General features: G+C 53.1%; 82 protein-coding genes and 1 tRNA gene. 33 read left to right on the top strand and 50 right to left on the bottom strand.

Annotated features, from left to right (window positions below; all coding sequences use genetic code 11):
• On the bottom strand, positions 1 to 1,817 hold a 1,817-nt coding region (locus KO497_RS00685), incomplete at its 3' end, for a winged helix-turn-helix domain-containing protein (protein ID WP_215942039.1).
• 2 nt (positions 1,818 to 1,819) lie between these two features.
• On the bottom strand, positions 1,820 to 2,941 hold the full coding sequence (locus KO497_RS00680; protein WP_215942038.1) for an AAA family ATPase: 1,122 nt from the start codon (positions 2,939 to 2,941) through the stop codon (positions 1,820 to 1,822).
• A gap of 747 nt (positions 2,942 to 3,688) precedes the next feature.
• Between KO497_RS00680 and yghU the strand changes: the two genes are divergently transcribed.
• On the top strand, positions 3,689 to 4,552 hold the full coding sequence (gene yghU / locus KO497_RS00675; RefSeq protein ID WP_215942037.1) for a glutathione-dependent disulfide-bond oxidoreductase: 864 nt from the start codon (positions 3,689 to 3,691) through the stop codon (positions 4,550 to 4,552).
• A 32-nt stretch (positions 4,553 to 4,584) separates the two neighbouring features.
• Complete coding sequence (locus KO497_RS00670) at positions 4,585 to 5,262, top strand: glutathione S-transferase family protein (RefSeq protein ID WP_215942036.1); 678 nt, start codon at positions 4,585 to 4,587, stop codon at positions 5,260 to 5,262.
• 208 nt (positions 5,263 to 5,470) lie between these two features.
• Here the strand turns inward: KO497_RS00670 and KO497_RS00665 are convergent, their stop codons facing one another.
• From KO497_RS00665 to KO497_RS00640, 6 genes are all read right to left on the bottom strand, one after another.
• Complete coding sequence (locus KO497_RS00665) at positions 5,471 to 7,138, bottom strand: electron transfer flavoprotein-ubiquinone oxidoreductase (RefSeq protein WP_252729446.1); 1,668 nt, start codon at positions 7,136 to 7,138, stop codon at positions 5,471 to 5,473.
• Between the two features lie 3 nt (positions 7,139 to 7,141).
• On the bottom strand, positions 7,142 to 8,026 hold the full coding sequence (gene purU, locus KO497_RS00660; protein WP_215942035.1) for a formyltetrahydrofolate deformylase: 885 nt from the start codon (positions 8,024 to 8,026) through the stop codon (positions 7,142 to 7,144).
• A gap of 15 nt (positions 8,027 to 8,041) precedes the next feature.
• Positions 8,042 to 8,959, bottom strand: coding sequence for a bifunctional methylenetetrahydrofolate dehydrogenase/methenyltetrahydrofolate cyclohydrolase FolD (gene folD, locus KO497_RS00655; protein ID WP_215942034.1), 918 nt, complete (start codon positions 8,957 to 8,959; stop codon positions 8,042 to 8,044).
• Complete coding sequence (locus tag KO497_RS00650) at positions 8,956 to 9,879, bottom strand: electron transfer flavoprotein subunit alpha/FixB family protein (RefSeq protein WP_215942033.1); 924 nt, start codon at positions 9,877 to 9,879, stop codon at positions 8,956 to 8,958. Before KO497_RS00650 ends, folD begins: the two co-directional genes overlap by 4 nt.
• The gene (locus tag KO497_RS00645; protein WP_215942032.1) at positions 9,879 to 10,637 is read right to left on the bottom strand and encodes an electron transfer flavoprotein subunit beta/FixA family protein; all 759 of its coding nucleotides are present in this window, start codon (positions 10,635 to 10,637) and stop codon (positions 9,879 to 9,881) included. The genes KO497_RS00650 and KO497_RS00645 overlap by 1 nt, the downstream gene beginning before the upstream one ends.
• 211 nt (positions 10,638 to 10,848) lie before the next feature.
• Complete coding sequence (locus tag KO497_RS00640) at positions 10,849 to 13,284, bottom strand: GcvT family protein (RefSeq protein ID WP_215942031.1); 2,436 nt, start codon at positions 13,282 to 13,284, stop codon at positions 10,849 to 10,851.
• Positions 13,285 to 13,616: 332 nt separating this feature from the next.
• On the opposite strand from KO497_RS00640, the gene KO497_RS00635 reads away from it, so the two are divergent.
• Positions 13,617 to 14,627: a LysR family transcriptional regulator gene (locus KO497_RS00635; protein WP_215942030.1), complete on the top strand. Its 1,011-nt coding sequence runs from the start codon at positions 13,617 to 13,619 to the stop codon at positions 14,625 to 14,627.
• 95 nt (positions 14,628 to 14,722) lie between these two features.
• Here KO497_RS00635 and KO497_RS00630 read toward each other — a convergent pair whose 3' ends face one another.
• From KO497_RS00630 to KO497_RS00615, 4 genes are all read right to left on the bottom strand, one after another.
• Positions 14,723 to 15,985: an ABC transporter permease gene (locus KO497_RS00630; protein WP_215942029.1), complete on the bottom strand. Its 1,263-nt coding sequence runs from the start codon at positions 15,983 to 15,985 to the stop codon at positions 14,723 to 14,725.
• 2 nt (positions 15,986 to 15,987) lie between these two features.
• Positions 15,988 to 16,788 (bottom strand): ABC transporter ATP-binding protein, encoded by an 801-nt coding sequence (locus KO497_RS00625; RefSeq protein ID WP_215942028.1) that lies wholly within the window; start codon positions 16,786 to 16,788, stop codon positions 15,988 to 15,990.
• An 80-nt stretch (positions 16,789 to 16,868) separates the two neighbouring features.
• Entirely contained in the window at positions 16,869 to 17,873 is a 1,005-nt protein-coding gene (locus KO497_RS00620; protein ID WP_215942027.1) for a taurine ABC transporter substrate-binding protein, read from the bottom strand.
• Positions 17,874 to 18,134: 261 nt separating this feature from the next.
• Complete coding sequence (locus KO497_RS00615; RefSeq protein ID WP_215942026.1) at positions 18,135 to 19,517, bottom strand: aminotransferase family protein; 1,383 nt, start codon at positions 19,515 to 19,517, stop codon at positions 18,135 to 18,137.
• 273 nt (positions 19,518 to 19,790) lie between these two features.
• On the opposite strand from KO497_RS00615, the gene KO497_RS00610 reads away from it, so the two are divergent.
• Positions 19,791 to 21,254: a PLP-dependent aminotransferase family protein gene (locus tag KO497_RS00610; RefSeq protein ID WP_215942025.1), complete on the top strand. Its 1,464-nt coding sequence runs from the start codon at positions 19,791 to 19,793 to the stop codon at positions 21,252 to 21,254.
• A 90-nt stretch (positions 21,255 to 21,344) separates the two neighbouring features.
• Complete coding sequence (locus KO497_RS00605) at positions 21,345 to 22,085, top strand: sulfite exporter TauE/SafE family protein (protein ID WP_215942024.1); 741 nt, start codon at positions 21,345 to 21,347, stop codon at positions 22,083 to 22,085.
• 142 nt (positions 22,086 to 22,227) lie between these two features.
• Here the strand turns inward: KO497_RS00605 and KO497_RS00600 are convergent, their stop codons facing one another.
• From KO497_RS00600 to ald, 5 genes are all read right to left on the bottom strand, one after another.
• On the bottom strand, positions 22,228 to 22,809 hold the full coding sequence (locus KO497_RS00600; protein ID WP_215942023.1) for a DUF1190 domain-containing protein: 582 nt from the start codon (positions 22,807 to 22,809) through the stop codon (positions 22,228 to 22,230).
• 17 nt (positions 22,810 to 22,826) lie between these two features.
• Entirely contained in the window at positions 22,827 to 24,053 is a 1,227-nt protein-coding gene (locus tag KO497_RS00595) for a glutathionylspermidine synthase family protein (RefSeq protein ID WP_215942022.1), read from the bottom strand.
• 116 nt (positions 24,054 to 24,169) lie between these two features.
• Entirely contained in the window at positions 24,170 to 25,000 is an 831-nt protein-coding gene (gene fghA / locus KO497_RS00590; protein WP_215942021.1) for an S-formylglutathione hydrolase, read from the bottom strand.
• A gap of 258 nt (positions 25,001 to 25,258) precedes the next feature.
• Positions 25,259 to 25,483 carry a DUF1127 domain-containing protein gene (locus tag KO497_RS00585; protein WP_215942020.1) on the bottom strand — a complete coding sequence of 75 codons (225 nt, stop codon included), beginning with the start codon at positions 25,481 to 25,483 and terminating at the stop codon, positions 25,259 to 25,261.
• Positions 25,484 to 25,828: 345 nt separating this feature from the next.
• Positions 25,829 to 26,947, bottom strand: coding sequence for an alanine dehydrogenase (gene ald, locus KO497_RS00580; protein ID WP_215942049.1), 1,119 nt, complete (start codon positions 26,945 to 26,947; stop codon positions 25,829 to 25,831).
• 271 nt (positions 26,948 to 27,218) lie between these two features.
• On the opposite strand from ald, the gene kdsA reads away from it, so the two are divergent.
• Positions 27,219 to 28,067, top strand: a complete 849-nt coding sequence (kdsA, locus tag KO497_RS00575; RefSeq protein WP_215942019.1) for a 3-deoxy-8-phosphooctulonate synthase — start codon at positions 27,219 to 27,221, stop codon at positions 28,065 to 28,067.
• A gap of 425 nt (positions 28,068 to 28,492) precedes the next feature.
• Positions 28,493 to 28,822: a TfoX/Sxy family DNA transformation protein gene (locus KO497_RS00570; RefSeq protein ID WP_215942048.1), complete on the top strand. Its 330-nt coding sequence runs from the start codon at positions 28,493 to 28,495 to the stop codon at positions 28,820 to 28,822.
• 141 nt (positions 28,823 to 28,963) lie between these two features.
• Here the strand turns inward: KO497_RS00570 and ndk are convergent, their stop codons facing one another.
• Entirely contained in the window at positions 28,964 to 29,386 is a 423-nt protein-coding gene (gene ndk / locus KO497_RS00565; protein ID WP_215942018.1) for a nucleoside-diphosphate kinase, read from the bottom strand.
• A gap of 128 nt (positions 29,387 to 29,514) precedes the next feature.
• Positions 29,515 to 30,681 carry a surface lipoprotein assembly modifier gene (locus tag KO497_RS00560; protein ID WP_215942017.1) on the bottom strand — a complete coding sequence of 389 codons (1,167 nt, stop codon included), beginning with the start codon at positions 30,679 to 30,681 and terminating at the stop codon, positions 29,515 to 29,517.
• Between the two features lie 459 nt (positions 30,682 to 31,140).
• On the opposite strand from KO497_RS00560, the gene KO497_RS00555 reads away from it, so the two are divergent.
• Genes KO497_RS00555 through KO497_RS00545 form a run of 3 tightly spaced genes read left to right on the top strand, consistent with a single transcriptional unit; the run spans position 31,141 to position 34,245 of the window.
• Positions 31,141 to 33,006 carry an ABC-F family ATP-binding cassette domain-containing protein gene (locus KO497_RS00555; protein ID WP_215942016.1) on the top strand — a complete coding sequence of 622 codons (1,866 nt, stop codon included), beginning with the start codon at positions 31,141 to 31,143 and terminating at the stop codon, positions 33,004 to 33,006.
• A 2-nt stretch (positions 33,007 to 33,008) separates the two neighbouring features.
• Positions 33,009 to 33,635 carry a MarC family protein gene (locus KO497_RS00550; protein WP_215942015.1) on the top strand — a complete coding sequence of 209 codons (627 nt, stop codon included), beginning with the start codon at positions 33,009 to 33,011 and terminating at the stop codon, positions 33,633 to 33,635.
• Positions 33,610 to 34,245, top strand: coding sequence for a retropepsin-like aspartic protease family protein (locus KO497_RS00545; protein WP_252729444.1), 636 nt, complete (start codon positions 33,610 to 33,612; stop codon positions 34,243 to 34,245). Before KO497_RS00550 ends, KO497_RS00545 begins: the two co-directional genes overlap by 26 nt.
• 4 nt (positions 34,246 to 34,249) lie before the next feature.
• On the opposite strand, the gene KO497_RS00540 is transcribed toward KO497_RS00545, so the two are convergent.
• A complete protein-coding gene (locus KO497_RS00540) occupies positions 34,250 to 34,717 on the bottom strand; it encodes a DNA polymerase III subunit chi (protein ID WP_215942014.1) in 468 nt (155 codons plus the stop codon).
• Positions 34,718 to 34,720: 3 nt separating this feature from the next.
• On the bottom strand, positions 34,721 to 36,193 hold the full coding sequence (locus tag KO497_RS00535) for a leucyl aminopeptidase (RefSeq protein ID WP_215942013.1): 1,473 nt from the start codon (positions 36,191 to 36,193) through the stop codon (positions 34,721 to 34,723).
• Between KO497_RS00535 and KO497_RS00530 the strand changes: the two genes are divergently transcribed.
• The 6 genes from KO497_RS00530 to rsmA all read left to right on the top strand — a co-directional run bounded on the left by KO497_RS00530 (position 36,192) and on the right by rsmA (position 44,037).
• Positions 36,192 to 37,565 carry an LptF/LptG family permease gene (locus KO497_RS00530; protein WP_215942012.1) on the top strand — a complete coding sequence of 458 codons (1,374 nt, stop codon included), beginning with the start codon at positions 36,192 to 36,194 and terminating at the stop codon, positions 37,563 to 37,565. The two genes, KO497_RS00535 and KO497_RS00530, sit on opposite strands and share 2 nt — an antisense overlap.
• Positions 37,562 to 38,659 (top strand): LPS export ABC transporter permease LptG, encoded by a 1,098-nt coding sequence (gene lptG, locus KO497_RS00525; protein WP_215942011.1) that lies wholly within the window; start codon positions 37,562 to 37,564, stop codon positions 38,657 to 38,659. Before KO497_RS00530 ends, lptG begins: the two co-directional genes overlap by 4 nt.
• The gene (locus KO497_RS00520; protein WP_215942010.1) at positions 38,656 to 40,869 is read left to right on the top strand and encodes an LPS-assembly protein LptD; all 2,214 of its coding nucleotides are present in this window, start codon (positions 38,656 to 38,658) and stop codon (positions 40,867 to 40,869) included. The genes lptG and KO497_RS00520 overlap by 4 nt, the downstream gene beginning before the upstream one ends.
• Before the next feature lie 95 nt (positions 40,870 to 40,964).
• Positions 40,965 to 42,212 carry a peptidylprolyl isomerase gene (locus KO497_RS00515; protein WP_215942009.1) on the top strand — a complete coding sequence of 416 codons (1,248 nt, stop codon included), beginning with the start codon at positions 40,965 to 40,967 and terminating at the stop codon, positions 42,210 to 42,212.
• Positions 42,209 to 43,198, top strand: a complete 990-nt coding sequence (pdxA, locus tag KO497_RS00510) for a 4-hydroxythreonine-4-phosphate dehydrogenase PdxA (protein ID WP_215942008.1) — start codon at positions 42,209 to 42,211, stop codon at positions 43,196 to 43,198. The genes KO497_RS00515 and pdxA overlap by 4 nt, the downstream gene beginning before the upstream one ends.
• Positions 43,195 to 44,037 (top strand): 16S rRNA (adenine(1518)-N(6)/adenine(1519)-N(6))-dimethyltransferase RsmA, encoded by an 843-nt coding sequence (rsmA, locus tag KO497_RS00505; RefSeq protein WP_215942007.1) that lies wholly within the window; start codon positions 43,195 to 43,197, stop codon positions 44,035 to 44,037. The genes pdxA and rsmA overlap by 4 nt, the downstream gene beginning before the upstream one ends.
• 270 nt (positions 44,038 to 44,307) lie before the next feature.
• On the opposite strand, the gene KO497_RS00500 is transcribed toward rsmA, so the two are convergent.
• The 7 genes from KO497_RS00500 to KO497_RS00470 all read right to left on the bottom strand — a co-directional run bounded on the left by KO497_RS00500 (position 44,308) and on the right by KO497_RS00470 (position 51,482).
• Positions 44,308 to 45,066: a DUF4167 domain-containing protein gene (locus tag KO497_RS00500; RefSeq protein ID WP_215942006.1), complete on the bottom strand. Its 759-nt coding sequence runs from the start codon at positions 45,064 to 45,066 to the stop codon at positions 44,308 to 44,310.
• Between the two features lie 288 nt (positions 45,067 to 45,354).
• Positions 45,355 to 46,200 (bottom strand): peptide chain release factor N(5)-glutamine methyltransferase, encoded by an 846-nt coding sequence (prmC, locus tag KO497_RS00495; protein WP_215942005.1) that lies wholly within the window; start codon positions 46,198 to 46,200, stop codon positions 45,355 to 45,357.
• A gap of 11 nt (positions 46,201 to 46,211) precedes the next feature.
• Positions 46,212 to 47,261, bottom strand: coding sequence for a peptide chain release factor 1 (prfA, locus tag KO497_RS00490; protein ID WP_215942004.1), 1,050 nt, complete (start codon positions 47,259 to 47,261; stop codon positions 46,212 to 46,214).
• Positions 47,262 to 47,333: 72 nt separating this feature from the next.
• Positions 47,334 to 47,762: a DUF1499 domain-containing protein gene (locus KO497_RS00485; protein WP_252729443.1), complete on the bottom strand. Its 429-nt coding sequence runs from the start codon at positions 47,760 to 47,762 to the stop codon at positions 47,334 to 47,336.
• 202 nt (positions 47,763 to 47,964) lie between these two features.
• The gene (locus KO497_RS00480) at positions 47,965 to 48,555 is read right to left on the bottom strand and encodes an outer membrane protein (RefSeq protein ID WP_215942003.1); all 591 of its coding nucleotides are present in this window, start codon (positions 48,553 to 48,555) and stop codon (positions 47,965 to 47,967) included.
• Positions 48,556 to 48,791: 236 nt separating this feature from the next.
• A complete protein-coding gene (locus tag KO497_RS00475; protein WP_215942002.1) occupies positions 48,792 to 50,615 on the bottom strand; it encodes an ABC-F family ATP-binding cassette domain-containing protein in 1,824 nt (607 codons plus the stop codon).
• A gap of 114 nt (positions 50,616 to 50,729) precedes the next feature.
• Positions 50,730 to 51,482, bottom strand: a complete 753-nt coding sequence (locus KO497_RS00470) for a GNAT family N-acetyltransferase (protein WP_215942001.1) — start codon at positions 51,480 to 51,482, stop codon at positions 50,730 to 50,732.
• A gap of 176 nt (positions 51,483 to 51,658) precedes the next feature.
• Here KO497_RS00470 and msrB point away from each other — a divergent pair, with 176 nt between their 5' ends.
• Positions 51,659 to 52,078 carry a peptide-methionine (R)-S-oxide reductase MsrB gene (msrB, locus tag KO497_RS00465; protein ID WP_215942000.1) on the top strand — a complete coding sequence of 140 codons (420 nt, stop codon included), beginning with the start codon at positions 51,659 to 51,661 and terminating at the stop codon, positions 52,076 to 52,078.
• 77 nt (positions 52,079 to 52,155) lie between these two features.
• On the opposite strand, the gene KO497_RS00460 is transcribed toward msrB, so the two are convergent.
• Positions 52,156 to 52,641 (bottom strand): outer membrane protein assembly factor BamE, encoded by a 486-nt coding sequence (locus KO497_RS00460; RefSeq protein ID WP_252729442.1) that lies wholly within the window; start codon positions 52,639 to 52,641, stop codon positions 52,156 to 52,158.
• A 79-nt stretch (positions 52,642 to 52,720) separates the two neighbouring features.
• On the opposite strand from KO497_RS00460, the gene KO497_RS00455 reads away from it, so the two are divergent.
• From KO497_RS00455 to KO497_RS00420, 8 genes are all read left to right on the top strand, one after another.
• Positions 52,721 to 53,305, top strand: coding sequence for a YceD family protein (locus KO497_RS00455; protein WP_215941999.1), 585 nt, complete (start codon positions 52,721 to 52,723; stop codon positions 53,303 to 53,305).
• Between the two features lie 189 nt (positions 53,306 to 53,494).
• Positions 53,495 to 53,701 carry a 50S ribosomal protein L32 gene (gene rpmF, locus KO497_RS00450; RefSeq protein ID WP_215941998.1) on the top strand — a complete coding sequence of 69 codons (207 nt, stop codon included), beginning with the start codon at positions 53,495 to 53,497 and terminating at the stop codon, positions 53,699 to 53,701.
• Positions 53,702 to 53,783: 82 nt separating this feature from the next.
• On the top strand, positions 53,784 to 54,848 hold the full coding sequence (gene plsX / locus KO497_RS00445; RefSeq protein ID WP_215942044.1) for a phosphate acyltransferase PlsX: 1,065 nt from the start codon (positions 53,784 to 53,786) through the stop codon (positions 54,846 to 54,848).
• 25 nt (positions 54,849 to 54,873) lie between these two features.
• Positions 54,874 to 55,848, top strand: a complete 975-nt coding sequence (locus KO497_RS00440) for a beta-ketoacyl-ACP synthase III (protein ID WP_215941997.1) — start codon at positions 54,874 to 54,876, stop codon at positions 55,846 to 55,848.
• Between the two features lie 115 nt (positions 55,849 to 55,963).
• Positions 55,964 to 56,266 (top strand): integration host factor subunit alpha, encoded by a 303-nt coding sequence (gene ihfA / locus KO497_RS00435; protein WP_215942043.1) that lies wholly within the window; start codon positions 55,964 to 55,966, stop codon positions 56,264 to 56,266.
• Between the two features lie 14 nt (positions 56,267 to 56,280).
• On the top strand, positions 56,281 to 57,585 hold the full coding sequence (locus KO497_RS19055) for a MerR family transcriptional regulator (protein WP_252729440.1): 1,305 nt from the start codon (positions 56,281 to 56,283) through the stop codon (positions 57,583 to 57,585).
• An 89-nt stretch (positions 57,586 to 57,674) separates the two neighbouring features.
• A tRNA-Pro gene (locus KO497_RS00425) sits at positions 57,675 to 57,751 on the top strand.
• A gap of 94 nt (positions 57,752 to 57,845) precedes the next feature.
• The gene (locus KO497_RS00420) at positions 57,846 to 58,925 is read left to right on the top strand and encodes a 2'-deoxycytidine 5'-triphosphate deaminase (RefSeq protein WP_215941996.1); all 1,080 of its coding nucleotides are present in this window, start codon (positions 57,846 to 57,848) and stop codon (positions 58,923 to 58,925) included.
• 67 nt (positions 58,926 to 58,992) lie between these two features.
• On the opposite strand, the gene KO497_RS00415 is transcribed toward KO497_RS00420, so the two are convergent.
• The 9 genes from KO497_RS00415 to KO497_RS00375 form a co-directional block, all read right to left on the bottom strand.
• Complete coding sequence (locus tag KO497_RS00415; protein ID WP_215941995.1) at positions 58,993 to 60,444, bottom strand: GGDEF domain-containing protein; 1,452 nt, start codon at positions 60,442 to 60,444, stop codon at positions 58,993 to 58,995.
• A gap of 196 nt (positions 60,445 to 60,640) precedes the next feature.
• Positions 60,641 to 60,868, bottom strand: coding sequence for a hypothetical protein (locus tag KO497_RS00410; protein ID WP_252729439.1), 228 nt, complete (start codon positions 60,866 to 60,868; stop codon positions 60,641 to 60,643).
• Positions 60,869 to 60,984: 116 nt separating this feature from the next.
• Entirely contained in the window at positions 60,985 to 61,662 is a 678-nt protein-coding gene (scpB, locus tag KO497_RS00405; RefSeq protein WP_215941994.1) for an SMC-Scp complex subunit ScpB, read from the bottom strand.
• Positions 61,659 to 62,453, bottom strand: a complete 795-nt coding sequence (locus KO497_RS00400; RefSeq protein WP_215941993.1) for a segregation and condensation protein A — start codon at positions 62,451 to 62,453, stop codon at positions 61,659 to 61,661. The genes scpB and KO497_RS00400 overlap by 4 nt, the downstream gene beginning before the upstream one ends.
• A gap of 33 nt (positions 62,454 to 62,486) precedes the next feature.
• On the bottom strand, positions 62,487 to 63,479 hold the full coding sequence (locus tag KO497_RS00395; RefSeq protein WP_215941992.1) for a glycoside hydrolase family 3 N-terminal domain-containing protein: 993 nt from the start codon (positions 63,477 to 63,479) through the stop codon (positions 62,487 to 62,489).
• Positions 63,480 to 63,488: 9 nt separating this feature from the next.
• Entirely contained in the window at positions 63,489 to 64,637 is a 1,149-nt protein-coding gene (locus KO497_RS00390; RefSeq protein WP_215941991.1) for an SPOR domain-containing protein, read from the bottom strand.
• A gap of 115 nt (positions 64,638 to 64,752) precedes the next feature.
• The gene (gene argS / locus KO497_RS00385; protein WP_215941990.1) at positions 64,753 to 66,471 is read right to left on the bottom strand and encodes an arginine--tRNA ligase; all 1,719 of its coding nucleotides are present in this window, start codon (positions 66,469 to 66,471) and stop codon (positions 64,753 to 64,755) included.
• Between the two features lie 131 nt (positions 66,472 to 66,602).
• A complete protein-coding gene (locus KO497_RS00380) occupies positions 66,603 to 68,528 on the bottom strand; it encodes a cation:proton antiporter (RefSeq protein ID WP_215941989.1) in 1,926 nt (641 codons plus the stop codon).
• Between the two features lie 69 nt (positions 68,529 to 68,597).
• Positions 68,598 to 69,776, bottom strand: a complete 1,179-nt coding sequence (locus tag KO497_RS00375) for a deoxyguanosinetriphosphate triphosphohydrolase (protein WP_215941988.1) — start codon at positions 69,774 to 69,776, stop codon at positions 68,598 to 68,600.
• Positions 69,777 to 69,901: 125 nt separating this feature from the next.
• Between KO497_RS00375 and KO497_RS00370 the strand changes: the two genes are divergently transcribed.
• On the top strand, positions 69,902 to 70,234 hold the full coding sequence (locus KO497_RS00370; protein ID WP_215941987.1) for a HesB/IscA family protein: 333 nt from the start codon (positions 69,902 to 69,904) through the stop codon (positions 70,232 to 70,234).
• Positions 70,235 to 70,343: 109 nt separating this feature from the next.
• Here the strand turns inward: KO497_RS00370 and KO497_RS19050 are convergent, their stop codons facing one another.
• Positions 70,344 to 70,607 carry a DUF6525 family protein gene (locus tag KO497_RS19050; RefSeq protein ID WP_289846641.1) on the bottom strand — a complete coding sequence of 88 codons (264 nt, stop codon included), beginning with the start codon at positions 70,605 to 70,607 and terminating at the stop codon, positions 70,344 to 70,346.
• A gap of 478 nt (positions 70,608 to 71,085) precedes the next feature.
• Between KO497_RS19050 and KO497_RS00365 the strand changes: the two genes are divergently transcribed.
• The 4 genes from KO497_RS00365 to xth all read left to right on the top strand — a co-directional run bounded on the left by KO497_RS00365 (position 71,086) and on the right by xth (position 74,920).
• Positions 71,086 to 71,427 carry a hypothetical protein gene (locus KO497_RS00365; protein ID WP_215941986.1) on the top strand — a complete coding sequence of 114 codons (342 nt, stop codon included), beginning with the start codon at positions 71,086 to 71,088 and terminating at the stop codon, positions 71,425 to 71,427.
• A 928-nt stretch (positions 71,428 to 72,355) separates the two neighbouring features.
• On the top strand, positions 72,356 to 72,697 hold the full coding sequence (locus tag KO497_RS00360) for a hypothetical protein (RefSeq protein ID WP_215941985.1): 342 nt from the start codon (positions 72,356 to 72,358) through the stop codon (positions 72,695 to 72,697).
• A gap of 114 nt (positions 72,698 to 72,811) precedes the next feature.
• Positions 72,812 to 74,011 carry an NAD(P)/FAD-dependent oxidoreductase gene (locus KO497_RS00355; RefSeq protein WP_215941984.1) on the top strand — a complete coding sequence of 400 codons (1,200 nt, stop codon included), beginning with the start codon at positions 72,812 to 72,814 and terminating at the stop codon, positions 74,009 to 74,011.
• 78 nt (positions 74,012 to 74,089) lie between these two features.
• A complete protein-coding gene (gene xth / locus KO497_RS00350) occupies positions 74,090 to 74,920 on the top strand; it encodes an exodeoxyribonuclease III (protein ID WP_215941983.1) in 831 nt (276 codons plus the stop codon).
• A 223-nt stretch (positions 74,921 to 75,143) separates the two neighbouring features.
• Here xth and der read toward each other — a convergent pair whose 3' ends face one another.
• The 3 genes from der to KO497_RS00335 form a co-directional block, all read right to left on the bottom strand.
• Positions 75,144 to 76,634: a ribosome biogenesis GTPase Der gene (der, locus tag KO497_RS00345; protein WP_215941982.1), complete on the bottom strand. Its 1,491-nt coding sequence runs from the start codon at positions 76,632 to 76,634 to the stop codon at positions 75,144 to 75,146.
• Positions 76,635 to 76,725: 91 nt separating this feature from the next.
• Entirely contained in the window at positions 76,726 to 78,150 is a 1,425-nt protein-coding gene (locus KO497_RS00340; protein ID WP_215941981.1) for a PQQ-binding-like beta-propeller repeat protein, read from the bottom strand.
• 31 nt (positions 78,151 to 78,181) lie between these two features.
• Positions 78,182 to 78,841, bottom strand: a complete 660-nt coding sequence (locus KO497_RS00335) for a hypothetical protein (RefSeq protein ID WP_215941980.1) — start codon at positions 78,839 to 78,841, stop codon at positions 78,182 to 78,184.
• Between the two features lie 622 nt (positions 78,842 to 79,463).
• On the opposite strand from KO497_RS00335, the gene KO497_RS00330 reads away from it, so the two are divergent.
• Together KO497_RS00330 and KO497_RS00325 are read left to right on the top strand one after the other, a co-directional pair.
• Entirely contained in the window at positions 79,464 to 80,582 is a 1,119-nt protein-coding gene (locus tag KO497_RS00330) for an efflux RND transporter periplasmic adaptor subunit (protein WP_215941979.1), read from the top strand.
• Entirely contained in the window at positions 80,579 to 84,262 is a 3,684-nt protein-coding gene (locus tag KO497_RS00325; protein ID WP_215941978.1) for an efflux RND transporter permease subunit, read from the top strand. Before KO497_RS00330 ends, KO497_RS00325 begins: the two co-directional genes overlap by 4 nt.
• A gap of 83 nt (positions 84,263 to 84,345) precedes the next feature.
• Here KO497_RS00325 and dusA read toward each other — a convergent pair whose 3' ends face one another.
• The 5 genes from dusA to araD1 form a co-directional block, all read right to left on the bottom strand.
• Positions 84,346 to 85,341, bottom strand: coding sequence for a tRNA dihydrouridine(20/20a) synthase DusA (gene dusA, locus KO497_RS00320; protein WP_215941977.1), 996 nt, complete (start codon positions 85,339 to 85,341; stop codon positions 84,346 to 84,348).
• A gap of 148 nt (positions 85,342 to 85,489) precedes the next feature.
• Positions 85,490 to 87,184: an adenine deaminase gene (gene ade, locus KO497_RS00315; RefSeq protein ID WP_215941976.1), complete on the bottom strand. Its 1,695-nt coding sequence runs from the start codon at positions 87,182 to 87,184 to the stop codon at positions 85,490 to 85,492.
• Between the two features lie 9 nt (positions 87,185 to 87,193).
• Positions 87,194 to 88,174: an NAD(P)-dependent oxidoreductase gene (locus tag KO497_RS00310; protein WP_215941975.1), complete on the bottom strand. Its 981-nt coding sequence runs from the start codon at positions 88,172 to 88,174 to the stop codon at positions 87,194 to 87,196.
• Positions 88,175 to 88,325: 151 nt separating this feature from the next.
• Complete coding sequence (gene araD / locus KO497_RS00305; RefSeq protein ID WP_215941974.1) at positions 88,326 to 90,071, bottom strand: L-arabinonate dehydratase; 1,746 nt, start codon at positions 90,069 to 90,071, stop codon at positions 88,326 to 88,328.
• An 8-nt stretch (positions 90,072 to 90,079) separates the two neighbouring features.
• Positions 90,080 to 91,072: an AraD1 family protein gene (araD1, locus tag KO497_RS00300; protein ID WP_215941973.1), complete on the bottom strand. Its 993-nt coding sequence runs from the start codon at positions 91,070 to 91,072 to the stop codon at positions 90,080 to 90,082.
• Between the two features lie 274 nt (positions 91,073 to 91,346).
• Between araD1 and KO497_RS00295 the strand changes: the two genes are divergently transcribed.
• Positions 91,347 to 92,336: a LysR family transcriptional regulator gene (locus tag KO497_RS00295; RefSeq protein WP_215941972.1), complete on the top strand. Its 990-nt coding sequence runs from the start codon at positions 91,347 to 91,349 to the stop codon at positions 92,334 to 92,336.
• A gap of 102 nt (positions 92,337 to 92,438) precedes the next feature.
• Here KO497_RS00295 and uxuA read toward each other — a convergent pair whose 3' ends face one another.
• The 3 genes from uxuA to kduD form a co-directional block, all read right to left on the bottom strand.
• Positions 92,439 to 93,632, bottom strand: coding sequence for a mannonate dehydratase (gene uxuA / locus KO497_RS00290; RefSeq protein ID WP_215941971.1), 1,194 nt, complete (start codon positions 93,630 to 93,632; stop codon positions 92,439 to 92,441).
• Positions 93,625 to 95,076, bottom strand: coding sequence for a mannitol dehydrogenase family protein (locus KO497_RS00285; RefSeq protein ID WP_215941970.1), 1,452 nt, complete (start codon positions 95,074 to 95,076; stop codon positions 93,625 to 93,627). The genes uxuA and KO497_RS00285 overlap by 8 nt, the downstream gene beginning before the upstream one ends.
• Positions 95,077 to 95,153: 77 nt before the next feature.
• A complete protein-coding gene (gene kduD, locus KO497_RS00280) occupies positions 95,154 to 95,897 on the bottom strand; it encodes a 2-dehydro-3-deoxy-D-gluconate 5-dehydrogenase KduD (RefSeq protein ID WP_215941969.1) in 744 nt (247 codons plus the stop codon).
• Between the last annotated feature and the right edge of the window lie 52 nt (positions 95,898 to 95,949).

Here is a 95,949-nt window from a genome sequence, read left to right as displayed (position 1 = left end):
CCGGTTTGGCCCAGCGTGCCCCCCTTGTTGAGCATGGCCAGCGCAACCGGTTCCTGCAGCGGGAGGGCGTCGCTGTCGCCGTAGCGGGCGATAAGCGCGTCGTAGACCTCGATCTCTGCAGCAGGATCGTCGGTCTGGCCCAGCGTGACCCCCTTGTTGAGCATGGCCCGCGCGACCTGTTCCTGCAGCGGGAGGGCGTCGCTGTCGCCGTAGCGGGCGATGAGAGCGTCGTAGACCTCGATCTCTGCAGCATGATCGCCGGTTTGGCCCAGCGTGCCCCCCTTGTTGAGCATGGCCCGCGCGACCTGTTTCTTTACTTGCGGGTCTGGGCTGTCGCTATAATGGGCGATCAACTCCTCGAATATCTTGAGTGCAGCTACATCCTCTCCGTCTCTACCTGCGGATACGCCCTTGTCGCCCAACTCCTTCGCCTTTTGGGATTCGGGCGAAGCCGGATAGTCTGCTACGATCATGTCGTCGTGGCGGGGCCCGGCCGACTTCAGGCCGAGACGCTCGCGCGCTGGTGCGATCTGCGTCGCCTGTTCGAACGCATGCACGTATTCTCGGGTCCAGAGATCGAAGCGGCCCGTTGCGCGTGCGGTCCGACCGATTTCTTCCAACTCGTCCTTGCAGTAGAAGCTCGACAGGAACGCGACGAGCCAGCGCATCCGCTGCCGGGTGCGGCGCGTTCCGTGCCGCATCAGGTACCAGATATTAAGGAACCGTTCGACGACCTGATGGCCCGCGTAGGAGCCCGAGGTTTCGATCCTTTCAACCAGACCATCCTTGCGCAGCCGGGTCAGCTGCGGCGACAGCGTCGTGGTCGGGATGCCGGTTATTTCGGACAGGTGTCCGGTGGTGACCGGGTCCCAATGCAGCGCGATGGCATCAATGATCGCGCGTTGCAAAGGGGTCTGATACTCTTCGACACGGGCCTTATAATAAGGCGTGACCTCGTCCAGCAGCCGCTCGAGATCGGCCATCGCGCTGTGGGAATCCTCGGTCTCGAGAAGGCGATATGTCAGGGCTAAGATCCGAGGGTTGCCACCGGCCAACCGGTGAAGAACGCGGAGCCGTGCGCGATCGGCGTGCATTACATGGAGGACGCGGCGCCCGACCTCGCCGCGCTGGTTTGCGAGAGCTCGCATGAAGGTCTCGGTTTCCTGCAACTCGAGGGGCTCAAGGTAATATGGTTGGAAGAACTCGTAGAAGGCTGCGTCGCGGTCCGCGGTTTCCTTCAGTGACTGGGTTGCGGCACCGATAAGGATTGGCCCGCCCCGCGCCTGCAAGCTGGCGCGCAGGGTCCAGCGGTCCTCGTCCTTGAGCGCATCCAGAATCAGGTCGAGGTTGTCGATCAGCAGAACTGCCCGTTTGCCAAGCGCATGCATCTCCGCCTCGAACTGCTCTGCGGCGCCGTCGTCGCTGTCCCAACTGCTTGAGAAGACCACGTCGTCAAGATGCTCCGCCAAGTCGTCGCGCCCTTGGCTTTCTGCCCATCCAGCGAGGGATTCCCCGCAGTTGCGCCAGAAATCCTGCAGTCGCAGCACGTTGTACTGCTCTTCGCGGAACATCAGCGGGGCAAAACGGTCCGACAATTCGTGATCGCGTTTGATCTCAATCGCCATGCGGCGTAGCAGGGAGGTCTTGCCCATCCCCCGCGTGCCGATCAGGATTTGATGCTGCCCGTCGTCCTCCGGTCCGACTGATTTCAAGCGGCGACACATCGTCTCGAGAGTGTCGCGGCGCGCCACGAAGCTGGCGACGAAATCGTCGTCATTAAGGATGGTCTGATTGTAGAGCGTCGACTGCGGGATCATGATCAATCCACCTCGTACTGCTGCCAGTAGCGACGGATCAGGCCGGACCGGAACCTGTAGCGCCCTTCGGTCAGGTCAGTCAGGCCATCGCTTTGCAGTATGTCAAGAATGTCCCGCACGGCTTTTGGTTTGGCGGGGGCCATGGCAGCTTGTAGCGTGTCCAGCGTCTCGCCATCCGCAGCGGCCGACACACGGCCCAGCACCCCGCGCGCGAGGTCACGATCGGTTTGGGGCAAGTTCTTGTCGATATGCTCGCGCCAGACGGCGAAATCGGATTTCCGGGTCGGTTCAAGTAGTTTTTCCATGGCGGCCCGCAGGTCCTCCTGCTTCGCGGTCAGCATGCCGCCATGTTCGGGGCCAGATGGGCGGACTTCATTGCCGACCAGCTTGAGGTAGTAGGGCGCTAGCCAACCCAGTTCTTCGAACAAAACCTTCAGGTCTTGGTCACTGGCATGGAACTGGTGGTTGAACCCCATCTGCGTGGCTGGATCACGGAGAAAGGACCCGGCTTCGGTTTCGTCGAACGGCTCGAGGATGAACGTGGTCAGATCCACGAACGCGCCGCCAAGGCCGAACCGTTCGGCCACAAAGTTCAGGCCGATCGACCCGGTGAAGAGCCAACGGACATTCGAGTATTCAGCCTGCAGGTTCCTCAGCTCGTAGAAGAAGTCCTTGGCGCCGTTCTCATTTTTCTCTGCGAAGCCGAGAACAAAATAGGCGATCTCGTCCACGAAGATCGCCGATTGTTTCCCTTCCTTCCCCAGTGTTTCCAAAAGCGCGTCCAAGAAGGCCACGGGATCGACTTGGCCGATCGCGTTGATAGGGTTGGTGCCCCACTCCCCTCCGATCAATGCATCGAGCCGGTTTTTGAAGGCTGCATGCAGACCTGACGTCGTAGGCAACTGACCTTGAATCTTTTGGCACAGGCGCCGCGCGAACTTGTCCGGAGCGGACATGCCTTGTACGTCCATCTCGACGATCAGCCAGTTCTCTTTCCGCATGTCTTCCGCAAGCCTGTTGATTGTCCAAGTTTTCCCGATGCGACGAGGGGCCGGCATGTGAATGTTGTGCCCAGCTTTGAGCTTGCGTTTCAGAATGTCGCGTTCATTCTCTCTGCCGTGCATGGATTTATCCCATCATGAATTAATTCTCATCTGAATAAATCCATCTGACTTCGAAGTCAACTTGCCTGGACCCCTGCCCGAGCATCTCCGTGATGACGGTTCTCTGCGCATCCCTGACGTTCCTCCAGGTCGCAGCGAGCGGACACTTCCCTCCCACCTTGCCTGCCTCAGTTGCATGATCCCCCAGAACCCGCTATCAAAGTGCTACATCATACTGCGGCATCACCCATGGTTAAGTTGCGGTCATATCTATGTTTTTCAATGACTTACGTAGGCGTTGAAAATGGCTCCGTTCCCTACCGCCGGAGCCAGAGTTCTCAAGGGGTTAACGACTTTTAAGCTAACCTCTTTTGGGTTTTCGGCTCACTTTGCCCACACATCAGCTTTTCTGCGCTTGGTTTTGGTGTTGGTATCTAGCACAACATTGCACATTTAAGCATATCGTGGCTCTCAAAAAATAGCTTCCCGTCTTATTTGCCCGCTGTTCACAGCCGTCTCGATATCACAAATCTGTGATTGGCAAGATGCATATTGAGTGATCGCTCAACAATTCATATAAGGAAAACCTGTCAGGCAAACGACCATAAATCTTTTCTGATTGATTTAAAGGAGGTCATGCCAAAGCCGATTAAATATGTACTATGGCTACAGGCAAAGGGCACCGGTACCAAAAACCGCATGATTTGCGCTTATCAAAGCCTTTTGCAAATGCTCATGCGCACGACCCAATTGAAAGGAAGACACATAATGGCTGACTATAGCCCCCCTAAGATCTGGACATGGGATGCCGAAAACGGCGGAGATTGGGCCAAGACCAACCGCCCCATTGCAGGCGCAACCTTTGACGCAGAGCTGCCCGTTGGCAAGCACCCGCTTCAGCTTTACTCAATGGGCACACCAAACGGCCAAAAGGTCACGATCATGCTGGAAGAGCTTCTGGCGCTGGGCAAAACGGGCGCGGAATATGACGCCCACCTGATCAGGATTGGTGAAGGCGATCAATTTTCCTCTGGTTTTGTGGCGCTAAATCCGAATTCGAAAATTCCGGCGCTATTGGATCTTGATACGGACACACGTGTGTTCGAAAGCGGTTCGATCTTGTTGTATCTGGCCGAAAAATTTGGAGCGTTTCTACCAGTTGATCAAAAATCGCGTACTGAGATAATGAACTGGGTGTTCTGGTTGCAGGGATCGGCACCCTATCTGGGGGGCGGGTTCGGTCATTTCTATGCCTATGCGCCAGAGAAGTTCGAATATCCAATCAACCGTTTCACGATGGAAACAAAGCGCCAGATGGACGTCTTGGACCGAGAGTTGGCGGAACACCGCTATCTTGGCGGTGAAGACTATACGATCGCGGATATGCTGACGTGGCCTTGGTATGGCAATCTGGTCTTGGGCGAAGCCTATGACGCAGGCGAATTCCTTGATGTGAAAAGTTACAAAAACCTGCTCCGCTGGGCCGAAGACATTCTTGCCCGTCCCGCCGTGCAACGCGGCCGCATCGTGAACCGCACCCGCGGCCCCTTAAACGAGCAACTTCACGAGCGCCATGATGCTTCAGACTTCGACACGAAAACTCAAGACAAAGTTGCTTCTGCGGATGAGTAACGCAGTTTTTTGTCGTAATAACAGGATATGATATGTTAAAATTTTACTATCACCCGACGCCAAACCCACTAAAGGTCGCGTTGTTCTTGGCTGAAACGGATTTGCCATATGAATTGGTGCCGGTCGACACGGCCAAAGGTGTACAACACACGCCGGAATTCCGCGCCATCAACCCCAATGGCAAAGTGCCTGCGATAGATGACAATGGCACGCTCGTCTTCGACAGTACGGCGATCCTGCTTTATCTATCTGACAAGACTGGCAAGCTGGGCGTCGCAGCTGAAGAGCGCGGAGCATTGCTATCGTGGTTGATGTTCATCGCCTCTGGTTTGGGACCGTTTTCGGGGCAAAGCGTTCATTTTCATCACAGCGCACCTGAAGATCTGCCATATGCCAAAAACCGCTACATGCGTGAAGCCGAACGCCATTATCAGGTGTTGAATGATCATCTGAAAGGCCGCGACTTCATCGTTGGTGACAGCTATTCCATTGCTGACGTGTCGGCATGGGGCTGGGCCATCCGTGGTGACCGTGTGTTGGGCGGCGAAGGTTTGAAGCAGTATCCCGAAGTCGCGCGCTGGTTCGAGGCGGTCAACGCCCGCCCGGCGGTTGAAAAGGCGCAACAGATCGGCAAAGACGAGACCTTTAAAACACCAGGTGATGAAGCTTCGCTGCGCGCATTGTTCCCAAGTAATTATGTAAACGTGTAATAGTCCCCCGCCCCAATGGGAAACTTTTGGGGCGGGCTGACGGACTTGGCGTTTACATTGTAATCTCTGTCCGTTTCAGATGAGTCTGCCGTGATTTGCGGTCAATGGTGTTGTGCGGTCAAAGCAGCACATTGCCAAATGATCGCCCGGCCGTTTTTCTAAACGGCCGAGGCCAACGGGCGACGTGCAAACCTTTTAGTTGAACAGATCACATATTGGGATAATTCGGCCCATCACCGCCTTGCGGGGTGGTCCATGTGATGTTCTGACTTGGGTCTTTGATGTCGCAGGTTTTGCAATGCACGCAGTTTTGGAAGTTGATCACAAATTCCGGCACGCCTGCTTTTTCAACGACTTCATAGACACCTGCAGGGCAATAACGTTGTGCAGGCTCGGCATATTTGGCCAAATTCACCGTTATGGGAACAGACGGATCAGCCAGTTTCAAATGGCAGGGCTGACTTTCTTCGTGGTTCGTTGCGGCAAAGCTAACGTTGGTCAGGCGATCAAAACTGAGAATGCCATCTGGTTTTGGATAGGTGATTTCGGCATAATCTTTCGCCTCTCCAATCGCTTGTGCGTCGTTTTCGCCGTGTTTTAACGTGCCAAAGACTGACAGGCCGAACAAAAAATTGGTCCACATGTCAAAGCCGCCAAGAACAGTCGAGGCCAAAGCCCCCCATTTCGCCCACAAAGGCTTAACGTTGCGCACCTTTTTCAAGTCATCGCCGATATCGCCATCGCGAACGGCGATTTCATAATCGCTCAGCTCGTCACCTTCACGGCCCTCGGAAATTGCCACGGCCGCCGCTTCGGCAGCCGCAATGCCAGACAGCATCGCATTGTGGTTGCCCTTGATGCGCGGCACGTTGACCATGCCCGCAGAACAGCCCAACAAGGCGCCGCCCGGAAAGGTCAGTTTGGGCAAGGATTGTAAACCGCCCTCAGAGATCGCACGTGCGCCGTAAGCCACGCGTTTGCCGCCTTCCAACAGATCCGCCACAACGGGGTGATGTTTGAAGCGCTGGAATTCCATATAGGGCGACAGATAGGGGTTCTTATAGTTGAGATGCACCACGAATCCGACGTAAACTTGATTGTTTTCAATGTGGTAAAGGAAAGATCCGCCACCGGCATTGCTACCCAGCGGCCAGCCCATCGTGTGCTGGACTGTGCCTTCTTTGTGCTTGGCTGGATCGATTTCCCAGATTTCTTTCATGCCAAGGCCGAACTTTTGTGGATCAAGTCCATCGGACAGATTGAACTTTTCCATCACGACTTTAGACAGGGACCCCCGCACGCCCTCGCCCAGCAAAACGTATTTGCCGCGCAATTCCATGCCCGCTTCATAATTGGCACCAATGCTGCCGTCTGCTTCGCGGCCAAATTCGCCAGCTACCACACCCGCAACGCGATCCCCCTCCATGACCAACTCAGATGCGGCCATGCCGGGGAAAATCTCGACACCAAGCTCTTCGGCTTGTTCTGCCAACCAGCGACAGAGATTGCCCATAGAGACAATGTAATTGCCGTGGTTGGACATCAATTTTGGCATCGGCCAATTGGGGATACGCACCGAGCGCTTATCGGTCAAAAACAAGAAATGATCTTCGGTTACAGCCGTCTTGATTGGCGCTGATTTTTCTTTCCAATCGGGGATCAAACGATCCAATCCGATTGGATCAAGAACCGCACCGGACAGAATATGAGCGCCAACTTCGGAGCCCTTTTCCAGCACCACGACCTCAAGGCTGGGATCGAGCTGTTTCAACCGGATCGCAGCGGAGAGACCTGATGGCCCCGCCCCCACGATCACGACGTCATAATCCATGCTTTCGCGCAGCGGAGCGTCTGTTTCATTGCTTGTTTGCGACATGATTTAACCCATTCTTTCAGACGAGTAGCTGCCCGGTGACGCAGATACGACCACAGTTTTATTGCCATTCAAGAACACGCGGTGGTTTGCGTGCGCATGGATGGCACGGGACAGAACTTGCGCTTCGACATCGCGACCAAGGGACACGTAGTCTTCGGCGCTTTGAGCATGGGTAATACGCACAACATCTTGTTCAATGATCGGACCTTCATCAAGATCAGCCGTCACATAGTGAGAGGTTGCACCAATCAATTTCACGCCACGTGCAAAGGCTTGCTTATAGGGGTTTGCGCCCTTGAAAGATGGCAAGAACGAGTGGTGGATATTGATGATGCGACCTGACATTTTGGTGCACATATCGTCAGACAGAATTTGCATATAGCGCGCCAAAACGATCAATTCCGCACCAGAGTCTTCGACCACTTTCATGATCGCAGCTTCGGCTTCTGGTTTGTTTTCTTTGGTCACTTTGATGCAATGGAATGGCAGGTCGTTGTTTACCACAACCTTTTGGTAATCCATGTGGTTTGAAATCACGGCAACGATTTCAATCGGCAGAGCGCCGATTTTCACGCGATACAAAATGTCGTTCAGACAATGGCCAAAACGGCTGACCATAATCGCGACTTTCATCTTGATACTTTCGTCATGGAAGGCAAATTGCATGTCAAAAGGCTTGGCCACTGCGGCGAATTCGGCCTCTAGATCACTTTGGGGCACGCCATTTTCAGAGGTAAAGCTGATACGCATGAAAAACTGGTTGGTGTCCAGATCATCATATTGAGAGCTGTCTGTGATGTTGCATCCGTGATCAGACAGAAAGGTCGCGATAGCAGCAACAATGCCGCGGCTGGCAGCACAGGTCACAGTGAGGCAATGGTTTGTCATAGTCATATGTCCTTTTCAAGCGCCCAAAAGCACAGGTTCAGGGAGGGAATTAAGGTGGCAACACGCACTGAGAGTGTTGACCAAGAGACAGGCGATGGTCATCGGGCCGACGCCACCAGGTACGGGTGTGATCGCGCCCGCGACCTCTTTGGCCGCATCGAAATCGACATCGCCCACAAGTTTGGTTTTGACCGTGCCATCGTCTTTCACGCCATTTTCCGGCGCAGGCACGCGGTTGATGCCCACATCAATCACAGTGGCACCAGGTTTGATCCAATCGGCTTTCACCAAACCTGGCACACCGGCGGCGACAACGATGATGTCAGACATGCGTGCAAGCTCTGGAATATTGGTCGAGGATTTATGCGTGACAATCACCGTACAATCCGCGTTCAACAGCAGGCGCCCCATGGGTTTGCCAACGATGTTGGAATGCCCGATAACAAGCGCGGTTTTGCCCCGAAGATCAGGATAAATCTGCGCCAACATCATCATGCAGCCACGCGGTGTACAAGGCACGATGGCATCCTGCCCCGTGCCGACCATGCCGACATTGGTGGTGTGAAACCCGTCCACGTCTTTATGCGGATCAATCGCGTTGATCACGAGCTTGCTGTCCAGATGCGCTGGCAGTGGCAATTGCACCAAAATCCCATGCACCTCAGGATCGGTGTTGAGCCGTTCAATTAGGCCCATCAGTTCTTTTTCCGATGTGTCGGCGGACAGGCGGAATTCAAAGGAATTCATACCTGCCTCGATGGTTTGTTTGCCTTTGGAACGCACATAGACCTCAGAGGCAGGATCGCTGCCAACAAGGACAACAGCCAAGCCAGGAATGATCCCATGCTCGGCTTTAAGCTGTGCAACGGCGTCTTTTACAGTCCCACGCACCGTTGATGCAAGGGCCTTGCCGTCGATGAGCTGCGCTGTCATTTGAGTTGCTCCGTCAAAGCGGGAACAGCGTCAAACAGGTCGGCGACCAAGCCGTAATCGGCCACTTGGAAAATAGGTGCTTCTGAATCGCTGTTGATTGCGACGATCACTTTGGAATCTTTCATGCCAGCCAAGTGTTGGATTGCACCAGAGATACCACAAGCGATGTATAGATCAGGGGCGACAACTTTACCCGTTTGACCGACCTGCATGTCATTGGCGGCAAAGCCACTGTCAACAGCAGCACGCGACGCACCAACGGCACCGCCAAGTGTGTCAGCCAGATCAGAAATGATCGCAAAGCTTTCTTCCGAGCCAACCCCACGGCCACCAGACACAACAACACCGGCAGATGTCAGTTCGGGGCGATCGCTGCTGACAACGCGGTCTTCGACCCAGCGAGAGCTGTCGACGGCCTCGGCTGCATCGATCACTTCGATTGCTGCCGTGCCGCCACCCACTGCCGCGTCAAAGCCAGCGGTACGAATAGTCATCACTTTAATCGCGTCAGTTGAGGTCACCGTTTGGATCGCATTGCCCGCATAGATAGGACGTTGGAACGTGTCCGCGCTGTCCACGGCAATCACATCGGTGATCACCATCACGTCGAGCAACGCGGCCAAACGCGGAAAGCTTGCTTTGGCTGATGTGGTCGCCGGTGCTGCGATATGGGTGTAGTTTGGCGCAAGGGATTGCAGCAATTTGGCGCATGCTTCTGGCATTTGGTGGCCATAGTCTGCACCTTCGACGTGCAGAACTTTGTCCACGCCAGCAAGTGCGGCAAGCGGAGCCGGATCAACGCCCTCGCCTGCGGCCAAAATGGTGACAGGTCCAAGCGAAGACACAGCCGTCAGTGCTTTGGATGTTGCATCGATAGAAATGTGCGAGCCGGAAATTTCGGCGACGAGAAGAACGGACATTATACCACTCCTGCTTCTTTGAGTTTGGCCTTGAGCTCTTCAACAGAACCGACGATTTCACCTGCCGCGCGTGCGGCGGGTTCGACTGTTTTCACGACCGTCAAACGGGGGGTGATATCCACGCCGTAATCTGCAGCTGTAGTCGCTGTGAGTGGCTTTTTCTTAGCCTTCATGATGTTCGGCAGTGACGCATAGCGCGGCTCGTTGAGACGCAAATCGCAGGTCACAATCGCTGGCATGTTCACATCAACAACCTGCAAACCACCATCAACTTCGCGCGTGACACGCGCCACGCCATCGGTGATGTCAAGCGCAGAGGCAGAGGTCGCCTGCCCCCAACCGAGCAAGGCACCAAGCATCTGACCGGTCGCGTTCATATCATTGTCAATCGCTTGCTTGCCCGCCAAAATCAAATCTGGCGCCTCGGCCTCAGCAACTTTTGCCAAAAGCTTGGCAACGGCCAAAGGTTCGATATCTGTATGCACATCGTCTGCCGCTTCGATCAAAATCGCGCGGTCAGCCCCCATCGCCAGCGCTGTGCGCAGCACGTCTTCGGATTTCTTCACGCCAATGGTGACAACAACAACTTCCGAAGCCACGCCTTTTTCTTTCAGACGAATGGCTTCTTCCACTGCGATTTCGTCAAACGGGTTGATCGACATCTTTACGTTGGCAAGCTCGACACTGCTTTCATCTGCCTTCACGCGGACTTTCACATTGTAGTCAATGACGCGTTTGACCGGCACTAAAATTTTCATCACATCGCTCCTTGGGAGATTAAGGGAGATTAAGTTCATTCAAAATGCGCCTGAGGCGCGAAATTATCGCATAGATAAACCCAAGCCAGCCGTGACGATTGCATGTCTGTCGCGGCTGGTTCGACCTGCGATGCACAAGGGGGGCGTGCACCGCAGATCAACGGGTTTCAGCCATCAAGGACCAGCGTAAAGCCGGTCGCTCGGCTGTTGTTTAGCCCCGCATCAAAGCGTAGGATGGATCATAGGGGGACATTTCAATCACCTCCGCGCCGACCATATCACCGAGTAAGTCGAGCTCCATCTTGGTGCCTACGGCTGCCAGCTCCGGTTTGACGAAAGCGTAGGCAAGGTTCATGCCCACACGGTGGCCATAGTCGCCCGATGTGATCGTGCCGACCACTTTTCCGTCAAGCATCAGTGAGGCGCCCGGAATTGCCGGTGCGTTGGTCGCATCAATTTTGAAACAGGCAAGCTTGGCTTTGATCCCAGCCGCTTGGCGTTTGACCAAAGCCTCTTTACCGATGAATTCGCCTTTTTCCATTTTGATAAAGCGATCCAAGGATGTCTCAAAGGGATCAAACTCGGTCAGCAAGTCTGCTTTCCAGTGCATGAAGCCTTTTTCCATCCGCATGGAGTCAACAGCGCGGGCCCCAAACAGACCAAGACCGTGCTCTTTACCCGCAGCGCGCAGGGCGAGGTACACCGCGTAAAGCGATGCGTTTGGCACATGGATTTCATAGGCCAGTTCACCAGAGAAGCTGACGCCAAGGACAGTCACAGGAGAAAACCCGATGAACGCTTCACGGACAGACAACCATTTGAAACCTTCTTTGGACCAGTCACCGCGGCTTGTGGCCTCAAGCACTTTGCGTGCTTTTGGTCCAGCCAAAACAAGAATGGTCTGGTCGTTGGTCAGGCTCTTGATCTGAACGTCTTCGTCGGCGTTCAGGTGCTTTTGCAACCAATCCATATCGTGGAATTCAGCTGCCGCAGCAGACCCGAACCAAGCGCGTTCTGGCCCGCGATCAGAGGCTGGAATATTCGCGATTGTCGCCTCGCCTTTGACCATACCGTGGTGGTTGAGCATGTACCCCAAGCCAACGCGGCCGTCTTTTTTGGTGACGTTGCCGCAGAACATGCGGTCCAAAAACGCGTGACGATCTGCGCCAGTGATTTCAAACCGGTTGAAACCGTTGACTTCGCACAGGCCGACGTTTTCTTGCACGTTTTTCACTTCAGCGGCAACGATGTCGAAGGTCTCGTCAAACAGGAAGTTCAAAGTCGGATGGAAATCAGGCGAAGGCTTGATGTAATCCATACGTTCCCAGCCGTTCACGACTGTAAATTCAGCACCTTCTGCGGCCAAAATTGGCGTCAAAGGTGTTGTTTTCGCGGGGCGACCAGCGGGGCGGTGCTCATGTGGGAAATGGAACCTGAATTCATTTTGGTAATCTTCGATCGCTTTCAGGGCGGTCAATTCAACGTTGGTGTGACCTGTGAAACGACGTGGATCGATGCACCATGTGTCAAATTCTGCTTCGCCGTGAACGATTTGTTGTGCAAGCATCAACCCGTGACCACCGCCTTCACCAAGACCTGCACGCAGACCAATGATACAAAAGGCGTTGCGTTTGCCAGGAATAGGTCCAACAAGCGGCGCGCCATCGATTGTATAGGTAATTGGACCGTTCACAATCGCACGGATTCCGGTTTCTTCCAAAGCTGGCATGCGTTCAAATGCACCGGCCAGAACATCCATAACACGGTCCAGATCGTCTGGGCAAAGCGCGTTGACAAAGTTCGGGTCGATGCCGTCCATGCCCCAAGTCTTACAATCTTGCTCATAGAACCCGACCAAAAGGCCGTTCTTTTCTTGGCGACAGTAGTAATCAGAGATGGGGCAACGCAACAGCGGCATACGCTTGTCTGATTCAACAATAGCAGGGATATCTTCGGTTAAGAAATACTGGTGCTCCATCGAGGCAACGGGGTGATGAACACCCATCATCGCGCCCACTTCGTTCACGCGGTAGCCACAGGCATTGACCACGATTTCACAATCGATATCGCCGTGTTCGGTGTGCACTGTCCATGTGTCGTCTTTGTGCTGGGTCAGGCCAGTCACAGGTGTGTTACGATAGACTTCGGCGCCAGCTTTGCGCGCACGACGTGCCAGCGCTTGGCAAAGCTGCGCTGGATCGATGTCGCCGTCAGACGCGTCCCAAAGGCCGCCGAGCAGGTTATCAGTGGAAATCAAGGGGTGGCGACGCGCACATTCTTCGGCGTCAAGCACTTCGAAATCAACGCCCATGCCGCGCGCCATTGAGGCGAAGTGGCGGTAGCCCTGCATTTGTTCTTCGGTATTGGCCAAGCGGATACCGCCGTCACCGTGGTGATAGCCGACAGGATAATCTGTATCCGCTGCCAATTCTTTGTACAGTTTGATAGAATGGCTTTTCAGGCCAACCATTGTCTGGTTGCCACCAAAGTTGGTGACTTGCGCTGCAGAGTGCCATGTGGTGCCAGATGTCAATTCATTACGTTCAACCAATACAACATCGGTCCAACCTTCTTGTGTGAGGTGGTACAGCGTGGAACAGCCTGCAATGCCCCCACCAATAACAACAACGCGCGTTTGAGTTTTCATATCGGTCTCACTTTTGGAATATGGATTTGCATCTTCTAAACCTGAGGCCATTGCTGCGGTCAATCGTTCAAGTTTAAGTTCACAAAAACAGAACGAACCACTTAAAAATACAGAACCGCCCTCACTACAAACAGTGCATAAAAATACATCATTCACCCCAATAAATTTGAATAATTATGGTAAAATAACGGTTTTTAAGCGCGGATAAGCCAATACACCCTTGCTGAAAATTTTAGCAAATTGAAAACTCAGCAGATACCTCAGGTTCATAAAAAACAACTTACAAGCTGTATTCAAATTGATTCCGAACTGGTCAGAGGCTATGATGCAGCATGATAGACACCCTCGCCACATCCGCCATATTCAATGACTTTCCCGACCGTCTGACCCTACGGGGTCTACGGGTTTTTATCGCGCTGGAAGACACCAAATCCGTCGCGGAAGCGGCAAAGGCCTTGGGGGTGAGCAAGTCCAACGTGTCGCAACAGATCACCACAATGGAACAAAACCTTGGCACGCTCTTGTTCGATCGTAAGCAAAAGCCAATTTCGTTGACCCCAGCCGGTCAAGTGCTCAGCCTGCATGCCCACCGCGTGGTGGCGATGCTTTTGGCGGCAGAAGCCTCACTTGGGGAATTCACCGTTGCAAGCCTGCCCGTCTTGAACTGTGCGATTATCGACGATCTTGACGCGTCCCTGACACCAGTGATGGCCACATCGCTGCAAACGCAATTGCCACGCAGTTTCATCAACACCTATTCTGGTCGCTCTGATCACGTGACAGCCCGCCTTGAATCGCGCGAAGCGGACATCGCTGTGACAGCCACCATCCCCACCAACACGCTCAAGTTCCAAGTGCAACAATTGTACCGCGAACAATTCGTCTTGGTGACGGCGCGGGGCACCTACCATCCCACGAATGAATGGCGCAGCGCTCTGCGTGCTATGCCATGGGTGCAATATTCCGAAGCTATGCCGATGGGGCAATTGGTTGCAACGCATCTGAAACGCTTAGGCTTTGATGCGCCACGACGGTTTTCTTTTGAAACAAGCCGTTCGGTGATCGCCACTGTCGCGCGCACTGGCGGCTGGACGTTGACCACACCCTTGAGCATTTTGGACGCCAGTCGATTTCGCGGGTTGGTGGATATCCATCCCCTGCCCTTTGCCAATATTTCCCGCCAGATTTATTTGGTCAATCGCATGAACGAATTGGGTGCTTTACCCGAAGTCTTAGCCAAACAGTTGCGCGATTTTCTGCAAAATGAACTGTTCCCAGAGTTTAGCAAGACAGCTGCGAATGTGTCACAAACGCTCGATGTGTTCAGCGAGACTGTGATCTAGCTGAGGCTCTCAAGCAAGGCCTATCCTTAGACTTAAAAAACCACCGTTCGCGTCATGCAAACGGTGGCTTTATCTTTAACCGGATCGAAAAGATCTTAGCTGCGGCCTTTCCATGGCACCAACCAGTTTTCGGCTTTGCGCATCAAAATATCGATGCCAAACCCGATTAGGCCGATCACAATAATCCCCATCAACACGATGTCGGTGGATTGGAATTTGGACGCGGTGACAATCATTTTGCCGATCCCTTTTTCGGCGGCCACCAGTTCAGCGGCCACAACTGTGCCCCAGCAAACGCCCATAGCAACCCGCGCACCGGTAAAGATTTCCGGCAGAGAGTTAGGCACCACAACATGACGCAGGATTTGCCATTTGTTGGCGCCCAAAGAATAAGCGGCCTGCACTTTGGTGATATTGACCCCGGATACGCCAGCACGGGCGGCGATGATCATCACCCAAAGCGCGGCAAGAAACAGCAGAACGATCTTACCTTGTTCGCCAATACCGAACCAAATGATCACAAGCGGGATCAAAGCAAGCGGTGGCACAGGACGCATAAACTCGACGATGGGATCGAACCAACCGCGCGCCCAACCTGACAAGCCCATGGCATAGCCAAGCGGAATACCCACAAGCGAGCCAAGCACAAAGCCAGCAATAACACGCCACAATGACCAGCCAACATGCGAAAACAAAGAAACATTCTGGTAGCCATCCGTTGCAATTTCAAAGAAACGTGCGGCCACGGATTCTGGTGCTGGAAGCCAAATTGGCTCCATCTGCCAGCCAGCATTCGGTGAAAAATTCAACGACCCTTTAGCGGTCATCGTGACAACACCGTTTGGCACTTTGACTGTATCACCAGGGGTGATCGCTTTGCCTTCGATGGCTGTAATCGTAGCATCATCGCCGTCATTGGCCTGCGCGCGGATCAAAACAGACCGCCATGCGGCCACTGTAGCTGCATCATTTTGTGCAAATCCTGTTGCCGCATCAACCTCAGGCGCGTCCACATCAGCGCCGGCTTGATGCACCAAAACATCGACAATGGCGTCAGCCGTGTCACCGCTTGGACTTGTGGATGTGTAGGTAAAGCTGGTGTCGCCCATAAAGGGACCAGGCATATGGATCGGAACCAATTTGGACCCTGTAAACGCCCCCCATACCAAGAATACGGCGATAACAGAGATAATTGACGCGACACGATCCGCAGTGACGGCACTTTCATCACCGAAAGTGACCGTTTTCAAAGACGTGTAATCCGTGGCTTTTCCCAAAGCAGCGCGGATCACTTTGGCTAAGAAAAATGCGCCTGCGAACAAGCCCGCATAAATTGCGAGTACGATAAAACCAGACATATCTAGTGGTCTCCCCCGCCCATAATTTCTTCTTCCATTTCCCAAATCATTTCGAGAATTTCCTTTTTGGTCTCGCCGAAGGCAGGGTCTTCTTTGACCACGCGCAGATCAGCGCCAACAGCCCGTTCTGCAAACGGAAGACGGTATTCTTTAAAGATGCGACCCGGCCGTGGCGCCATCACCAACAGGCGCTCGCCCAACAGCAGCGCTTCATCAACCGAGTGGGTGATCAAGATTATGGTTTTGCCGGTCTTCTTCCAAAGATCCAAAACCAAACCTTGCATTTTTTCGCGGGTCAAAGCGTCCAGCGCGCCAAGCGGTTCGTCCATCAAGATCACGTCGGGATCGTTGGCCAAACATCGTGCCAGTGCGACGCGTTGCTGCATACCACCTGACAGCTCATAAACAGCTTTGTCTTTGAAATCGCGCAAACCCACAGTATCCAGCAGGTTTTCAACAATCGTGTTGCGCTCTGTTTCGGGCATGTTTTTCATGCGCGGGCCGAATTCAACATTTTCGCGCACACTCATCCATTCGAACAATGCGCCTTGCTGAAACACCATGCCGCGTTCTGCACTTGGGCCCGTAACCGTTTCGCCATCCAATGTGACGACGCCGTCAGTTGCTGCAAGAAATCCCGCTAAGATATTCAAAAGGGTTGATTTTCCGCAACCCGATGGGCCCAGAACTGAAAGCAGCTCACCCTTTTCCAAATTTAGGGAAACGTTTTGTAATGCTTGTACATGAGAGCCATCCGGCAACTCGAAACGCATGGAAATGTCATTAATTTTTAGAGCGCCCACAAGGTTCTCCTTTTTCATACTCTTTTTCGGAACATATCAAAAAATGCGCAGGACGATTGCCCCGCGCATTGAGTATGTAATTACTGGATCGCGGCAAGCGGACCAGTGGATACTGTATCGTCGTAGCTCTCAAGCGCAGATGGAATAGAGCCAGCTTCAACAAAAACGTCCGCGACGCCTTTCATGTAAGCTTGAACAGTGCCACCAAACCACGCATCAGACAGCTGTTCTTCAACAGACGGAAAGTCGAAAGTTGAGATGGACGCCAAAGTTGCGTCTTCATCCATGCCGGATTCCGATGCGATTTTAGTCAACATATCTGCAGGTTGATCTGCATTCCACATTGCGTTCGCCTCAGCGGTTACGGCCAAGAATTTGGTCACAATATCTTCATTTTCAACAACAAAATCAGAGGGCGCTGCCGTCACATCAAACACCAGAATACCGATTTCTTCTTTTTCAGCACCCGTCAGCAAAACGTTGCCGTGATCTTTCATGCGTGACAAGCCACCGCCCCAACCACAGGCAAAATCAACAGAACCCTGTGCCAATGCAGCAGCACCATCTGTTGGCGCCATGTCGATCACTTCCAAAGACGCGACATCAACACCAAAGTGTTCCATTTGCTTCAAAAACGCGTAATGCGCCGCTGTGCCGAGTGGGACAGCAACCTTTTTTCCCGCCAGTTCGTCGGCACTGTCTTTGTCAATTTCAAGCGCAGCCGCAACAACGCAGTTATCGTTTTCTGAATAGCTCACGGCGACATCAAGCATCTGCAAAGCTTGACCAGATGACGTTGCCACAACGAAAGGTGGAACACCTTGGCTGATTGAAAACTGTACATCGCCAGAGGCCATAGCAGCCGACATGGCTGTGCCTGTGTCAAAGCTTACCCAGTTGACAGGCATGCCGAGTGCTTCAGCGTATTTGCCGTCAGCTTTGGCCGCAAGGAAAGGCATTGGCCACTCAAGAAAGTACCCAACAGTCAGTTCTTCCACAGCAAATGCAGGTGTTGCAACGCCGAGTGCCGTCAGGGCCAGTGCAGTTGAACCTGCAAGGGATTTAAGTGTTTTGGAAAAGATCATTGATAGCTCCATGTTGTTTTTCTTGGCACATAGTGATGCCTTAGATTGTGATCGGTTTTTCCGATTCTGGTAGTGTTTTTCTTTTATTTCATAAGGATACGCAGGTTCATTTGCCTCATCATCATGAATGCCTATTCTTTGCGCATCGACCAGAAATTCAAATTCACGACAAAACGTTACTTAGACAGAAATTCACAGCCTGCTCTAGAAATCTGGACGAAACCGAAGTGACGGCCCCAATTACGGAGCCGTCATTTTGACTCATGCCGACGTCGGAATTGCACTCAAAGCACTGTCGAGTGTCTGTGTGATTTGATCGATTTGATCTGCGTTAACGATTAAAGATGGGGCGAGGCAAAGCGTATTGTTAAAGCCTTCAATGGCGCGCGCTGTTTTACCGATCAAGACACTTTCCGCGTCACAGCCTGCGACCACTTTATCAACCAAAGCCTCTGCCAATGGTTCGCGTGTGTCACGATCCGCGACCAGTTCAAGACCACAAAACAGACCTTGGCCGCGCACATCGCCAACGATTGAGTGACGATCTTTGATCTCATGCAGCTTATCCATCAAATAAGCACCCATTTTTTTGCTGTTATCCAACAGGTTTTCGTCTTCGATAATGCGCATATTTTCCAGCGCTGCCGCCGGTCCTGCAGTACAGCCGCCAAAAGTTGAGATGTCGCGGAACATGTTCATTGGGTCTTTGGGATTGGTGCGGAATTTTTGGAACACCTCTTCTGTCGTGATCAAACACGAGATCGCAGCATAGCCGGATGCCACGCCCTTTGCGGTGGTGATGATATCAGGTTTGATACCGTAGTTTTGATAGCCAAACCATTCACCCGTACGCCCCATACCGCAGACAACTTCGTCAATATGGATCAAAATGTCGTATTTTTTACAGATGTCCTGCAAGCGCTCCCAGTAGCTTGCTGGCGGTGTGATGACGCCGCCGCCTGCTGTCATTGGCTCAAGGCAGATCGCGCCAATGGTGTCAGGACCTTCACGCAAAATGACCTCTTCAACAGCATCGGCTGCGCGTATACCATAATTTTCTACGTCCCATTGCGCGCGGTACTCAAGGCAATGCGGCACAGGAATGAAACCATCAGGGAATGGACCGTAGCTGTCAGTCCGTTGACCTTGACCGGTCGCCGCCATCGCTCCCATAGTGCTGCCGTGGTAATCGCGCTCGCGGTACAAGATTTTCCATTTCTTGCCGCCGTGATGCTGATGCGCAATTTGGCGGACCATTTTGAACGCTTTTTCATTGGCCTCGGACCCTGAGTTCAAAAAGAACACCCGGTCCAAACCCGGTGTTTTGGCTGTGATCCGTTCGGCAAATTGTGCGGCAGGTACTGTGCCCATGTTGCCGCCGAAGAAGTTCATTTTGAGAACTTGGTCACGGATCGCATCGGCCATGCTTTCGCGGCCATAGCCAACATTCACAGTCCACAGTCCGCCCGACACGCTGTCAAGAAACTCGCGACCGTTTTGGTCCCACAATTTCATACCGCGACCTTCAACAAAAATACGCGGATCCTTTTGGTCCAATGCGGCGTGTTGAAACAGGTGATGCCACACATGCGCACGATCCGAGTCTACAGTTGCGCGAATATCGTTGATTTTAGTCATTTCCATGAGACGGTTTTACCTAAGCGTTAAGGATGTATTCTTTTGCAAATCATCGCTGAAACCATCGCATCCGATAGAGCCAGACTAGATGTGCAGATAGGTCCAGATCAAAATCCCATCCCTAAATTGATTGTTTTTCAGGCGTCAGGCCGAAAGTTCATGGTATATTTTGGGCACCAGCTCTGTTTGACCCATTCACCACTTTAAACTGGACCTATAATTAGTCAAAAAAGAGGTGCCAGAACACCACGCGCAACTCATCGCAACAGAAAGTCACGGATGCAAAAACTACCTTTTTCTATTGATCGCAACAGCGCTGAACCGCTGCAACGTCAGCTGCGCCGCGCCTTTATCGATGCGATTCATGATGGGCAGATGGTTGTTGGGCAAAAAATACCATCCTCGCGCGCCTTGGCCGAACAGCTCGGTATCGCGCGCAACACGGCAACCGCTGTCTATGATGAACTGATCGCGCGTGGATATCTGGAAAGCCAAGCACGACGGGGATGCTTTGTGTCAGCACGGGGTGCCGAGCAAGACGAAAACACCGCCAAGCCATCAACTTTGGATTGGAATGCGCGTATGCGTGTGCATCCTTCAAGATTCAATCATATTCGCAAGCCACTGAATTGGAAAGATTATTCATATCCCTTCATTTACGGCCAAGTCGACCCTCGCCTGTTTCCGGTGAATGCATGGCGCGCAGCATCACGCGACACTTTAGGGCGCGCATCCATTGACTGGTGGGCTGCAGATCGCGCTGTTGATGATGACCCGATGCTGATCGAACAAATCCGCACGCGGATTTTACCCGATCGCGGCATCTATGCCCGCCCCGAAGAGATTTTAATCACGCTGGGCGCCCAAGAAGGCTTTTACTTATTGGCGCGCATGTTGTCCGGCCCCGGTGCGCGGGTCGGTTGCGAAGACCCTGGATATCCAGATTCCCGCTTTATTTATGAACTTTACGGTGGACAATCGGTGCCTTTGCCAATCGACGCCCAAGGGGCACGCATAGCGCCCGGTTTGGGGTTGGATGTGGCCCTGTTGACGCCTGGGGCGCAATGCCCGACCATGACTTTGATGACAGACGCGCGCCGTGACCAGATTTTAAATCTTGCGGCCCAAGAAGATTTTTTAATTGTCGAAGACGATTATGAAGGCGAAGTGTCTTTTGCCCGCGACACAGCTTTGAAAGCGCGCGACAAAGACGGGCGCGTTTTGTATCTTGGCACCTTGTCCAAAGTCTTGGCCCCCGGTGTGCGACTTGGCTTTATGGTGGCCCCACCCGAAGTCGTGCAAGAAGCACGCTGGCTGCGCCGCTTGATGCATCGCTCCGTGCCACTGAACAACCAGCGCGCAGCCGCTATATTTTTAGCCGAGGGGCATTATCTCGCTCTGGTGCGTAAACTGCGCAAAGTGCATGCCGAACGCTGGTATCGCGTCATGGAACACATCGATACGTTGATGCCTGGCTTTAAAGTGCCTGACCCCTGCCAAGGCGGGGCAAGTGTTTGGCTGGAATGTCCCGAAGGTGTCGATGGCCGTGATTTGATGCGCGAGGCAATGAAAGCTGGCGTGCTGTTTGAAAGCGGTGATCCCTTTGTGCGCTCTGAGGACGCGGGTCGTTTCTTGCGTCTTGGTTTATCGCTGATCGAAACCGACGCCATCGTGCCGGGGATGCGTGTTCTTGGTGAAGTCGCGGCACGTCTGGCACAGGCTGCCCCCACTGTGGCCCCATAAAAACCCAAGGTGTGGACCAATCGCCGTCTGGCAATGCTGTCTAGGGGCTGGATATCCCTATAGACATCTTGATTCGAGAAAGCCCAGATTATGATCCTTAGCACCACCATCCTTGTTCTTGTCGCGGTTCTGTTTTCCGCCTTCTTGCGCGGCCTCGCTGGGTTTGGATTTGCCTTGGCTGCCGTGCCAATCGTCTCTTTGGTCTTATCGCCGCTTGAGGCGGTGACACTATCGATTTTGCTGCAAGTCGTCGTCGGCGTGCGCGACAGCTTTACCCTATATGGAGAGGTTCACAGACCCTCGCTTTTGCGTCTATGCATCGGCGCTATTGTTGGCATCCCTATTGGCGTTTTGGCCCTAACGGCTTTGAGCGCCGATGCCGCGCGGATCATGATTGCAGTTGTTGTTTTGGCTGGCTTGATCATTTTGATGCGCTACAAACCCAGCACAGCAGAACCCAACGGTCCGCTAGCGGTTGTTGCCGGCGGTATCGCGGGGGCATTTACAGGGTTGGCGGCCATGCCTGGACCACCCGCGGTCGCGTATTTCTTGGGCACGAGCCTGCCCCCAAAACAAACGCGCGCATCCTTGTTGTTGTTCTTCTTTGTGGTGTGCATCTTGACGACACCGGGCCTGTATTTCAAAGGCGCATTGACACAATCCACGCTGATCATAACCGCCCTGTCGATCCCCTCGATGGCACTTGGCACTTGGCTTGGCACCGCCACATTTAAGCGCCTGAACAGCACGCAGTACCGTAATGTTGCCATTGGCGTTATGGCTATCGCGGCCATTCTTGCGGGCGCGCGCGGGATTGCGGCTTACATGTAATTATAGATAGAACGTGAGATACACCACCTCACTCAAAACATTAACATGTCGGAATAACCAATTGTTATAAAGCAAAAACCACTCCAAGATCAGGAGTGGTTTTTTTTTAATGAATGCAGTCATATCAAACAAATGCAGCGATTTAGCCGCCATAGCTGCGCGTGCTTGCGGATTTGCCGAATCCACCGCGCGAGGCAACGCTGGCCTTGGTCATCGGCGCCTTACCTGCGGTCGCTGCGGGCTTGGCAAACTGAGAACTGCTCAAACTCCCCTTGCCTTTGTTTCCTGAATAGCTCGCGTTGCCAGAAGCGTTGGTGTAACCGCCGCCTGCCTTTTTGTACAAAGGCTGCGAGCCTGCCATTCCAGCACGATTGCTTAGCATATTGCCGATCAAATAACCCGTCAGCAGTGGCATGAAAATACCGCTTGAACCGCCATTGCCGACCTGAGCCGCCTCTGTGCCACAAGCGCCTTCGCCGTGCTGGCTTTCGCAAACCTCGACACTGTCGTAGCGTGGTGCGGCTTCAACATGCAGTGCTTGGGCCTCAGCAAAGGCCACATCACAAGCCTCGGTAGAGGCCAAGCCGCCCTGCCCGACTTCGGCCTTACAGGTCGCAAGATCAGGATAGGCCTGCGCATCGATTTGTTCTTCTTGACAGCCAGCCAATGCAAAAGAGGCTGCACCGAGAATGCTCAAAGCGACGGTTTTAGAACGTTTTGACATAGAGATATCCTTTGAGATCAATCGCGAATAAAATGGGGTTTGAAACGGGACAGGTCTTGGGTGATGCGCGAGCGATCTTCGCGGACACTCATGCCGACACATTGGGTGCCAACGATCCAAGATCCGATGACAGGGTGATACCCATCGAACTCAGGCAAGGCGTGATAGGCCTGCACGATTTGCGGAAAAGCGCTGTAATCATCATTAGGGGCCGTATCAGTTGTGGCCCCATGCTCGATGATGGAAACCGATGCACCTTCGCGTGAAAAGATCGGTTTGCGCACGTGACCCGCCCGCAATACGTCAGACGCGCGATCAAAGGCATCCGCCACATGGGCTGCCACTGCGCCTGTGCCGTTTAGTCCGCCAATGACATCATCTTCGAAAAAGGCGGGCAATAGGTTTTTGTGGCCCTCAAACATACTCCACAACACAGGCAGCAGCCCCTTGTTGGACACGACAGACTTCCACGCAGGTTCGATCATCAAACAGTTGGCACCTTCGATATGCTGGGCATAGTCATCGCGCAGCATGTCTTCCCAAGGGTAGAGTTTGAACAGCGCACCGATGACGCGGGCTTCGTCGTCCAGAAACTGTCCTTCTTTGCTCAGACCCAGCTTTTCCAGATCAAAGTAATGCGCACCAAGCCCTGCCTCGCGGGCGGCCCAACCCAGCATTTCAACAGTGCCGTAGTCTTCGGGATTGCCGCTCATTGCGGTGAAATGCACATCCATCGCAGTGTCGAACAAGGCCTTAAATCGGGCGACTAAGGCCTCATGAATGCCGTTGAATTGATCATCGTCTTTGCCAAGCACGCCAAGCTTGATCTGGTCTTCCAGCCAAGTCCATTGATAAGAGGCGGATTCAAACAAAGAGGTCGGGGTATCGGCGTTGTATTCCAACAGCTTAGCGGGTCCGGTGCCATCATAGGCCAAATCAAACCGACCATAAAGCTCAGGATCACCGCGCCCCCAGCTGTCTCTCACCAAATCGAAATACGCGGCAGGAATCCCCAATTTTTCAAGCAATTCTTCGCTTTTGACAATTTCAGCCACTGCATCGCGACACATTGTGTGCAATTCGGTCGAGGGGTCTTCGATGTCATCCTCAATTTGTCGCAACGAGAATTCATAGGCTGTGGTCTCGTCCCAATAGGGCTCGCCATGCATATCTGCAAAGGTAAAACCCAATTCAGCCGCTTGGTCGCGCCAATTTGGCCGTTCGGGCAGTGTGACTTTGCGCATGAGATCCCCCCAGAATATTCGCTTGGGCTTCTACATAGAGGGGAATTGGCCTTTGCACCAGACCAGCTGCGCGGGATCAATGATTTGCCACCCGCGCGAGCCGTATCAACTCAGTCTCACGCCTGTAGGCGTTCTGCATGCCACGCCAAATGATCATCCATAAAGGTCGAGATAAAGAAATAAGAGTGATCGTAACCGTCTTGGAGGCGCAGCGTCAGTGCAATGTCAGTACCAACGCAAGCATCCTGCAAGGCATATGGGTTGCATCCCTCAAAGAAAGTATCCGCCACACCTTGATCGACCAAGATTTCAGGGACATGCGCGCCTGATTTGATGAGTCTAACAGTATCATAGGCGGCCCATTTGGTCTCATCTGATCCAAGATAGGCAGCAAGCGCGCCTTTGGACCAATCTGCTGTCGACGGATTGGTGATCGGCGCAAAGGCAGAACAGGATTTAAACCTATCAGGATTTTTCAACGCGACGGTCAGCGCGCCGTGCCCGCCCATGGAATGACCGGTGATCCCTTGGCGGGACATATCCGCAGGGAAATGTTCTGCGATCAAGGCGGGCAATTCTTTTGTGACATAAGAATACATCTGAAAGTGCGCAGCCCAGGGGGCTTCTGTCGCGTCAACATAAAAGCCTGCCCCTTGCCCCATTTGCCAACTCTCTGCATTGGCCACATCACCGCCGCGTGGCGAGGTATCGGGGCAGACAATGATCAAACCAAGTTCTGCTGCTTTACGGCGGTATTCGCCTTTGTCCATCACATTTGCATGCGAACAGGTCAGGCCGGACAGATACCAAAGAACGGGACATTTTTGTGACGCGGCTTGAGGCGGCACAAAAATCGAAAAGGTCATCTGCGTGCCTGTGGCGCTGGACTGGTGGGTATAAACGCCCTGCGTCCCGCCAAAGGAAAGATGGGTTGAAACGGTTTCCATGCTGAATCTCCAAATAAAAATATCACGCGTGATATAGGATTTAAAGAAATCTACCTGAGGACGTAGGGCGCGCAAAGGCCTCTAGGGGCCAAGATCTATGATTTTGCTGCGCGCTGGCGCATTTCATATTGATCAAAAATGCAAAGGACTGTGCCTATCATACCCCATTATCGAACATCATCGCAGAAAAGACAGGCAAAACCCCCGCAGCCTTATGGCAACGGGGGTCAAGTCATGCAGTGCGTTTTACTTAGATGTTCAGGCGTTCGTGCCGCGTGCTGCTTCGCGCGCAACCTTTGGAATGTCGGAGCGTTTGATGCCGATGTCTGCCAGTTCACGATTGCTCATGTTGGACAGTTCAGACATGTAACGGCTTTCAGCCACGGAAAGGGCGAACTGCTTGAAGATGTTTGAAATGACGGTTGTGAAGCGCTCTGTCAAAGAGGATTGAGCGATCTGTGCGTTTGAAGTTGCGTATGCCATTTTAATGTTCCTATCTTTCGGTTCGGATGTCGTTTGTGTGAAGGCGCTATGTTTGGCCTAAATTTCTATGTCTCTTGTTGGGCGTTTGCCCGTTTGCTTGAGTTGAATATGGAGCAAATGCTGCGATGCAACAATCCACAATGCGAGAACCCCGCCATGCGCCAAATGCATACATAAGTCCTTAACCTATGTGCGAAAAACATGCCTCCTCTTCGCTCGCTGCAATGCAGAAAAACTCGATGTGCCTGCCGTGGTGCCCCCACCCCTGTGCAAAGGTATAAAGACCCGAAACCCAAAAAAGGCCCCGCAAATGCAGGGCCTTTAAAACAAAAATAATGCGAAAGATTACAGCGCCAAAACCGCCTCTTGAGCGGGCAGATAGTCAAGCCCTTGAGCTTGCGCCACTGGTTCACAGGTCACTTTCCCATGCGCCACGTTGAGGCCGTCCAGCAAATGTGGATCGGCCAACAAAGCTTCTTTCACGCCCATATCCGCCAGTTTCAAAAGATGCGGCAAGGTCGCGTTGTTCAGCGCATATGTAGAGGTGCGCGCCACAGCGCCCGGCATATTGGCCACACAATAGTGCACAATGCCTTCCTCGACATAGATAGGATCGGCATGTGTCGTCGCCTTCGAGGTCTCGAAACACCCCCCTTGATCGATAGCGACATCCACCAAAACAGCACCCTGTTGCATCGTTTTCAACATCTCACGGGTGACAAGTTTAGGGGCAGCGGCGCCGGGGATCAGCACAGCGCCAATCACCAGATCCGCAGTCGCAATAGCAGTCGCCAAAGCGGATTTGTTGGAATACAGCGTTTTGACCGCACCACCGAATTGCGCATCGATGCTTTCCAGCGCCTCATTTGAGCGATCCAGAATGGCGACATCCGCCCCCATACCGACAGCCATCGCGGCAGCATTGCGTCCGACAACGCCGCCGCCAATGACGATCACTTTTGCAGGGGCCACACCTGGGACGCCGCCGAGCAAAACACCGCGCCCCCCTTGGGCCTTCTCAAGCGTATGCGCGCCAGCCTGTGCCGCCATACGGCCAGCGACTTGGCTCATCGGCTTAAGCAAAGGCAGACCGCCAAAGGGCGAGGTCACCGTTTCATAAGCGATACAGGTCGCCCCAGAGGCCATCAAATCGACCGTTTGCGGTGCGTCTGGCGCGAGGTGTAGATAAGTGTATAGCGTTTGACCTTTGCGCAGGCGCGCGCGTTCAACCGCTTGGGGTTCTTTTACTTTGACGATGATATCCGCCGTGGCGAACACATCTTCGACCGCAGCCAAAGTGGCACCGGCTGCAGTGTAATCTGCATCTTCAGCGCCTATACCAAGACCTGCGCCATGCTCGACCACAACCTCGTGGCCATGTGCCACAAGCTCTGCCGCGCTTTCAGGCGTCAAGCCGACGCGGTATTCGTGATTTTTGATTTCTTTAGGACAACCGATGCGCATGTTCATTCCCTCCATGTTCGCTTGGGCTCAAGCTTAGCATCGCGATTTTGGGATGTTCTTCGTCATTATGCTCTGAATGGTGCAGACGTGAAATCTATATTCGAATCCTCACCTCAAAATGAAAATAAATCCCGATTTTGAAACACGAGTGGGATATTACCCCATACGACAGCTGAATTGAGGCGAATCTCATGGCGCCGTTTTGCCCCTTCAGCTTGCGCCCTGCCCGCGCTTTATGGTCTATGGACGCAAAGCAATTCGGAGCATTGATATGACCACCATCCAAGCCGTCACCATCGGGGACAAAAGCCTTAAAGGCGCTGTCACGCTTGCCAACGATCTGCCATTTGGCTTGATCTGCGGCCCTTGCCAGCTGGAAAGTTTGGATCACGCACGTATGCTGGCGGAAAAAATCGCGGCCGCTTGCGACGCCACGGGCACGCCGTTCATTTTCAAAGGCTCCTACGACAAGGCCAACCGATCGTCTTTGTCCGGCGAACGCGGGCTTGGATCAGAAGCAGGCCTGACGATCCTATCGAAAATTCGTGACGAGTTTGGCTGTCCTGTTCTCACAGATGTTCACGAGACACATCATTGTGCGATGGCAGCGGAGTTTGTCGATATTCTGCAAATTCCAGCGTTTTTGTGCCGCCAAACCGATTTGCTTTTGGCTGCGGGCGAAACCGGCAAGACCATCAATATCAAAAAGGGTCAATTCTTGGCGCCTTGGGATATGGCAAATGTCGCGGAAAAAGTGGCCTCAACCGGCAATCGTAACATTATGCTGTGTGATCGCGGCACGTCCTTTGGCTATAACACGCTTGTCAGCGATTTTCGTGGTCTGCCGAAAATGGCGGAAACTGGCTACCCCGTTGTGTTCGACGCGACACATTCCGTGCAACAACCGGGCGGCAACGGCAATTCGTCGGGCGGTGATCGCACTATGGTGCCGCCTTTGGCCCGCGCAGCTGTCGCTGTTGGCACTGCGTGCTTGTTCATTGAAGCCCATGAAGATCCCGATAATGCGCCGTCGGATGGTCCAAACATGGTGCGGATCGAAGATCTGCAACCGCTTTTGGCGACATTGCGCGCGCTCGATCAGGTTGTGAAACCCCAATAAGGCGCGTTCTTATCCTCTGAACGCCTTTAAATTGGGTCTAATTGCCCCTTGCACGCCCCATTTACGCCCAAGCACCGGCAGATTGCTTGGGCAAACTCCTTTTACACACTCAAAAGGAGTTCATTAAGATGGCACATACAATACCTTCACCAATGCCACCATCGCAGCCGACAACAGCGCAAAGTCCAGCACCATCATCCCCTCAAACACCTGCCCCTGTACAGTTCACAGATTGGGCATCCTTTTAACACTGAGATTTGGAACAGAGGGCAAGACGCAAAGGCACCCCTTAACCATAGGGATGCGCCGCTTGCGATTGTGGCGAGACAACCCTTTTACAAGGCTTGCTCATTATGCGCTAAGGCGGCACTCTGGCAAACACCCCATTGCTGCCTTTATACGAGACACTCATGACCACGCCCGCTATCGACGACCCCGTTTCCTCTATTCGCAACCTTGGTCCCGCCACTGATGCGGTCTATGCCCGTGCAGGGATCACAACGGCGACACAACTGCGCGAGCTTGGCCCCGATGCGGCTTACGCAATGTTGCTCAAATCCGGTGCACGCCCGCATTTTATCAGCTTTTATGCCATGGTGATGGGGCTGCAAGGACGGCCTTGGAATGACTGCAAAGGCAAGGAAAAAGACGCATTACGCGAACGCTTTGATGCGATTAAAGATGGTGTGACGCCTGACCCCTTGTCAGGAATTGAGAAGATTTTGAATGAGATCGGAGTGATTGAACGGCACTAGATCGTTGGTCTTGAAAGACATTCTATTGAACGCGATCTTTTGACCGCAATCGGCACACGTCATATAACGAAAAAGGCCACTCATATGAGCGGCCTTTTCTAATCTACATGGACCTCATTCAGATCCGAGAGGCAGAGCCTCTTATCCAACCAATTCAAGACCGGAGAAGAAGTAAGCGATTTCTTCTGCAGCAGTTTCTGGAGCGTCTGAACCGTGAACAGAGTTTTCGCCGATTGACAAAGCGAATTCTTTGCGGATTGTACCCTCTTCAGCGTCTGCTGGGTTTGTTGCGCCCATAACTTCGCGGTTTTTCGCGATGGCGTCTTCGCCTTCGAGAACTTGAACAACGATAGGCTCGGAGATCATGAATTCACACAATTCGCCAAAGAAAGGACGCTCGGAGTGTACGCCGTAGAATTGCTGCGCTTGCGCAAGTGTCAATTGGATGCGCTTGGATGCGACAACGCGCAGGCCAGCTTCTTCGAATTTCGCAACGATCGCACCTGTCAGGTTACGTTTTGTGGCGTCTGGTTTGATGATAGAGAAAGTGCGTTGGATAGCCATGGGAATGCCTCATAATGCAAAGTTAAAGTGCCGTGAGGCGTATCCACGCCCCGTTCTCGCGCCGCATATCACGGGACATAAAGTTTGGGAAGAGAGTACTCAAGCTATTGAGTCAAACAATGCGGGTTTCAAAAAGATTTTTCAAAAACAAGGCTACAATCCATCGCACGATAGTCAAATAAGGCGATGTTTGACTGATGAAAGACCTGTGAACAGGTCATACGAGGGCGTGCGCCCTTGATCTGGAACCTCTCAGGTCGGAAAGAGCCCCCGAGTGTCACCTTGCGATCCTTGCGCGCCATAGTCGTCGCGGGATAAATTCCATCATAGCTGCTGACCGAATAGGCTGCAAAAACGCCCGCATTACCGATCCCTTTAAAAGATCGGTTGATCTGGGCTGACACTTGATGCTGCACATATGAGTTATGGTCTAAGCCAGCTTTAAATCCTGAAAAACTATAGCCCAAGGCGGCATTGATTTTGTCGGTGACAGGGAAGGTATAAGACAGATCGCCCTTGGCAAATTGGCCGCCCAAATCGGCATTGGATAAATCCGTCCGATCTTGCATATCCAGACCAACAGTGACCTGCTTGCCATCCCCCAAATGCCATTTATGCGTGTATTTCAGACCAAAATCACGACGATAAAGCTCTGTGTCCCCATCAAATCGCAAGTAGGAATAAGCCTCCACAGCGCTTTCACTGCCGATGTAGAATTGCTCTCGTTTGACGCCGAACCTCAGCCGCGTGGACTGGAGGTCGTGATCTTCATACAGGCTTTGCTGCAGCTGCGCGCTCAGGCCAATCCGAGACCCGTCATCGGTGACAAATGCGTAGCTGAGGGTCCCCCCGAGAGACAGACCAATCCCACTCACGGCGGTCCCCCCACCGGTTGGGAGAAACGTCCCGAAAACAGTTTCAAAACGATCATTATAAGTATAGCGGTAGACATTGCTGGATGGCAAAACCGCAAAGTCGGCATTGAACGCCCAAGGGGATTTCTCTTCGACCGCTTTGAGCGCCTTTAATAAAACGCGCCTGTCGTTTTCTGTCTTGGTCGATCTAAGCAAGGTGCGAATATGAAATTTCGCGGCATCGTATTTTTCAGACTGAAAAAGCCAGCCGGACAACGCCCATCGGGCCTGCCTATTGTCAGGGTTCTCTTTAAGCGCATTTAAAACGGCAGGCAGGTTTATGGCCTTAGGCGACGTCTCTGCCTGTGCAGATGGCGCTTGCATGATGCCAAACGTCATGACAAAGCCAACGACTTTGCAGAAATCCAAAATCGATTTCATTTTGAAACACCTATCAAGACAACAAAAACCCGCTGACATCGTATCGTAGATCATGAGGGATCACAAAGACCTCCTCTAATTTTTGCACTTTAAATCAAATTATTGAGCTACAATTAGGTTATTCGGCAACAACAATGCCCCCTGATACAACCGATCAGAAAACAACCTCAGCCCTGCTTGTAAGAAAAACAATAAAATGAGCCATTGGCCTGCGCCCCGTATAAATTTAATTTATGAAACCAAATCACTTTAGAGTCGAATGGCCGCAGAAACAAAGCGCACACTTTGGTCTAATGAAACAGCAAATAGGTTCGGACTGCATTTCCAGACCGCACAAACTGCTTCAAATCGACAATTATCGGACTGAAACGACCTTTTGCATCACCTATTTTGCATCGTGTCTCCTTCCCCCTTAAATCCGCAATTGACCTTATGCCTTTCTCGTGGCACCTGCTCCCCATGCTTAAAATCCAAGACATCACATATTCGGTCGAAGGGCGCACCCTGTTTGAAGGCGCCACTGTCACCATCCCAACGGGCCACAAGGTTGGCATCGTCGGTCGCAACGGTGCGGGCAAGTCCACGCTGTTTAAATTGTTGCGCGGCGAGATGCCTTTAGACAACGGATCGATCGAGCTGCCCACGCGCGCCCGCATCGGTGGTGTTGCCCAAGAGGTGCCCGGCAATGAGGTGTCGCTTTTGGATACGGTTTTGGCCGAAGACAAAGAACGCGCGTCCTTGATGATCGAATCCGAGACAGCCACGGACCCCATGCGCATCGCTGAAATCCAGACCCGTCTGGCCGATATTGACGCGTGGAGCGCCGAAGGGCGTGCGGCGTCGTTGTTGCGCGGACTTGGGTTTACCGAAGATGAAATCTACATGCCCTGTTCTGCCTTTTCTGGCGGTTGGCGGATGCGTGTGGCTTTGGCGGGTGTTCTGTTCTCTCAGCCTGACTTTTTGCTGCTCGACGAGCCGACCAACTACCTTGATCTTGAGGGCGCTTTGTGGCTTGAAACCTATTTGGGCAAATACCCGCATACGGTTTTGCTGATCTCGCACGACCGTGCCCTGCTCAACCGTGCTGTGGACTCGATTGTCCATTTGGAAAGCAAAAAATTGACGCTTTACACGGGCGGCTATGACGATTTTGCCAAGACCCGCGCCGCCAAACGCGCGGTCATTGCGGCTGCGGCCAAAAAGCAAGATGCAGCGCGTGAGCACCTGCAAAGTTTTGTGGACAGGTTTAAGGCGAAGGCCTCGAAAGCGAAACAAGCCCAGTCTCGTGTGAAACAGCTTGAAAAGATGGAAAAAATCACCGCCCCCGAAGATGCGGCACGCGTGGTTTTCACCTTCCCAGAGCCCGAAGAATTGTCGCCCCCCATTATCAATATGGAAGGCGCCTCCGTTGGTTATGACGGCAAACAGATTTTGGGCAAACTTGATTTGCGCATCGACCAAGACGACCGTATCGCTTTGCTGGGCCGCAATGGTGAGGGCAAATCGACCCTGTCGAAATTGTTGTCAAATGCCTTGGAACCCATGGGCGGAAAGCTCAAGCGTCACAACAAGTTGCGCATCGGGTTCTTTGCGCAGCACCAAGTCGAAGAGCTGAATTTTGAAGAGACCCCGTTGCAGCATTTGGCCCCCGCCATGCCCGGTGTCTTTGGTCCAAAATTGCGCGCAAAACTGGCTGGCTTTGGCCTTGGCGCGGATCAAGCTGACACCAAAGTGGGGCGTCTGTCGGGCGGTCAAAAGGCGCGTTTGTCTTTGCTGCTCGCCACATTGGATGCGCCGCATCTGTTGATCCTCGATGAACCAACCAACCACTTGGACATTGAAAGCCGCGAAGCACTTGTGGAGGCATTGACTGCCTATACGGGTGCTGTGATTTTGGTCACGCACGACATGCACTTGCTCAGCCTTGTGGCGGACCGTTTGTGGTTGGTCAAAGATGGGCGCGTGACGCCTTATGACGACGATTTGGACACCTACCGCAAGCTTTTGCTGCAAGGGGATGACAAAAACAAAGTCGGGCGCAAGCCAAAGGCCAAACCCAAGCCTGCGGCCCCAGCCAAACGCGTGTTCACCCGTGATGAAATTCTTGCGCTGCGCTCTGAGGCACGCAAATGTGAACAACGCATGGCCAAAATCAATGAGATGGCGAAAAAGCTTGAAATCAAGCTGGCTGATCCGGCACTGTATGACGACAAACCCTCTGCTGTCTTATGGCAAAAGAAATACAACGAAGTTTGCGACGCCAAAGACCGCGCCGAAGAGTTGTGGATGGCCGCATTGGAAAAACTTGAAAAAGCCGAAAGCTAACCATGGACCTGAACTTCCTGCTGACAGCCTTTGTGACACTTTTTGTGATTATTGATCCGATTGGATTGATGCCTATTTTTGTGTCGCTGACCGCAGGGTCGAACAGGCAAGCGCGCCGCACGATTGCAGTGCGTGCGATTTTAGTCGGGTTCGGTATTTTGATTTTGTTTGGTTTTTTCGGCGAAGCTGTCTTGGGCTTTGCAGGCATTTCCATGCCAGCCTTTCGCATGGCTGGCGGTATTTTATTGTTCCTGACAGCGCTGGATATGCTGTTTGAACGCCGCACCAAACGCCGAGAAGATCAAGCCAGCCAACCCGATATTTCCGAAGATGACCCATCTGTATTCCCACTTGCCACGCCATTGATCGCGGGCCCTGGTGCCATTGCGTCGATGATTTTGTTGACAGGGCAGACAGAGACGACATTGGCTTTTGCTTCCGTTTTTGTTGTGCTTGCAGTGGTTTTACTGATCGCATTTGCACTGTTTATCATGGGCGGCTTGTTAGAACGCGCTTTGGGGCCGACGGGTGTCAATGTGATCACTCGTATTCTTGGTATGTTGCTTGCGGCCCTGTCCGTGCAATTTATTTTAGACGGTTTGCATGAAGTGGGCGCATTGCCCTACTGACATCTGCCATCAACGCCCCTATCTATGGGGGATGGACAGTTTTGACACAGCACGTTTTTTCTATCTCGCGATCCTGCTTTGCACAGTGACCGTCTATACACTTGTGGCCTACAGACGGGCATTGGGGCAAATGTTGCGCCACATGATTTTATGGGCGCTGATTTTCATTGGCGTGTTGGCTGGCTATGGCTTGTGGCAAGACATCGCGCCGCGCCTTGCGCCTGTGCAGATCACCCATGGCAATGGCGTTATTGAAATTCCAAAAGATAGCAGTGGGCAATTTGTGTTGGTCGCAGAAGTGAACGGAACGCCTATCGAATTTCTGGTCGATACCGGCGCATCTAATGTTGTGCTGTCCCACGCGGATGCTGAAAAAGCGGGGGTCAAGATTGATGATCTGACCTATACGGGCATCGCAAATACAGCAAATGGGGCGGTGAAAACTTCGGTTGTGTCAATAGACACGCTGAATGTTGGCGGCGTACAAGACAGTGATGTGCGAGCTTATGTAACCGATGGGGATTTGTTTGGATCTTTGCTGGGTATGGATTATTTACACCGGTTCGAAAAGATTGAAATATCACGTCAGAAACTCACTCTAACACGTTGAGAAATCAATCATTTTCGACCTTAGGGTGCTGTGCTTTCATTTGCCATTTCCCGCTTTCCTCTGACCAATATTGCGCCTGAGTGCCTGCGGCTGTCAGGCTTTTCCATTGACCGCGAGCATGTTCCAACGCAGCACCGTCATAACCATCAAATAAGATACATACACGGTCTGCTTCAGCGATATCTTCGGGCGAAATCTCGGCACCGCCGACGCAGATGATGCAGCGCGCATCATTGCCGCCAGCAGAGGTCGTGAGCAAGATCGGCTGTGCTGCGTCATGCGCACCGCCCGCCAAACCGTGCGGAAGAAACCCCTCGCGCAACCACAAGGCTGCATCAAGGGATTTCAACTGTGCCTCAGAGCGACCTCGCACCTCGACACGCCAGCCTGCTCCCAGAGATTTTTCAGCCAAACTGGCCAAAGTCACGGGCAAAGGATTGCGTGTGAGATGATAGAAAAAGGCCGCGCCCATGATTTAAGCCTCGCCTGCGGCTGCCAGATCATCGATCAGGCGGTTGAGCGCCAAAACACCCCAGCCAGTCGCGCCTTTCGGGGCCAAATCGGTGGGGGCCTTAACCGAGGCCACACCAGCAATATCGAGGTGAATCCAAGGCGTGCCCTCTTTGACAAAACGCTGCAGATATTGTGCAGCCGTTATTGACCCGCCTGCCCGCGTGCCAACGTTTTTCATATCAGCGATGTGAGATTTCAATTGATCATCATAGGCTTGGCCCAAAGGCATCCGCCACGCGCCCTCGGATTCCGTTGCGGCGGACTTGAGAAAAGCATTGCAAAACGCATCATTGTTCGAAAACACACCAGCGTTTTCATGGCCAAGACCAACGATGATAGCCCCTGTCAGAGTCGCCAGATCGATCATGCCACTGGGCGCAAACCGTTCTTGAGTGTACCACATAACATCACATAGAACCATGCGCCCTTCGGCGTCGGTGTTGATGATCTCGACAGTATCGCCTTTCATGGACTTGATCACATCGCCGGGACGTGTCGCATTGCCGTCAGGCATATTTTCAACGATACCGACCAGACCAACCACATTGGCCGGCGCTTTGCGCAGGGCCAGCGATTTCATCACGCCAGAGACAACGCCAGCGCCGCCCATATCCATGGTCATGTCTTCCATGCCACCCGCGGGTTTGATCGAAATACCACCCGTGTCAAAGACAACGCCTTTGCCGACCAAGGCCAAAGGAGATTCGTCTTGTCCGCCTTTCCATTGCATCACCACAACCTTGGACGGGCTGCGCGAGCCTTGCCCGACAGCCAGCAAAGTGCGCATGCCGAGGGCTTCCAAATCGGCTTCCTCTAGCACTTCGACGTCAACACCAAGTGCTTCCAAGTCTTTGAGACGATTGGCGAATTCTGTTGTCGTCAAGACATTCGCAGGCTCAGACACAAGATCGCGGGTGAAAAACACACCTTCTGCCAAAGCCGTCACGGCCTCTGCGTCGATCTCTTCGGGTTTGGTCACAGCGAAGGTCACTGTTGGCACATCGACCGCGGGTCCTTCTGATTTATGGTCGGTAAAAGCATAGGCTTTGAGCAAAGCCCCAAGCGCCACATCAGAGGCGCGTTTGACGGAACCAGATAAAACCAAAACATCCTTTTTATTCAACGCGCCGCCGATCGCGGCCCCTGCCTTGCGCGCCAATTGCGTGTGCGCCGTACGCTGCAACTTCACGATCAAAACGGATTCGGCCTTAAGCCCAACAGGAAAGGCAAGCTCTTGTGCGCTGCCCTCACTGAGTGCGCCAAAGGCTTCGCTTTCAATAAAGCGTTTCACCGCGCCTTTGGTCAGTTTGTTCAAACGCTGCGCCGGCGCGTTCAGCTTGCCATCGTTTGACACGATCACAGCGACACGACCGTCAAAGGTCGCGATTGCATCGAGATCAAGCTGTGTGACCAGTAATGTTGCGGGGGTTGTCATGGGCGTGCTCCTGTTTGGATCATTGGATCAATATCTTTTGTCTGGTCACATGCGGATCAAACGGTTCCTTTTTTCAATAGGTAGCGATCCTTTGCAGGCATTGCCAGAGGGGCAAGTGCGGCTTTGTGCGCGGTGCTTTGCTTGTGTGTGGGATTTAAGCGCGCATTATGGGTTTCGGACCACGCGTTGTGCAGATAAACTCATAACACTTAAAGACGCCTTGGGGAAAATTTTGGGTAGATTCGACAAATACTTGCTCCACCAACTCTTGATGTTGTTTGGACTGTTTTCCTTGATCCTTGTCTTGGTGTTTTGGGTCAACAAAGCTGTCATACTTCTCGATCGCCTTATGGGTGACGGGCAATCCATCACGACCTTTTTAAAAATCACCACCCTTGGTTTGCCTGCACTCATCTCAGATGTTTTGCCCATCACCGCGTTCATTGCCGCAGTTTTCGCGATCAATCGCATGAGTTCGGAATCTGAATTGGTTGTTGTCCAAGCAACCGGTTACAGTCCTTGGCGATTGGCGCGCCCTGTTTTGATATTTGGAATTCTTGTCACCTTGATGGTCGCAAGTCTCACGCATGCCCTTACGCCATTGGCACAGCGCGAATTGTCGCTGCGCTCCGCAGAAATTTCGCGCGACATCACCGCAAAACTTTTGACCGAAGGGTCTTTTGTACACCCCATCGAGGGGGTCACATTCTATGTCAGGGAAATTCCACCCTCGGGTGAATTGTTCGACATCTACCTGTCGGATAGCCGCACGGACGGTGTGCGCAGAAACTTTTTGGCGCGGCGCGCTTTGATCGTCAAAGAAGATGATGGGCCTGTTCTATTGATGTTTGATGGCGAATCTCATGAATATAACAGCATCAATAAAAGGCTATCCGTCACCACGTTCAAAAGCTTTGCTTACGGAATGGGCGATTTTTTGAACACCACGTCCACGGCGCAACGCCCTTTGCGCGCCATTTCAACTTATGAAATGATGACATCCACAAGCGCAGTCCTATTAGAGACGGGTGCCGAGCATATTGAGATGCGCAAAACAATCCATGACCGGAACGCAAAAGCTCTACTGTCTATTGTCGCCCCACTCATAGGTTTTGCCGGTCTGATTGCCGGCGGATTTTCACGTTTCGGGTTGTGGCGGCAGATTTTTCTGTCTTTTGCCTTGTTAATTTTTGTCAAATCGATCGACAGCGCAGGGATTTCTGCCACGCGCCGCGATCCGAATGACTGGCCGCAGCTTTATATGGCTTTCGGGGTGGGCTTGCTCATCACAGGCGCCTTGCTCTGGTATGCTGCCAATCCAAATATGTGGCGCAAAAAATCACCCAAAGCCAACGCGGAGACAACGCAATGATTTTGCATCTGTATTTCGCACGCAAAACGTTGATGGCCTTGGCCACCGTTGCAGGCATTTTATGCACGATCACATTGATGATCGAAATGATTGAGCAGATCAGAATTTTCGGGTCGGCTGAATTGTCGCTTGGCACTTTGTTCTATCTATCGGTGCTGCGCATTCCGTATACGCTGTACAAAATTTTTCCGATTGTCATGGTCATCTCGACCTTGGTGCTGTTCTTAGGGCTGGCCCGTTCGTCGGAATTGGTTGTCACGCGCGCGGCAGGGCGTTCGGCGATGCGCGCCTTAAAGGCGCCACTGCTTGTGGCCTTTCTGGTCGGCGTTTTGGTGGTCGCGATTTTAAACCCGTTGGTGTCGGCAACCTCACGAGAGTTTGACCGCCTCAAAAGCGAATATCTTGAAGAAAATAGCCAAATCTTTTCTGTCTCTGACGAAGGATTATGGCTGCGACAGGGTAATGATAATGGTCAAATCGTTGTGCGCGCCAGTCAATCGAACTTGGATGGATCGACATTATTTGACGTCACTTTTTTGGGTTTTTCCAATGATGGTGCGCCAGAGTTTCGGTTAGAAGCGGCCAGCGCACGTCTAGAGCCCGGCGTTTGGAAAATTAAAAACGCAAAACGCTGGCCTTTAAACGTAGGCGGCAATCCAGAGGCGCTGTCCGAAACTTTGGATGAGTTTGATTTGCCCACGACTTTAACGCTTGATGAGATTCACGATACATTCAGCACCCCATCCGCAGTGCCTATTTGGGAAATTCCCAGTTTTATTGACCGTTTGGAAAAGGCCGGTTTTTCGGCGCGCTCTTATAAAATGTGGTTTCAATCTGAATTGGCCTTGCCACTCACTTTGGTGGCGATGATGCTTATTGGCGCGGGTTTCACAATGCGACACACGCGTTTTGGCAATACCGCAAGCCTTGTGGTGACAGCACTTCTTTTGGCGTTCGCGTTTTTCTTCCTGCGCAATTTCGCATCTATCTTAGGCGAGAACGGCGAAATTCCGATTGTGCTAGCGGCTTGGGCCCCGCCTATCGCCGTGATTTTGGCCGCTTTGGCGCTTTTACTACATTTGGAGGATGGGTGACCGTGACCTTTGCCAACTGCCCCAAAACGACAAAAACGCTGCGCCATGCCGTCACATGCGGGTTGTCAGCACTGGCCCTGACCAGCTTTGGCTTTGTTGCCATGTCCAATTCAGCTTTGGCCCAAACTGCAACATCCACACGCCCAGTGGCGCAGAATGTCACAACGCAAAACGCAGCACTTTTGGCTGACGCTGTGAATTTCACCGGCACGCAATTGATTGCCACAGGCAATGTCGAAGTCCTCTACAGTGATATGCGGCTCTCTGCTGGGCGCATTACTTATGATCGTGCCACAGGCGCCTTGTCCATTGAGGGCCCTATATACCTGTCGCAAAATGGCGGTGACACGGTTGTATTGGCCTCTGCAGCCGACCTCAGTTCCGATTTGCGCAACGGTATTTTGACCTCGGCACGGTTGGTCATAGATCAACAGTTCCAATTGGCCGCCGCCAGCATGGAGCGCATCGACGGGCGCTACACACGCTTGGCGCGCACGGTGAGTTCCACTTGTAAAATTTGCGAAGGCTCCTCGGTGCCGTTGTGGCAAATTCGTGCATCAGAAGTGATCCACGACAGCGAAGCACGACAGATATATTTCACCGACGCCCAACTTCGCTTGTGGGATGTTCCAGTATTTTTTCTGCCCAGATTACGTTTGCCTGATCCCACTTTGGAACGAGCAACAGGGTTCTTGGTCCCTGTTCTGAATGACAGTTCTACCCTCGGCACGGGCCTTCAGATCCCCTATTTTATCACCTTGGGTGAACACCGAGACCTGACTGTTTCGCCCTTTATAGCGACCGAGGCGCGCTCATTGAATTTGCGTTACAGGCAGGCTTACCAAAATGGCGCGCTCGAAATCAACGGCGCTTTGAGCACGGATGAGACCGACAACGGGCTGCGCGGATATCTGTTTGCAGATGGCTTATGGGACGTTGGCAATGACTTACAATTTGGCATCGATTTACGCGCCACATCAGATATCTCATACTTGTTGGACTATGACATATACGATGGGGACAGACTGACATCACGTATTTGGCTTGAACGGTATGGATCAGACACGGCCTTCGACGCGCAATTGATTCACATTCGCACCCTGCGCGAGTCCGAAGTTGCTATCGAAGACACCCTGCCGTTTTTAATCGGCGATGCGTCTTACAAACATTTCTTTTCGCCTAAAAAATTGGGGGGAACAGCTTGGGTAGAACTATCATCAAGCGCGTTTTACCGAGAATCTGACACTGATGTAGATGGAATGGATGTCTTACGCACGAGTGCCGAAATCGGCTGGGAAAACAGTGCCATTTGGGGGCCCGGTATTCGCGTCGACGGACAAGTATCAGGTGTTGTCGATGCCTATTCCATTTGGCAAAACTCCGAATATGAATCACAAGTCGGACGCGTAACGCCCGCAGCTCTCTTGCGGTTAAGCTATCCCTTGGAACGGACCACCAGCACCGGCGCACATCAAATGATTGAGCCGATTGTGCAACTGTCTTGGTCGCAAAGCTATGGCGGTGATGTCCCAAACTCAGACAGTGTTCTGTCCGAATTTGATTCTGGAAACTTGCTGGCCTTGTCTCAATTTTCTGGCAGCGATCGGCGCGGCATTGGCGCGCGCGGTGCTGTCGGGGTCAAATTTTCGCATCAAGGTAAAGACTTGTCCTACGGTGCCACAGTCGGACGCGTCATCGCCCGCGAAAATGACTCAGACTACACAGTGGTGTCAGGACTATCTGGCATAACGTCCGATCTGTTGATCGATGCCTATGCTCAACTGGACAATAAACTTTACCTGAGCAGCCGTGCCCTTTTGGACAATGATCTGTCCGTCAACAAATGGGAAACACGACTGGATCTTTTGCGCAAACGCTATTCTTTGGGTCTTGTTCATTCATTTGTCCAAGCAGATGCAGATGAAGATCGCGACACGGATTTGTCCGAAGTGGGCTTGGACAGCACAATCAAGCTGAATGACAATTGGACAGCAACCGCAGATTTTCGATATGATTTTGAGGCTGAACAAACCTCCTCATCGGGCATAGCGTTTGAATATCTCAATGAATGTGCTCGTGTGAAATTAGGCGTATCGCGCAGCTATACAGACTCAGATTCTACAGATCCCACGATCAGTTACTCATTTTCCGTAGGTTTTGGCGCCTTTGGAAATCAAAGTACATCCTCACAAGGAACCTGCGGATTTTAGCGTATGACATACGCACATCAATTGGCCGCTTGGCCCGCAGACACAAACCGCTTATGAAAGACCAAATGACCCAATTACAAGACGCGAGGGCGGGTATGAAACCGAAGAGCATTCGATCCAAGATCACAGGAATCGTTCACGTGGCATGTCTTTGTACTATGCCATTTGGTAGCAGTGTCATGCCCGCCGTTGCGCAAAACCTGTTCGCGCCAGTGGCACAGGTCAATGACTCCGTCGTGACAGCTTACGAGTTGCAACAACGGGTCCAGTTGATGAGTGTTCTCGGTGGCAGCGTGACAGAAAAGGTGGCGCTTGATGCATTGATCGACGAGCGATTGAAAGTCGATGCTGCCAAACGCGCCAATATTAATCCTGATGACAAAGCTATCGCACAAGCCATCACCGACTTTGCATCCCGTGGCAGCTTTGCACCAGAGCAGTTTTTGACTTTGTTGAACAAAAATGGCGTATCTTCTCAGACATTTCGTGATTTTGTAACGTCAGGTGTTGCGTGGCGCGACTACGCACGCGCGCGCTTTGTTTCCCGCGTCAATGTAAGCGAAGCAGACATCGATCGCGCGTTGCGCAACAATGGCCCGTCAGGTGGGCTGCTTGTGTCTATGTCTGAAATTTTTCTACCTGCACGCGATGACAACGAACGTGCAGCTTCCGAACGCTTGGCAAAACAAATCGCGGCCAACCCATCAATTGCGGCTTTTGCAGCCGCCGCACGCGAATATTCTGTTGCGCCGAGCGGTAAAGAGAAATCTGGCCGCATGACCCCCATGCCGCTTGGCAATTTGCCTGGGCCGCTGCGCGCAGCAGCGACCACTTTGAAACCCGGAGAAGTCACTGCCCCCCTGTCAACGGGCAATGCCATCGGTATTTTCCAACTGCGCGGGCTGTCCGAAATAGACGCCCCCACCCCACGCGTCGCAAGCATTGAATACGCAGCCTATTACATTGCAGGCGGGCGTTCCGAGGCGGGCCTAGAAGCCGCGGCAAAACTGCGCGCGCGCGTTGACACCTGCGACGACCTTTATGGTGTTGCAAAATCATTGCCGGAAAGCGTCTTAGACGTCGACAGTTTGCCAATGAATGAAATTCCCAGCGATGTGGCCAAAGAACTCGCGCAACTCGATCCGGGTGAAAGCTCGATCGCGCTGACACGGTCCAACGGCGAAACCTTGGTGTTTTTGATGCTCTGCGAACGCACCTTTGAGACATCAGAGAATGCGGATCGAGAAACGGTCAAAGCTGGCCTGCAAAGTGCACGCATTGCTGCCATGGCGGAAAGCCATTTGGCCGAGCTGCGTGCAGATGCCACCATCGTTCGCAAATGACCCAAGTGCCCCCCATTGCCCTCACCTGTGGTGAACCCGCAGGTGTTGGCCCCGAAGTTGCGATCAAAGCCGCGCATTTGATGCAAGGGCGCGTGCCCTTCTTTTGGATCGGCGATCCTCGGCATCTGCCTGCGGGCACGCCTTTCGCAGAAATTGCGCAGCCGCAAGACACGTTTAACATTCCCAAGGGCATTTTGCCGGTTCTTTGCCATGCCTTTGCTGCGCCAGCCGTGCCCGGAGAGGCCAATTTCTCCAACGCCCAAGGGGTGATCGATGTGATTGCGCGCGCTGCACAACTGGTGCAATCGGGTCAAGCCAGCGCGATGTGCACAGCCCCTATTCACAAAAAAATTCTAAAAGACGGGGCTGGTTTTCCTTATCCCGGTCACACCGAATATCTGGCGGCCCTTGGCAACACAGATCATGTCGTCATGATGTTGGCTTGCCCAGAATTACGTGTCGTGCCTGCGACCATCCATATCGCGCTTAAAGACGTGCCGACGCAGTTCACCCCCAAAGTTCTAGAAGACACCATCCGCATTACCGCTCATGATTTGGCGCGGCATTGGGGGATCACAGCCCCCCGTATCGCCATCGCTGGGCTAAACCCTCACGCTGGCGAAGGTGGCGCGATGGGGCATGAGGAACGCGATTGGATGACAGCGCTGATCACGCGGATGCGTGGCGATGGCTTTGATCTGAAAGGCCCTATGCCCCCTGACACCATGTTCCACGCTCGCGCCCGTGCGGGTTATGATGTGGCGATCTGCGCCTATCATGACCAAGCGCTTATCCCGATCAAGACCATCGATTTCGACGGCGGCGTGAACGTCACACTCGGCCTGCCTTTCATTCGGACCTCGCCCGATCACGGCACGGCGATGGACATCGCAGGCCAAGGCATCGCCAATCCCACATCTCTCATTGCCGCGCTGGATATGGCGTGGGACATGGCTGCGCGCAGCGCTCAAGGACCCAAATCATGAAAAGTTTCGATGGGCTTCCGCCCCTGCGCGATGTGTTGCAAGCCCATAATTTGGTACCCAAAAAGTCTTTGGGGCAAAACTTTTTGCTCGATCTCAATCTCACATCCAAGATCGCGCGCCAAGCCGGCGATCTGACCAAATGTGATGTGCTTGAAGTTGGCCCCGGCCCTGGTGGTTTGACCCGCGGGTTGCTGGCCGAAGGCGCACGTAAAGTTTTGGCCGTTGAAAAAGACAGCCGTGCCATGGGGCCTTTGGCCGAAATTTCTGCCGCCTATCCGGGGCGTTTAGAAGTGATCAATGCCGACGCCTTAGAAATCAATCCGCTTGAGCAACTCACCGCGCCCGTGCGCATTGTGTCGAACCTGCCCTATAATGTGGGCACTGAATTGTTGGTGCGCTGGTTGACGCCGCCCGCATGGCCGCCCTACTGGGCGTCATTGACATTGATGTTTCAACGCGAAGTCGCCAACCGCATTGTTGCAAAACCAGGCAATAAAACCTACGGGCGTCTAGCAATCTTAAGTCAATGGCGCACCAATCCGCGCTTGGTTATGGAACTGCCACCAGAGGCCTTTACCCCACCCCCCAAAATTCATTCTGCGGTGGTGCATTTTGAAGCGTTGGAAAAACCGCGTTTTGAAGCGGATGCCAAAGTGCTTGAGCGTATTGTCGCCGCAGGATTTAATCAGCGTCGCAAAATGCTGCGCGCCTCTTTGAAAGGCGTCAAACCTGAGATCGAGGACCACTTGAACGCTGCCGGCATCAAGCCCACCGATCGAGCCGAACAGGTGCCGCTGGAAGGCTGGTGCGCTTTGGCACGCGAAATCGCCAAATCTTAAGGCAATTCACCACGAGTTCGATCCAGTGCCAATTGTCATCGGCGCTGCGATTTTCGGTGCGTCGATTGAAAAATTAAATCCGAATAAGGCCAACCCGAGGTCGTGCCCTAATTCACCACGTAAAGTCTGCATCCCTCAGCGATGGTGCCGATGGCTGTCATCTGTAAAGAAAAACAATAACCGTGAAGCAATCTGCCCTCAGTTCAAACATCGCATAAAAAAGCCCGCCAAATATGGCGGGCTTTTATAACTTAGACAAAGACCGGTCGCTTATTCAGCGGCTTCTCCAGTGGGCTTTGGCGCTTCTTCAGCTTTATCTTTGGCCTGTTTTTCAACCTTAGGCTCGGCAGCGGCATCCGCTTTTGGCGCACGTGGGGCGCGCGGTTTACGTGGTGCGCGTGCGCGTTTCGGCTTTGGAGCTTCTTCAGGTGTTGCCACAAGACCAGTGTCTGTGTCGTCTGCTGGAGCCTCGACAACAGCGACCGTTGCTGGTGCCGAAATATCAGGCTGATCGCCTTCACCAGGAATAGCAGCAGCGCGAGGGGTCTCTGTCGCGTTCGTGTCATTGTTATCGTTGCGTGGACGGCGCGCAGGGCGTTCGGAACGCTCAGGGCGATCCCCCTGTTCGGCACGTTCATTTTGATCAGAGCGTTCACTGCGGTCGGTACGTTCACCGTTGCGTTCTGCACGCGCTGCGCGTTCAAGGCGTTCGGCCTCTTGGCGGTCACGACGCTCTTGTTGTTCACGTTCTTGTTGCTCGCGCTGCGCCTCAATCTCTTTTTGAGCGGCCCCAAGCAAACGGGTGTAATGCTCTGCGTGCTGCTGAAAGTTTTCAGCGGCAACGCGGTCATTGCTCAACTGTGCATCGCGCGCCAGTTGATTGTATTTTTCGATGATCTGTTGCGGGGTGCCGCGCACTTTTCCCTCTGGCCCCGAACTGTCATAAGTCCGGTTGACGATATTGGTCGCAGAGCGGTTGTTGTTGCGATTGTTCGGCTTTGACCGCGAACGATTTTTCGAAGATCTCATATGTTTTGACTTTCGCGCCTATTTGCGCCGGATCTTTGGCCCGGCTTGCCTAAAATTTGGCCTATAAACTGGCCCGTAACGCTGCTTAAGCTGCATTGGGTCCAAAGGATCCAAGATGAGCACCGGCAGAGTTTTGGGTGACTGCGAGTGGGAACCAATCCCATCCTGCGCATGTGTGAGTAAACATGATTGGTATTTTTTTACAAGTCGTTTTGTGTGAAATGGCCCTATTTAAAGGACAATGGGGCCAATAAACCCCAAAGTAGCGGTGAAATCCTAATGTTTTCCTTATTGTGTCGAATTTGATTGAGGGGCCACAGCACAAACAACGCGATCACGACCATCAAGATCAGGCACGATCCGCACCGCTTTAAACCCTTGCACCAAAAGCATATCGGCGACAGCGGCTCCTTGGGTCGGGCCAATTTCAAGCAATATCCGCCCACGCGGCCGCAAATGCGCCAGAGCGCCTGCGGTGATAATGCGATAAGCTTGTAAGCCGTCCGCCTCGTCGGTCAGGGCCATACGGGGCTCAAACGACAGTTCAGGTGACAGATCAGGCATTTCATCCAGCGCGATATAAGGCGGGTTAGAGACAATCAGATCGAACAGGCCGGTGATAGGTTCAAACCAGTCGGATTGGGTGAAGCTCACGCGATTGCTTAGCCCCAATTGGTCGGCATTGTCTTGCGCGACAGCAAGCGCCTTTTCGGATAGATCGCTGCCCTGCCCTTTGGCCAAGGGCTGCTCTGCCAACAAACTCAGCACAATAGCGCCAGAGCCAACCCCCATGTCTAATACAGACGAAAACGGCTGCGATAAGGCCTCGGCAATCAAAATTTCAGTCTCAGGTCGCGGATCAAGTACATCGGGCGTGACTGTGAAATCACGGCCATAGAAACTGCGGCGTCCCAAAATGTGACTGACAGGTTCACGTGCAATGCGACGTGTGATGCAGGCGTCAAATGCCGTCTTAGCATCAATGTTCAACATATCAGGCGCAACCAAAGTGATCCGGCTGGCGTCGATCTGCAAAACATGCGCCATCAGGACACGCGCATCGCGCGCAGCCCCATCGATACCCGCCTCAGTCATACGCCGCGCAGCCAAAACAAGCGCCTGTTGCACTGCCACCTGCACGAGGCCTATTGACCCATCTCAGCCAAAAGCGTGGCTTGATGATCGGAAATCAAGGCATCAATGATTTCGTCCAAATCGCCGCCCATAACCGCATCCAATTTATAAAGCGTCAGATTGATCCGATGGTCAGACAAACGGCCTTGCGGGAAATTATAGGTGCGAATGCGTTCCGAACGATCACCGGAACCAACCTGAGATTTGCGATCCGCTGAGCGTTCGTCATGAATTTTTTGCCGCTCCATGTCATACAAACGGGCTTTGAGTACATTCATCGCGATCTCGCGGTTGCGGTGCTGGGATTTCTCAGCCGATACAACAATGATGCCCGTGGGCAAGTGGGTGATCCGCACAGCGGAATCTGTGGTGTTCACGTGCTGACCGCCTGCCCCTGAGGCCCGCATGGTATCGATGCGAATGTCATTCGGTTGAATGTCGATATCAACATCTTTGGCTTCGGGCAAAACCGCGACAGTGGCCGCAGAAGTGTGCACACGTCCGCCACTTTCGGTTTCAGGCACACGTTGCACACGGTGCACGCCAGATTCGAATTTCATCCGCGCAAAAACACCATCGCCAACCACGTTGGCGGTGACAGATTTAACACCGCCCAGCTCACCCTCAGACAGCTCGATGATGTCGAATTTCCATTTCATATTTTCCGCATAGCGTTGATACATGCGCAACAGGTCACCTGCGAAAAGCCCCGCTTCATCGCCACCGGTGCCGGGGCGAATTTCCAAGATGGCCGAGCCATTGTCGGCGGCATCTTTGGGCAAAAGCGCGATTTGCAACGCCTCTTCGATGACAGGCAATTGCGCCTTCAGATCGGGCAATTCCAATTCCGCGAGCTCTTTCATGTCAGGGTCATCCAACATGGCTGTCGCATCTTCAATATCTTGCGCGACCTGAATATAGGCGCGGACTTGATCCACAACGGGGCGCAGCTCGGCATATTCGCGGCCCAAAGCCACGATATCGCCTTCTCCGGTCGACATGGATGCTTCGATAAACTCAAAGCGCTGGGTGATTTGATGTAGGCGTTCTTCTGGTATCATGGGAAAGGTGTTGCCCGCTCACGGCCACAGGGTCAAGGGGCCAAGGCCATCAGTCGATAAAATACGTGCAGATCACTGCGTGTTTTCAACCGCAGCGCGCCACGCAGCCACTCGTTTTCCATTGACACCCAGATCACTTTTGCCAAAGCGCAGCCTTGCAAAAATTGCGACATCAACACCTTCTGAGGTCTCTCGCACAGCAATCGTCGTGACATCAGGGAACCCCCACAGTGCTGTGCGTGTGACAAACGACATACGCCCCTCAGAGGGTGAGCCAGCCAAAACAACCGTGCGCGGTGTCGCCAAAGCCACAGCTTTATACGCCTCCAAAGTCGCGATCACGCCCATTTGAGATGAAAAACGCTGCAACACGCCGCCTGCCTTTGGAGGATCAATTTCAAATGGATCGACATGCCACCGATCCGCAACCATAGGCGACAATCGCACAAAGGCCAAAGCAACGAGAAAAGCGATAATAAGAGAATAGATTACAATTTTCATTTCGAAGTCCTCACAGCGCCAAGGGGCGCAGATTGACGCGCGATGATGATCGCCACGCAAAATCGTTTCACCACACATGAAGTTCTGCATTTGATTTGGCGAGACTTAAAATGTCGATCAACGTAAAAATGCAAAACCCCCGATCCAAAAAGGATCGAGGGCCATGTGTGTTGCAGGGTAAGATATTTATCCCAAAACTGCTTTAGAAGCGGTAAGCAACTTTGGCACCCACGGTTGTCGCTGACAAATCAGAACCACTGTCGTCAAATTCGTTGAAGTCGTTTTGCAAAACTTCAAAACCAGCAACAACTGCGTCAGACAAAGCGTAATCCGCACCCAGACCGTAGCTTACGCCTGTGTCGGAATAATCTGTTCCGCCGATGGTCGCGTTGGCATAGTTTGCGCCGACGATGCCGTAGACAACAACTTTGCCAAGGTCATAACCCGCACGCAATTTCAAACGTGTCATGTCATCGATTGCAGCTGTACCGTTGTCCAAATCTGTTTTTGCGTATTCAAGTTCGCCGCCCAAAACCCAGTTACCGAGGTCATAGTTGTAGCCGCCGAACAGGCCGTATGTTGCGTCGTCAGCGTCATCGGCAACATCGTCGCCCCAACCATAGCCAGCGGACAGACCGCCGTAAAAGCCAGTCCAATCCGCGCTAGCGACTTGTTGAACGGGAACGACAGCGACGGGCGCTTCTACAGGCGCAGCGTCATAGCTGCCTGCGAGCGCAGGGGTTGCCAAAGCGAGGGTGGATGCGGATGCCAATGCAAATGCGAAACGGTTCATAGTTATCTCCTGTATGCCTCTTAAGTGAGGCCTTAGTGTCGGCACAAAGCGTCTTGCTCTGTGCGTCTATGCCGGAGAGATAGACTTTATTTTTCAATTGACTAGAGGCGGATCGTTCACAGTCACGTGAGAATAATTTGATCTGACGATCTCTGCACAGTGACTGCATAGTGGCTGCACATTCGAGCGGTTTTAGAGCAATTTATCGGCCATTTTTAGCGCATCGCAAGCGGTTTTTAGCCTGCGTTGCGCTCTTCCAAATCGATCCATTCTGCTTCAGCCGCCTCAAGGGCCGTTTGGCGTTCTGCCAGCATTTCGGTGGCCTTGGCGAATTTGGCCGGATGTTCAGAGAACAACTTAGGATCAGCCATCAGAACGCCCAGTTTAGCGATTTCCGCTTCGATGCGTTCGATCTCAGCGGGCAAAGCTTCCAAACGGTGTTTTTCGGTGAACGACAGCTTGGATTTGGGCGCAGGAGCTGGCTCGGCAGCTTTCGCGGATCCCTTTTGCTTGGACTTCATATTGACCGTTGTGGCCGTTTGTTGCGCTGTGGCTTTGCGCTGGCGTTGGTAATCTGACCAGCCACCAGGATAAACAGTCGCCCGCCCGTCACCTTCCATGGCGATGGTTTGCGTGGCGACACGGTCGATGAAATCACGATCGTGCGAGACCAACAAAACAGTGCCAGAAAACTCTGTCAAAAGTTCTTGCAGCAAATCCAGTGTTTCGATGTCCAAATCATTGGTCGGCTCATCAAGCACCAATAGGTTGGACGGCTTCGCCATAATTTTCGCCAAAAGCAACCGCGCTTTTTCGCCGCCAGACAGGGCTGATACGGGCGCGCGGGCTTGGGAATCGGAAAACAGGAATTCTTTGAGGTAGCCGACGACATGTTTTGGATGCCCCCGCACCATGATCTGATCGGCACGACCAGAGACGGTGAGATTTTTCTCAGACAGCAAGGCTTCCCACAGGGTCAGGTCCTCGCGGATATTGCTGCGGGTTTGGTCGAAAATCGCCACATCCAGCTTGGTGCCCAGTTTGATCTCGCCGGAATCGGCTTCAATTTCACCTGTGAGCATCTTCAACAAAGTGGTTTTGCCCACACCGTTCGGCCCGACAAAGGCGATACGATCCCCGCGACCAATTTTGATATCAAAATTGCTGAGGATCTGCTTGTCGCCAAAGGCTTTGGACACGCCAATGGCCTCGACCACGCGCTTGCCCGACACTTCGGACACTTCTAAATCCATAGCAGCGGTGCCTTGGCGATTAATCTGCGATGATTTTTCAGCCCGCAAATCTTGCAAAGCGCGCACGCGACCTTGGTTACGTGTGCGCCGCGCTGAGATGCCTTCAACAGCCCAACGGGCCTCGGCTTTGATCTTGCGGTTCAACTTGTGGCGCTGTTCGTCTTCTTCTTCCCACAACTTATCACGCCATGCTTCAAAGGCCTCAAAGCCCTCTTCTTGGCGGCGCACTTGACCACGATCGACCCAAAGTGTGGCCTTGGTCAAACGGTTCAAAAACGCCCTATCGTGCGAAATGATCACGTAAGCCGTGCGGGTGGTTTTCAATTCTTCTTCAAGCCAAGCGATGGCTTGCACGTCCAAGTGGTTGGTCGGCTCGTCCAGCAACATCAATTCAGGTGCTTCTGCCAGCAATTTAGCCAAAGCTGCGCGACGACGTTCCCCGCCAGATGCGGTGGCGATCAAGCCTTCTGGATTGAATTTCAACCCTTCGGCGACCATGTCAACCTTGTAGCTTTCCATCGGATCAAGCTGGGATGCGGCGAATTCACCCAAAGTGGTGAAGCCTTCCATCTTAGGCTCTTGCTCCATGTAGCCCACCGTGGTGCCAGGACCAAGGACACGGGTGCCGCGGTCGGCCTCCATCAGTCCGGCCATGACTTTCATCAAGGTGGATTTCCCCGATCCATTGCGCCCCACTAAAGCGACACGGTCGCCTTGTTGAACCACAAGATCAAGATTGTCGAATACCGGATCGCCGCCGAATGTCAGGGAAATACCGGAAAGTTGAAGTAAGGGTGCTCTAGCCATGGCAATCCGCTACTGCGCTTGCTGACAAAGGTCAACTGGGATTGCGCGGCGAACCCGTTTTAGCCTGCCACTTTAAACAACGGCATCTGTTCGCCGTAGCGAAAACACTCGGTATCACCCAGCAACAGCGCGCAGCAGCTTTTTGCGCGCAGGCGGAATAGCACTGATTTCCACGCCAGTGAACACATGCATGGTGCCAAGCTCGCGGTCCACGACAGCATGATCAGACACCCAGCCGCCCATCATCAGATAGGTTTTTAACAGTGGCGGCATCGCCAAGGCGGCACGTTTCGCATTGGGTTTGCGGCGTAGACGTGCGGCAAATTTAAACACATTGGGCGCTTTCACATGGGGTAACAAGCCTTTTGGCCCCAAATGACGGTGTTTGAGCATCGCCAAAGCGTCAGCATGCACAGCCCAATCGGTGCCATGAAAAGACGAACAGCCAAACAGCATATCCACGGCATTATCATCGACATAAGTGGTCATAGCCCCCCAAGCGACGCGCAAAATATCGGCATCGCGCCATTCAGGATGCACGCAAAAACGCCCCATCTCGACCATACGGCCTTTGTAGGTGGCAAGCCTGTCCAAGCCATAATACTGCGCGGAATAGCTTTTGCCGATATCGCCACCGTCTTTGAGGTCCAAGAACCGGAAACAGCAGACAAGCTGGCCAGATTTGCGGTCTTCAATCAAAACATGGTGGCACAACGCGTCAAAATCATCCGCGTCCAATCCATCTTCGCGCAGCTGCGCGCCCGCCTCGGACACGAAAGCCATGTACCGCAAGCGCTGGGCGGCTGCGATGTCTTCGCGGTCATTGGCGATGCGAACAGTGTACCGTGATTTGCGCAAATTCAACATGGGTCGGCCTTTTTGTATGATCCGCAAGTCGCGGCATGATTTAACTATGGGTGTCTTAAGAGTAGCCTACAAGGTATGACAAAAGTTTGACGCCGCGTGAGATCTCTATGCGCTGGTTGTTTCGGCAAAAAATACTACATTTCACACAACGCACATACTTAATTTTAGGAGGCCTCATGCCCGACACACCAAAGGTCAACAAATCTGACGCCGAATGGAAACAGGTTTTGGACCCCGACGCCTATCGTGTCACCCGCGAACAGGGCACAGAGCGCCCCTACTCGCACCCCGGATTTCCAAAAGAACCTGGCACATTTCATTGTGTATGTTGTGGCGCTGAACTTTTCACCCAAGACACCAAATATGAAAGCCACTGCGGCTGGCCTGCCTTTTATGCGGCAAAAGACGACGCGCCTGTGGGCGAAACGCATGACACCAGCCACGGGATGATCCGCACAGAGGTGCATTGCGACGATTGCGGTGCGCATTTGGGTCATGTGTTTCCAGATGGCCCAAAACCTACGGGACGGCGCTACTGTATCAATGGCGTGGCGTTGCTCTTTGAACCCAGTGGCAACGCAAGCCAAGATGATTGAACGGCAACATCACTGCTAAAACGAAAAAACGGCGGCCTATTCGGGCCGCCGCTTTTATATCAAAACGCTGAAACCTATTATTGAATCAGTTGATCTGCGGTCACACGACCCAAATTGCTGAACAGCTGACTCAAGAACGTTGTGCCCTGCACATTCGAGGTCGTCACGCGACGCGACAAAGCAATCACGCGTCCATTTTCCAAGCCAAAACGTTCCACATTTGTCACAACGCCGCGGTCATTGAACGAGATGGCCAAAACTTGGCGATCGATTTCTTTTGGCTCAAACGCGCCGAGATGCTGAAACTCGGAGCGCACGTAGTACCACCCCGAATCCTCCAATAAGCCCTCGGCTTGCGGCGTACCAACCACTTCGCGCACGGTCTCTTTTGTGTCGCGTCCCACAACGATTTCGGCCAATGTATCATCAGATGGTATATAGCCATGGTGGCGAAATTGCGCGACACAGGCACTCAATGCGCAAACCCCCACCAGCATCAAAGCGCCCCTTGCCATGCGGCCAATCCATGATGTCGTCCGGTCGATCTTGGTCATTTTGAGCATAAGCCCCTCTTGCGTTGTGCCGTCTTGCCTTTTAATCGGCTTATACGACCACCGCGCGACGATCAAGGAGAACGCATCCATGTCTAAAGATGGTACGAAAATCAGCCTAAACACTTGGGGCGCGTCTATTCGCCTCTCCGATCTGTCCAACACACGTGAGCACAGCTTCACCTTGGTGCCAGACGCGGCGCAATTAAAGGCCTTGCGCGAAGACCTTGGTCTGCTTGGTCTTAAAAAACTGCGATTTGAAGGCAGTTTCATCCCTGCGTCCAAACGCGATTGGCACCTCAAAGCCAAACTCGGTGCGACCGCATCGCAGGCCTGCGTTGCCACACTCGAACCTGTGACCACGCGCATCGATGTTTTTGTAGAGCGGCTTTATACCGCCGACTTTAATGATCCTGCCTTGGCCACGGCAGAAAACGAATCTGAGATCGAAGTGCCCGAAGATGACACCGTCGAGCCGATTCCCGCATCGCTCACATTGCGAGATGTCGCCTCTGAAGCTTTGGCCTTGGCTTTGCCTGATTACCCTCGCGCACCGGATGCAGAGCTGTCAGAGACCCAATTTACACAAGAAGGCAGTGATGCAATGACAGATGAGGACACAAAACCTTTCGCTTCATTGAAAAGCCTACGTGACAAGCTGGAAAAAGGCGACTAAGACGGGCCATCAATTCGCTGCAAACAAAGGCCTTGCAACATACGCATTTCTCAGTATGTTCCCGGCCTCAATTGCATGTTGGGGTTCGACCTTTTTGCGTCACGCAAAATGATGCCGAATTGCCGATAAATTCAGGGGCGACGCCCCACAGTTCGGGGCGCTTGCCCCCATAAATTCGAGGTTGTGCCAATGGCAGTCCCAAAGAGTAAGATTACACGTTCACGCGGCGGCCAACGTCGTTCACACGATGCATTGGTTGCTGGCAACCCTGCAGAATGCCCAAACTGTGGCGAGCTGAAACGCCCACACCACGTTTGTGGCGCATGTGGTCACTACGCTGATCGTGAAGTTGTCGCGCAAGCAGACGACATCGATTACGATGAAGACGCAGCATAAGCGCGACCAATAGAGTATCAGCATGAGTGCACAGAACCCCACCGAGGCCCCTTCGGCAACGCCCGAAGATGCGGATAAGGTCATGGGGCGTCTGGGCGCTCTAGCTGGCACTCAGGTCACTTTATCTATCGACGCCATGGGCGGAGATCGTGGACCGGCAGCCATTGTTGCCGGTATTTCGCGTTCTGCATCTAAAAATGACAGCGTGAACTTCATCATTCATGGTGACGCGGCGGTGCTGAGAAAGCTCGTCAAAAAACACAAACGCTTGGAGGGTCGCGTCGAAATACGTGACGCGCAAGGTGTTGTTTCTATGGATGAAAAACCATCGCAAGCCATGCGCCGCGCCGATACATCTATGCGTTCGGCCATTGATGCCGTCAAAAATGGCGAAGCACAGGCTATCGTCTCTTGTGGCAACACAGGCGCATTGATGGCGACATCAATGATCCGTCTGCGCAAGATCGAGGGCGTCAACCGACCTGCGATTGCCTGTCTTTGGCCGTCACGCAACCCACAAGGGTTCAACGTGATGCTGGATGTCGGCGCAGACATCCGCGCTGATGCGCGCGATCTGTTACAATACGCGATGATGGGCGCCTCTTATGCACGCAACGGTCTTGGGTTGGAAAACCCACGGATCGGCCTGCTGAACGTCGGCACAGAAGACCACAAAGGCCGCGCAGAAATTAAAGACGCGCAAGAGTTGATCTTGAAAGCGGCAGGCATTGGCGGGTTCCAATACGAGGGCTTCGTTGAAGGTGGCGATATTCCGGGCGACCGCGTTGACGTCATTGTCACCGATGGATTCACTGGCAATATCGCTTTGAAAACCGGCGAAGGCACCGCGAAACTTGTCGGCGATTTCCTCAAAGAAGCGTTCAAGGCAACGCCCTTGTCGCGTATTGCCGCCCTGCTCGCTTTGACCTCTCTACGTCGTCTGCAAAAACGAATCGACCCGCGTCGTGTGAACGGTGGCGTTTTCTTAGGACTGCGCGGAACTGTCGTGAAATCTCATGGATCTGCAGATGCCACGGGCGTCTCAGCCGCGATTAAACTGGCTTATGAATTGGCAGCCTCTGGCTTTTCTGACCGTTTGGCAGCGCGGGTTGCATCCGCCGCAGCCGCAGCGCAAACTGACCAATAACAAATAACAAATGTGAGCAGACGCTATGACCGTTCGGGCAGTTATCAAAGGTGTAGGCCATTATCTTCCCGAGCGTGTGGTGCCAAATTCTGAATTTGAGGCAACCCTAGACACCTCAGATGAATGGATTCGCACCCGATCAGGCATCGAGCGTCGTCACTTTGCCGCCGAGGGCGAAACCACGTCACAATTGGGCGCCCATGCGGCCCGCGCAGCCCTCAAAGATGCAGGTTTAGGGGCGGATGACATCGATACGATCATCGTCGCCACTTCGACCCCGGACCTCACCTTTCCGTCTGTGGGCACTATGATCCAAAAAGAGTTGGGCATGACCAAAGGCTTTGCCTTTGATGTGCAGGCTGTTTGCGCTGGGTTCGTCTACGCCCTGTCCAACGCCAACGCGCAAATCGTATCAGGTCAAGCCAAACGCATTTTAGTGATCGGGGCGGAAACCTTTAGCCGCATCATGGATTGGACAGATCGGTCCACCTGCGTCTTGTTCGGCGATGGTGCTGGCGCGCTGGTGCTTGAGGCGCAAGAGGGCACTGGCACCTCCGAGGATCGTGGCATTCTCTCTGTCGATTTGAATTCTGACGGCAATTATCGCGACATGCTTTACGTCGATGGCGGCGTGTCCACCACGGGCGAGTCAGGTAAATTGCGGATGCAAGGCAATGCTTTATTCCGCCAAGCGGTCTCGAAACTCGCCTCTACCGCTGAAACGGCGATGGATAAAGCCGGTATCACAGCCGCCGACATCGATTGGGTTGTGCCGCACCAAGCCAATATTCGCATCATCGAAGGCACCGCCAAAAAGCTGGGCCTGTCCATGGATAAAATCGTTGTCACAGTCCAAGACCATGGCAATACCTCTGCGGCGTCCATTCCTTTGGCTATGTCAGTCGGAAAAGCGCGCGGTCAAATCAAGCAAGGTGACATCTGCGTCGCAGAAGCCATCGGTGGCGGACTTGCTTGGGGCGCTGTCGTTCTACGCTGGTGAGAACCGCCCATCACGCAATGCGCTATTTTGCACCTGAACGGTGCTGCCCAAGTCATTGATATTGACGGATGCTTTGCGACCTGCCACTGTTATTTCAAATCAACCTTGGGGGACAATTATGAGCAAGACTTTGACACGTATGGACCTAAGCGAATCCGTTTTTCGCGAAGTGGGCCTCAGCCGCAATGAATCTGCACAGCTTGTTGAAAGCGTATTGCAGCATATGTCAGACGCCCTCGTAAAAGGCGAAACAGTCAAAATTTCATCCTTTGGCACCTTTTCGGTCCGGTCCAAATCTGCCCGCGTTGGCCGCAATCCAAAAACCGGTGATGAAGCGCCCATTCCAGCGCGTCGCGTGATGACCTTTCGCCCATCCCATCTCATGAAAGACCGTGTCGCAGACGGCAACAAAAGCTAAGGCACTGTTGTTAAATGAATAAATCGCCCGACGCTTTTCGTACGATCAGCGAAGTTGCCGATTGGCTCGGTACACCCGCGCATGTTTTGCGTTTTTGGGAAAGCCGCTTTTCACAAGTCAAACCCGTCAAGCGCGCAGGTGGACGTCGGTATTACCGCCCATCTGACATGGTTCTTCTCGGTGGCATTAAAAAGCTTCTTCATGACGATGGTATGACCATTCGCGGCGTTCAAAAGCTGCTGCGCGAACATGGTGTGCGTTATGTTGCGTCGATGTCTCCTCAAATCGATGGTGTTGATCCTGTTACGCCGCTGAGCGAATCTGTAGGCCCTGTGCCCGCAGCTCCAATGGCCGAAAACGTGCCAACCGGCGCATTTGATCAGGTGCCAGAGACGCCAGAAGAAAGAATTATTCCTTTTTCCAGACCGAATGTTCCTGCGCAGTCGGCCCCCAATGCGTCCTCTCCTGCCGCACCGGTTGAAGCCCCTGTTGAAGCTGCACCGAAGGAAACAGAACGCCCCGCGCTTGACGATGAGACCGCGCAAGATGTGCCCACTGCTGCCCCTGCACAGGTCACCTTTGATTTCGGATTTGACGCAGAGCCTGATGCGGTTGAAACGCCAACTCCGGCCCCGCTTGTCGACGACGCAGCCTTCGAAACGGCATTGCAAGAGGCCTTGTCAAACCCTGACACAGCCCCAGACACGAATGATGGTGAAGACGGTGCTGATGAAAAAGCTGCCAACCCAGTCGTCCAATCTGAGGTGGATGAGGATAACCTAGAACCTGCGCAAGATCACAGCGCACAGGTCGAAAGCCCGTTCGAAGATGACGAGATTGTGCCCGAACCGATGATCGATTCGGCCCCTGAGGGAGAGGCCCTGCCCGCACAACCGCCGGAATTACCCAATGATTATGCAAATACGGCCCGTGATGCCGATGAAAATGATCTGTCATCAGACACTTTTGCCGATGCCCCAGCGGCCACTGATCTTGAGATAAATCCCGCAGAAACGATTGTTCAAAATTTCGAAGATGTCGCGCCTATTGAACCTGCTGAGCCTACCAGCAGTGACGCGGTGATCACGGATACAGACACGTCCTTGAGTGATACAGATGCGCCGCAAGACCACATCCAATCTGTTGCGATGGAAATGGTTCCTGACGATTTAGAGGATGACGCCTTGGGACTTGACGTGGCGGATGGCGTACTTGGGCGTCTCAACAAAGACGCACTGAGACAGGCCGATACAAAGCATGTTCAAGCTATTTTTGACCGCGCGATGGCGCTCAAAATCAAACTTTCGCAAGCCGGATAGACCTTTGCGGAAAAATTCAACAAGCGCGGCATGTAAATAATCATTTCACGCTTGCCCCGCCTGACAAAATCCTTAGAAAGGCGACAGTTCGGGCTATAGCGCAGCCTGGTAGCGCGTCCGTCTGGGGGACGGAAGGTCGCAGGTTCGAGTCCTGCTAGCCCGACCATTTAACCCCGCCAAAATGCCCGCTTGCGTCTATCGCTGCGGGCATTTTTGCGTTAAAGCACGATGACATTAAAGACGGCACAGATTGGGGATAAATGATGGGCGTACTCGCGGATCAAGCAATTCAGAACATGATCGAAAACGGGGCGATCTCTGCCGCGCCCACTATCATTGCGGAACAGATTCAACCTGCCTCGTTGGACCTGCGTCTTGGCAATCGCGCTTGGCGCGTGCGGGCCTCGTTTTTGGCCGGCGCGGGCAATTCTGTTGCTGATCGCCTGACCGAATTCGAGATGCATCAAATCGACTTGACCAATGGTGCCGTGCTGGAAAAAGGCTGTGTCTACGTTGTGCCTTTGATGGAAAGCTTAGATCTGCCTGAGACCGTGCAAGCCGTTGCAAACGCGAAAAGTTCCACAGGACGCCTTGATTTGTTAACCCGCCTAATCACTGACGAGGGTGTCGAATTTGATCGCATTGCACTGGGTTACACAGGGCCGCTTTTTGCTGAGATTTGCCCTAGATCTTTCTCAGTTCTTGTACGCCCTGGAATGCGCCTCAATCAAATTCGCTTTCGTGAAGGCCAAGCGGTTCTGAGTGATCCGGAGTTGCACGATCTTCACATGAAAAGTCCACTCGTAGACGGCGAAGCGATGATCGATCAAGGTCTCGGATTTTCCGTCGATCTGCGCCCTCTTGAGGGCGATCTCGTTGGTTACCGCGCCAAACCTCACACAGGCGTGATCGATCTTGATAACATCGGGTATTATGATCCTGCTGACTATTGGGAACCGATCCACACCAAAGACGGGCGGATCATTTTGGATCCCGGCGCGTTTTATATTTTGGTTAGCCGTGAAGCAGTTCATATCCCACCCGAAATGGCGGCTGAAATGGCGCCTTATTTGGCGATGGTTGGCGAGTTCCGCGTGCATTACGCAGGCTTTTTTGATCCCGGTTTTGGTCATGCCAATGCAGGTGGTGCCGGATCACGCGGCGTTTTGGAAGTGCGTTGCCATGAGGCGCCCTTTGTTTTGGAACATGGGCAAATCGTTGGTCGCTTGGTCTATGAGCGGATGAATGAGATTCCACAGCGGTTGTATGGTGCGGATTTGGCGTCGAATTACCAAGGACAAGGCTTGAAACTGTCCAAACACTTCAAATCACCGGCTTAACTCATTGCCTTTAAGCCGACCCAAACAAGTGGCTTGGTCTATGAATGTTATGATCTTGACATATAATTCAATGAACAGAGTGATTTAACAACAAACCTCTGGGCATATTTTTTGAGACACGGTGCGGCGTATCTTCGTACATAACCACACGATTTCGGCCACAAGATTTAGCCGCATAAAGCGCATGGTCGGCATCTTTCAAAGCAATTTCCAACGTTTTGCCTGCTTTTTCATTCATAGCCGTCACGCCGATTGACAATGTCACAGACTCAGGCTGCCCATTGTTCGACCATGTGACGGTACTTGCTACAGCGACGCGTAACACTTGGGCCACCTCCATCGCTTTTTCATGGGTCAAGTCAGGCAAAAGGATCAAAAATTCTTCGCCCCCCCAACGCGCAACCACATCAAGGCCACGCACGCGTTCGCGCAACACCCGCGCGATGTTGCGCAGCACCTTATCCCCTTCACAATGCCCCGCGACGTCATTGATACGCTTAAACATATCGACATCGGCCATAATGACACCAATGTGATCCGCCTTAGGCACGCGCCCCGTATCGTCAGTGGAGGTCCCCAAAAACTGCATCTCACGTACAGCGCGCCGGTTCCACAGACCGGTAAGCGGATCGATATTCGCCTTTCGCGTCAACTCACGCTCCAATGCGCGCCGGTCGCGGTCAACGCGCTCAAACAAAGGCCCCGTGATCAGCATTGTCACCAAGAACAGCCAAATCACACCGCCAACAACAGCTTCAGCTGCGCCATCGAAATCAGAGCGAATAGCCAAAATACCAATAAGCCAGGCCCCGCAGATAACGATTAGCAATTGCAACCGCGCCATACGTCCCCAAGATGACGTGGTTAAAAAATGTTTCAGCAATGGCGAACGCACGAACAACAAAAGCTCTGACGCGCCGAGCGTCAACAGCAACAAAGTCGTCACCAAGGACATTTGCCCATACAGACCTTGGTGCTGATATGAAAATCCCAAGGCAGACACGCTTGGAAAGACCAGACCTGACAAAATCATCACGATAGAGAGTGATGGCAAGCGGTGCCGCATAAAGGCACCCGTGCTCAGCAAAAACAGGCTGACTGCCGTATTCAACCCCATCGGAATATGTTGATCTGAGGTCAATCCAAACAGGGCTTCGACTCCTGATGAAAACAGCAAGCTGTGCCAAAAGATCGCCTCGTAAATGCGCAAGACTGCAAGACTGGCGATCAGCGCGAAAGCTATGTCACGCATATGCGTCGGCTTGCGAAAACCCCGACGCCCCATCACAGCAAGAGCCAGCAATACCAGACACATAGCGGTCAATCCATGCGTCTCGTTCACGTTTAAAACAGACGGCAGAAAGTGCACATCTGCGTTGAGAAAGAAAACCAAACCGATGGTTCCCGTAGTGCCTAAAGTTACCAAGATTTTTTGGAGTTTCAGCGCCACAAGCGCAGGCCCAAAACCGACAGATCCAACCTGATCAAATCCGAGGACGAGTTTTCTCATGCGGCTCATTAAAAGTCGCCTTTTACACATAACATTTTGACCACAGCTCCCCATCAGGACAAAACTCATAAAGCAATATGAGATCAGTGCAGTCAAAAGGTTAACAAAGTGTAAATGCGTGGGATACTAGAATCCCTGATCGCCAAACAGGCAAAAGATTGCTTATTTTCGCAGTTTGCGATTCCAAACCTTAGGTATGAAGACCTTAAAGGCGTCGACCAATCTTGGCAGCTTGGCGCGCGCGCTTGGCCATCAGCTTGGCCGCTTGTTGCTGCTCTAGATCGGCAGGCGTGTTGTTGTTCGCTTGTGGTGTGTCCTGCTGCTCTGCGCCACGTCCCTTTGTCACCGCGCTGATACCTGCACCAATGCCTTTATTGACAAGACGGCGCATCACTTGACTGATCACCATATTCAAAATGCGTTCGATATTCATCTGCCACTCCGTTTGTTTCACACCACTATGCCAAAAATAGCGTTTATGGTCTGTTTTAAAGGTCTCTACACGGGCAATACGCCATAAAGATGGCATTGAAACTACAGGCCCTGATTTTAACTTTCATCTTCAAACAAATCATCTTGCTCGTCGATGTCTTCCTCAGACATGCCCCCTATATCAGGCATTGGCCGACTTTCCAAAAGCCCTGCGGCGCGCAGCTCTTTGAGTCCTGGTAGATCACGCGCACTCTCAAGACCAAAGTGGTCCAGAAAATTGGGCGTCACGATATAAGTCACAGGGCGTCCCGGCGTCATACGTCTGCGTCCGAACCTGATCCATTCCATCTCGATCAGCTGATCAATTGTCCCACGCGACACGGACACGCCACGAATTTCTTCGATTTCAGCACGCGTGCAAGGTTGATGATAGGCAATGATCGCCAAAGTTTCAACGGCGGCTCGCGACAGTTTGCGCGTTTCAACAGTTTCCTTTTGCATCAAAAACCCAAGGTCAGGAGCCGTGCGAATGGCCCAAGCCTCATTCACGCGCACCACGCGCACGCCGCGCCCCTCATAGCGACGTTGCAACTGTTCGACAGCAACTTTTGGATCACATCCATGCGGCATACGCGCGGTCAAATCGGCAATGCTGACAGGATCAGCAGAGCCAAACAACACCGCTTCGACCATGCGCTCTTGTTCTGCCAAAGGCGGTGCCTCAAACAGGCTTTCGCGCGAAGCTTGGTCCTGTGCTGCGTTTTCGGATACACCTGTTGTAATGTCTTGGCTCATCTGTTGTTCACGCTTCTAATTTGAATAGGGGCGAAAGTGTCGCCTTGGCGGATTTCGATCTTGCCCGCCTTTGCCAGTTCCAACGACGCGGCAAAGGTGGCAGCGGTGGCGGAGCGGCGTTTTTTAGGATCGAGTTCCCAGCCTTCGGGTAAATAAGACGACAGATCAGTCCAGTCGCCCGCAAATGAAATCAGCCCCCGCATCCGCTCAAGCGCTTGTTCCATCGATAAAATAGACTCGCGATCCAAGACGAACGGGCGAAATTCGTCTTTGGTGCGAATGCGCGCATAGCCTTGCATCAAATCCAAAAGCGATGCCGTATAAGTGACATTGCGCACGCGATCCATGGTTTCAGGGATGCCCCGCGCAAAGAAATCACGGTTCTTTTGGTCGCGCGCCATCAATTTTGCCGCAGATTCGCGCATGGCTGATAGCCGCGCCAATTGAAATGCCAGATGTGCGGCAAGCTCTTCGCCTGACGGACCTTCATCTGCGGGATCAGGCGGCAATAACAAGCGCGATTTTAAAAAGGCCAACCATGCGGCCATCACCAAATAATCAGCCGCCAATTCGATCCGCAGCTCTTTGGCTTTTTCTACGAAAGCCAAATATTGATGCGCGAGCTGCAAAATCGATATGGTGCGCAGATCGACCTTTTGCGTACGCGACAGGGTCAGTAGCAAATCCAGCGGGCCCTCAAAACCGTCCACGTCGACAATCAAGGCCTCGGCCGCAAGCCGTTCCTCGACACTCAGCACTTCGCTCAGTTCAAATTGGTCGTCTTGGGACATGGGCGCAAACAGGCTCCAGTTAATCGAGAACGCTTATAAAGACTGAAATTCAGCTTCCAGCGCCTTAATGTCAATGGCCTGTGTCCTTGAGCTTGGCGCTGGAGGGCGCGCGGTGGCGGCATAATCTGCGCGGCGTTGCGCAATATCAGACATATTCCCTAGCGCTGCGACGCTTTGCATCTCAATCAGATCACCGTTGCAATGCAGCACGATATCACATCCGGCCTCAATCGCTTTGTGGCCCCGTTCAAACACATTGCCTTTCAATGCTTGCATAGACAGATCATCCGTCATGAGCAAACCGCCAAAGCCGATCTCGTTGCGGATCACATCGATACAAGCGCGGCTTTGCGTGGCCGGACGTTCCGGATCAATCGCCTCCATAACGATATGCGCAGACATCCCCATGGACAGATCATTCAAGGCTTTAAAGGGCGCGAAATCGATCTCAAGTTCCGTCTTAGAGGCAGATACACGCGGCAGGTTTTTGTGACTGTCCGCTGTTCCGCGCCCATGCCCAGGAATGTGTTTCATCAACGCGGCCACACCACCTGCGGCCATTCCGTCCACCATCGCGCGCCCCAAGTCGGCCACGGTAACAGGATCTGTGCCATAACAACGATTGCGTAAAAACGGATGCGTTAGATCACTGGCCACATCCAAGGTTGGCGCGCAGTTCACATCAATACCTACACTCAAAAGATCATCGGCAATCAAACGCCCGCGCAACCACATGGCGCGTTTAGGATCAGGTTTCGACAGACTATCATCAAGCGGCGGTTCAAATTCACGCCAAATCGGGCCACGCATGCGTTGAACACGCCCGCCTTCTTGATCGATCAAGATCGGCGCGTGCCAGCCCACTGCCTCGCGCAAATCATATGTTAAACGCCTAAGTTGTTCTTTTGTATCGACATTGCGCGAAAATAAAATGAATCCCCAAGGGTTTGCATCGCGAAAAAACTGCGCCTCAAGCGGTGAAAGCGTCAAGCCCTCACAGCCAAAGATATAAGCACCCTGCCCCATCAGTGACCGTTAGCGTTGGCGCGCGGGCACGCAGGCCGCATTGCTTGCGGTCAAAGCCGCGCAGAACCGATTGCTGTCTGCCGCGTCAGCAAAGCCAAGCGCACGCAGACGATAAAATGTGCGGCCACCGGATTCGGCTTCCTCAATAATGCGGGTTTTATCCTTCATCAAAGCGTCAAATTTCGACACCAGACGATCCCATTCTGCCCGCGCAATGTCTTCGTTTTGAAACGCACCGAATTGAACCAAAGGCGTACCAACAGCCACTTGCGACGTGGGCATTTCGTTTTCGGAACTGAGGGCTGCCAATATATCACCCGCAACATCGTTCAAATTCGCATCAGATATCGCAGCACTCGCAGTTACATCCGTCGCTGCCACTGCGGCCAAACGGACGGGGCGCGCTTTTGGCACAGGCGAGCGCGTTAACGCGCCCGTCTCTAGGGGCAATTCGACGCCTGCATCTGCCGCCACAGGTTCAACATTGGACAGTTCAAGCGGATCAGGCACGACCACTTCAGCCGATAAAGGAGCAAGAACCGGTAACGGCTCAGCCGGTTGGGTGTAGGCGTTGTCCGGTTGATAATTGGACACGATTGTCACTGTTTCACCCATGGGGCGGTCTTCATCTGTCAAAGCCATCGGACGCGGGGCCAGCGTCAAAGTATCCGCAGGGGCGCCAGCGGACCCATCAGCGGTTACAGAATTGACTGACAAGCCTTGGTGCATTGCCAATTGACCACCAGGATTTTCAGGCACCAAACGCGCGCTGCCAGACATGTCACGGATCACAGGCACACCTGAGACATCTCGGGCCATCAAGTTATAGCCCCAAATGCCCAATCCAAAGATAAGCGCCAAAGACACGATCGCCCCGCCCCATTGCGCGGCGCCAAGTTTTGGGCGCAGAGGCGTGCCATCTGTGGCATACCCACGCCCAGAGGCGTCATAGGTGTACGCAGGTTCTGGCGCTGGAAAAGGCTGTTCATAGCCGTAAGACGCGTGTTCTTGGGCGTGAACATGAGGCTGAGGGTCATTTATGTGACCATTGCCGTATTGATCATATGAGGGGTACTGGCCCGTTTGCGAGCCAGTTGAATAAGCGTCCGCCAGCGGAGCATAGCCCTGCTGCGTGCGCGCTGAATAGGTCTGCGCCATGTCTTTGCCTCTACCGCTTCCCGTTTTTTAACAACGGGTTATCGTCTGCTCTTGGAGAATTTCGGAAGCTAACGTCCCAATTCATTCTCCCAATATCCGGCACAGGTGCTTGTTTTTAACGCATCTCTTGTGCCGGCGTTACGCCTAGAATACCCAATCCTGCAGAAATAACAACGGCAACGGCCCGTGGCAGGGCAATTTTTGCCGATGATGCATTTAGGTCATCTTGCAAAAAGCGCAACTCTGGCTTGTCATTGCCCTTATTCCACAGCGCATGGAAATCTGATGCCAATTCGTACAAGTAAAACGCAATACGGTGCGGTTCGTGTGATTTTGCTGCGATTTCGACCTGACGCGGCCAATCGGCCAATTTGCGTGCCAATGTGACTTCAGCAGGATCATCAAACTGTGGCGTATCCGTCAAAACCACGCCAGCAGCCTCGGCTTTGCGCAATACAGAACAGACCCGCGCATGCGCGTATTGCACATAGAACACAGGGTTGTCTTTGGATTGTTCCAGAACCTTGTCAAAATCGAAATCAAGTGAAGCGTCGTTTTTGCGTGTCAACATGATGAAACGGGTCACATCTTTGCCAGCCTGTTCAACCACATCATTCAAGGTCACGAAAGTCCCTGCCCGTTTGGACATTTTGAATTCAGCGCCGTTTTTGAACAGTTTCACCAGTTGCACCAGCTTGATATCGCAGGCCACTTTGCCGTCAGACAAAGCCGACACAGCCGCTTTCATCCGTTTGACATAGCCACCGTGATCGGCACCGAAGATATCGATGATCTCGTCATAGCCGCGCTGCACCTTGTCATAATGATAGGCGATATCAGGCGCGAAATAGGTCCAAGCGCCGTCAGACTTTTGAATAGCGCGATCCACGTCATCGCCGTGATCTGTGGATTTAAACAGCGTTTGCTCGCGGGGTTCCCAATCGTCTGGCATCTGGCCTTTTGGCGGTTCAAGCGTGCCGCGATAGATCAAACCTTTGTCTTTCAACTCAGCGATAGCACTCTCGATAAGACCTGTATCATACAGCGCCTTTTCCGAGAAAAAGTTGTCCATTTTAACGCCAAGCAGCGCCAAATCTGCACGGATCATGTCCATCATCGCATCGGTTGAAAATACACGGAAATCGGCAAGCCACTCGGACTCAGGTTTGCCCAACAGGCTGTCACCGTATTTTTCCTTTAAGTCCTTCCCAACAGGCACCAAGTAATCGCCAGGGTACAGACCTTCGGCGATCTCAGGCGACAACCCATTGGCCTCGCGGTAGCGCTCATATACAGAGCGCGCCAAGGTATCCACCTGCCCGCCACCATCATTGATGTAATACTCGCGGGTCACGTCGTAGCCAGCATAATCCAAAAGACTTGCCAAAGCGTCCCCGAACACTGCACCGCGCGTGTGCCCCACGTGCATAGGTCCCGTCGGGTTGGCGGACACATATTCAACATTGACCTTTTTGCCCGCGCCAAGCGCGCTTTTGCCGAATGCCGTATCGGTCAAAATGGATGTCACCAAACCACCCCAGATGCCTTTGCTCAGGCGCAAATTGATAAACCCCGGCCCCGCCACATCCACACTTTCAATGCGCGGGTCCGCAGACAATTTATCCGCCAAAGCCTGCGCGATGGCACGCGGGTTGGACTTGGCTGGTTTGGCCAAAACCATCGCCGCATTGGTCGCCATATCACCGTGCAGCGCATCGCGTGGCGGTTCAACAGCGACATTGTCAAAGGACAGACCCTCGGGCAATACGCCCCCGGTGGTCAATTCAGTGAGGCTATTGATAACAAGGGCGCGGATATCGGCGAATAGATTCATGGTCTCTGTCTCTTCTGGTGAGTTGGCACGGGTTTATCATTCCCCGCGCTCAGGTCAACGCCCCAAAGCGGTTCAAACCTGCGCGATACGCCCTATATAAAGTCGATCCCTTGAAAGATGAGTTGTGACGCTCAAACCGTCTCAGGCGGAATCAAACCGATCACACGAATGGGGGCTGACAGACGAGCGCGGGCGGCAGCCAGTTTGGCGTCACTCATGCGGCGCATCAACTGTGCTTTGGCGGTTTCGCGCAAATCCTCTGGCAAAGCGTCGATCTTGGCCTTTGCTCTATTGGGGAACAACAATTCCACCTCATCAGGCGACAGACGTTTAACGCAGCCATCTTCCGACAGAAGCCCCAAAAGCTTGGCCTCTGGATTCATGGCTTTCCAATCGTCAAAGCCGAACTCTTTCGTCAAACCGGTGATGCGAAGCGTCCAGCCATCTGTCATAAGATCTTCGAAATCACGAAAGTTTCGCCCGTTGCCGAAGGGCCTGCCGCCAAGCTGCGTTGGCAAAGCGTGTTTGGCCTTGTCACTTTTATGTGGCGCGATTTGCCACATGTGTTCGCGGCCCAATTCAGCCCCCAAGTCCGTGGCCACCAGCGTGTTATAAGCATCATTTTCACTGGCCGCGATCACGGTTTGATAGGACAGCATTTCCACCGAATGTTCCGCCGCCTCCGACAAAACATCGCCATAAAACACCGGTACGCCATGCGCGCGGGGCCGAATAAGACGGGCATGATTGGTATCAGCGACAATCACCGGCACACCTTCTTTTTGCAATGCTTCGCCCAAAGCCGTCGTAAACCGCGACCCTCCGACCAACATGACCCCCGGCGTGCCTGTTGCTGCCAGCCCCAAGAGCCGCGCGAATGGCGCAAGCGTGAACCCATGCAGCACAACCGTGACCATGACCAAAGCAAAGGCCAAGGGGCCGATGAGGGCTCCGTCAGCAATGCCAGCCGCGGCAAGCCGCTCACCGAACAGACCTGCGACGGCGACCAAAACAACACCACGCGGACCGGTGAAGGCGATCAAAATCCGCTCGTTACGGGGCAGCTTGGTGCCGATCAACGATAGGAACACCGTCAACGGGCGCGCCACCAAGACGATCAGACCAACAAAAACGCCCGCGCGCCACGTCAATTGCCCCAAAGAGGCGAAATCAAGCGAGGCGGCCAGCAAGATGAAAACACCGGAAACCAACAGGATTGTCGCGTGTTCCTTGAAACGACGCAATTCAACAAAAGATGGCAGGTCGGCATTGGCGATCACCAAGCCCATCACCGTCACGGCCAAAAGCCCACTTTCATGCAGCAACATATCGGGCACGGCAAAGCAGACCAAAAGCGTCGCAAATAGCACCGGAACCTTCATGTACTCAGGCACTTGTCCACGCTTAAACATCCGCGCAAGACCAAGTCCAGTGATCAGCCCCACGATCAAAGCCACGATAAACCCAATCGCCAACTGCCCCAAAGCATCACTCAGGCTTTCCGCCTCGTGGAACACCAAGACGAATTCAAAAGCCAGTACGGCGGCCAATGCACCGATGGGATCGTTGACGATGGCTTCCCATTGCAACAGGCTTGCGGGGCGCTTGTCTAACTTGGCTTGGCGCAGCAGTGGCGCGATCACAGTTGGCCCTGTGACCACCATAATACCGCCAAACACCGCTGAGGTTTCCCAACCAAGCCCTGCCCCGAAATGCAGCGCCAATGCTGACAACAGCCAACCCAAAGGCGCGCCGATACAGACCAAACGTTTGACCCCTTGGCGCGCATCCCCCAGCTTGTGCAGTTCAAGCGTCAGCCCGCCTTCAAACAAGATCACGGCCACAGCCAAGGATATCAATGGCTGCACTATAGGTCCGATATCGCGGGCCGGATCGAACAGGCCAAACACAGGCCCGATCAGCAGACCAACAGCCAACATCACAACGATAGCAGGCAGTTTCAGCCGCCAAGCCAGCCATTGCGCGCCAACGCCGGCCGCTCCGACAAGGGCAAAAGCTTGAACCGTCGTCAATCCAGCAAGATGTTCCGTGGCCATGAAATGGCGCTCCTTTTAGCCGTCCATATTCAGGACAACATCGCATGTGCCTGTCGCCGATAAAAGCAACTACGCAGCGTCAAACAGACGTTCGTATTCTTGGATGGCAAAGCGATCCGTCATACCAGCCACGTAATCCAAAACGATACGCGCCAAATCCGTATCACTTTTCGCAACAGCCACCTCTTGACGCCATTCTTTAGGCAAAAGTTCCGGCTTTTCCATAAACAGTGGAAACAAAGCGTTGACCATCGCCGTCACGCGCTTGCGCTCAACAATCACAGAAGGTGCGCGGTACATGCGTTTGAATAAGAACGATTTAATCGCTTTCAAGTTTTGAAAGAACGGCTTGGAAAAGCGTATAATCGTTCGGTCCATATCGCGGATATCTTGCGCCGTTTCCGGCAAGGCACTGCTTAGCCGGTTGTTGGCGATGGTGATTACATCCTCAACCATATAGCCGAAAATCCGCCGCAAAGCCTCATGATCGCGCCTGTTACGATCAAGATCAGGATAGAGCCGATCCACCTCTTCATAAGCTGGCCCCGTCAAAGGCAGCTCCATCAAATCCTCAGCCGTGAACAGGCCCGCGCGCAGACCGTCATGTAAATCATGGTGATTATACGCGACATCATCAGCGATGGCTGCGACCTGCGCCTCGGCTGAGGCAAAAGTGTGCAGCTCCAGATCAAATTGGTCGTTCACGTCTTTCAGCGCATAGGGAACAGGTGCGTCGCTTGGGTGTTTTTTCGGATCAGCGTTGGGGCCTATGATAGGCCCGTTGTGCTTGGCGATACCTTCCAAACTCTCCCATGTCAGGTTCAGCCCATCAAAATCGGCGTAGTGCTTTTCCAACTTGGTGACGATCCGTAAAGCCTGCGCGTTGTGATCAAACCCGCCGTAAGGCGCCATCAGTTCAACCAAAGCGTCTTCGCCTGTATGGCCAAAGGGCGAATGACCCAAATCATGCGCCAGTGCGATGGCTTCGGCCAGCCCTTCATTTAACCCCAAAGCCCCCGCGATAGTGCGGGCCACTTGAGCGACCTCAATCGAATGGGTCAAACGGGTGCGGTAGTAATCGCCTTCATGCTCAACAAAAACTTGTGTCTTATGTTTTAAGCGACGAAAAGCCGATGAATGAATGATACGGTCGCGATCTCGTTGAAAAGGCGAGCGAAATGTCGAAAGCGTTTCGGTATAAAGCCGTCCGCGGGTTTCCATCGGTTGGCTTGCATAGGATTTGAGCATGGACTGTCCTTGTCGTGCGTCGTTAGCCACCTTATATTGAAAAATGTACACCGCGACAAACACCGAAACCCCTTCCCTTAAAGGTTTCATTGAAATTGTCGCCAATTAAGAGCGCCGCACAGACCATGACCCTTACTTTGCCTCCCCAAGTTACCCCACGCGCCTTTGCACGGCTTGCCGAAATCAACGCCGAGCTTGGCGATGTGAAAGCATTGCGGGTGGCTGTTGATGGGGGCGGTTGTTCAGGGTTTCAGTATGACATCACGCTTGATGATCCTGCCGAGGATGATGTTGTGCTTAAAAGTGACGGATCATCTGTGGTGATCGACCCTGTGTCATTGCCATTTTTGGAAAACGCTGTAATCGACTTTACCGAAGAATTGATTGGCGCGCGGTTTGTGATTGAAAACCCAAACGCCACCTCGTCTTGCGGGTGCGGCACGTCCTTTTCTATGTAATCACTCATTTTGATGTCAAGCGAATGACCTGCGACGCCCTCCTGATCTGAAGATAGCCCAGATACAATAGACGCTGCGATGTATCATATACGCTTCACGCCTCGTCTATTCAGGGGTGAAATTTATCACGTTTAAGAAGTTGGCGCTCGACACGTGATAGGTGCCGCTTAGTTTCTTCAATATCGCCATTGTAAGTCTGTAAAGACTTTTTCCAAGACCGTAGCACCGAACGTGGCGACCACGGTAACGCTGCATGCATCAGCCAAGATCGCAACTCCGTCGGCAGTTGATCATAAGCCGCCATAGGATCCCCTTTTCGCACACGCCGCTTTAAACTGCTTTGGGCATTTCGCTTTCGCCGAGAACGTTTCATCACGCGCCCCATGGCGCGCAGTACCTATGGCGAAGCCTGTGATATGCTATAATCGACTTGATGTCTATTGCTGTTAAGAACGGCATTTAGGGTCTCCATCTTCTTTATCATAATGGCCAAGTTAATACCGCCACCAATATGATACGTAATAACATCACAACTTAAATTCAAGCAAGCACATCATATGCGCCTTATACATTTCGTAGTGAACCGATACGTCATGACCCCTTGGCCAATTGCGCACGAACACAATTCACAAACATCAAACGTTGCACTCATCGATTTCCGTCTGTGCTTTTTCGCGCGAAGTCTGTGCATTGAAACACTCACGAAATTGTCAAATTTCGCTCTTTTTCTTGTGAACAATCAAGGCCTTACAATTTCAACCAGAGGGACTATTTCCAATGGCAAGGCAGCAATGAAGCCACACGGGCATGCTGCCAGACACACATATCAATTCGTCTTGAAAGGACACATCATGTTTAACACTTCCGTAAAAACACTCGCAGCCGCAGCCGTTCTGATCGCAGCAGGCTCTTCCGCTTTCGCATCTGACCACATCTTTGCGGATCGCTCACAAGATCTGAAATCATACGTTGAACTCGATCTCGTACGTGCCTCAACAGACGGCGTTGTTGATATTTACGAATTGACAGCAAACGGCCAAGGCAAATTGCTCGGCACACAAGCCGTCCACGCTGGTGCAAACCAAAATGTACGCGTGAGCTTTGACACAATCACCAACCAAGACGTTATCGCGGTTCTGACAACAAACGGCTCAGTTGCTGCCACTCAAGACATCGACGTTTCTGTAAACTAAGAACCGCTCCAAATCTCCTCCTCCTCTAAAAGGCGGCCCTCACGGGTCGCCTTTTTACGTTTACAAGACCCTGCTTATAAGACCTGACAGAGCGCCTTAGTTGATTGTGCCGCCTGGCGGCGGATCAATCCCGCAAATCACTATCCCCTGGGAGGTGCTTTGCACGCGCTTCCCCTCAATCATACAAAAGTCCGAACGCTTCACACAGAACCGAAGTGATTTTTGGTTGCCTTGGTACTGGTGCGCTCAGCACAAAACCATCACAATTAATTGGCCTAAAATCACGCCCCCCCCTTTTGAGCAATCACAGTTTCAGCCCGCATTTGTTTCTGCAAATCTGATGACACCACCACGATCTCATAGCAAAACCCGTTTGGGGGTATCAGAAATAATATGCAGAACCGCATCAAGACGTGTCGCAAGATTCGGTTAAAATCTTGAGATCCTTTTTTTGGATTTTTCACGCCTTTTTCTCAGCTTTTTTCGCTCTCTTTTACTCTCTTTTTCGTGAGCATTTCGGCTTTGTTACGCCCCTTATTACAGTCGTATTACATTTCTGTTTCATGTGACCTCAATGCTGATTTCCGGCACTGCCATTTCGCAATGTCACGGCCACATCCATGCATTTGCTTTTTTAACTTTGTCCAGAAAACATCCCCAGACACGTATGCCTAACCTATGGAAAACACCTCATAATTTGGCAATGCGGCCACATAGAACACTGTGTCACCTATCCGTCTGCGCGCAAATGCAGGGTTTTGTCAGCAGAAAAGCACTCACTAAGCCGTGAGTTACCGCTCTTTTTTTCGTGAATTATCAACCCCTTACAATCCTTTGAAATTGGAATAGATCGTTTGGCAAGGCAGCAATGAAGCCACACAGGCACGCTGCCAGACACACATATCAATACGTCTTGAAAGGACACATCATGTTTAACACTTCCGTAAAAACACTCGCAGCCGCAGCCGTTCTGATCGCAGCAGGCTCTTCCGCTTTCGCATCTGACCACATCTTTGCAGATCGCTCACAAGATCTGAAATCATACGTTGAACTGGATCTCGTACGTGCCTCAACAGACGGCGTTGTTGATATTTACGAATTGACAGCAGACGGCCAAGGCAAATTGCTCGGCTCACAAGCCGTCCACGCTGGTGCAAACCAAAATGTACGCGTGAGCTTTGACACAATCACCAACCAAGACGTTATCGCGGTTCTGACAACAAACGGCTCAGTTGCTGCCACTCAAGACGTCGACGTTTCTGTAAATTAATACCAAACCAAATCTCCTCCTTCTCTAAAAGGCGGCCCTCACGGGTCGCCTTTTTACGTTTTGCGAAGGCATGAAACACTTGCCTCATCAGGCGATTTGATATTTTACGCCTCCATGAACACAATAACCCATTCCCATTACGACACGATCATTTTAGGTGCAGGGGCCGCAGGCCTGATGTGTGCTGGATTTGCGGCGGCCAAAGGCGGGCGTGTTTTGGTTGTGGATCATGCCAAACGCGCTGGTGACAAAATTCGCATTTCTGGCGGCGGGCGTTGCAATTTCACCAATATGTTTGCTGGTCCTGAAAACTTCATCTGCCAAAATAAGCATTTCGCCAAATCGGCTTTGGCGCGTTATACGCAATGGGATTTCATCGAACTGGTCGCCAAATATGGCATCGCCTATCACGAGAAAACACTGGGGCAGCTGTTTTGCGACGATAAGGCCACCCAAATCATCGATATGTTGCTGTCTGAGGCCAAGGACGCTGAGGTTGCTTTAAGCACATCAATTGATGCGATGGCGCATGATGGTACTGAATTTCGTGCAACCCTGTCGGGGCGCAACGTGACAGCAACCAATATCGTTGTGGCCACGGGCGGAAAATCAATCCCGAAAATGGGCGCGACGGGGATAGGTTATCAGATCGCCACGCAATTTGGCGTGCCGCTGACAAATACACGCCCCGGATTGGTGCCCCTGACCTTTGGCCCGCAAGAGCTGGAGTGGATCGTGCCGCTTGCTGGCACGGCGCTAGATGGCCGCCTGGAGGCCAATGGCACCTCGTTTGAGGAAGCGCTTTTGTTCACCCATCGCGGCATTTCTGGCCCTGCTGTGTTGCAAGTGTCGAATTATTGGGTTGAAGGCGATACGGTGCATGCCAACCTGATGCCAAACAGATCGATCTTTGACGCACTACGCCAAGAGCGCGCTGACAATGGTCGCCGCCAAATGAGCACGGCTTTGGCAACGCTTTTCCCCAAAAAACTGGCCACAACTTTGGCTGAAAACCTGAAACTATCGGGCAATTTGGCGGATCAATCCGACAAGGCATTGCAGGATCTCAGTGAGACCTTGCATGCCCTGCCCCTGAAACCCACGGGGTCCGAAGGCTACCGCACCGCCGAAGTGACCCTTGGCGGGGTTGATACAGATGCGCTGAGTTCGAAAACCATGGAAAGCAAACAGCTCAAGGGTCTGTATTTCATCGGCGAAGTTGTCGATGTGACCGGTTGGCTTGGGGGTTATAATTTTCAATGGGCTTGGTCATCTGCCGCCGCCGCAGGGCGCGCTATTGCAGATCGAGCCTGATCAGCGCTTTCCCTTGCGGGTTTGCGCGTTTAAACTTGGTTGCGTAAAGACCAACACCACAAACATAACGGATGCGTCATGAAAATTGCCAGCTTTAACATCAACGGTATCAAAGCCCGCATAGACGCGCTCACAGATTGGCTTAAAGAATCTGATCCCGATGTGGTGATCTTGCAAGAAATCAAATCCGTGGACGAAAATTTCCCCCGCGCGCATTTCGAAGACATGGGCTATATCGTTGAAACCCATGGCCAAAAATCATTCAACGGCGTGGCGTTTTTGTCAAAAATCCCGTTGGAAGATGTCACCCGTGGCCTGCCAAATGGCGCGGGCATGGGGCGTGACGGCGCGGATGATATCGAGGCGCGCTATATCGAGGCGACGGTGATTGGCAAAACGACATCCCTGCGCATCTGCGGGTTGTACCTGCCCAATGGCAACCCAGTTGACTTGAACAGCGACGGCACACCCGTTGAGGGATCAAAATATGATTTCAAGCTCAAATGGATGCAGCGCCTGCAGGATCGCGCGCGAGATCTGTTGCAGCTCGAAGAACCATTTTTACTGGCTGGTGATTTTAATCTGATCCCGCAGGCCGAAGACGCCAAACGTCCTGATGCGTGGCGCAAGGACGCGTTGTTCCGCCCTGAAAGCCGCGAAAAGTTCCGCATGTTGATGGACCTTGGGTTTACGGACGCTTTGCGGGTGAAAAACAGCGCAGATGAAACCTATACGTTTTGGGATTACCAAGCGGGTGCTTTCGATCGCAATGATGGCATTCGAATCGATCACTTTTTGCTTTCGCCACAAGCGGCAGATCGGCTGCAAGACTGCCAAATCGATGCCTATGCACGGGCCAAATCCAAGCCATCAGACCATGTGCCCATTTGGATAGAAATCGATCTCTAAAAAAAAATTATAGAAAATATAAAAAACGCACCCGAGACCTGTAGCACGCTCACATTTAGATCGCACAAACGTGATCAAATAGGCTGCATCCGGATCGGACAAAAGACATGAGCCCAGCATGGGGTTATCCCCATAACTCTGTCTTCATCTGCCGCAAACGAAAAACGCCTGCAGAGTAACCTGCAGACGTTTTTATCAACCAAACACGATCAAAGCGTGTTGATTACCATTTTTTCCCATCGTCGGCGCGACCTTTACCAAGGTGTTTGCGCAGGCGTGATGGTACTGATTTGGTGTTATTTTTATACGGATTGGCGTCACCTTGATCACGGAACCACAAACGAATGGGGGTGCCGGGCATATCAAAGTCGACCCGCAAGCCATTGATAAGATATCGTTTATAGCTCTCGTTTAGTTTGTCAGCATGCGAACACATCACCACGAACCCCGGTGGACGGGTTTTGGCTTGGGTCATATAGCGCAGCTTGATCCGACGTCCACCCGGTGCGGGGGGCGGATGTGCCTCACACATGGCTTTAAGCCAACTGTTCAAGCGGGCCGTAGGAACGCGGCGGTTCCAAATTTCATGCGCCTTCAAAATCGCTTCTTGCAACTTATCAAGGTTCTTGCCTGATTTCGCAGAAACAGTGACCAGTTGCGCGCCTTTGAGTTGCGGCAGTAAACGCGCGAATTCTTCACGCAAGAATTTGGCTTTGTTGGATTTATCGGTTTCTTCGTCCCATTTGTTCACAGCGATTACAACGGCACGGCCTTCGCGTTCGGCCAAATCGGCGATGCGCAAATCTTGTTGTTCAAACGGAATAGACACATCCAGCAAAACAACTACAACTTCCGCGAATTTAACCGCCCGCAAACCATCAGAGACAGACAGCTTTTCCAGCTTTTCTTGTACCTTGGCTTTTTTGCGCATCCCAGCGGTATCGAACACACGCACAGGTGTGTCGTTCCAATTCATGGTGACAGAAATACTATCGCGGGTGATGCCCGCCTCGGGACCGGTAAGCAAACGCTCTTCGCCCAAGAGCTTGTTAATCAAGGTGGATTTACCAGCATTCGGGCGACCAACAACGGCAATCTGAAGCGGTTTCTCGAAGGTGAACTCACGTGAAGACCCTAAAGTGTCGCCCTCTTCATCGAAATCTTCATCGGTCAAAATCACGTCAACATCAGGTGTGTCGCGCTTGGCACGTTCTTCGAATTCCTCAGAGATCGGCAACAACATATCGTAGAGGTCAGACATGCCCTCGCCGTGTTCCGCAGACAGGCGCACAGGTTCGCCAAGCCCCAAAGAATAGGCTTCCAAGAACCCTGCCTCGCCCGCATGACCTTCGGCTTTGTTCACGCCCAAAATCACCCGCGCAGATTTGCGACGCAAAATGTCAGCGAACACTTCGTCGGCCGGTAAGATGCCTGTACGGCCATCCACAAGGAACAGGCAGACATCGGCCATACCCACAGCGCGTTCGGTCAGCGCACGCATCCGGCCTTGCAGGCTTTCATCTGTGGCCTCTTCCAAACCAGCGGTGTCGATGACGGTAAAGGGCATGCCTTGCAGCTTGGCCTCGCCTTCGCGCAGGTCACGGGTCACGCCGGGTTGGTCATCAACCAATGCCAGACGGCGTCCAACCAAACGATTGAACAGGGTCGATTTGCCCACATTCGGACGGCCGACAATTGCTAGTGTAAAACTCATGGGTGATCCCGCTTTTCATCTCAAGTCGCCCCGATACACCCAAAGGGCCTTTGGGGTAAAGGGGCAAAGCTCAGGTCGTCGTGATGGGGGCTTAGTTCAAAGCCGCCATTGTGCCGTTTTCAAGCAAGACATACATCACGCCGCCCACGACAATCGGATCGCTGGCAGCGCCGGCAGGCAGGCTCACTTGTGTAACCAAAGCGCCAGATTCAGGGGCAAACCCGCGCAGCATCCCATCAGAGGAGGCCACCCAAAGTTTACCGCCCGCAGCAACAGGTCCGTAATGTGCATACACATCTTTACGTTTTTTCACCTTATCCGTGGTGAACAAGGGCAATTGCTGCCCCCAGATGCGATTGCCATTTGAGGCAGACAAACGCACCAATTCAGCACGATCCGAGATAATGAACACTGAGCCGCCGACAACTGAGGCAGCACTATAGGCCCCTTCGCGGGCCGTCCAGCGGCGTTCGCCCGTCTCCATATTAAAGGCCGCAAAGCGCCCGGCCTGATTGCCCATGTAAACTGTGCTGCCAACGATCACAGGATCAGAGGTGATATCAGAAACATTAGCATAGACTAGCCCAGCACGTTGCCCCGCGAGCGAGGCAGACCAAAGACGCGTGCCGCCTTTGCGAAACAGCCCGTAGACATCGCCCGCAGCAAAAGGCACAACAGCCAAGCGATCATTCACCGCAGGCGCAGGTGCGCCGACCCGTGAGGCAATCGTTTCAGGGCCGCTGATTTGCCATTTGACCAAGCCTGTCGTCAGATCGATGGCCCAGACTTGCGAATCGCCGCCCACCACATAGACCAGACCTCGATGCACTGTCAGGCCAGACCCGCCAGCCGCATCGATGCGTTGGGTCCAAGCGCGTGCGCCTGTGGCCAAATCAAACGCAATGATGTCACCATAAGCGGTCGCTGCCAACAATGTTGATCCAGAGATGGCCAAAGACCCGCCAGAGGCATCGCCCTGCCGTTCACTGGCCGGAGTAATATCTTGGGTCCAGACAGCAGCCCCAGTCGAGGCTGATACAACGGTCACATGAGACCCCGCATCAAAGGCCGCGACATATCCGTTGGCCGCCACAGGGGCCGAGGTCATGCGCAATTTGCGTGTGTTGCCTTGGCCGATGGGCGTGGCCCATGCCACGGTCGGGGTGGTCGCAGTAAATGCGTTATGACCAGAGGCATGGCTGGCTGATCCACCCGTTTGCGTCCAACTGGCCCGCGTCACCTGCGCGCCAAGTGAGATCGCAACAGAGCTGTTCGCCACCTTAACATCGTTTGCACTCGAAATGGCCAAACCATCACGCAGATCGAGACGCTCTCCGGGCAAGATCACCTCTTTGTCACCACAAGCCGACAGGCCGACGGCCAAAAGAAAAAGCCCTGTTTTACCAAACTGCGCGATCATGTTGATGATCCCCTCGTCAAATGTCGTTTTCTTACGCTCATATTCTAGAGAGCGCCCGTGCCCACGCTGTAGGCCCGTGTTAATTGGCCCTGACATCGTGCATGGCCGCAAAATCATTTATCTAGGCTTATTGTGCGATTGGATCGGCCCCAAGTGCAACTATCATCTGAAGGCTTCGGCGACGAAGCGCCTCTGTGGCGTCAACATCTTGCGCAATCGCGCGCAATCCCGCGACAGCGGCCTCTATATCGCCCAATTCGACCTGCGCTGTTGCGATTTGCTCTTCGGCCAACAAACGATACGGCGCGCCAGGTGATGCGATGCCCGCCAATTGCGCGATACGGTCCTCAGGCGGAATGTCTGCTGCGCCGATCATTGCCGTTTTCAATATCGCCAAATCGCGGAAGATAGCATCGAGTGTGGCGTCAACCGTATAGGGCGCCAAGGCTGCGATCGCACCAGAGACGTCCCCTGCAGCGTGCAATTCGCCACTTCGTACCATGTCGGCAATAATGCGCGCAGATCCTGTAACGCCAGCCGATGCCAATGCATCTGCCCGCGCCGATGCGTCATCGCCACCTGCGGTCAACGCCGCCGTAATCGCGTCGCCGTTGGCTTGGGCCACAGCCGCCGCCTTGGCTTTGGACCATTCATTATAGGCAGCACCGCCCACAATCGCCACAACGACAACAATCCCGATCCAGCCATATTTGCGTAAAGCCGCGTAAAGCTTGTCGCGCTGGACCTCTTCGGTCACTTCGTCGATGAAACTGTCAGTATTACTCACATTGGCCCCCGGGTCGGTTCAAACTTTGGTCTGTACACCTCAGATGAGGTCGCACATATTTATCGTGTTGGCCCTCTCTTACCCCGAACCACGAACCCTTGCCAAGAGGATGTGAAACATTGCACGGATGATGCGCGCCATTGAGCAAGAAACACAGACAGGACAATACAAATAGCTTAGCCTCTATTAAGGCCTTTCAGTCACCCCTGCGCCCCTTTCATCCCGATACAAAATGGACCAAAATTTCCTCACCCAATGCTATTTTAAAAACTTTTTTAACAAATGCGTTTGATTTCATCCAGAAATGGTCGAAATCGCGCCAAAGCCATCTAAACAACGCTGAAAAATACGGATAATCAAAAGGTTCAACGACACATATGCCTGTTTTGCACAGATAAGTGATGAAATGTGACCTCGCATCTTGCGAAACACATTGCTCTTCCCCATCTTGACGACAATGTTAATCTCTTTAAGACCGACACAAGATTTGGAGCCTGACGATTGAACAGACCCAAAACAGTTACTCAATCTGCAGGCTTTCGCGCGCTATTTCCGCCGATCAAGCCTAATATCTAAATCCGGCTCGAAGCCGCCTAAGACCAACGGACACAGAAATTACCCCATGCGTATTATGTCAATCCTCATCGCCCTGCTCGTTTGTGTGGCTCTGTACTTCTTTATTTTTGAACGCGACCGTCTTACCGCTGGGGCTGGTGCGCCTGTCGTCGAGGAAGCCGCCGAAACCGAAACGGACACCTTTGCTCCACCCGGTTTGAAGGAAGAAACACTCACAAAAGCCGTACATGTTGTCGCCACACATTCTGTTGCGCGTGAGTTGGACAGCGCGGTTATTTTGCGCGGCGAAACACAGGCGGCGCGCCAAGTGACCGTCGCGGCGCAAACCGCCGGTCAAGTGATTTCAGAACCTTTGCGAAAAGGCGCTTATGTTAAACAGGGGCAGATGCTGTGCGAACTTGATCCTGGGACGCGCGCCTCAACATTGGCCCAAGCTCGTGCGGCGCTTGCAGAAGCGCAAGTTGGCTTGAACAATGCGCAAACACTCTCAGAGGGCGGTTATGCTTCCGAGACTAGAGTTCTGTCCGCCGAAGCCGCATTAGAAAACGCGCGCGCCTCGGTGGCGACTGCGCAAAAAGACATCGAACGTCTTGAAATCACAGCGCCTTTTGCGGGTCTACTGGAAACAGATACGGCAGAATTTGGAACATCCCTGCAAGCTGGCACAGAATGTGCAACCGTTATTCAGCTTGATCCGATCAAATTGGTTGGCTTTGCCCCTGAAACCGAAGTCGACAAAATCGAAGTTGGCGCATTGGCAGGCGCTCGCTTGATCTCGGGTAAAGAGGTCACAGGTCGCGTGACATTCCTATCGCGCTCTGCAGATCCAGAAACACGCACTTTCCGCGTTGAAGTCGAAGTGCCCAATACAGATTTTGCCATCCGCGATGGTCAAACAGTTGAAATCGGCATTTCCTCTGCTGGACGTTTGGCGCATCTGGTGACGCAATCCTCTTTGACTCTCAACAACGACGGGTTGATCGGGTTACGCACTGTAGGCGCTGACAATATCGTTGACTTCATGCCCATCGAAGTGATCCGCGACACCCAAGACGGTATCTGGGTCGCGGGCTTGCCCGAAAACGTGGACATCATCACAGTCGGGCAAGAATATGTCAGCAAAGGCGTCTTGGTTGATCCACATTTTGAAGGAGCAGCCCAATGACGGGAATCGTTGATTGGGCCGGTGAACGCGCCCGAATGATCTTGGCCTTTATTGCGCTGACCCTTGTTTTGGGGACGACCGCATATGTGAGCCTGCCCAAAGAGGGCGAACCGGATATCGAAATTCCGGCTTTGTTTGTCTCTGTGCCCTTCCAAGGCATTTCAGCTGAAGACAGTGAACGTCTGTTGGTCAAGCCAATGGAAACCGAGCTGTCCGATCTTGATGGGCTGGATGTGATGACTGGCACAGCCTCAGAAGGCTATGCGGGTGTCGCGTTGCAGTTTGAATTCGGCTGGGACAAGACCAAAATCATGGCCGATGTGCGCGATCGTATGAATCGTGCCGAGGGCAAATTTCCTGCGGGCGCAGATAATTATTCGATCAACGAAATCAACTTTTCCGAATTTCCGATCTTGATCGTCAATCTGACCGGCAACGTGCCAGAGCGCACGCTGGTACAATACGCCAGCAAGCTGCAAGACCGTCTGGAAGGGCTTGAACCCATTTTGGAAGCAGCCCTGACAGGGGATCGCGCCGAGATGCTTGAAGTGATCATCGACCCCTTGCGTCTTGAATCCTACAACGTCACCGCAGCAGAGTTGATTCAAGTCGTCACCCAGAACAACCAACTGGTGGCCGCAGGCGAAGTGTCCACCGCAACAGGGACGTTTTCGATCAAAATCCCTGCCTCTTTCAATGACCAAAGTGATGTCATGGGGCTGCCTGTCAAAGTGAACGGTGACCGCATCATCACACTTGGCGATCTGGCGTCTATTCGTCTGACCTTTGAAGACCGCGAAGGCACAGCGCGCTTTAACGGCGTTGACAGTGTCGCGCTGCAAGTTGTCAAACGCAAAGGTTTTCCGATTATCGATACGGTCGAATTGATCAAAACCGAGGTCGACGCAGAAGTCGCCACATGGCCGCAAGCCTTGCAAGAAGCGATCAATGTCGGCACCTCAAATGATCAATCCACGCAAGTGGCATCGATGGTGAGCCAGCTTGAAGGCTCGGTTTTGACCGCTGTTGCCTTGGTGATGATCGTCGTTTTGGCCTCTTTGGGCATCCGGTCTGCTTTGCTGGTTGGCTTTGCGATCCCCACATCTTTCTTGCTGTGTTTCATCCTGCTTGGCCTCATGGGCATCACCATTTCCAATATCGTTATGTTTGGTTTGATTTTGGCTGTGGGTATGCTGGTGGACGGCGCGATTGTTGTCGTGGAATACGCAGATCGCAAAATGGCCGAGGGCGAAGGCCCGATGGCGGCTTTCGTTGAAGCCGCAAAACGCATGTTCTGGCCGATTGTATCCTCGACCGCGACCACGCTTTGCGCCTTTTTGCCGATGCTGTTTTGGCCCGGCGTTGCGGGCGAATTCATGGGCATGTTGCCGGTCACGATTATTTTCGTGCTTTCTGCATCCTTGATCGTGGCCTTGATCTATCTGCCTGTTATGGGCGGTGTTTCGGGCCGTATCTCGCGCCTGTTTGATCGCAGCTCAGCCATTCTCAAAGCGCATCTGCCATGGTTTGTGCGTGCCGCATTGGTTGTCCCCTCGACCTACATGGTATTCGTGGGCCTGCGTCAATTGATGAACCCCGGCTACCTGTTTGGCGGCACAGCCCCTGATGGCCCCGTGGGTCTTATCGCTGGTGCTGGGGTGTTTCTCATCGGCTCTGCATTGTCTGGCATTACTTTGGCCGCATCGGCGCGTGAGAAAAAAGAACAAAAAATCCGCGCCGGCTACAAACGCTCTGCCTTTGGCTGGTTCACCTATGCCATCGCGGGCAATCCTGTGATGCCTGTTGTGACCATCGCTGCGGTTATTTTGAGTGTTGTGAGCATTTTCGGCTACTACGGTGCCAACAACAAAGGCGTCGTGTTTTTCGCCGACACAGAGCCAGAGCAGGCGATCATTTATGTGCGCGCCCGTGGCAACTTGTCGTTGGATGAAAAAGACGCTCTGGTGCGCCAAGTTGAAGATGTGGTTTTGACCCAAGTCGGTGTCGACAATGCCTTTGCCTTTGCGGGGTCTGGCGGATTGAACGCCAACACAGGTGGCGGCGAAGGCCCGCGTGACACCATTGGTCAAATCCAAGTGGAATTGATTCCTTGGGCCGAACGTCCAACAGTGACTGAAGATGGGTTCTTGTTCTTTGAAGATACCCATGTGGCCGAAGAATACAACGGCAACACAGTCTTGGATGAGCTGCAAGAACGCCTTGATCAGATTCCAGGCATCTACGCCGAAATCCTTGCCTTGTCTGGCGGTCCTGCTTCGGCGAAACCTGTACATCTGCGCCTTGTCGGTGACGATTTCGATGTGCTTGATGAGGCCGTTCAAATCGTGCGCGATAAATTTGAGGCCACTCAAGCCCTGACGGAAATCGAAGACACCCGCCCCCTGCCCGGCATCGACTGGAAGATCAATGTCGATGTGGCCAAAGCGGGCCGTTATGGCGCAGACGTGGCCACTGTTGGCGGTATGGTGCAGCTCGTGACACGTGGGATCACCCTAGACACGATGCGGGTGCCAAGCTCAGATGAAGAAATCGACATCCGTGTGCGCTTGCCTGAAAAAGACCGTGTGATGTCCACGCTTGATAACCTCAAGGTGCGCACCGCTGGCGGTCTTGTGCCTCTGTCCAACTTCATCACCCGCGAACCTGTGCAGAAACTGGCACAAATCGACCGCGTGGATCAAAAACGTTATTTCGATGTGAAAGCGGGCGTGGCCTCAGAAATGACCACAGATGACGGCATCGCCATCACCCCAGCAGAGCGTGTCGCGTTTTTGACAAACTGGCTTGAAAACGAGACGCCTCTACCCGACGGTGTCGCGTGGGAATGGACGGGCGATGACGAAGAACAACGCGAAACCGGAGCCTTCCTTGGCAAGGCTTTTGCCGCCGCTTTGGCCTTGATGTTCATCATTTTACTGGCCCAGTTCAATTCGTTCTACAACTCTGTTCTGGTGCTCTTGGCGGTGGTGATGTCTGTCGCTGGCGTGCTTGTGGGTCTTTTGGTGATGGATATGTCTTTCGGCATGATCATGACCGGCACGGGGGTTGTCGCGCTCGCGGGGATTGTGGTGAACAACAACATCGTGTTGATCGACACCTATCAAGAATACTCGCGGATCATGCCCCGCATTGACGCCATTGTACGCACAGCCGAAGATCGTATTCGCCCCGTGCTCTTGACCACCATCACAACGATGGCGGGTCTGACTCCGATGATGTTTGGTCTGTCTTTGGATTTCATCAACGGTGGCTATTCTTTGAACTCGCCCACAGCGGCGTTCTGGACCAACTTGGCCACGGCTGTGGTGTTTGGTCTTGGCATCGCGACGGTTTTAACGCTGATTTTCACGCCCGCGATGCTGGCGCTTCGGGTTTGGATCTGGGTGATTTTGCGGTACGTTGTGACGGTGACCGCGGCAGCCCTTGGACGACAGGGTCAAACCGCGCGTGACTTTACCTTGGCGCGCGAAGCCAAACGGGCCAACAATCCTGAGTTTATCTGGGACCTTGAACCCTACCATGATCAGCCAGATGTTGGATTGGGCGCAGATGATCAAGCGGAGGCTTCACCAAAGCCGAAAGCAAAGGATCAAAAGAAAGCGCCTAAAGATCAAAAACCGCCTGCGAACAGCGGCAAGCCCGCATCCGCCGCAGAATAAAATAAACGCCCCCAGTTTTGGGGGCGTTTTCAATTGGGCCAGATTGTATGCAGCGAAGATTGGGTCAGATCGCCAAATTTGAGTTAAAGATCATCCATCGCGGCCAAAGCCTCGCGCACCAATCTAAAATCAGCCCCCTCTTTATAGGCCCCTTCTGACAAGATGCGTTTCCACCGACGTGCGCCGGGTTGCCCCGCAAAGATCCCCAGCATGTGACGCGTGATCTGGGCCAATTTGCCCCCTGCCACGACGTGCCGCTCGATGTACTCTTCCATGGCCATCACAACCTCGCGTCGGCTCAATGCCGCGCGCCTATCGCCATACACCAAGGCATCCGCATTGCCTAAAATATCATAGGGCTGATGATAAGCCGCACGGCCCACCATCACCCCATCCATCACGTCGAGCTGAGACAGCATCGTCGCCTCATCCGCGATACCGCCATTGATCGACAGGTGAAGATCGGGAAAATCCGCTTTCATCGCATGTACCAAATCATAATCAAGCGGTGGAATATCGCGGTTTTCTTTCGGCGACAGCCCTTGCAGCCACGCTTTGCGCGCATGGATCGTCAAACGTTTGACGCCCGCGCCCTGCATTTTGGCCAGAAAAGCAGGCAGAACCTCATGCGCCTCTTGCTCATCCACACCGATACGGCACTTTACCGTCACCTCAACACTTGAGGCCTTGATCATCGCTTGCACGCAATCCGCGACCAGATCAGGCGATTTCATCAACACAGCCCCAAAGGCCCCAGATTGCACACGATCAGAGGGGCAGCCGACATTGAGGTTCACCTCGTCATAGCCCTGATCCACGCACATCTTGGTCGCCAAAGCCAGTTCAGCCGGATCAGACCCGCCAAGCTGCACCGCCACAGGATGCTCCGCTGCGTTGTAATCCAACAAATGCGCGGCACCGCCTTGGACCAGCGCGGGGGCTGTGACCATCTCTGTATAGAGCAAAGCATGATGAGACATCAGACGGTGAAAATACCGACAATGCCGATCCGTCCACGCCATCATCGGTGCAACGGACAGGCGGGCGCTAGTGTCTAAATTTATATCTTTGACATTCATACTGCTGTTCATCGCTCATTTTATCGATCAGCTCGGTTATAGCCGAAATTAGATTTTGCGGGGCTTATACAGTGCGAGCTCACGTGATGCGAGGTACAAAACGGGTCAAACATCAGAGCCAGATCATGATACTTATTTTGTGCCGTCCCTAGCTAATAATCTCAAATTTATGCACATCCACCATCCCGCGATCGGTGATCTTTAGCGCAGGGATGACAGGCAAGGCCAGAAACGCCAATTGCAAGAACGGCTCTTCCAGAGTGACGCCCAAAGATTTCGCCGCCGCGCGCAGATCAATCAACGCATCGCGCACCACTTCAAACGGTTCAAGGCTCATCAATCCGGCCACAGGCAGCGCCAGTTCGGCCAAAACCTTGCCGCCTGAGACAACAACAAATCCACCTTCGATCTCGCTCATCCGATTGGCGGCCAGTGCCATGTCGTCGTAATCCACACCAACGCAGGCGATGTTGTGATGATCGTGACAAACAGTCGAGGCAATCGCCCCCGCTTTCAGCCCAAAGCCTTTGACGAAACCGCTGGCGATGTTGCCGTTCTTGCCGTGACGCTCGATCACCGTGATCCGCGTCAGATCGCGCGAAGGGTCCGGTTTTTTATCGCCATCTTCGATCGGGATCACGTCATGAAGGTGTTCAGTGATGATCTTGCCCTCAAGAATGCCAATCACTTCCGTCTCTTCACGGTTGCCGGTGGTGCGAAAATCCTGCGCAGTCACGCGTGGTGCTTTTACGGAATTTCGGGCCACGGGTGCGATTTTTGCACGGGCCTCAAATGCCTCATTGTTTACCTCAACTCCACCGCAGAACACTCTGGAAGCATTGCAATTTTCCAAACTATCGACGACCACAATATCAGCGCGTTTGCTGGGCGCAATCATGCCCCGATCTTTCAGGCCAAAGGCCTCAGCCGCAGACAGGCTGGCGGCGCGGTATACCGATAAAGGCGAACAGCCAAGCGCAATCAGCGTGCGGATCATGTAATCCAAATGGCCATGTTCGCCGATATCCAAAGGATTGCGATCATCGGTACACAGGCACATATAGGCAGAAGTGATATCGGTCAAAAGCGGCTGCAAGGCGTGCAGGTCTTTGGACACAGAGCCCTCGCGAATAAGCACCCTCATGCCTTTGCGCAGTTTTTCACGCGCCTCGTTAAAGGTCGTCGCCTCATGTTCAGTGCGAATGCCCGCGGCGATGTAAGCGTTGAGATCACGCCCTGAAAGCTGCGGACAATGGCCGTCGATGTGCTGATCTTCGAACAGTTTGATCTTGGCCATGGCGCTTGGGTCGCGAAACATCACGCCGGGGTAGTTCATGAATTCGGCCAAACCGATACTTGAGGCATGCCCCATGACTTGTTTCAGATCATCTGCCAGCAACTCAGCCCCAGCGGTTTCCATATGCGTCGATGGCACGCAGGACGACAATTGCACGCGAATGTCCATCAATGTGTGCTCGGATGCCTGTTGGAAATAGCGAATACCATCAAGGCCGATGACATTGGCAATCTCATGCGGATCACAGATCGCGGTTGTGACCCCGCGCGGTGTCACGCAGCGATCAAATTCGAACGGTGTCACCAAAGAGCTTTCAATGTGCAAATGCGTATCGATGAATCCCGGAACAATAATCTGTCCCGTGACATCAATCTCTTGCTTTCCTTCATATCTATCGAACACACCTGCGATGCGGTCGCCACAAATGGCGACATCGCCCTCAAGCAGCTCCCCTGTCATCAGGTCAAAAATACGCCCGCCTTTAAGGACGATATCTGCGATATCATCGCCTTTGGCTTGCGCAATACGTGTTTCTAGATCGGACATATCGCTCTCCTAAGACATCACGGCAGGAATAATTTCCACGGTGTGATCAAAGCCCATTGCAGCGCGGTCTGCATCACGGGAAGGCACCAGCCATACAACGCGCGCGCCGTTTTGACACTCATCACTGGCCGCTTTACGTTGATCAGACAAGCGCCACGCGGCGGTGCCGTGGTCTTTGCCAACGACAATACGATCCGCATCACGGCGTGCCAGCTCAAAAATAGATGCGAAAGCGGGGTCTGCGGCGATGATCAAATCAGCCTCTTGCATCCGCTGCACAGCGCGCAGGGTCATCAGATCAGCATCCATCGCCCCAACGCTGACCACAGTGATTTGCCCTTGGCCTGCATCATCGGGCGCGCCACCTGCATGAATTGCGGATTTAATCAGCTCGGCGGCCTCGCGTTCGGCACCGCGCGCGTGCAACTGACGCGGCTTGTCAGCATAGACCCAACGCCAAAAGGCGCGCCGTTTGTCTTTGTGAACGTGTTGAGCCGCGGCAGAGCGCAATCGCCCGCCGAGCGCCACAAGATCACCCAATTTCGGTTCAAGCACCTGCTCCAGATGCGTTTTGATCTGACGTGCCAGCACAGGGGCGGCCCCTTCGGTGCCAATGGCCACAACCAAAGGATCACGATCCACAAGACTCGGCGTGTTGGCCTCACACAGATGCGGTTGATCGACAACATTGACCAAGGCTCCAGACACGCGCACAAGCGTGTGAATCGCGGCATCCAGTCCCGGACAACCAGTGCCAACAAAAACCAAAGCAGCACCTTTAAAGGTCTCAGGCGTGATTGCCCCGCGATCATGGCGGGCACGCCCCTCATTCACCAGCGCTTGCAATTCATCATCTAGGTTAGGCGCAACAAAGGTGATCCGCGCCTCAGATTTCAGCATCAACCGTGCTTTTTGTGCCGCTGTTTCGCCGCCGCCCACGATGATCACATCGCGGTCCACCATCCGAAGGAACATCGGGAAGAATTTCATATGTGTCGTCTCTTTTGGTACGCGTTTAGATCGAATTATAGATTTCGTATCAAAGTGATCTAGGACCACGTGCCAAAAGACAAGGGGGCGTCCCTAGAAACGCCCCCTTTGATGAATTTACAGTCACATGACTGATGCCTAAAATCTGCCCTTAGTGGCTGTCTTTGCCAACATCATTACCGCGACAGCCCTTGAGAAAATCAAGGTCCGCGCCGGTATCGGCCCCTTCAACATGGGTATGATGCAGGTAGGCATAGCCAGAGGTTGGCGCGCTCTCAGCGGGCGTCCATGCTTTCAAGCGGGCGGCCAATTCTGCATCGGAAATATCCAAACGCAGCACACGGTTTTCCACATCCATCTCGATCATATCGCCATTTTGCACCACGGCCAAAGGTCCGCCTGCGGCAGCCTCAGGCGAAGTGTGTAAAACAACCGTGCCGTAAGCCGTACCAGACATGCGCGCATCTGAAATGCGCACCATATCGGTGATGCCTTTTTTCAAAATTTTCGGCGGCAAGCCCATGTTGCCCACCTCAGCCATGCCGGGATAGCCCTTGGGACCACAGTTTTTCATCACCATCACGCAGGTTTCATCGATATCTAAATCAGGGTCTTCGATTTTGGCTTTATAGTCGTCGATGTCTTCAAACACCACGGCCCGCCCTGTGTGTTTCAGCAAATGCGGCGAGGCGGCTGAGGGTTTGAGAACGGCACCTTTGGGGGCCAAGTTGCCCCGCAAAACAGCAATGCCGCCTTGTTGTGTCAACGCCTGATCAAGCGGCAAAATCACGTCTTCGTTGTGGTTTTCGACGTCTTTCACTTCGTCCCAAATGGTTTCGCCAGACACGGTCAAACAGTCTTTGTTCAACTGACCACCCTGCCCCAAACGTTGCAAGACAACAGGCAGACCGCCAGCATAATAGAACTCCTCCATCAGATACTTACCTGACGGCATAAGGTTCACGATGGTGGCAACATCGCGCCCGCAACGGTCCCAATCGTCCAGTGTAAAGTCGACCTCGACACGGCCCGCCAGCGCCAGCAAGTGCACAACAGCATTGGTCGATCCGCCAATTGCGCCATTGGCGCGCACGGCGTTCTCGAACGCGGCTTTGGTCATGATGTCAGATGGCTTTAGGTCATCTTTGACCATTTGTACGATCCGACGACCAGACATTTGCGCCATCACGCGACGACGCGAATCCACCGCTGGGATGGCCGCATTGCCAGACAAAGCCATACCCAAGGCTTCCGCCATAGAGGCCATCGTCGAGGCCGTGCCCATAGTATTGCAGGTGCCTGTTGAGCGCGACATGCCCTGTTCGGCTTCCAAAAATTCCTCTTGGGTCATCTCACCCGCTTTCACGGCTTCCGAGAATTTCCAAAGATGGGTGCCAGAGCCAACACGTTCACCTTTGAATTGACCATTCAGCATAGGCCCGCCCGTGACGACAATCGACGGAATGTCACAAGAGGCCGCCGCCATCATCAGCGATGGCGTGGTTTTGTCACAGCCAACCAAAAGCACAGCGCCATCAATAGGTTGTCCGCGAATGGTTTCCTCGATCGACAAAGCCGCCAGATTGCGAAACATCATCGCTGTGGGGCGAAAAGTGTTCTCTGAGGCTGAAAATACAGGCACCTCCACGGGAAAACCGCCCGCTTCCCAAATACCCGCTTTGACCTTTTCGGCCAGCTCTTTCATATGGCTGCCGTTACACGGTGTTAATTCTGACCATGTGTTCAAGATGCCGATAATCGGACGACCATCGAACAAATCATGCGGATAGCCTTGGTTTTTCATCCAGCCACGATGGTAAATCGTGTCACGTGAATTGCCGCCGTACCAAGATTGCGAACGCAGTTTGCGGGGCCAAGGGGCTGGTGTAAATGTCATGAGATACCTTACAAAACTTTAACGGTGACGGTGCCAGACACAGCAGGCTGCTGGATCAATGGATTGCGCAAAACCAAGCCAAACTCAGGGGCTTCGATTTCAAACACATCGCCATCTTGAGTGGAAATGCTATCGGCAAATGACAATGTTGCGGTGCCAAAGAAATGCACATGCACTTCACCGGGCTGACGGAAAATGTCGTATTTAAAGTGATGATGCTCAAGGTTCGCCACAGTATGCGACATGTTGTTTTCACCTGACAAGAACGGTTTTTCCCAGATCACAGCCCCATCGCGCAAGATGCGCGACATGCCTTGCACATCGCCGGGCAGCTCGCCGACCAACAGCTCAGGACCGAAAGAAGCAGGGCGCAACTTGGAATGCGCCAACCACAGGTAATTGCCACGCTCAGTAATGTGATCGGAAAACTCATTGGACAAAGCAAAGCCGACACGGAACGGCGTGCCATCGGCAGAGTTCACATAAATGCCAGCGATTTCTGGCTCTTCGCCCGCGTCTTTTGCAAAACTCGGGGATGTCAGCGGCGCGCCTGCGGCCACAGCTTGAGTGCCATTACCTTTGTAAAACCATTCAGGCTGCGCACCTTCAACATTATCAGCAGGCTTGCCGCCCTCAATCCCCATTTGAAACATCTTCATTGTGTCAGTCACAGGCGCATCAGTGTTGGCCTTGGCGTGCATGGAGGACCGTGTCGAGGCAGACCCCAAATGGGTCAGGCCTGTGCCTGTCAAATGGCAATGGGCAGGGTCTTCATGGTGGATTGGCAACATCATGCGACCCTCGGCGTAAGCCGCATTCAAATCAATCGCCTCACCAAACCCATGGGCTTGGATCACTTCCGCCAAAGACTTGCCCGTTTCCGCCGCTTCCATCGCCAAAGCGTAGGTCGATGAGGCCTCTTTCACAGCGTAGGCTTCGGACCCGTCACGCGCGACAACAGTGATGCCCCCAAGGGCGTTTTGAATTTGTGAGAGCAGCATGATGTTCTTTCCTAAATTTATTGATCCCACCACGAGGCGCACAGTACAACTGCGAGACCCTCGTGATGGCTGGGCGCCAAAAACTACCTGTCGCGTCACAACAAGGCCAAACATTGGCGCATATGGTCATTTCAGTGCACTGCATTCAAAACTTTTGATACATCTCAGTCAAATTATATTATAAGATATAAATATACCATTTTTTACATATTAAATTCACATCGGTTTGCATCGATGGTACGCCCAACTTATCTTATAAGGCCTCTCTCACCCAATGGATCGACTACTCAAAAAAGGATTAAAAATCAGCCACCTAAGACTAGCAGATGCCTTGATGCGCGAAGAACAACTTTCCTCCGCAGCGCAGGTTATAGGCATTGCGCAACCGGCGGCATCGCGCCTTGCCTCAGAGGTCGAGCGCATCATCGGCGCGCCGCTTTATACGCGCGCGGGTCGTGGGATCGAACTGACTCCCGAAGGCTTGGCTTTGGCCCACCGTGCACGACGGATTTTGCATGAAATTTCAGACGCAGACCGCGAAATAACGGAATTGAAATCGGGGCTAACGGGCAAGGTTTCAATCGGAGCGGTCACAGGCCCCGCAATTGAACATGTGCTGCCCGCGCTCAGACAGGCACGCATCGCTTTGCCAAACATCCAGATCGAAGTGGAAGTTGGGACGTCTGACGCCCTTGGACCCATGCTGCAAAGCGGGCAACTTGATTTCGCATTGGCGCGCTTGCCAAAAGGCGTAGATCCCTCACTGTTCAATATGACTGTGGTGAGCAAAGAGCCTTTGAGCCTTGTGGCACGGCATGGCCACCCAGTGCTGCAACGTAAAGGGCAAGATCCAAGCACTCCGGTTCCTGTGGCTGACCTATTGAAATATGACTGGGTTATGCCTGACGCGGGCGCAATTTTGCACAACACCGTCAGCCAAGCTCTGGCGCACAGAGGGTTTCCGCTTCCCGAACGTGTGCTCAGAACCTCATCGTTTTTACTGGTTCTGGCAACGATTTCACAAACCAACGCCGTGGCTCCGGTGGCAACCTCTGTGGCGCAGACATTTACATCCTATCAAGGCGACGACAGTACGACATCCGAGACACCTGGATTGGTGCAAATTATCAAAACCGATATTGATTTCGAGGTTGAGGATTATGGCCTCATCACCCGCTCAGGCAGTCTTTTACCCCCTGTTGCACAGTCAGTTTTGCGATTGTTGTGCGACGGTATTGGCATTGAAACCCCGACAAACGTTTAGTGACATAGATATTATCTAGTTATTCACCCAAAAAAGGCGGCCCAAATCAATGGGCCGCCATGAAACAGCTCGTATCGTTTGAACGCCACATTGGACGCAGGCTTAGTTAAATTTTACGTTTTGATGCGATAGTGCTTTGATCACGCCGCGCATTTCAGCCAATCCACGCATACGACCAAGCAAAGGATAGCCCGGATGTGTACCCGATCCGATATCATGCAAAAGTTCATGCCCATGATCGGGGCGCCACACCAATTCCCAATCTTCACGGCCTGCCGCTTTGCGCGCTTGTTCTTCGCCCAACAAAACCGACACGAGTTCTACCATATCGGTGTCACCTTCCAAATGTGCTGCCTCTTCAAACGATCCGTCAGGATCCTTGGCCACATTGCGCAGATGCGCGAAATGAATACGATCCGAAAACTTGCGCGCAATCGCAGGTACATCATTGGCAGGATTGGCCCCAAGCGACCCAGAGCAAAGCGTCAAACCATTTTCCACAACATCTTGTTGTGCAAAAACCCAAGCAATATCTTCGGCATTTGACATCACCCGCGGCAGACCAAAAATGTCACGGGGCGGATCGTCAGGGTGTACCGCAAAGCGCATCCCCAAATCTTGCGCGGCAGGAATGACTTCGGCCAAAAAGCGCGCGTAGTTGCGACGAATATCATCTCGGCCAATGCCATCGTAAAGCTTTAGCGCTTCTTTCATTGACGCGACATCATAACGCTCATAAGCCCCCGGAAGCCCCGCCATGATGGCGGCAACCAATTTCGTTTGGTCATCTTCAGTGGCGTGATCATACCATTGTTTTGCTTGCGCGATGATCTCGGGCGAAAAGTCGTTTTCCGCCCCGTCGCGTTCCAACATGAACATCTCAAGCGCGCAAATTTGACGCTGTTCGAAGCGCAAAGATGTTCCACCATGCTTGAGCGGATGATCCAACCGCGTGCGCGTCCAGTCGATCAAAGGCATGAAGTTATAGCAAATCGTTGTCAGCCCTTCGGCTGCGAGATTGGCCATAGATTGACGATAGCTGGCAAACAGTTCGGTCAAATCGCCCTCGCCGCGCTTGATCCGTTCATGGATCGGCAGACTTTCCACAACATGCCATTTTTGCCCATGCCCCGCATCCGCAATCATGGTTTGGCGCGCTGCAATTGCCTCGCGCGTCCAGACTTCACCATAGGGGATTTCATGTAAGGCATTGACGATGCCAAGCGCACCTGTTTGGGCAATTTCGCCAAGTTCAATTTTATCAAGCGGTCCGTACCAGCGCCAAGATTCAATCATTATATGCCTCTATCATTTTATAAGCACCCAGTTCGACAAGCCCGTCAAAGGCGGTGGTGACTTGGGCGACAAAGTTAGGATTATCCTGCAAGGATGTTGGAAAAATCTCGTCTATGGCGAGGAAAGATTGCACTTTTCGAACATTTGTATCAGCAGCATCGCTTAGGTCTTTCAAGAGCGCGGCCATAGGGTCACGCACATCAATAGCAGCGCCTTTTTCATCCACGGCACCGACATAGCGCATCCATGCTGCAACAGCCAAGATCAGCCCTTTCATCGGACGTCCGGCTTGCAGTCCGGTTTCCAATTGGTTCAATATCCGCTGCGGTAATTTCTGCGAGCCATCCATGGCAATCTGCCATGTGAGGTGACGAATGGATGGATTTTGATACCGCGCGAACAAGGCATCTGCATAGGCTTGCAAATCAACACCTTTGGGTGGTTTTAGGCCCGGGATGATTTCATCTGTCCAAAGCGATTTCACGAAACGCGCAAATGCAGGCTCTGCCACCGTGTCGGAAATGGTGGTCAAGCCAGCCAAATACCCCAAATAGGCCAGAGTGGAATGCGTACCGTTTAAGCAACGCAGCTTCATGTCTTCAAATTCGGTGACATTCTCAACCAATTGAACACCAACTGCGCCCAAATCAGGTCGTAGACTATCAACAAAATCATCCTCGATCACCCATTGTCGAAAAGGTTCCATCATCACGGGCGAGGCATCATATTTGCCGATCAGATCGCCAAGTGTGTCGATATCTTCGGCTTTGGTGGCAGGGACAATCCGGTCGACCATGGTGCTGGGGAATTTGACATCAGAGGCGATCCAAGAGGCCAGATCCTCCGAGATCAGCGCAGCCAATTCAAGTATAACACCACGCAAAACATGGCCATTGTCTGGTAGGTTGTCACAGGTCATGACCGTGAACGGGCGCAGGCCATTCAGGCGGCGCCGATCCAAGGCGCGCACCAAAAACCCAAGGGCAGAGGCAGGCGCGTAGGGGTCTGCGAGATCATTTACAATATCAGGATGGCTTTGCAATAGCTTACCGGTAGAGGGCTCATGGCAATAGCCTTTTTCGGTCACAGTGAGCGTGACGATTTTAACGGCCTCATCACTCATTGCATCCAGCACAGCTGTGGGATTTTCAGGCGCCACAAGAACATCTTGCACCACTTCGATATGATGCGGGACCGGGCCGGTCGGAGCCAGCTCAAGTGCCGTATAGGCGCAGCCTTGTGGGACCAACTTGTCGCGTTGATTTGGCGATTTCAAGGATACGCCAACAATACCCCAATCGCCGCCAGATTTTTCCATCGCCTCAGCGATATAGATTGCGGCATGAGCGCGGTAAAAGGCACCAAGCCCAAGGTGAATAATGCCGACATCAGGTTTGTCTGCATTTGTACGTCTCAGCCGGGGTAATGAAGTGCTGTCTGTCATGATATTTTTATCCTTAACCGAGATCGGCTTTGTCGCGAGAGGACAAGCGCGATTTGGTCGCGCTTGTTGTTTTCACCTCACCGTGCCAGCCAGCCGCCGTCTACGTTCAGCACGGCGCCGGTGACGTATTTGGCGGCATTTGATGCGAGATAGGCCGCTGTGCCGCCGATGTCTTCGGCATCGCCCCAACGCCCTGCGGGGATACGCGCCAAGATGGCATCATTGCGCAGGGGATCGGCGCGCAAGGCTTCGGTGTTATTGGTGGCGATATAGCCCGGCGCGATGGCGTTGACGGTGATGCCATGGGGTGCCCATTCATTGGCGAGGATTTTGGTGATCCCCGCGACAGCATGTTTGGACGCGGTGTAGGCCGGCACGCGAATGCCGCCTTGGAACGACAACAAAGACGCGATATTCACGATCGATCCTGTGTCGCCTTGCGCGATCAATTCCTTGCCAAAGGCCTGACAGGTAAAGAACAATGCCTTTTGGTTAACGTCCATCACAGCGTCCCAGTCTTCTTCGGAATAGTCGACTGAATCCTCGCGGCGGATGATGCCTGCATTGTTGACGAGGATCGAAATCCCCTGCCCTGTGAACACGTCCTTGGCGGCCATCGGATCGGCAAAATCGAGAGACAGGTTTGCGCCTGTCCCTCCGTTTGCCTCAATCATCGCCAGGGTGTCATCGCAGGCGCGCCGCCCCGCGCAGATCACATGCGCGCCTTGGCCCGCAAGCGCCACAGCGATGGCTTGACCGATGCCAGTATTGGCACCGGTGACCAAAGCTTTACGCCCTGAGAGAGAAAATAGATCAGACATATGAACCCCTTAGCGCATATCAGCAGGTTTCACGAAATCCATATCGGTATAG

Origin of the sequence: Pacificibacter marinus (assembly GCF_018860665.1) — a bacterium.
GTDB classification, from domain to species: domain Bacteria; phylum Pseudomonadota; class Alphaproteobacteria; order Rhodobacterales; family Rhodobacteraceae; genus Celeribacter; species Celeribacter marinus_A.
Note: the sequence above shows the minus strand (reverse complement) of the source record. Positions and strands in the feature narration are given on the sequence as shown.

What these genes read in the sequence shown, in the direction of transcription:
- KO497_RS19050 (WP_289846641.1), bottom strand. Translation starts at nt 70,607, where the DNA reads ATGAAACGTTCTCGGCGAAAGCGAAATGCCCAAAGCAGTTTAAAGCGG.
- KO497_RS00535 (WP_215942013.1), bottom strand. Translation starts at nt 36,193, where the DNA reads ATGACAACCCCCGCAACATTACTGGTCACACAGCTTGATCTCGATGCA.
- uxuA (WP_215941971.1), bottom strand. Translation starts at nt 93,632, where the DNA reads ATGATTGAATCTTGGCGCTGGTACGGACCGCTTGATAAAATTGAACTT.
- KO497_RS00370 (WP_215941987.1), top strand. Translation starts at nt 69,902, where the DNA reads ATGACCCTTACTTTGCCTCCCCAAGTTACCCCACGCGCCTTTGCACGG.
- KO497_RS00635 (WP_215942030.1), top strand. Translation starts at nt 13,617, where the DNA reads ATGATAGACACCCTCGCCACATCCGCCATATTCAATGACTTTCCCGAC.
- KO497_RS00650 (WP_215942033.1), bottom strand. Translation starts at nt 9,879, where the DNA reads ATGTCCGTTCTTCTCGTCGCCGAAATTTCCGGCTCGCACATTTCTATC.
- KO497_RS00415 (WP_215941995.1), bottom strand. Translation starts at nt 60,444, where the DNA reads ATGAGCCGCATGAGAAAACTCGTCCTCGGATTTGATCAGGTTGGATCT.
- KO497_RS00455 (WP_215941999.1), top strand. Translation starts at nt 52,721, where the DNA reads ATGTCTAAAGATGGTACGAAAATCAGCCTAAACACTTGGGGCGCGTCT.
- msrB (WP_215942000.1), top strand. Translation starts at nt 51,659, where the DNA reads ATGCCCGACACACCAAAGGTCAACAAATCTGACGCCGAATGGAAACAG.
- KO497_RS00620 (WP_215942027.1), bottom strand. Translation starts at nt 17,873, where the DNA reads ATGATCTTTTCCAAAACACTTAAATCCCTTGCAGGTTCAACTGCACTG.
- KO497_RS00380 (WP_215941989.1), bottom strand. Translation starts at nt 68,528, where the DNA reads ATGGCCACGGAACATCTTGCTGGATTGACGACGGTTCAAGCTTTTGCC.
- KO497_RS00355 (WP_215941984.1), top strand. Translation starts at nt 72,812, where the DNA reads ATGAACACAATAACCCATTCCCATTACGACACGATCATTTTAGGTGCA.
- KO497_RS00485 (WP_252729443.1), bottom strand. Translation starts at nt 47,762, where the DNA reads ATGAAAATTGTAATCTATTCTCTTATTATCGCTTTTCTCGTTGCTTTG.
- KO497_RS00605 (WP_215942024.1), top strand. Translation starts at nt 21,345, where the DNA reads ATGATCCTTAGCACCACCATCCTTGTTCTTGTCGCGGTTCTGTTTTCC.
- KO497_RS00285 (WP_215941970.1), bottom strand. Translation starts at nt 95,076, where the DNA reads ATGACAGACAGCACTTCATTACCCCGGCTGAGACGTACAAATGCAGAC.
- KO497_RS00475 (WP_215942002.1), bottom strand. Translation starts at nt 50,615, where the DNA reads ATGGCTAGAGCACCCTTACTTCAACTTTCCGGTATTTCCCTGACATTC.
- KO497_RS00420 (WP_215941996.1), top strand. Translation starts at nt 57,846, where the DNA reads ATGATGGGCGTACTCGCGGATCAAGCAATTCAGAACATGATCGAAAAC.
- KO497_RS00610 (WP_215942025.1), top strand. Translation starts at nt 19,791, where the DNA reads ATGCAAAAACTACCTTTTTCTATTGATCGCAACAGCGCTGAACCGCTG.
- purU (WP_215942035.1), bottom strand. Translation starts at nt 8,026, where the DNA reads ATGACAAACCATTGCCTCACTGTGACCTGTGCTGCCAGCCGCGGCATT.
- KO497_RS00585 (WP_215942020.1), bottom strand. Translation starts at nt 25,483, where the DNA reads ATGGCATACGCAACTTCAAACGCACAGATCGCTCAATCCTCTTTGACA.
- KO497_RS00600 (WP_215942023.1), bottom strand. Translation starts at nt 22,809, where the DNA reads ATGTCAAAACGTTCTAAAACCGTCGCTTTGAGCATTCTCGGTGCAGCC.
- xth (WP_215941983.1), top strand. Translation starts at nt 74,090, where the DNA reads ATGAAAATTGCCAGCTTTAACATCAACGGTATCAAAGCCCGCATAGAC.
- KO497_RS00640 (WP_215942031.1), bottom strand. Translation starts at nt 13,284, where the DNA reads ATGAAAACTCAAACGCGCGTTGTTGTTATTGGTGGGGGCATTGCAGGC.
- pdxA (WP_215942008.1), top strand. Translation starts at nt 42,209, where the DNA reads ATGACCCAAGTGCCCCCCATTGCCCTCACCTGTGGTGAACCCGCAGGT.
- argS (WP_215941990.1), bottom strand. Translation starts at nt 66,471, where the DNA reads ATGAATCTATTCGCCGATATCCGCGCCCTTGTTATCAATAGCCTCACT.
- lptG (WP_215942011.1), top strand. Translation starts at nt 37,562, where the DNA reads ATGATTTTGCATCTGTATTTCGCACGCAAAACGTTGATGGCCTTGGCC.
- KO497_RS00645 (WP_215942032.1), bottom strand. Translation starts at nt 10,637, where the DNA reads ATGAAAATTTTAGTGCCGGTCAAACGCGTCATTGACTACAATGTGAAA.
- KO497_RS00515 (WP_215942009.1), top strand. Translation starts at nt 40,965, where the DNA reads ATGAAACCGAAGAGCATTCGATCCAAGATCACAGGAATCGTTCACGTG.
- scpB (WP_215941994.1), bottom strand. Translation starts at nt 61,662, where the DNA reads ATGAGCCAAGACATTACAACAGGTGTATCCGAAAACGCAGCACAGGAC.
- KO497_RS00540 (WP_215942014.1), bottom strand. Translation starts at nt 34,717, where the DNA reads ATGGGCGCGGCCTTTTTCTATCATCTCACACGCAATCCTTTGCCCGTG.
- KO497_RS00630 (WP_215942029.1), bottom strand. Translation starts at nt 15,985, where the DNA reads ATGTCTGGTTTTATCGTACTCGCAATTTATGCGGGCTTGTTCGCAGGC.
- dusA (WP_215941977.1), bottom strand. Translation starts at nt 85,341, where the DNA reads ATGAATGTCAAAGATATAAATTTAGACACTAGCGCCCGCCTGTCCGTT.
- KO497_RS00595 (WP_215942022.1), bottom strand. Translation starts at nt 24,053, where the DNA reads ATGCGCAAAGTCACACTGCCCGAACGGCCAAATTGGCGCGACCAAGCG.
- der (WP_215941982.1), bottom strand. Translation starts at nt 76,634, where the DNA reads ATGAGTTTTACACTAGCAATTGTCGGCCGTCCGAATGTGGGCAAATCG.
- KO497_RS00550 (WP_215942015.1), top strand. Translation starts at nt 33,009, where the DNA reads ATGGACCTGAACTTCCTGCTGACAGCCTTTGTGACACTTTTTGTGATT.
- KO497_RS00680 (WP_215942038.1), bottom strand. Translation starts at nt 2,941, where the DNA reads ATGCACGGCAGAGAGAATGAACGCGACATTCTGAAACGCAAGCTCAAA.
- KO497_RS00410 (WP_252729439.1), bottom strand. Translation starts at nt 60,868, where the DNA reads ATGAATATCGAACGCATTTTGAATATGGTGATCAGTCAAGTGATGCGC.
- rpmF (WP_215941998.1), top strand. Translation starts at nt 53,495, where the DNA reads ATGGCAGTCCCAAAGAGTAAGATTACACGTTCACGCGGCGGCCAACGT.
- KO497_RS00555 (WP_215942016.1), top strand. Translation starts at nt 31,141, where the DNA reads ATGCTTAAAATCCAAGACATCACATATTCGGTCGAAGGGCGCACCCTG.
- KO497_RS19055 (WP_252729440.1), top strand. Translation starts at nt 56,281, where the DNA reads ATGAATAAATCGCCCGACGCTTTTCGTACGATCAGCGAAGTTGCCGAT.
- KO497_RS00615 (WP_215942026.1), bottom strand. Translation starts at nt 19,517, where the DNA reads ATGGAAATGACTAAAATCAACGATATTCGCGCAACTGTAGACTCGGAT.
- KO497_RS00440 (WP_215941997.1), top strand. Translation starts at nt 54,874, where the DNA reads ATGACCGTTCGGGCAGTTATCAAAGGTGTAGGCCATTATCTTCCCGAG.
- KO497_RS00365 (WP_215941986.1), top strand. Translation starts at nt 71,086, where the DNA reads ATGTTTAACACTTCCGTAAAAACACTCGCAGCCGCAGCCGTTCTGATC.
- KO497_RS00400 (WP_215941993.1), bottom strand. Translation starts at nt 62,453, where the DNA reads ATGTCCCAAGACGACCAATTTGAACTGAGCGAAGTGCTGAGTGTCGAG.
- prfA (WP_215942004.1), bottom strand. Translation starts at nt 47,261, where the DNA reads ATGATACCAGAAGAACGCCTACATCAAATCACCCAGCGCTTTGAGTTT.
- KO497_RS00325 (WP_215941978.1), top strand. Translation starts at nt 80,579, where the DNA reads ATGACGGGAATCGTTGATTGGGCCGGTGAACGCGCCCGAATGATCTTG.
- ndk (WP_215942018.1), bottom strand. Translation starts at nt 29,386, where the DNA reads ATGGCTATCCAACGCACTTTCTCTATCATCAAACCAGACGCCACAAAA.
- rsmA (WP_215942007.1), top strand. Translation starts at nt 43,195, where the DNA reads ATGAAAAGTTTCGATGGGCTTCCGCCCCTGCGCGATGTGTTGCAAGCC.
- KO497_RS00560 (WP_215942017.1), bottom strand. Translation starts at nt 30,681, where the DNA reads ATGAAATCGATTTTGGATTTCTGCAAAGTCGTTGGCTTTGTCATGACG.
- KO497_RS00395 (WP_215941992.1), bottom strand. Translation starts at nt 63,479, where the DNA reads ATGGGGCAGGGTGCTTATATCTTTGGCTGTGAGGGCTTGACGCTTTCA.
- KO497_RS00460 (WP_252729442.1), bottom strand. Translation starts at nt 52,641, where the DNA reads ATGCTCAAAATGACCAAGATCGACCGGACGACATCATGGATTGGCCGC.
- KO497_RS00310 (WP_215941975.1), bottom strand. Translation starts at nt 88,174, where the DNA reads ATGAAATTCTTCCCGATGTTCCTTCGGATGGTGGACCGCGATGTGATC.
- KO497_RS00340 (WP_215941981.1), bottom strand. Translation starts at nt 78,150, where the DNA reads ATGTCAGGGCCAATTAACACGGGCCTACAGCGTGGGCACGGGCGCTCT.
- KO497_RS00545 (WP_252729444.1), top strand. Translation starts at nt 33,610, where the DNA reads ATGAAGTGGGCGCATTGCCCTACTGACATCTGCCATCAACGCCCCTAT.
- araD (WP_215941974.1), bottom strand. Translation starts at nt 90,071, where the DNA reads ATGACATTTACACCAGCCCCTTGGCCCCGCAAACTGCGTTCGCAATCT.
- kdsA (WP_215942019.1), top strand. Translation starts at nt 27,219, where the DNA reads ATGACCACCATCCAAGCCGTCACCATCGGGGACAAAAGCCTTAAAGGC.
- KO497_RS00500 (WP_215942006.1), bottom strand. Translation starts at nt 45,066, where the DNA reads ATGAGATCTTCGAAAAATCGTTCGCGGTCAAAGCCGAACAATCGCAAC.
- plsX (WP_215942044.1), top strand. Translation starts at nt 53,784, where the DNA reads ATGGGGCGTCTGGGCGCTCTAGCTGGCACTCAGGTCACTTTATCTATC.
- KO497_RS00390 (WP_215941991.1), bottom strand. Translation starts at nt 64,637, where the DNA reads ATGGCGCAGACCTATTCAGCGCGCACGCAGCAGGGCTATGCTCCGCTG.
- KO497_RS00530 (WP_215942012.1), top strand. Translation starts at nt 36,192, where the DNA reads ATGGGCGTGCTCCTGTTTGGATCATTGGATCAATATCTTTTGTCTGGT.
- ade (WP_215941976.1), bottom strand. Translation starts at nt 87,184, where the DNA reads ATGTCCGATCTAGAAACACGTATTGCGCAAGCCAAAGGCGATGATATC.
- fghA (WP_215942021.1), bottom strand. Translation starts at nt 25,000, where the DNA reads ATGGAAACCGTTTCAACCCATCTTTCCTTTGGCGGGACGCAGGGCGTT.
- folD (WP_215942034.1), bottom strand. Translation starts at nt 8,959, where the DNA reads ATGACAGCGCAGCTCATCGACGGCAAGGCCCTTGCATCAACGGTGCGT.
- KO497_RS00295 (WP_215941972.1), top strand. Translation starts at nt 91,347, where the DNA reads ATGGATCGACTACTCAAAAAAGGATTAAAAATCAGCCACCTAAGACTA.
- KO497_RS00665 (WP_252729446.1), bottom strand. Translation starts at nt 7,138, where the DNA reads ATGTCGCAAACAAGCAATGAAACAGACGCTCCGCTGCGCGAAAGCATG.
- araD1 (WP_215941973.1), bottom strand. Translation starts at nt 91,072, where the DNA reads ATGCTGCTCTCACAAATTCAAAACGCCCTTGGGGGCATCACTGTTGTC.
- KO497_RS00360 (WP_215941985.1), top strand. Translation starts at nt 72,356, where the DNA reads ATGTTTAACACTTCCGTAAAAACACTCGCAGCCGCAGCCGTTCTGATC.
- yghU (WP_215942037.1), top strand. Translation starts at nt 3,689, where the DNA reads ATGGCTGACTATAGCCCCCCTAAGATCTGGACATGGGATGCCGAAAAC.
- ald (WP_215942049.1), bottom strand. Translation starts at nt 26,947, where the DNA reads ATGCGCATCGGTTGTCCTAAAGAAATCAAAAATCACGAATACCGCGTC.
- KO497_RS00375 (WP_215941988.1), bottom strand. Translation starts at nt 69,776, where the DNA reads ATGCTCAAATCCTATGCAAGCCAACCGATGGAAACCCGCGGACGGCTT.
- kduD (WP_215941969.1), bottom strand. Translation starts at nt 95,897, where the DNA reads ATGTCTGATCTATTTTCTCTCTCAGGGCGTAAAGCTTTGGTCACCGGT.
- KO497_RS00670 (WP_215942036.1), top strand. Translation starts at nt 4,585, where the DNA reads ATGTTAAAATTTTACTATCACCCGACGCCAAACCCACTAAAGGTCGCG.
- KO497_RS00470 (WP_215942001.1), bottom strand. Translation starts at nt 51,482, where the DNA reads ATGTTGAATTTGCGCAAATCACGGTACACTGTTCGCATCGCCAATGAC.
- KO497_RS00330 (WP_215941979.1), top strand. Translation starts at nt 79,464, where the DNA reads ATGCGTATTATGTCAATCCTCATCGCCCTGCTCGTTTGTGTGGCTCTG.
- KO497_RS00480 (WP_215942003.1), bottom strand. Translation starts at nt 48,555, where the DNA reads ATGAACCGTTTCGCATTTGCATTGGCATCCGCATCCACCCTCGCTTTG.